Here is an 82,953-nt window from a genome sequence, read left to right as displayed (position 1 = left end):
TCCAGGCCCTCGAACACGACATCCGGTCCTGGCTCGTCGACTGGAACGACAACCCCAGGCCCTTCGTCTGGACGAAGACCGCCGACGAGATCCTCGACAAAGTCGCCGCCTACTGCCGACGAATCTCCGACTCAGGTCACTAGGCCAGACTGGGCGGTTCAACCCATACCGTCACGACCGACCTTGGGCCCCGGACTGACCCGCCGGGGCCCTCCGGCTCCCGGGGGACACGATCAGTACCAGTACGTCAGACCCATCTCACATCCTCTCCGCCAGCGGAGTCGAGTTCTCCTACGGATCGACGCCGGCCGTGCGGGACGCGCATCTTGCGCTTGCGCGGGGCGAGGTCGCGGCCATCACCGGGGCGAGCGGTTCCGGGAAGTCGTCGCTGCTCTACTGCCTGGCGGGGGTGCTGCGTCCGTCCCGGGGGCGGATCAGCTTCGAGGGGCGGGACTACGCCGGCCTGGACGACGAGGCGATCAGCGCCCTGCGCCGGGAGCGGTTCGGATTCGTCTTCCAGTACGGCGAGTTGCTGCCCGAGCTGACCATCGAGGAGAACGCCGCCCTGCCGCTGCGCCTCGCCGGCCGGCCCAAGCGAGCCGCGCTCGAGGCCGCCGCCGAGGTACTGGACCGGCTGGGCATCGGTGAGCTGCGCAAGCGGCGGCCCTCCCAGGTGTCCGGAGGCCAGGGCCAGCGCGTCGCCGTAGCCCGGGCCCTGGTGCACCGGCCGGCCGTGGTCTTCGCCGACGAGCCGACCGGCGCCCTCGACAGCGCCAATGCCGACGCCGTGCTGAAGGAGTTTCTCGACCTGGCCCGCTCGCAGGGCACCGCCGTGCTTCTGGTCACCCACGACCGGACCGTGGCGGCCCAGGCCGACTGCCGCTACACCATGACCGACGGCGTGCTCGCCCCCGCGGGAGCGGCGGGATGAGGGAGCTCCTGCTCGGTCTGCGGCTGCTGTTCGGCTCCGGCCGGGGCAACCGCGTCCGCTTCGTCCTGATGACCCTGGGCGGGTCGCTCGGCGTGTGCTGTCTCGCCCTCGTCCTCACCATCCCGGCGATCCTCGATGCCCACGACGGGCGCGCCGCCGCCCGCGACCCCGAGCTCTACAAGGGCAAACGGTCCGGGCAGCCCACGCTCGTTCTCGAGCGCTCCTACGCACACGGCTCGAAGATGCTCGGCCGGGTCTTCCTCGCCGTCGGCACCACGGACACGCCGAAGGCGCCCCCGGGACTGAGCGACCTCCCCCGGCCGGGAGAGGTGTACGTCTCCCCGGCGCTGCGCGACCAGGTGCAGCGTGAGCCGGGCCTCAAGGGATTGCTGCCGGGCCGGATCAAGGGGCTGATCGGCGCCCCGGGCCTGACCCACCCCAACGAGCTGTACGCCTACATCGGCACCACACGGGGCGAGATCGGGGACGAGGCCCGGGCCCTGAAGAGCTTCGGATCCCCTTACGCACCCACCACGGCGATCGATCCCTCGACCCTCGACATCCTGCGCTTCACCCTGGCCACCCTCGTCCTGCTGCCGCTCGCCGTCTTCCTGTCGGTGTGCGCCAGACTGTCGGCCGCCAGCCGCAACCGCAGGCTCGCCGCCCTGCGCCTGCTCGGTCTCAGCGCGAAGGGCACCCAGCGGGTCAACGCCGCCGAGACCGTGGTCGCCGCACTGCTCGGCGCGCTGCTCGGGCTGGCCGAGTTCACGCTGCTCAACCGGATCATGTCGGCGACCGGACTGCCCGGACTGAAGTGGTACCCGGACGACGGCGCGCTCTCCGGCAGGACGATCGCCAACTGCCTGCTCGGCTGCCCGGCGCTGGCCTGGTTCGTGGGACGCATGAGCGCCCGCGCCGCGGCCACCAACCCGCTGAGCACGCGTCGTTCGGCGGTGCCGCGGGCGCCCCGCGTGTGGACGCTCCTCGTACTCGTCGCCGGTCTGGGGCTCGTCGTCGGGTACAGCGCCACCGGGCTCACCGACCACCCCGCCCGGAGCGACGGCATCCACGCCGTGCTGCTGGTGGCCGGGGCGCTGCTCACCGGGCTCGGCCTCGTCCTGGCGCTGCCGCTGCTGTCGTACGCCCTGGCCAGGCGCCTCGCCCGGTCCGGCAGCCTCGCCCTCAACCTGGCCATGCGCCGCAACGAGGTCGAGCCCGGCAGCGCCATGCGGGTGGTCACCGGACTGGTCCTGCTGGTCTTCTCCGCATCCCTCGCCCAGGGCGTCCTGGTCGAGTTGAACCAAGTGTCCCGCAACACCGCTCCCTCGCAGCAGTACAAGCTGGCGCTGGACCGTCTCACCCAGGAGCAGCAGCAACGCCTGCGTGGGATCCCCGGAGTCGAGGCGAGCGCCGTCGTCATGGACAACGTGGACACCGACAGCGACATCTCGAGCGCCATGATCGCCACTTGTGCCCAGGTCGAGAAGATGGTGCTGGACTCCAAGGGCTGTGTCGACGGCAGGGCGCTGCGCCTGGTGAACGTGGACGGAGCCCCGGTCTCCGCCACCCCCACCAGCTATGTCGTCCGCAACGACGGCAAGCGCACCACCTTCCGTGTTCCCGGGCCGAAGGACGTGGTGCTGTACCGGTCCAGCACCGCGACGGGGCTCGGCGGCGACATCCTGCTCCCACCCTCGGCGCTGCCCGCCGGTGCCGTTCCCGCGGGCGCCTACCTGGTCCTCTCCTCGAGCTCGGACTCGTCGACCGTGCGTTCCGTCCTCGACCGGACCGGAGCCATCGCCCCCACCGCCGAGGTCGATCTCGAGGGCGTGAACGTCGAGGCGCTGGAGCAGCTCACCGTCATCGAGACACTGCTGTTCCTGGGCATGGTGATGGGTCTCGTCATCGGCGTCGCCGCCTTCCTGGTCTCGGTCACCGACCGGGCCGTGGAACGCCGCGCCCAGGTCACCGCCCTCGCCCTCATCGGCGCCCGGCCGCGCACGCTGCGGGCCGTGCAGTGCCTCCAGGTGATCCTGCCGCTCACCGTCGGCCTCGTCCTGGCACTGGTCTGCGGGAAGCTCGCGGAGTCCGCCTACCTGGTCACCGGCGGTGGCGCCGTCTTCTGGGACGGCGCGGGCGTGCCTCCGCTGCTGGCGGCCACGGCCGGCGTCCTCGTCGTCGCGATCATCGGCACCCTGCCGCTGGCCGGCCGCCGCATCGACCCGGAACTGATCCGCCGGGACTGACGGGACGTGAGCGACTGTTCCGCACCGGCCGGCCGGAGGACGTGAACCTCCGGCCCGCCGGTGCGTCCGCCCTCGCCCCAGGAATCGGCCTCGTCACTCGGCCTGCTGGAGCTGCGGCAGTACCTTGGTGCGGTAGAAGTCGAAGAAGCCGCGCAGGTCGGGGCCGATCTGGTTGACGTAGATGCGGTCGAAGCCGGCGTCGGCGAAGCGGCGCAGTTCGGTGACGTGGGCGTCCACGTCGGCGCCGCAGACGCGGTTGTCGCGGACCATGTCCTCGGTGACCAGGGTCTGTGCCTGCTCGAAGTGCTTCGGTGAGGGCAGGACCTGGCCCAGCTCGCCGGGCAGCAGTTCGTTCGCCCACAGGCGGTGCACGGTGCGGACGCACTCCTCGCGGTCGGCGCCGTAGCAGACCTTGGTGCCGCCGCTGACCGGCTTACCGCCGCCCCCGCCCTTGCGGTACTGCTCCACCAGCGGCGCGTCCGGCATCATCGTGATGTAGCCGTCCCCGACACGCGCCGCCAGCTTGGTCGCGGCCGGGCCGAAGCCGGAGATGTCGATGGGGACCGGCTCGTCCGGCACGGTGTACAGGCGGGCGTTCTCCACCGTGTAGTGCGTGCCGTGGTGGTTGACCTCCTCACCGGTGAGCAGCCGGCGCATCACCTGGATCGCCTCCTCCAGCATCTCCAGGCGTACGTGGGCAGGCGGCCACGGACCGCCGAGGATGTGTTCGTTGAGCGCCTCGCCGGTGCCCACGCCGAGGCGGAAGGCGCCGTTCGACATCACCGCCGCGGTCGCCGCCGCGTGCGCCACCACCGCCGGGTGGGTCCGCACCGTCGGGCAGGTCACCGCCGTGCCGACCGGCAGCGACACCGCCTCCGACAGCGCGCCGATCACCGACCACACGAAGGGACTCTGCCCCTGCTCGCCGTTCCACGGGTGGTAGTGGTCGGAGATCCACAGATGCTGGAAGCCCGCCTGCTCGGCCATCCGGGCCTGTTCGATCAGTTCCGCCGGGCCGTACTGCTCGCTGGAGAGGAAGTAGCCGTACTCGGGCATCGGGGCCTCCGCGACGTGGGCGGTCGGTGTCCGGAACCGGGTACCCGGAGGCCATGGCGGCAACCGGGAGACGTTTGACCGCCCCGGCCAGGGGGACGCGGACATCTCCCGACGTCCACGACAGCGCCGGAGGCGAACCGTGAGTCGACCTCGCATTGTGATCGTCGGTGCCGGCTTCGCCGGGTACCGGACGGCCCGCACCCTGGCCCGGCGGGCCCGGGGACGAGCCGACATCACCCTGCTGAACCCGACCGACTACTTCCTGTATCTGCCGCTGCTGCCCCAGGTGGCCGCGGGCATCCTCGAACCGCGCCGGGTCACGATCTCGCTCTCCGAAACCCTGCCGCACGTGCGGCTGGTGCTGGGGGAGGCCGACGGCATCGACCTCGACGCGCGCACGGTGCACTACACCGACGCCGAGGGCGAGACCGGCACCCTTGCCTACGACCGGCTGGTGGTGGCCGCCGGCAGCGTCAACAAGCTGCTGCCCATCCCGGGCGTCGCCGAGCACGCGCACGGCTTCCGCGGGCTGCCGGAGGCGCTGTACCTGCGGGACCACGTGACCCGGCAGATGGAACTGGCGGCCTCCGCCGGCGACCCCAAGAGCTGCGCCGCGCGCTGCACCTTCGTGGTGGTCGGCGCCGGCTACACCGGTACCGAGGTCGCCGCGCACGGGCAGCTGTTCACCGAGGCGCAGGTCCGCAAGCATCCGCTGCGCTCCGGCCTGCGGCCGCGGTGGCTGCTGCTGGACATCGCCGACCGGGTGCTGCCCGAGCTGGACGAGCGGCTCTCGCGCACCGCCGACCGGGTGCTGCGCGAGCGGGGCGTGGACGTACGGATGGGCACCTCGGTGAAGGAGGCGACCCACGACGGGGTGCTGCTCACCGACGGCGAGTTCGTCGACACCCGCACGCTGGTGTGGTGCGTGGGCGTCCGGCCCGATCCGCTCGCCGAGTCCCTCGGCCTGCCCCTGGAACGCGGGCGGCTGCTGGTCGACCCGCACCTGCAGGTGCCGGGCCGGCCCGAGGTGTTCGCCTGCGGCGACGCCGCCGCGGTGCCGGACCTGGAGCGGCCGGGGGAGTACACGCCGCCGACCGCGCAGCACGCCTGGCGGCAGGGCAAGGTGTGCGCCCACAACATCGCCGCGTCCTTCGGTGACGGGGAGCGGCGCGCCTACCGGCACAAGGACATCGGGTTCGTGGTGGACCTCGGCGGGGTGAAGGCCGCGGCCAATCCGCTCGGCGTTCCTCTGTCCGGGGTGGCGGCGGGTGTGGTCACCCGCGGCTACCACCTCGCGGCGATGCCCGGCAACCGGGTGCGGGTCGCCGCGGACTGGCTGCTGGACGCCGTACTGCCGCGCCAGGCCGTGCAGTTGGGGCTCGTACGGTCCTGGTCCGTGCCGCTGGACACGGCGTCCCCGGAGCTGGCCCGCGTGCCGGACGGCCCGCCGCGGGACGGTGACGCGGATGACGGGCCCGGGAAGGCCAAGGCGTCGAGGAGCGGGTCCGGCCAGGAGCCCGCGAAGAACCAGCCGGGTGGCGAGCCGGCGAAGAACCAGCCAGGCGGTGAGTCGGCGAAGAACCAGCCGGGCGGTGAGGCCGCGAAGAACCAACCCGGTGGGGACCCTGCGAAGAACCAGCCCGGTGGTGAGCCCGCCAAGAATCAGCCGGGCCCCGGGCCGTCCTCCGGTGAGGCGCTGGACGAAGCGCACCCCGCGCCCGGTCCCGTCAGGCGCACCGACCTTCCGTGACCCGACCCGACCCGACCCGACCAGACCAGACCCGACCAGATCAGACCGACGGGACCGCCACCCACCCCCCGGCCCGCCGCATCCGCGGACCCCATCGACCAGGCCCCACGACCAGGCCAAGGAGACTCATGAACACCGGTGAACTCGCCGAACTCGGACAGCAGTTGCGGGTGGACAGCGTCCGTGCCGCGGCCGCCGCGGGCTCCGGGCATCCCACCTCCTCGATGTCCGCCGCGGACCTGATGGCCGTCCTGCTCGCGCGCCACCTCCGCTACGACTTCGACCACCCGGACCATCCCGGCAACGACCGCTTCGTGCTCTCCAAGGGGCATGCCTCGCCGCTGATGTACGCCGCGTTCAAGGCGGCCGGCGCCATCGACGACGAGGAACTGCTGACCTTCCGCAAGCTCGGCAGCCGGCTGGAGGGCCACCCGACACCCCGGAAGCTGCCCTGGGTGGAGACCGCCACCGGCTCGCTGGGGCAGGGACTTCCCGTCGGGGTCGGCATCGCGCTGGCCGGGAAGCGCCTGGACCACGCCGACTACCGGGTGTGGGTGCTGTGCGGCGACAGCGAACTCGCCGAGGGCTCGGTGTGGGAGGCCGCCGAGCACGCGGCGTACGAGCACCTGGACAACCTCGTCGCGATCGTGGACGTCAACCGGCTCGGCCAGCGCGGCCCCACCCGGCACGGCCACGACCTCGGCGCGTACGCTCGCCGCTTCCGGGCCTTCGGCTGGCACACCGTGGAGGCCGACGGCCACGACGTGGACGCCGTGGACCGCGCCTACGGGGAGGCGCTGTCCACCCGGGGCCAGCCCACCGCGATCCTCGCCCGTACCCTCAAGGGCCGGGGCGTCGAGGCCGTCCAGGACCGCGAGGGCCTGCACGGCAAGGCGCTGCCCGACGCCGAGGAAGCCATCGCCGAACTCGGCGGTCCCCGCGATCTGACGGTCCGGGTGCACCAGCCGCCGGACGCCCGCGCGCTGCACTCCGTGCCCACCGGGCAGTTCACGCCGCCCCGCTGGGACAAGGGCGAGAAGGCGGCGACCCGCGACGCCTTCGGTGAGGCGCTGGCCGCCCTCGGCACCGCCCGCGCCGACGTCGTCGTCCTCGACGGTGAGGTCGGCGACTCCACCCGCGCGGAGATGTTCGCCAAGGAGCACCCCGAGCGCTACTTCGAGTGCTACATCGCCGAGCAGCAGATGGTCGCCACGGCCGTCGGCATGGCGGCCCGCGGCTGGAACCCGTACGCGGCCACCTTCGCCGCGTTCCTCACCCGCGCCCACGACTTCGTCCGCATGGCGTCGATCAGCGGCTCCGGCCTCTGCCTCGTCGGCTCGCACGCCGGTGTGGCCATCGGGCAGGACGGTCCCAGCCAGATGGGCCTGGAGGACCTGGCGATGATGCGCGCGGTGCACGGCTCGACCGTGCTGTACCCGTGCGACGCCAACCAGACCGCCCGCCTGGTCGAGGCCATGGCCGGGCTGGACGGCATCCGCTATCTGCGCACCTCCCGCGGCGCCGGACCGGTGATCTACGGCCCCGACGAGCGGTTCCCCGTCGGCGGCAGCAAGGTGCTGCGCTCCTCCGGCGAGGACCGGCTGACCTTCGTCGCGGCCGGGGTCACCGTGCCTGAGGCGCTGAAGGCGGCGGATTCGCTGGCGGAGCTGGGCATCGCCGCGCGGGTGATCGATCTGTACTCGGTCAAACCCGTGGACCGGGACACCCTGCGCCGGGCGGCCGACGAGACCGGCTGCCTGGTCACCGTCGAGGACCACCACCTCGAGGGCGGCCTCGGCGACGCGGTGAGCGGGGCCTTCACCGACGGGCGGCCGGTGCCGCGGCTGGTGCGGCTGGCCGTGCGGTCGATGCCCGGTTCGGCGTCCCCCGAGGAGCAGCTGCACGCGGCCGGCATCGACGCGGAGTCGATCGCGGCGGCCGGACGGCTGCTGGTGGAGGAGGCGATCGTGCCGTGAGCGAAGGCGCCGCGCGCTCGGTGCGGGCCGGCCGCCGTACGGTGCGGGTGCACCGGCCGGACAAGGTGCTGTTTCCCGGCTCCTCCGGCTCCCCCGGCTCTTCCGGTTCTTCCGGCGGCGGCGACGGCAAGGAGTACACCAAGGGCGATCTCGTCGACTATCACCGGGCCATCGCCCGGTTCATGCTGCCGCATCTGCGCGGCCGGCCGCTGATGCTGGACCGGCGCCCGGACGGCATCGACGGGCCCGCCTTCATGCAGAAGAACACCCCGGACAGCTACCCGGAGTGGATCACCCGGGCCAAGGTCCCCAAGGAGGGCGGCACGGTCGTGCACACGGTGTGCGACGACACCGCCACCCTCCTCTACCTCGTCGACCAGGCGACCATCACCCTGCACCGGTGGCTGTCGCGCACGGACTCGCTGGACAACCCCGACCGGCTGGTCTTCGACCTCGACCCCGCCGGTGACGACTTCGGGACGGTACGTGAGGCGGCGCGGCTGCTGGGGGAGCTGCTGGAGGAGCTGAAGCTGCCCTCGGCGCTGATGACCACCGGCTCGCGCGGACTGCACGTGGTGGTGCCGCTCGACGGCCGGCACTCGTTCGACGAAGTGCGCGACTTCGCCCGGGAGGTCGCCGACACCCTGGCCGGGGCCTATCCCGACCGGCTCACCACCGCCGCCCGCAAGAAGGACCGGGGCGACCGGCTCTACCTGGACGTGCAGCGCAACGCCTACGCGCAGACGGCGGTCGCCCCCTACACCGTGCGCGCACTGCCGGGCGCCCCCGTCGCCACCCCTCTCGCCTGGGACCAGCTGGACGATCCCGGCCTCACCGCCCGCCGCTGGACCGTCGCCGACGCGCTGGAGCAGGCCCGCACGGATCCCTGGGCGGGACTTCTGCGCCGCGGCCGCGCGCTCGGCCCGGCCCGCCGTCGCCTGCGGGAGCTGTACGGAAGCCGCTGACGGAGGCGCTCGGATGCCGCTGACCCGAGGCGTACGCACGCCGCTCACCGAGGCGTACGCACGCCGCTCACCGAGGCGCACGCACGCCGCTGACCGAGGCGGCCGGACATCGGTGACCAGCGCCGCGGCAATCGGGACGGGTCCCGGGGGTTTGGCGAACAGACTTGCGGCCACACGGAGGGGGAGGTGGCCATGGCGAACACAAAAGACCCGGACGAACCATTGAGTTCACAGGAAACCCGAGACTCACGCGAGTCCCGCAAGCCAACACGAAGCACCAAGAGAGCCGAGAGCACAAGAACGGCGAAACGTCCGACCGCGATGGAGATTCTGCGCCAGGCGCGCGGGCAGCTCGCGGAGCTGACCGGCATGGAAGCCGAGTCGGTGACGTCCTTCGAGCAGACGGACGAGGGCTGGGCGCTGGAGGTCGAGGTACTCGAACTCGAGCGCGTGCCCGACACGATGAGCCTGATGGCGAGCTACCAGGTGGAGCTGGACTCCGACGGACAGCTCACCGGGTACCGCCGCGTACGCCGCTATGAACGCGGGCGTTCGGACGCGCGCAGGTCCGGCGGCCGCTAGGCCGCCCAGGCGAGATCACCCGGCATCCACACACAAGGGAGGAACAGCCGGCATGACAGTCGTACCGGCACAGCAGACCGGCGGCGGAGGCGGCAGCAGCGGCCTCTACGACGTGCTTGAGCTTGTTCTGGACAGGGGGCTCGTCATCGACGCATTCGTGCGCGTGTCCCTGGTCGGTATCGAGATCCTCAAGATCGACGTTCGCGTCGTCGTCGCCAGCGTCGACACGTATCTGCGCTTCGCCGAGGCGTGCAACAGGCTCGACCTCGAGGCCGGGCCGCGCAAGGACCCGGGCATTCCCGACATCGTCGGCCAGGTCACCGAGTCCGGCGCCCGTGGCAAGTCCAAGGGCGCCCTGACCGGCGCCGCCGAGACCATCTCCGACGCCTTCCGGCAGGGGCGTGACGGTGAGGGCGAACGCGAGACCCAGTCGCGTCCGCGTACCCGCAAGAGCACCTCGTCGCGCCGTAAGGAGGAGCAGGAGTGAGCACTTACGTCTACGGCATCAGGGCGAGCTCGCACCCCTCGCTCCCCGAGGGCATGGGCGGCGTCGGCAACCCGCCGCTGCCCCTGCGCGTGCTGAAGGCGGGCGACCTCGCGGCCGTTGTCAGTGACGCGCCCGAGGACCTGCGCCCCAAGCGCAGGGAGCTCCTCGCCCACCAGAACGTGCTCGCCGAGATCGGCGCGGCGGGCGCGGTGCTGCCGATGCGCTTCGGCAGCGTCGCCCCCGACGACGACGCCGTCGTCCACGTGCTCACCGAGCGGGCGGACCACTACAAGGAGCGGCTGCGCGCCCTGGACGGCCGGGTCGAGTACAACGTCAAGGCCAACCACGTCGAAGAGGCCGTGCTGCACCACGTCATGGCCGGCAACCCGGAGATCCGCGCCCTCGCCGAGTCCAACCGGCAGGCGGACGGCGGGAGTTACGACGACAAGCTGCGCCTGGGTGAGATGGTCGCCGCGGCGGTCAAGGCCCAGGAGGCCGAGGACGCCCTGGTCCTGCAGCGCGCCCTGGACCCGGCCGCCGACGCCGTGAGCGTGGGCCCCGAGTCCACGGGCTGGCTGGGCAATGTCTCGTATCTGGTGGAGCGGGCGACGGCCGAGAACTTCCTGGCCGCCGTGGAGCAGGTCCGCACGGACATGCCCCATCTCGAGGTGCGCCTGAACGGTCCGCTTCCCCCGTACAGCTTCGTCGAGCCCGGCCCGGCCGAGCCGGCGGGCACCACCGCGGGCGGGGCGGACGCCGGAGCGGGGTGAGGTCATGGGGCTGATCTCCGAGGTGCTGCTGCTGCCGTTCGCCCCCGTGCGCGGCAGCGGCTGGGCCATCAAGCAGGTTCTCCGTGAGGCGGAGCGCATCTACTACGACCCCGCCGCCATCCGGGCCGGACTGGCCCGGCTCGAGGAGCAGTTGGAAGCCGGGGAGATCACGGAGGAGGAGTTCGACCAGCAGGAGGACGAGCTCCTGGACCGGTTGGAGACCGCGACGCGCCAAGGCGCGGGTAGAGGGGACGGGACGGCACCGCAATGAATCGAACGGGACTCGGCCTCGCCATAGGGGCCGGATACCTTCTCGGACGGACGAAGAAGCTGAAGATGGCGGTCGCCGTCGGCGGCCTCGTCGCCGGGAAGAAGCTCAACCTCGGCCCGCGGATGGTCGCGGACCTGGTCTCCCAGCAGCTGCGGAACAACCCGCAGTTCAAGGAGATCGGGGACCAGCTGCGCGGCGATCTGCGCGGGGTCGGCAAGGCCGCCTCCGGCGCGCTGGTCGAGCGGCAGCTCGGCGCCGTCGCCGACCGGCTGCACGGCCGCACCGCCGCGCTGCGCGAGCAGGTCGCGGGCGGCGGCACCGGCGACGGTGACGACCGCGACGAGCGGGACGAGGAGCCCGCCGAGGAGTACGACGACGAGCAGGAGGCGCGCGAGCCGGACGACTCGGCCGACGACGCCCACGAGGCCGAGGAGTCCGCCGACGAGCGGGCGCCGGCCAGGAAGGCACCCGCCAGGAAGGCCGCGCAGAAGCCGCCGGCCAAGAAGGCGGCGAAGAAGGCACCCGCCAAAAGGGCACCCGCCAAGAAAGCACCCGGCAAGAAGGCCGCGGCGACGAAGAAGGCCGCAGCCCGCAGGACGACCGCCGCCAAGAAGACGGCAGCCCCGCGCGACGGACGCTCGGGTTCCGCGAAGGGAGGCGGTGAGCGATGACCGGCACAGTGGATTCCGCCCGCGACACCGCCCGCGGGCAGGGCGGCGGCAACCCGCTCGCCGGTCTCGCGCACAGCGAGGCCGCCGACCGCCTCAAGGCCGAGCTGCAGGACTACCTCGCCGCCCAGGCCACCCGCCTGCTCACCGGCGTCGGCCGCAAGCTCGGCGAGACCACCGGCAAGCTGAACGACATCGCCGAGGGCAACAGCCCCGGCATCGGCAAGCTCGCCCTGGACGGCGGACGCAAGATCGCCGAGGGCAAGGGTCCCCTGCGCAGCGCCCTGGAGCTCGGCGCCTCGCGCGCCAAGGACAGCGTCAAGGGCGCGGTGAAGGGACTGGGCGGCGGCAAGAGCAAGAACAAGCGCACCGCCGGCAACAAGCCCACCGTCATCATCGAGCACATCGATGTCGGCGTCCCGGTGCGCACGGCCTACGACCAGTGGACCCAGTACCAGGACTTCAGCACCTTCGCCAAGGGCGTCAAGAGCGCCAGCAAGTCGGACGACACCACATCCGACTGGCAGGCGAAGGTCCTGTGGTCCAACCGCAGCTGGAAGGCGCAGACCACCGAACAGATCCCCGACGACCGCATCGCCTGGACCTCCGAGGGGTCCAAGGGCACCACGAAGGGCGTCGTCTCCTTCCACCGGCTCGCGGACAACCTCACCCGCGTGCTGCTGGTCATCGAGTACTACCCCTCCGGCTTCTTCGAGAAGACCGGCAACATCTGGCGCGCCCAGGGCCGCCGGGCCCGGCTGGACCTGAAGAACTTCGCCCGCTTCATCACCATCAAGGGAGAGGAGGAGGACAGCTGGCGCGGTGAGATCCGCGAGGGCGAGGTCGTCCGCAGCCACGAGGACGCCGTCGCCGAGGAGGAGCAGGAGCGCGAGGAGGCCGAGGGCGAGGAGTCCGAGGGCGAGGAGCCCGGGGCGGAGGCCTCCGAGGGCGAGCCCGAGGACGAGTACGAATCCGAGGACGAGCCGGAGGACGAGTACGAGGACGAAGAGGGCGAAGGCGAGCACGACGAGGAGCCCGGAGAGGAGCCCGAAGGGGAGTACGACGAGGAGCCCGCCGAGGGTGAGCCGGCCGACGGCTACGACGACGAGCCCGAGGACGAGGAGCCCGAGGGCACCTACGAGGACGAGGACGAGTACGACGACGAGGCGGACGACGAGGGCGTCCGTGACGAGGGCGGGAGCCGCCGATGACGACCCCCGGCCGCCTTCCCGAGCCCTATGGCCAGGGCGGCGGCGCCAACCTCGCCGACATCCTGGAACGGGTGCTCGACAAGGGCATCGTGATCGCGGGCGACATCCGCATCAATCTGCTCGACATCGAACTGCTCACCATCAAGCTGCGCCTCATCGTCGCCTCCGTCGACAAGGCCAAGGAGATGGGCATCGACTGGTGGGAGACCGACCCGGCGCTCTCCTCCCGGGCCCGCCGTGACGAACTGGCCCGGGAGAACGCGGAGCTGCGGGAACGGCTGGCCGCACTGGAGGAACTGGAGGCCGGCCGCGACCTGGTGCGGTCGTCCACGACGTCCGCACAGGAGCAGGCACACAGGGAGGCCCCGTGATCGGACTGCGGTACGTCTACGCCGTCTGCCGCCCCTTCAGCACACCCCTCCAGGCACAGCTGTCCGGCGTGGCGGGTGATCCGCCCCGGCTGCTGACCCACCACGGCCTGGTGGCCGTGGTCAGCCATGTGCCGGAGGCGGACTTCGCCGAGGAGCCGCTGCACGCGCATCTGGAGGACCTCGACTGGCTGACCGGCGTCGCCCGCGCCCACCAAGGGGTGATCGACGCCCTCACCACGGTCACCACACCGCTGCCGCTCCGGCTCGGCACCGTGTTCCGCGACGACAGCGGCGTACGGACGATGATCGAGGCGCGCGAGGAGTCGTTCCGGGACACCCTGGACCGGCTCGAGGGCCGCGTGGAGTGGGGCGTCAAGGTCTTTCTGGAGGACGCTCCGAAGCAGGAGGCAGCCACCCCGGCGGCCCGCCCCGCGTCCGGCCGGGACTATCTGCGGCAGCGGCGCTCCCAGACGAAATCGCAGGACGAGCTGTGGCAGCGCGCCGAGCTCTTCGCGACCCAGCTGCACGAGGCCCTGTCCCGGGTCGCCGAGGACTCCCGGCTGCACGCCCCGCAGAATGCCGCGCTCTCCGGCGCCTCCGGGCGCAATGTGCTGAATGCCGCCTATCTCGTCCCGCGCGCCGGGTCCGAGGAATTCGTGGAGAAGGTGGACCAGACGAAGGGCGAATTGCCCGGAATCCGGGTGGAACTCACCGGCCCGTGGGCCGCCTATTCATTCGCCGGTGACAGCGCTCCGGAATCGGCGTCCGGTGACGAACGGCCCAACGCGAGGGAGAGGCCGTGACCGTCGTCGAACGCCGTGAGATCGCGCTGGTGGACCTGCTCGACCGGCTGCTGGCCGGCGGGGTCGTCATCACCGGGGACATCACGCTGCGCATCGCGGACGTCGACCTGGTCCGCGTCGATCTCAACGCGCTCATCAGCTCGGTGAACGCCAATGTCCCGTCGCCCTTCGAGGAGCTCCGTTGACAGACGACCAGCAGCCGTCCGCCAAGCGCCGGGCCCGGCTCGACCTGGAACCCGACACGGTCGAGCGCGACCTGGTCAAGCTCGTGCTGACCGTGGTGGAGCTGCTGCGCCAGCTGATGGAGCGGCAGGCGGTGCGCCGGTTCGGCGAGGGCGATCTGACGGAGGAGCAGGAGGAGCGCATCGGCCTGACACTGATGCTGCTCGAGGACCGCGTGGCCGAGCTGCGGGACCGCTACGGACTGCGGCCCGAGGACCTGAATCTGGACCTCGGGCCGCTCGGACCGCTGCTGCCCCGGGAGTGACCTTCCGGGCTTTCGCCGGCCGGTCATTCCCGGGGCAGCCGGGTACCGCTCTTGGAGAACTATCTCTTTGTCACCACCGGTACCAGCGTCCCCGGCCGCCGCCCGCTGTGGTGCTGCGCATGACGAAGCCCAGCAGCCACACCACGAGAACCGCCACCGCGATCCACCACAGTGCCTTGACGGCGAATCCGGGCGATGACAGGGACGCTCGTCACGCTACGCCCCCAACCCACATGATGAGACTTGTGTTTCACATAATGGTCATCCGGCGTGACGTCCGGCGGCGACCGTCCGCCCCGGTAAATCGTTTGATCCCCGGTCGGGCGGCTCGGACAATCGGCTCCCATGGGCCATCTGGAAGCAGCACACCTGGAGTACTACCTCCCCGACGGGAGGCCGCTCCTGGGCGATGTCTCCTTCCGGGTCGGCGAGGGCGCCGTCATGGCCCTGATCGGACCGAACGGAGCGGGCAAGACCACCCTGCTCCGCCTCCTGTCCGGCGAGCTGAAACCGCACGCCGGATCTGTCACCGTCAGCGGCGGCCTCGGCGTGATGCGCCAGTTCGTCGGCTCCGTACGCGACGAGACCACCGTCCGCGACCTGCTCGTCTCCGTCGCACCGCCCCGGATCCGCGAGGCCGCCCGCGCCGTCGACCGGGCCGAGCACGCCGTCATGACCGTCGACGACGAGGCCGCCCAGCTCGCCTACGCCCCCCTAGCCGACCGCGGGAGGGCCCGCCTCCCGACGGACCGTCACTCCGCTCACTTCCAGCGCAGCAGCGCGCCCAGGCCGCCCACCGGGGTGTCGTCGTCCAGGCCGGGGACCAAGGTGACGACGAGCGCCTCGGCGTCCGTGGTCACCACCGAGCGGACCAGCGCGTCGTCCGCGCGGGCCGCCCAGGACCGCTGCTCGCCCAGGGTCTTGAGCTCGGTGCGGCGCACCGCCAGCTGGTCCGGGTCCTCACCGATCCACACCTCGCGGTGCGCGTCCGGCCCGTCCGGGCGGATCAGCAGCTCGTCGATGCGGTGCTCGCGCGCCGCCTCGACCAGCGCCGGCACCCCCTCCACGGCGCCCGCGCCGCCCGCGTCGTCGCGGCCTCGGGCGGCCAGGAACCGCTCCAGCTCGGCCGCCGCGTGCGCCTGCACATGCTCGTTCCGCGCCCGGTCCACGTCGTCGCCGAGCAGCCTGCTGCCGGCGCCGTGCGAGGCCTCCACCACCAGATGGTGCAGCCGCTGCGGCAGCCGCCCGCGCACCTCGTGCCGCTCGCGGTCGTCACCGACCAGGATCAGCAGATCGGCCCCGGTCTCCTCCTGGCTCACCGCCAGCGCGTCGGCGATCTCCGCCGCGTTGTGCTCCCAGGTGTTCTCCACCCGCAGCTGGAAGTGCCGCTCGGACCAGTCGACCGAGCTGGTGCGGTGCACCGGCCACTGCCGTCCGGTCACCCCGCCGGCGTCGTCCCGGCCCAGCGCGCTGCGCAGCTCGAAGTCCGCGCCCTTGCGGTCGACGTACGCGACGATGCACACGGGATCCTCCCCGGCCAGCTCCAGCAGCGGGGTCACCCGGGGCAGCGGCGCCCAGGTGGCTTGGTCGCGCTGGGGCGCGCGGGCCAGCGGAGGGTCCAGCACCACCTCGCCCCCGCGGGCGAACATCGCCCGGCCGTGCGGCTCCGAGGAGTGCCGCAGCTCGTCGATCGCATGGCTCACCGCCCGGCAGGTCGCCTCGTCCGCGCCCTGCCCGGCCAGCTCGCCCGCCATCGCCCGGGCGGTCAGATGCCGCTCGTGGGGCGTGTCCTCGGTGTGCCGGGAGGTGCCGACGTACACCGAGGCCCAGGGGCCGGAATGTTCGTAAAGTGGATGCAGAAACGCGAGATCCATGGCTCCCTCCCGGATGGCGCTCGGGGCAGTGCTTGTGGTCAGGACCGGGCGGGTACCCGGACCGCACACACGAACACGACGAGCGGGGCACACGATGACCGGAGTCGACCCGAGCCACCTGAACGACCAGCAGCTGATGAAAGAGCTGGAGAACATCCACCGCACACGGCACGACACCCTGCTGTACGGGTCCAACGACGCGCTGCGCACCCACAACGAGCGCATGGCGCAGCTCGAGGGCGAGTATCTGCGCCGCAACCCGGACCGCCTCGTCGCCGCGTCCCGCACCCGCGAGGGCGCCCGCGAACGCGACTGCGCGGACTCCGCCACACCCACGACGCCGGGGACCTGAACGCATCCGTCCAGCTCCCCGGCGTCGCCGCCCCGGCCCTCAGGGGCCATGGGCCTGCTCTCAGGCCGCCTGCTTCTCCTTCTCCTCGGCGAACACCTCCAGCAGCGTCCCGCAGAACGCCTTCAGGTCGGCCGGCTTGCGGCTGGTGACCAGCTTGCTCGGCGCGTGGTCGCAGACCTTCACCTGCTCGTCCACCCAGGTCGCCCCGGCGTTGCGCAGATCCGTCCGCAGGCTCGGCCAGCTGGTGAGCACCCGGCCGCGCACCACGTCCGCCTCGATCAGCGTCCACGGCGCGTGACAGATCGCGGCCACCGGCCGTCCCGCCTCGAAGAAGTCCCGCACGAACGCGACAGCCTTGGCGTCCATGCGCAGGAAGTCGGGGTTCGCCACCCCGCCCGGCAGGACCAGCCCGTCGAAGGAACCGGCCGACGCCTCGCCGACCACCTCCTGCACGGGGAAGGTGTCCGCCTTGTCGAGATGATGGAACGCCTGGATCTTCCCCGGCTTCGTCGACACGAGCACCGGCTCGTGCCCTGCGCCGACCGCAGCCTGCCAGGGCTCGGTCAGCTCGACCTGCTCCACACCCTCGGGCGCGGCCAGAAACGCGATACGCATGACAGTCCTCACGTCCTTTCCCCACAGTTGTTGCTGCGCGCGGTTCTCATTCGTCCGTCACTCGTCCGGTTCCGCGCGGCTGATGTCCGCCAGCGCCGAACCGGGATCCTGCGCCTCGGCCAGGTCGCCGAGGCTCACCATGCCGACCGGCAGGCCGTTCTCCACGACCGGGATCCGGCGCACGGCCTTCTGCCGCATCAGGGCCACCGCCGTCGACACCCGGTCGTCCGGGCCGAGCGTCAGCGGCTCCCGCGAGCACACCGAGCCGACGCTGACGCTCATCGGATCCGCACCGTCGGCGACCGCCCGGACGGTGATGTCCCGGTCGGTGAGCACGCCCACGACCTGCTGGCCGTCGGCCACCACCACATCGCCGATGTTCTGCGAACGCATCAGCTGCGCCGCCTCGACGAGCGAGGCGCCCGGACGCACGGCGACCACGCCCGGAGTCATCACGTCCTTGACGTACTCGGCCATGACTGGTCGTCTCTTCCGGTCCGCACCGCCTACGCCGTCTCCGTCTCCCGTGTCAGCGCCTCGGCGAGTTCCTGCAGATTGGCGTAGCGCGCGTGCCGGGGCAGCCGCTCCAGCGCCTCGACCAGCGCGTCCGGCGCGTGCCGCCGGTCCAGGGCGCGCATCAGCTCGCGCGGGCCCGCGGGGAACGCGCCACGGCTCAGGAACCGGGCCAGTTCGAGCCGCACCGCCTCCAGCGACGTCGGCGCGCGACCCGGCGTCACCGGGCCGAAGGCCACCTCGGGGTCGTCGTCGGCGGACGGCTCCGGGTCGTGCCACTCCTCGGTGCGGGTGGGGTGCCCGGACCTCAGCAGACCCTGCAGCTCGTGCTTCATCTCGTCGTCACGGTGAACGCTCAGCCGGTCACTGCCTCGCTGCATGTCTCCCTCCACATCCATCGGGGGTCCGCACCGCGTACCCGGCACACGGAGACCGACACGGCCGGACACCGACGGATGTCCAGCGACCGCGCCCCCGCCCGCCCCCTGCGGGTTTGTGCGGCGCGGGACTCCCCTGCGGGTTTGTGCGGCGCGGGACTGGTGACCCGGAGGGCATGCCCCCGAGCCGCCCGCTGAACTTGGCGTAGCCGACCGCCTGGAAGGCCGACATCTCCTCGTGCCGCGCCTGGATGAACTCCGGCGCTCGTTCCCGGCCCGGCCCCAGGCCGCCAGCAGGCCGTTGATGCCGTCCCCGGGGTAGCCGAAGACGTGCTCCACCCCCCGCAGCCTGTGCAGGACCTGATCGGCGACCTTCATACCCATGTACGCCCTCCCGGACGTCAGCGGTGAACGGGCCTCGCGGAGCCGTACGAGTGACCGGCCGCGTCCCCGGAAAACCTGCGCGGGAGGTTTGGCGGGCGGGCGCGGGGGCAGGAGGACTCACAGTGTTTCGGACAGGAGGCACGTCCGTGGAGGGCGGCGCACGCCGCAGCCCGGTGCTCCTGTCCCACATCTCAGGCGCGCCTCCCACGGTGACCATCCGTCCCCGAGCACTTCGAGGATTCAGGCACCATGCCCACCCGCACCAAGCCCCACCCGCACGACGACGCCCCCGACACCGCCGACGCCTTCCGCCGGCTCGCCGCACTGCCGCCCGGCACCGAGCGGGACGCCCTGAAGGACGAGATCGTCCAGGCCTGGCTGCCCATGGCCGACCGCCTCGCCGGACGCTTCCGCAGCCGCGGCGAGGCCTTCGAGGACCTGCGCCAGGTCGCCGCGCTCGGCCTGGTCAAGGCCGTCGACCGCTACGACCCCGAGCTGGGCAACGCCTTCGAGAGCTACGCGGTGCCCACCATCACCGGCGAGATCAAGCGGCACTTCCGCGACCACATGTGGACCCTGCACGTGCCGCGCCGGGTCCAGGAGCTGCGCAACAAGGTCCGGGTCGCCGCCCAGGACCTGTCCAACACGACCTCCGGCCGCCGGCCCACGGTCGCCGAGATCGCCGAGCGCACCGACCTCAGCGAGGAGGAGGTGCGCAACGGGCAGGAGGCGCTGGAGAGCTTCTCCGCGCTGTCCCTGGACGCGGAACTGCCCGGCAGCGACGACGGCTACTCGCTCAGCGACGCCCTCGGGGCGCCGGACCCGGCGCTGGACACCGTGGTCGACCGGGAGGCCGTCAAGGACCGGATCGCCGCGCTGCCGGAGCGGGAGCGGGCCATCCTCTACATGCGGTTCTTCGGGGACATGACGCAGAGCAGCATCGCGCAGAAGCTGGGCATCTCGCAGATGCACGTCTCCCGGCTGATCAGCCGCTCCTGCGGCAGGGTCCGCAACGAGGTGCTGGGCGACGCCTGAGCCCCCAGCCCTGGGAGGTCTGGCGCCCAGGAAGCGGCCGGCCGCGACGCGCCGGCCGGCCTGCGCCTGAGACCGGACCCCGCGCTCCGAGCCGGGAACCCCGCGCTCGGGCTGGGAACCCCCCCGCCCCGGCCCTCGATCAACCGGACCCCGCGCCTCGTACGGCGCGGGGTTCACTCTGTCGGGGTGCCGACACGGGCGGCGCGGCGGGACGCGGGCTGTGATGGGTGTGTGGCCCGCCCGCCGGAAGACGGCGTGCCCCTCACCCGTCGCTCGAAGGAGCCCGCAGCATGCGCCGCACCGTACGCGCCCTGTCCCTCGCCGCCGCAGCCGGCACCGCTCTCGGCGTGCTCGCACCGGTCGCGTCCGCGAGCCCGTTCGCGCCGCCGGAACGAGACGCCGCCCCCTCCGCCACCTGCCCCCCGCAGCAGGGGCACCAGTCGTGGCAGGGGCAGAGCGGCAGTGCCGAGGAGAAGGAAGCCGAGGACAAGAAGGGCCAGAAGGAGCAGAAGGACCAGAAGGAGCAGAAGAAGGCTAAGGACGCGGAGGCCGGGCTCGAGGCCGAGCTGGACAGCCTGGAGACGGAGATCCTCGACGCGGAGGAGGAGCTGTCAGCCCAGGAGCACGACACGCTCATCCCCGACGACACCGACGACACCGACGACAGCGACGACACGGACGACGCCGACGACAGCGGCGGCACATCGGCGGACGAGACCGTGCCGCAGAGCGGCGGAGCCGCCGGCCTGCTGTCCGAGGAACCGGACACTCCGGCCACCGACGAATCCCTGGCAGCCGATGAGCCCCTGGCAGCCGACGACCCCCTGGCGGCCGAGGACGCCACCCGGCTCTGGGAGAGCGGGGCGGGCAAGCCCACCGCCAAGCCGTCCGCGAGCCACGGCAAGGACCCGGACTGCGACAGGCCCCGGGCCCCGGGCGGCGTCCACGCCGGCGACGGCGGTTCCCTCACCGACTCCGTGCCCGCCCTCGCCGCGGGCGGGCTGCTGATCGCGGGCGCGTTCGGCGCCGCCGCGCACCGGCTCCTCGGTCGGCGCAAGGACCCCGGCCGCCACAGGTGAGCGTCCCCGGCCGGGCCCGCCGGTGAGGCGCCGTTCCCCGCCCGGGACGGCCGTGCCGTGCGGCACGCGACCCGTGGCGGGGCCCATGCCTCCGGGGCACCGTGGGTACGTAAGACGCCTGGGGCACCCCACCGGGCCCCGGCATCACGACAGGCCAGTCACTGCGCGGAGGCACCGATGCGGACCGACCCGGAAGGCCATGGACCGGTCCGTTTCGGACCTGCCGTCCCCGACGACGGGCTGCCCGTGCTGCCCGAACTCGCCGGGGTCCTCGCCGCCGCCGCGTCCCGCCCGGCCGCGGAACCCGTCGGCGGCGGCCCCGCCCTGCTGGAGGCCGCCCGCGGCTACTGGGAGCGGCGGGGACTGCCCGACGGGACCGACCGCATCGCCGTCGCCCCCGGCGCCCCCGCGCTGCTGGTCGCCCTGACCGCGGCCATCGGCGGCGACGTCCTGGTGCCCCGGCCCTGCCCCGCCTGGTGGGCGCCCTACGCCCGGCTGCTCGGCAGACCCGCCTTCCATGTGCCGACACCGGCCGGCAGCGGGGGCGTGCCCGACGCGTACGCGCTGCTCGAGACCGTGCGGCGGGTACGGGCGGAGGGCGGCGACCCGCGGCTGCTGGTGCTGTCCGTCGCCGACGACCCCACCGCCACCGTCACCGCCCCCGAACTGCTGCACGAGACATTGGAGGCCGCGGTCGGCGAGGGACTGCACCCGGTCAGCGACGAGACCTGGCGCGACACCGTGCACGCCCCGCACGACACGGTGCTGCTCAGCCCCGCCGAGATGCTGCCCGGGCAGGTCACCGTCGTCACCGACCTCTCCGGCGCCCTGCTGCCGCCCGGCTGGCCCGCCGCGATCGCCCGTTTCCCGGCCGGCGAGGAGGCGGCCGCGCTGCACGCCCGGGTGCTGGACGCGCTCACCGCGCTCGACGCCCGGGTGGCCGCACCGGTCGCCGCCGCGGCCGGATACGCGCTGACCGAACCCGAGCCGGTCGCCCGGCGCGTCGCCGACTCCGTGCGCCTGCACGCCCTGGTGGCCGGCGCGGCGCACGACGTCATCGCCGCCGCCGGAGCCCTCGTCCCGCCCCCGCAGTGCGGCCGCCACCTCTACGTCGACCTCACGCCGCTGGCACCCGCGCTGACCGCCCGCGGCATCGGCGACGCCCAGGAACTGGAGGACTTCCTCACCGCCCGGATGGGCATGCCCGCGCCGGGCGGCCACCGCTTCGGCGACGACCTCGAGGCCCCGCGCGTGCGCCTCGGCACCGCCCCCCTGCTGGGCGACACCACCGAGCTCCGCGCGGAATCTCTCGGCGCGCCCGCACCGTTGGAACTGCCGCATGTACAACGCGCGTTGAAGCGCGTGCAGTCGGTCTTCGACGAACTTCGTGACGACGCTCAGCGATGGGAGCCTCCTCGATGACGCAGCAGTCCGAGCCGACAACCACCACCCGCACCACCACGCCGGAAACCGGCCGGCCGGCCCCCCGCTCCCCGAAGCCGGCCTCTCCCGTGTCACCGTCCCCCGTCGCGTCCCCGTACCCGCCGCTCGCGGAACCCCGCCCGCTCGCCGAACGGCGCGTGTGGCCGCGCACCTTCCACGACCGGCTCACCGCCCCGCTGCCCGGCCTGAAGGCCTTCGCCCGCTTCGCCCGTGAGGGCGCCGTACGACCCGGCCCGGAGGGGCTGGCCGACATCCGCCGGCTGCCCTACGAGCCGGGACCGCTGCCCCGCGTCGATGCCCGCGGCCTCGCCGTCACCTGGGCCGGTCACGCCAGCTGGGTGCTGCAGATCGGCGGGCTCACCGTCCTCACCGACCCGGTGTGGTCCCGCCGCATCCTCGGCACCCCGGCCCGCATGACTCCGGTCGGGGTCGCCTGGGAGGCGCTGCCCCGGATCGACGCGGTCGTGATCAGCCACAACCACTACGACCACCTGGACGCCCCCACTCTGCGCCGGCTGCCCCGCGACACGCCGGTGTTCGTGCCGGCCGGCCTCGCCCGCTGGTTCCACCGCCGCCGCTTCACCACCGTCACCGAGCTGGACTGGTGGGAGGCCGCCGAACTGCGGGGCGTGCGTTTCGACTTCGTCCCGGCGCACCACTGGTCCAAGCGCACCCTCACCGACACCTGCCGCTCCCTGTGGGGCGGCTGGGTGATCACCGCACCGGACGGCCCCCGCGTCCACTTCGCCGGCGACACCGGCTACGGCCACTGGTTCTCCCGCATCGGCCGCCGCTACCCGGGAATCGACCTCGCCCTGCTGCCCATCGGCGCCTACGACCCCCGCTGGTGGCTCAAGGACGTCCACTGCGACCCGGAGGAGGCGGTGCGCGCCTTTCAGGACCTGGGCGCCCGGCACATGGCCCCCATGCACTGGGGCACCTTCATCCTCTCCGCCGAGCCCGTCCTGGAGCCCCTGACCCGTGTCCGTGCGGCGTGGGCGGCCGCGGGCCTGCCCCGCGACCACCTGTGGGACCTGCCGGTGGGAGCCTCGCGCGTCCTGGAGTGACCACCGGGGCCGCGGGGCGGCCGGCCCTTCAGCGGTGCCGCAGCCGGCGCCACACGCCCGGCGCCGTGCTGATCAGCAGCGTCAGCGCCACCGCGGCCACCACGCCCTCCCACGGCTCGGGGAACAGGGAACCGCCGAGCACGCCGATCAGCTGATACGCCGCCGTCCAGGCGAGACAGGCGGGCAGATTGCCGCGGACGAAACGGCGCAGCGGCCACTCGGCGACCAGACAGGCCAGCATCACGGGGAGGCGGCCGGCCGGCACCAGCCGGGACAGCACCAGCACCGTCACCCCGTGATCGGCCAGCCTCGCCTGCGCCTGGGCCAGCCGGTCCTCCGGCGCACGCGCCCGGATCGCCTCCAGCCAGCGCGAGCCGTTCCGCGACCCCATCCCGCGCCGCCCCAGCCAGTACAGCGTCACATCCCCGAGGAACGCGGCCAGCGACGCCGTGACGAACACCAGCACCATCGAGAACGGCGCCATCCGATGCACCGCCACCACGGCCGCCGAACTCACCAGCGCACCCGTCGGGATCACCGGCACCAAAGCCCCGATCAGCACCAGCAGGAACAGCGACGGATAGCCGATCGCCTGCTGGGTCGCCTCGGGCGCCTCGGTCGCCGGCGCGGCGGCCAGCACGGCAGCGGCGGGCCACGGCGCACCGGCCGCCGGCAGCAGGGCGGCGGGCAGAATCACCGAGTGACCTCCAGGCGCACGCTCTCGCCGTGCCGCAGCCGGTGCACCACGGCCCCGGGAGCGTGCCGGGCCGCCAGCCGCGCGAACTCGTCGCCCGGCGCGTGGAACTCGTGCGGGCGCACGGCATCCATCCCGATCGGCCAGTACGTGCCGTAGTGCACCGGCACCGCGCGGGACGCGCCCAGCAGCGCCAGCGCCTCGGCGGCCCGCCGCGCGTCCAGATGCCCGTCTCCGAGGTACGGCCCCCAGCCGCCCACCGGCAGCAGCGCCACGTCGACCGGCCCGACCTCCTTGGCCATCGTGTCGAACAGGCCCGTGTCACCCGCGAAGTAGGTGCGCGCCTCGCCCTCCACGACATAGCCGAGGGCGGGGGAGCGGTGCGGGCCCAGCGGCAGCCGCCGCCCGTCGTGCCGGGCCGGAACCGCCCGCACCACGACACGCCCGACCTGTGTCACATCGCCCGGCGCCACCTCGCTCACGCGCAGATGCGTCAGCCGGCGCAGTCCCGGCACCGCACGGGACGCACCCCGGGGCACGAGCAGGCGCGTGCCCGGCGCGAGCCGGGCCAGGGAGGCCAGATGGAGATGGTCGGCGTGCAGGTGGGAGACGAGTGCGACGTCCGCGTAGCGCGCGTCGGGCGGAGGGAGTGCGCCGCGCCTGCGCCGCAGGTGCGCCAGCCGGCGTGCGAACAGGGGGTCGGTCAGGACACGGGTGTGCGAATCCTCGACCGTGCACGTGGCGTGACCCCACCAGGTGATCTCCACCGGCACCTCTTCGCCTCCTTCGTGCGACTCCCCGAAGCGTACGGGCAGGAGTAGGGTCGGCGGCGAAAACCGGAGGTGAGGGGGCGCCATGGGGCCGGTGCGGGTGACGGCGATCGCGAGTCTGACGCCGCTGGAGGAACTGGACGCCGACCCCTTCCTGGTGGACTCCCGCAGCCAGCACGCCATGTGCGCCCGCTGGGCCGCCGAACGCGGCTATGTCGTCACCCGGGAGCTTCTCGTGCGCGGGCTGCGCCCCGACCACGGGGCCCTGTGGGAGGGGGTGCGGCCGGGCACCGATCTGTTCGTCGCGCCCAGTCGGCGGGTGCTGGAGAGCGCCCTGTCGTCGGTGGAGGAGTTCACCGCGGAGTGCGCCCGGCGCGGGGTCCGCGTGGAGACGGTGGGCCGCGCCGAACCCTGCTACGACGCCGCGATGAAGGCCCGCGTGCACCGGCGGCTGTCCATGCCGACGGCGAGATACGACGGCTGCTGAGCCGCGCCCGCCTCCGGGAGGGTGAGCAGGGGCAGGGGGACTCAGGGGACCAGGCGGACGCAGGGGGAGAGCAAGGGGAGAGTAGGGGACTCGGGGGAGAGCAAGGGGAGAGCACGGGACTCGGGGGAGATCAAGGGGAGTCGGGGGAGACCAAGGAAGGCTCAGGAAGGTTCAGGGGACCGGGGGTGCGTCAGGGGTGCGTGGGGGACGGATCAGGGTCCTCTCCGGGACGCAGCCGGGGACGCGGGGGCACGTCCGGCCGTTGTGACAAGGTGAATGGGGACCGGCCAGGACGAATCGGGTGGGGAGGTGTTCCGGCGTGGACCGCGGGCGGTGGCGGCGGATCGCCAGTCAGACCGGGCGGAGCATCGCCGTGTGGGCGGTGTCCACACTCACCATGCTGGTGCTCGCCGGGATCCTGCCCGACTTCCGGCTGCGCTCGGCGGACGGGGACAGCGCCACCGACATCGCGGTCACCGCCGCGCTCGGCGCGGGCGCCTTCGGTCTGCTGTCCGCGCTGGTGTGGCCGCTGCTGGTGCGCCTGCTGCTGCTCGTGCCGGCGCTGGTCCTCGGCCTGCTGGTGTTCTTCCTCAACGGCGCCCTGCTGTGGGTCGCGCTGTGGGTCAACCCGGTCGAACGCGGCTCCGCCGCACCGCAGACCGCGGTGGTGGTCGCCGCCGTGATGTCCGCGGTCGCCTCGGCCACCGGCGCCGCCCTGGCCGTCCGCGACGACGACGCCTACCGGCGCCGCCTGTACCGGCTCGCCCACCGAAGACGCCGCACCGGGCCGCCCTGCCCGTCCACCCCCGGCACCCTCTTCCTGCAGCTCGACGGCGTCGGCTACGACGTGCTGCTGGACGCCGTCGGCAAGGGCCTGATGCCCACCGTCGCCCGCTGGCTCGGCAGGGACGACGGCAGAGGAGACGGCAAGAGCGCCGGCCGAGGAGACGGCAAGCGCGACGACGGAGGGGGCGCCGGCGAGGGTGGCCAGGGCGCGGCGCGCGGCCGCAGGGCCACGCACCGGCTCACCTGCTGGCGCACCGACTGGTCCAGCCAGACCGGCGCCAGCCAGCTCGGCATCCTGCACGGCAGCAACTTCGACGTGCCCGCCTTCCGCTGGTACGAGAAGGCGCGCCGCGAGGTGATGGTCTGCAACCGCCCCACCAGCGCCGCCGAGCTCCAGGCCCGCGCCATCGAGCGCACCGGACACGCCGGGCTGCTCGCCGGCGACGGCGCCAGCCGCGGCAACCTGTTCAGCGGCGGCGCGGAGGAGCAGGCGCTGGTGCTGTCCATCGCCACCCGCCGGCGCGGCCCGCTCAACCGCTCCCGGGCCGGCTACTTCGCCTACTTCTCCGACCCCGCCAACGCCGTCCGCACCGCGCTGTCCTTCGTCGCCGAGGCGGGCCGCGAGATCGGCCAGTCCACCCGCGCCCGGTTCACCAAGCAGCGCCCGTGCGTGTCCCGCGGCGGCCTGTATCCGTTCGTGCGGGCCTTCGCCACCGTCGTGGAACGGGACGTGGTCGTCGCCGCCGTGATGGGCGACCTGCTGGCCGGCCGGACCGCCGTCTACGCCGACCTGGTCGCCTACGACGAGGTGGCCCACCACTCGGGCCCGACCAGCCGCGACGCCGAGAAGGTCCTGCAGCGCCTCGACCGGGCCCTCGCCCTGATCGAGAAGGTCGCCGAGCACGCCCCGCGCCCGTACCGGATCGTGGTGCTCTCCGACCACGGGCAGAGCCCAGGCGAGACCTTCCGCTCCCGTTACGGCCTCACCCTGGGCGACCTGGTCAGGGCCGGCTGCGGCCTGCCGGTGCCGCGCCGGGCACGCCGCACCCGCAGCGGCGCCGAAGCCCGGGCGGCCGTGCGGGCGGCGCTGCGCAGGCCAGTGGAGGAGGGTGCCGAGCATTACCGCCCCGCGCGCGGTTCGGAACCCGTCGTGCTGGCCTCCGGCAACCTGGGCCTGATCTCCTTCCCGGACGTGCCGCACCGGATGACCAAGGAGGATATCGACGCCCGGCACCCCGCACTGCTGCCCACCCTCGCCAACCACCCCGGCATCGGCTTCCTGCTGGTGCGCAGCGAACGGCACGGCGGCGTCGTCCTCGGGGCGCACGGCGCCGAGATCCCGCTCGCCGAACTCGACGACAACCCCGGCCCGCTCGCCCCGTTCGGCCCCGGCGCCGCCGATGCCGTACGCCGCACCCACACCTTCCCGCACACCGCCGACATCATGGTCAACTCGGCCTACGACCCGGCCGACGGCGAGGTCCTCGCCTTCGAGGAGCAGATCGGCTCGCACGGCGGTCTCGGCGGCGCCCAGTCGCGCGCCTTCCTGCTGTCCCCGCTCGCGCTGTCCCCGCCCGTCGCCGAGGACGCCGAACTGGTCGGCGCGGAGCAGGTCCACCAGGTGCTGCGCCGCTGGCTGAACGAGTCCGGCTCGACGCGCGCCCCCGAGGAACCCCGCCGCCAGCGCGCGGCCTGACGCGGGCTCCATGGACCGCACCCTGCTCGGCAAGGTCCTCGGCGCCATCGCCTCCTACGCCGAGGCCCGGGACGTACCGGCCGCCCGGGTGGTGTTCTGCGACGCCGCCCCGCACGACGCCGGGTACCTGCCGGTCACCGAGATCGCCGGCCGGGTACGGGTGCACGGCCGCGGCGGCACCGTGCTGCAGCCCGGCATCGACCTGCTGCAGCGCGCCGAGGACTTCCCGCCCACCGCGCCGGTCCTGGTCATCACCGACGGCTACTGCGACGTCCTGCGGGTGCGGCGCGAGCACGCCTACCTGATCCCGCGCGGCGCACGGCTGCCGTTCACCGCGAAGGGGCCCGTCTTCCGGGTGAGCTGAGCCGGAGTGTGATCGGATGGGTGCGGGAACCCGCTGCGGCGGGACTCCCGGCCCCGGCACCGCCGGGACACACGGCAGGACATCTCGCGAAAGGAAGCGTCATGGCAGCCACGCGCTCCGCACACACCGTTTGGGAAGGCAACCTGTTCCAGGGCAGCGGGGTCGTCACCTTCGACTCCTCCGGCAGCATCGGCGACCAGCCGGTCACCTGGGCGTCGCGGGCCGAGGAGGCCAATGGGAAGACCAGTCCCGAGGAGCTGATCGCGGCCGCGCACTCCAGCTGCTACTCCATGGCCTTCTCCAACATCCTCGACAAGGCCGGCACCCCGCCCACCCGTCTGGTGACCTCCGCCGACGTCACCTTCGTACCGGGCGAGGGCATCACCGCCATCCACCTCACCGTCGAGGGCACCGTCCCCGGCATGGACGAGGCCGCGTTCCTCTCGGCCGCCGAGGAGGCCAAGGTCAACTGCCCGGTGAGCCAGGCGCTGACGGGCACCGACATCACCCTCACGGCGAAGCTCGCCTGACCCGCCCGACCTGCCGGACCCCGCAGACCGCCCCGCGCAGGGGCGGGCTGCGGCGCGCCCAGGGGAAGGAGTGGCCGTGCGGCCACCGGAAGCAGAGGCCCTGCGGCTGCGGCCGTCCTCCGGGCCCGCCGTCTCCGCCCACCAGGGCGGCTCCGAGCGCACCGCACCGGCGACCCGCGAGGCCTACGAGGACGCCGTCGCCGCCGGCGCCGACTACGCCGAGCTGGACGTCCGCCGCACCGCGGACGGGGTCTTCGTGGTCCACCACGACGCCCGCGTGTGCGGCGACGGGCCGCCGCTGTCCACGCTCACCCACGCGGAGCTGTGCGCCCGCGCCGGGCGGCCGGTACCGGTGGTGGAGGAGATCCTGCAGCTGATCGCCGGACGGCTCCTGGCCCACCTCGACCTCAAGGAGACCGGCCACGAGCGGGAGCTGATCGACCGCGCCGTCGCCCTGCTCGGCCCGGACGGATTCGTCGCCACCACCCTGGAGGACCGCTCCGTCGCCGCGATCACCGCAGCCTTCCCCGGCGTGCGCACCGGGCTCTCCCTCGGCCGCGACCGCAGGGACGTCCCCCGCGGCCGCCTCCTGGCCACCCGCCTCGGGCGAGCTGCGGCCCATGCGCCGGGTGCGCGCCTGCGGCGCCGACGGGATCGCCGTGCACCACCGGCGGCCCGGGCCGGCGTGCTGCGCGAGGCGGCCCGGCACGGGCTGTTCACCATGGTGTGGACGGTCAACGACGACCCCCTGATGCGCACCTTCCTCGCCGATCCCCGCGTGGACGTGCTGATCACCGACCGCCCCCGGCGCGCACTCCAGCTCCGCGCCCACACCCGCACACCCACAGGCTGACAAGAGTCCACTCAAGCTATTGACAACAGGCCGCTCAAGTTTTGGGCTGGAAGTCCAGAGATGTGCCCTGGCGGAAGGGGACGGCGATGGGACGCGCGGTCGGGATCGACCTGGGGACCACCAACTCGGTGGTCGCGGTGCTCGAGGGCGGCGAGCCCACCGTGATCGCCAACGCGGAGGGCGCCCGGACCACGCCCTCGGTGGTGGCGTTCGCCAAGAACGGCGAGGTGCTGGTGGGCGAGGTCGCCAAGCGGCAGGCCGTCACCAACGTCGAGCGCACCGCCCGCTCCGTCAAACGCCACATGGGCGATCGCGACTGGCGGTTCCCCGAGCACGGGGACATCGACGGCAAGCGGTACACCGCACAGGAGATCTCCGCCCGCGTTCTGCAGAAGCTCAAACGGGACGCCGAGTCCTACCTCGGCGAGGACGTCACCGACGCCGTGATCACCGTCCCGGCGTACTTCGACGACACCCAGCGGCAGGCCACCAAGGAGGCCGGAGAGATCGCCGGCCTGAACGTCCTGCGGATCATCAACGAACCCACCGCGGCCGCGCTCGCCTACGGCCTGGACAAGGAGAACGACCACACCGTCCTCGTCTTCGACCTCGGCGGCGGCACCTTCGACGTCTCCCTCCTCGACATCGGCGAGGGTGTCATCGAGGTCAAGGCCACCAACGGCGACACCCACCTCGGCGGCGACGACTGGGACCAGCGCGTCGTCGAGTACCTCGCCAAGCGCTTCAAGGGCGAGTACGGCATCGACCTCAACCAGGACAAGATGGCCGTGCAGCGCCTCCGCGAGGCCGCGGAGAAGGCCAAGATCGAACTGTCCTCCTCCTCCGAGACCACCATCAACCTGCCCTACATCACCGCCTCCGCCGAGGGCCCGCTGCACCTGGACGAGAAGCTCACCCGCGCCCAGTTCCAGGAACTCACCGAGGACCTCCTGGAACGCTGCAAGACGCCCTTCCACCAGGCGGTCAAGGACGCCGGGGTGAAGCTCTCCGCGATCGACCATGTCATCCTGGTCGGCGGCTCGACGCGCATGCCCGCCGTCACCGACCTGGTGCGCGAACTCACCGGCAAGGACCCGCACAAGGGCGTCAACCCCGACGAGGTCGTCGCCGTCGGCGCGGCCCTCCAGGCCGGCGTCATCCGCGGCGACGTCAAGGACGTCCTGCTGCTGGACGTCACCCCGCTGTCCCTCGGCATCGAGACCAAGGGCGGCATCATGACCAAGCTGATCGAGCGCAACACCACGATCCCCACCCGCCGTTCGGAGATCTTCACCACCGCCACCGACAACCAGCCCTCGGTCGGCATCCAGGTCTACCAGGGCGAACGCGAGATCGCCGCCTACAACAAGAAGCTCGGCGTCTTCGACCTCACCGGACTGCCGCCCGCCCCGCGCGGCGTCCCGCAGATCGAGGTGGCCTTCGACATCGACGCCAACGGCATCATGCACGTCTCCGCCAAGGACCTGGCCACCGGCCGCGAGCAGAAGATGACAGTCACCGGCGGCTCCGCGCTGCCCAAGGACGAGATCGACCGCATGATGCGGGACGCCGAGCAGTACGCCGAGGAGGACCGCAAGCGCCGCGAGGCCGCCGAGACCCGCAACCAGGCCGAGCAACTCGTCTACCAGACCGAGAAGTTCCTGCGCGAGAACGGCGACAAGGTCCCCGCCGACACCAAGTCCGAGGTCGAGAACGCCGTGTCCGAGCTCAGGCAGCAGCTCGAACAGCAAGGGGACACCGCAGCCCTGCGCGCCGCGGCCGACCGGCTGGCCGCCGTCAGCCAGAAGATGGGCCAGGCCATGTACGCGCAGGCCCAGCCGTCCTCCGCCGAGGGCGCCGGTCAGGGCGGCGCGGCGCAGGACGCGCCGCACGACGCGCCGCAGGACGAGGAGAGCGTCGTCGACGCGGAGATCGTCGACGACGACAACTCCGGCCAGAGCGAGGACCGCAAGGGCGGGGCGGCCTGAACGTCTCCTTCACGGCGGTCTGAACCACCCGGCTCAGAGCGGCGTAGGCCGCCCAGCTCGCACCGGCGCCGGCCGCCCGTCTCACGCCCCCGCGGTCACGGCTTGCGGGCCACCCCCGCGTACACCGGCACGATGCCCTCCGCCTGCGCGGCCACGTCCTCCGCCTCCGGGCGCCAGCCGTGCACCGGGATCACCCCCGGCCCCAGCAGCTCCAGGCCGGCGAAGAACCGCGAGAACTCGGCGAGCGAACGCGGATGGAACGGCGTACCGCTGCGCCGGAAGTGCTCCGCCGCCTGGCCGACCGCCTCCGGGCTCAGATCCGCCGTCACCTGGGACAGGATCAGATAGCTGCCGGGCGCGAGCGCGGCGACGTAACGCTCCAGCAGGCCGTACACGTCGTCGCCGCCGGGCGCGTCGTCCAGGTAGTGGGTCAGCGCGACCAGCGACAGCGCCACCGGGCGCCCGAAGTCCAGCGTCTTCTCCGCCTCGCCCAGCAGCCTGTCCGGGTCCCGCACGTCGGAGTGCACATACGCCGTGACGCCCTCCGGAGTGCCGTGCAGCAGGGCCTGGGCGTGCCGCAGCACGATCGGGTCGTTGTCCGCGTACACCACCCGCGACTCGGGCGCGACCCGCTGCGCCACCTGGTGCAGATTCGGCTCGGTGGGGATGCCGGTGCCGATGTCCAGGAACTGCCGTATCCCCGCCTCGGCGGCCGTTCTGGTCGCCCGGTGCATGAAACGGCGGTTGGCGCGTGCCCCGCGCACCACGGTGCCGTCCGCGGCGAGGATCCTGCGGGCGAGTTCCTCGTCCACCGGGTAGTTGTCCTTGCCGCCCAGCCACCAGTCGTAGACCCGGGCCGGGTGCGGGCGGCTGGTGTCGATCGGGGCGTTGATCGCGTCGGATCCGGTCACACGCTGTCCTCTCCTCGTTCCGTCCTGGTCATCGCATCGCTCTTCTCTCAAGACGCGCTCCAGCGCGCGGGGTTGCGCGAGTTGCGCGGGTTGCACGGATGCGGCTCCATACCGGTCAGTACCGGTCACGCCAGGCGCGCAGCAGCTCCCGGGTGCGCTCCGTGGACGCCGCCCGCGCCGTCATGTGGTCCAGCACCTCGAGATGCGCCGACACCTCGGTGCGGGAGTCCAGATACAGGGCGCCGGTCAGGTACTCGGTGAACACCATGTCGGGCAACTCCGGCTCGGCGAACCGGAACAGCGTGAACGGCGCGTAGGCCCCCGGATGCGGGCCGTCGGTGAACTCCGCGATCTGCACGGTGATCCGGTCCCGCTCGGAGTACCGCAGCAACTCGTCCAGCTGCTCGCGCATCACCCGGCCGTCGACGCTCACCGGGCGCCGCAGCACCGTCTCGTCCAGGACCACCCACAGATGCGGCGGGTCCGCCCGTTCCAGCAGCCGGCGGCGTTCCATGCGCAGCGCCACATGCCGCTCGACCGTCTCGTGGCCCTCCGCCCCGATCGTGCCGGCCTCCAGCACCGCCCGCGCGTAGTCCTCGGTCTGCAGCAGGCCCGGCACGAAGTGCGGCTCGTAGGAGCGGATGATCCGGGCGGCGCCCTCCAGGCTCACATACAGGCTGAACCAGTCGGGCAGCACATCGTGGAACCGCTGCCACCAGCCCGGCCGGTTGGCCTCCTCCACCAGCTCGATGAACGCGGTCGCCTCCGGCTCCGGCACCCCGTAGGCGGAGAGCAGGATCTGCACGTACGGGATCTTCAGCGCGACCTCGGCGGTCTCCATGCGCCGGACGGTCGCGGGCGCCACCCGCAGCACCCTGGCCGCCTCGTCCCGTCCGAGGCCCGCGGCCTCCCGCAGTTCCTGCAGCCGCCTGCCGAGCACCACCTGCCCCACGGTGGGTGCGGCCCGCCGCTCGCTCACACCCGGCCTCCCAACGCGCCGTGCTCCGCGATCAGTCTGTCACGCCGCCCCCACACTCTCACGCTGTGCGCACGGACCACCACGGACCCCTTGCACTGCGGTGCGACCGCCCCCGTCGCCGCTTCAGGGAGGTGCCCTCCGCGCGGCATCACTCCGGAGGCATCCGGGCGGCATTACTCCGGAGGTAATCGACGCCGGCCCCGCCCGCCGGGATCGTGGAGTCGGGCGGTCCCGGGGCGGCGCACTCCGCTCCGGGACCGCACCGCCCGCATCCCGCCGACCAACCGATCCCGACGGAGGGTGATTCGTCATGTCCGCGACCCAGCTCGCCGCGCTCGCCCGGACCACCGACCCGCAGGCCGTGCTGCGCCGCTTCCTCGCCCTCGACGCCGTCGTCACCGGCGCCAACGCGCTCGCCTACCTCGCGCTCTCCGGACCGCTCGGGCGCTTCCTCGGCGTGGACTCGACCCTGCTGCTCGGCCTCGGTGCGTTCCTCCTCGGCTACGCGGCCGGAGTCGGTCTGCTCGCCGCCCGCCCGCACCCGCCGGCCCTCGGCGTGCGGGCCGTCGTCGAGGCCAACCTCGCCTGGTCGGCGGTGAGTCTGGCCGCGCTCGCGCTGTGGCTCTCGCCGAGCACGGCCGGCGCGGTGTGGACCGTGCTCCAGGCGCTCGTCGTGGCCGGCTTCGCCCTGTTGCAGCACATGGCGCTGAAGGCACGGCCCTCCGACCGGGGCTGACTCAACTCAGCCAGTTCTGCAGGTACTTGGCCGTCGCCGGGTCGGCCGGGAGCAGCGTCTCCACGGCCAGCTCGGCGACGGTCACGTCCATGGGCATGTTGAAGGTGGAGAGTGTGCGGATACCGGGGCGCGTAACCGGCCGCCACCAGCAGCGCGTTGCGCTCCCGCACCGGCACGTCCAGATGCTCGGCGAGCCGCCGCACCATCTCCTCGCTGGGCCGGGAGCGCCCCGTCTCGATGAAGCTGATGTGCCGGGCGGAGGACCCCGCGCGCAGCGCCAGCTCCAGCTGGCTCACCCGCCGCTGCTCCCGCCAGGCACGCAGCAGCGGGCCCACACCCCCGGCCGCGGAGGCGGCGTCCGGCGTCGCACTGCTCATGCCGCCGACCGTAACCGAGAACCGGGCGCCACGGGCATCCGCACCCGCCGCCGCCACGGGCATCCGTACCCGCCGCCCGAGCACCCGCACTCCTGTGACAGCCCGCCGCCCGATCACCCGCACTCGTCCGGCAGCCCGCCGACCGGGAGCCGCAGACGGCATGCTGTGGCACGCTGAGTAACGAGCCCCCTTGCCCTCTGAGGCCTCCGAAGGACCGCTGAACCACCCCCCACCGGCGAAGGAGCGCACTCCATGCCCGTCGAACCGCTGTCGCACAAGGAGATCGAGGACCGGCTGGCCGAGCTGCCCGGCTGGTCGCTCGACGGAGACCGTCTCACCCGCTCCTACCGTCTCGGCTCGCACTTCGCGGCCACGGCGATGGTCGTCCACATCGCCCAGGTGCAGGAGGAACTCGGCCACCACTCCGACCTCACCCTCGGCTACAACACCGTGGCCCTGTCCGTGAACACCCACAGCGTGGGCGGCGCCGTCACGGAGAAGGACTTCGAGCTCGCCCGCAGGGTGGAGGACCTGGCCCCCGGCCACGGGGCACACTGAGACACGTGCTCGACTACGAGGAGGAGGCCCGGCACTACGACGACCTCCGCGGTGGCGAACCACGTGCGGCGGCCGCCGCCGACGCCGTGCTCGGACTGATCCCCGGGCAGGCCCGCACCCTGCTCGACGCGGCCTGCGGCACCGGGCTGGTCACCCGCCGCTTCGCCGCCGCCCGCCCCGGCCTGACCGTGACCGGCGTCGACCTCACCTCCGCCATGACCCGGCTGGCCGCCACCCGGCTGCCCGGCCGGGTCGTCCGCGCCGACACCCGCCGGCTGCCGTTCGCCGACGCACGCTTCGACGCCGTGGTCACCGTCTGGCTGCTGCATCTGCTGAACGGACCCGACGAGGTCGAGGCCGTCCTCGCCGAGTGCGCCCGGGTGCTGCGCCCCGGCGGCGTCTACGTCACCACCGTCGACAAGGCCGCCGCCCACAACGTCGGCAGCGACATCGACGCCGTCCTCGCCGCCCGCCCGCGCAGCCCCGTCCGCGACGCCGCCGCCGACGTCGAGGCCTGCGCCGCCCGCCACGGCCTGGTCCCGGCAGGCCAGGCGCGCTTCCGCGGCCACGGCCAGGGCCGCGCCGCCGGCCGCACCCTCGCCGACCTGCGCCGCGGCTGGTTCGTCACGATCCCGCCCGACAGCCCGCTCGCCGACCGCATGGCCTCCCGCCTGGCCGCACTCCCCGACCAGGACCGCCCCCGCCCCGACCCGGTCTTCACCCTCCGGGCCTTCCGCAAGCCCCCACCCCGCCCCACGCTCCCGCACCCACGATGACCCCCGACGCCCCCCACCCCCCGATTTTGCACAACCGGCAACTTCATTTGCCCCTCCCGGAGCGTCGGCGCACTCTGTCCGCACCCGAGCGGAGAGGCTGACTGACACCATGGCGCACCACCACCACGACCACGGCGACAAGCACACACCCCCGTCCGCGCACACGCACGACCACACGGACATCGACTGGGCCGAGATGGCCGACCACCTCGAATCACAGGCGGAACTGTTCACCCCGCTGTACGAGCGTGTCCTCGCCTGGCTGGCCAAGGAGGTCACCGAACCCGGACTCGTGGTGGACGCGGGCAGCGGCCCCGGCGTCATCTCCTGCCTGTTCGCCGACACCTTCCCCGGCGCACGCATCGTGGCCGTCGACGGCTCCGAACCGCTCCTGGAACGCGCCCGTGCCCGCGCCGCCGACCGGGGCGTGGCCGACCGCTTCTCCACCCTCACCGGCGAACTCCCCGGCGTCCTCGACGACTTGGAGTACCCCGCGGACCTCCTCTGGGCGAGCCGCAGCGTGCACCACCTCGGCGACCAGCAGGCCGCCCTCACCGCACTCGCCGCCCGGCTCGCCCCCGGCGGCACCCTGGCCGTGATGGAGGGCGGCCTGCCCACCCGCTTCCTCCCGCGCGACCTCGGCTTCGGCCACCCCGGCCTCCAGGCCCGCCTCGACGTGCTGCAGGAGGAGTGGTTCGCCCAGATGCGCGCCGACCTGCCCCGCTCGGTCGCCACCAGCGAGCACTGGCCGGCCCTGCTCACCGCCGCGGGCCTCCACCACACCCGCACCCGCTCCTTCCTCCTCGACCTCCCCGCCCCGGCCCCCGACCGCGCCCGCGCCTACGCCGTCGACATGCTCACCCGCGCCCGCGAGACCTTCGCCGACCGCCTCGACCCCGACGACCGCACCACCCTCGACCGCCTCCTCGACCCCGACGACAAGGCAAGCCTCCACCACCGCCCCGACGTCTTCCTCCTCACCGCCCACACCGTCCACACGGCGGTACGCCCCGTCTGACCGGAGGAGCACCCCCCGAGGACGAGCGGGCTGCGGTGGAGGAGTGCGGCGGCCTCGTGCGTCACGGAGGCCGCCCGCACTTCGTGCTGACGGTTATTCAGGACGCGCGTCAGGCCAGGTTGAACTGGGCCGGGTCCGGGCCCAGGCGGCGGTCCTCGTTGAGGGCGCTGATCGCGGCCAGGTCCTCGGCGTCCAGGCTGAAGTCGAAGACGTCGATGTTCTCCCGGATGCGGGACGGCGTCACCGACTTCGGGATGACGATGTTGCCGAGCTGGAGGTGCCAGCGCAGCACGATCTGGGCCGGGGTGCGGTTGTGCTTCTGCGCGATCGCCACGATCGCGGGGACCTCCAGCAGGCCCTTGCCCTGGCCCAGCGGAGACCAGGCCTCGGTGGCGATGCCCCGCTCCGCGTGGTACTCGCGGGCGGTGTGCTGCTGCAGATGCGGGTGCAGCTCGATCTGGTTGACCGCGGGGACCACCGAGGTCTCCGAGATCAGCCGCTCCAGGTGCTCGGGCAGGAAGTTCGACACGCCGATGGCGCGGACCCGCCCGTCGGCGAGCAGCTTCTCGAACGCCTTGTAGGTGTCGACGTACTTGTCCCGGGCCGGCGTCGGCCAGTGGATGAGGTACAGGTCCAGGTACTCGAGGCCCAGCTTGGACAGGGACGTGTCGAAGGCGCGCAGCGTGGTGTCGTACCCCTGGTCGGTGTTCCAGAGCTTGGTGGTGACGAACAGCTCCTCGCGCGGGATGTCCGACTTCGCGATGGCCCTGCCGGTGCCCTCCTCGTTCTCGTACGCGGCCGCCGTGTCGATGCTGCGGTAGCCGGCCTGAAGCGCCTGCGTGACGGCCGTCTCCGCCTCGTCGTCCGGCACCTGCCAGAGGCCGAAGCCGAGCTGGGGCATCTCGACGCCGTTGTTCAGGGTGATCGCGGGAACCTTGGTCACGGGCTTACGATCCTTCGTCTCGTCGACAGGAGTGGTTGTTGTGATACCTCCACCGTCAACGATCACGGCTCGTCGTGCATTCCTGATCGGCCGACTCGCGTCTGGTGCGGGACGTGACGTGCGTCCGGGACGGAAGGTGACAAGGCGTCGCGGACGGATCGCGGTTCACGTCCGGTACAGGGCCTCGACCTCTGCCGCGTAGGCCTTCTCGATCGCCTTGCGCTTCAGCTTCAGGGACGGCGTGAGCAGCCCGTGCTCCTCGGTGAACGGCTGCGCCAGGATGCGGAAGGTGCGGATCGACTCGGCCTGCGACACCAGCGTGTTGGCGGCGACCACCGCGCGCCGCACCTCGGTCTCCAGGTCCGGGTCGTTGACCAGCTGGGCCGGCGGCAGCTGGGGCTTGCCGCGCATCGCCAGCCAGTGCTCCACGGCCTCCGGGTCCAGGGTGACCAGCGCGGCGACGTACGGGCGGTCGTTGCCGACGACGATGCACTGGTTGACCAGCGGATGGTCGCGCACCCGCTCCTCCAGCAGCCCCGGCGCGACGCTCTTGCCGCCGGAGGTGACCAGGATCTCCTTCTTGCGGCCGGTGATGGTCAGATAGCCGTCCTCGTCGAGGGAGCCCAGGTCACCGGTGGCCAGCCAGCCGTCGTGCAGGGCCTCGTCGGTGGCCTTCGGGTTGTTCAGATAGCCCTGGAAAACGTTGGCACCGTGCAGCCAGATCTCCCCGTCGTCCGCGATGTGCACGGTGACGCCCGGAATGGGCGGGCCGACCGTGCCGTACCGGGTGCGCCCGGGCGGGTTGGCGGTGGCGGCGGCGGTGGACTCGGTCAGGCCGTAGCCCTCGTAGATCTGCACGCCCGCCCCGGCGAAGAACAGGCCGAGCCGCCGGTCCATCGCCGAGCCGCCGGACATGGCGTTGCGGATCCGCCCGCCCATCGCCGCGCGCACCTTGCTGTACACGAGCTTGTCGAAAAGCTGGTGCTGCATCCGCAGCCCGGCCGAGGGCCCCGGTCCGATGCCCCACGCCTTCGCCTCCACGGCGTCCGCGTACTTGATCGCCACCTCGACGGCCTTCTCGAACGGCCCGCCCTTGCCCTCGCGCTCCGCCTTGCGGCGGGCGGCGTTGAACACCTTCTCGAAGATGTACGGCACCGCCAGGATGAACGTCGGCCGGAACGCCGCCAGGTCCGGCAGCAGCGCGGCGGCGTTCAGCTGTGGCTGGTGCCCGAACTTGACCCGGCCGCGCATCGCCGCCACCTCCACCATCCGGCCGAACACGTGCGCGAGCGGCAGGAACAGCAGCGTCGACGCCTCGTCACCCTTCTTGGAGTGGAAGACCGGCTCCCAGCCCTCGATGACGGTCTCCGCCTCGTACATGAAGTTGCCGTGGGAGAGCACACAGCCCTTGGGGCGGCCCGTGGTGCCGGAGGTGTAGATGATCGTCGCCACCGAGTCGGGGGTGACGGCCCTGCGGTGCCGGTGCACGATCTCGTCGTCGATGTGCGCGCCCGCGTCGTACAGCTCCTGCACCGCGCCCGCGTCCAGCTGCCACAGCTGGCGCAGCTGCGGCAGCCGGTCGATGACCGTGGCGATGGTCATCGCGTGGTCCTCGTGCTCCACGATCGCGGCGGTGACCTCCGAGTCGTACAGCATCCAGAAGCACTGCTCCGCCGACGACGTCGGATACACCGGCACGACCTGCGCGCCGATCGTCCACAGGGCGAAGTCGAACAGCGTCCACTCGTAGCGCGTGCGCGACATGATCGCGACCCGGTCGCCGAAGCGCACCCCGCGGGCGATCAGCCCCTTGGCTAGGGCGAGCACCTCGTCACGGAACTCGGCGCTGGTCACATCCCGCCACTGCCCGGATTCGTCCTTGCGGCCGAGCGCGACGTGTGTCGGGTCCTCCTCGGCGTACTGGAAGACCATGTCGGCCAGTCCGCCCACGAGAGGTGCCGACGCAGGCGGAGGGTTCTCGAACTCGCGCAATCCCCGCTCCCCGTCTCAGCGCTTCCTTCTCCACGACCCCCCCCGCAGGCGGTGAAAGCTACCTCACACCGCACAGGGGCGGGAGGGGGTGCAAAATTGAGCCTGGCTCTTGTTCGCGCTGGTCAGCCCTGGAAAATGCGCTCACATGGGGAAGGGTCGGACAGATTCCTGACGGTTGAGTAAGTTTCGGTGCCGTAAATCTCCACCGAATCTGTACGACCGTGGATGCGGCGGACCGGGGGTACGTCACTCAGGACGGCCCGCCGCGCTGCAGCCGGTCGCCGCCCGCGAGGATCGCCTCCGCCAGTGCGCGGGCCGCCTCCCGCGCCGAGGGGCGGCCCCGGCCGTACGCCACCACGAAGTCGACCTCCCCCGGCTCGGGCAGCCCCGCCCGCTCCGGCACCCGCACCAGGCCCGGCGGCACCAGGCCCCGGGAGTGCACCATGACGCCCAGCCCCGCGCGGGCCGCCGCCAGCAGACCGTTCAGGCTGCCGCTGGTGCACACGATGCGCCACGGGCGGCCCTGCCGCTGAAGCGCCCGCAGCGCCAGCTCGCGGGTGATGCCCGGCGGCGGGTAGACGATCAGCGGCACGGGCCGGTCCGGGTCCAGGCGCAGCCCCGGCGCGCCGATCCACACCAGCTCGTCGTGCCACACCAGCTCCCCCTGCGGATCCTCCGGCCGCCGCTTGGCCAGCACCAGATCCAGCCGGCCCTCGGCCAGCCGCTGGTGCAGGATGCCCGACAGCTCGACCGTCAGCTCCAGATCGACCTCCGGGTGCTCGCGCCGGAACCGCTGCAGGATCTCCGGCAGCCTGGTCAGCACGAAGTCCTCCGAGGCGCCGAAGCGGAGCCGGCCGCGCAGCCGGGTGCCGCCGAAGAACTGCGCCGCCTGCTCGTGCACCTCCAGGATCCGCCGCGCGAAGCCCAGCATCGCCTCGCCGTCCTCGGTCAGCTCCACCGAGTGCGTATCCCGGGCGAACAGCTGCCGGCCCGTCGCGTCCTCCAGCCGCCGCACATGCTGGCTCACCGTCGACTGCCGCAGCCCCAGCCGCCGGGCGGCCTGCGTGAAGCTCAGCGTCTGCGCGACGGAGAGGAAGGTGCGCAGGTGCGTGGGGTCGTACATGGGGCCACGGTACGCCGCTCATCGCGATCCGCGATGGCAGTGAGAGCGGTGTACGGGTTTCCCGATCGCCCGCGGGACGATCACCATGGGGCGTGTACCCCCGAGAAGCGCCCGCGAGGGAACAGGGGCACGAGCAACCGCAACAGGAACTGAGCAAGTGGAGCACCGTGACGCGCCTGCGTCTGCCCAGCCGGATACGGACCCTGACCAGCCGGACACCGCTGGACCCGTACATCCTGCTCCTGCTCGCCACCGTTGGCCTCGCCGCGCTGCTGCCGGCCCGCGGCACCGGCGCGGAGATCGCCTCCGGTGCCTCCACGGCCGCCGTCGCCCTGCTGTTCTTCCTCTACGGCGCCCGGCTCTCCACCGGGGAGGCGCTCGACGGGCTGAAGCACTGGCGCCTGCATGTCACCGTGCTGGCCTGCACCTTCGTGGTCTTCCCGCTGCTCGGGCTGGCAGCCCGCGGGCTGGTCCCGTTCCTGCTGACCGAGCCGCTGTACCAGGGCCTGCTGTTCCTCACCCTGGTGCCGTCGACCATCCAGTCGTCGATCGCCTTCACCTCGATGGCCCGCGGCAATGTGCCCGCCGCGATCTGCGCGGGCTCCTTCTCCTCGCTCGCCGGCCTCGTCCTCACCCCGCTGCTGGCGGCGCTGCTGCTCGGCGGCAGCGGGGGCGGCGTCTCCGCCGACTCGGTGGTGAAGATCGTGGCGCAGCTGCTGGTGCCGTTCCTCGCCGGGCAGCTGCTGCGCCGCCGGCTCGGCTCCTTCCTCACCCGGCACCGCAGGGCGCTGGGCCTGGTCGACCGGGGCGCCATCCTGCTGGTCGTCTACACGGCGTTCAGCGCGGGCATAGTGCAGGGCATCTGGCACCAGGTCGGGGCCGCGCGGCTCGGCGCCCTGCTCGTCGTGGAGGCCGCGCTGCTCACCGTGATGCTGCTGCTGAGCTGGTACGGCGCCAAGGCGCTCGGCTTCGGGCGCGCGGACCGCATCGCGATCCAGTTCGCCGGCTCCAAGAAGTCGCTGGCGGCCGGGCTGCCCATGGCGAGCGTGCTGTTCGGGGCGCACGCCTCGATGGCGGTGCTGCCGCTGATGCTGTTCCACCAGATGCAGCTGATGGTCTGCGCGGTCATCGCCCGCCGCCGCTCGCACGATCCGGTACCGGAGGGAGAAGGCTGCGAGACCGGCTGCGAGACCGGCTCGGCCCCCGCGCTCACCGGTCCGCGCCGAGGCGGATCGTCACGAAGCGGGGCCGGTACAGCGACACGTTCCGGCTGAGCATCACCGCCGCGCCGGCCGGCTCCAGCCAGTTCACGTCGTAGCTGAGGACCAGGCGCCCGTCGCCGCTGAGCTCCGGATGCGTCTGCGGGTTGTAGGCGGCCGTGCCCTGCTGCGGCAGCGCGGGGGCGAACTCCGCGGACGGGCCGTGCCAGGGCCCGGTCGGCGAGCAGGCCCAGTACGAGGCCACCGTGGTCAGCCCCTTGGCGCCCGCGGCCATGGTGAACAGCACATAGGTGCCGTCGTCGGGCACCACCGAGAAGGCACTGCCCACGCCGGTGCGCCGGCCGTCGCCGAGCACCGGGCGCGGGCGGGCGCGGCTCTGCCAGGCAGAGCCGTTCCAGTACTCCCAGGCGGACGGGTCGGCCAGACGGCCCTCCGGCACCCGGGCCACATAGGCGTGCGAGGCGGGCCGGGCCGCGGGCCTGCCGTCGTCGCCGCCGAAGACGTACGTCCAGCCGTCCTCCTCGAGGAGGGTGGTGCCGAACAGCACCCGCCGCGAGAAGTCCGCCACCTGCTCCTGCCCGAGCACCTTCACGATCGACTCCACGCGCAGGTCCGGCAGGGAGAGCGTGGCGACCTCGGTGGCGGTCGGCACGCCGTACACCCACGGATCCTGCCCCGCCGTGCGCACCCACAGCAGGACCCGCACGACCTGGTCGTCGGAGCCGGGGGAGCGGGGCTCGACCCGGGCGGCGACCGGCCAGCGCCACTGGTCCGGCGCCGGATCGGGGAAGAGCGGGGCGGGCAGCGTGCCCTCGAGACGCCCGTCGCGCATCAGCACACCCGAGTTGCGCACCAGCGGGGCGGTGGTGTCGCGCCAGGCGTAGGCCTCGCCGACCGGGTTGGGCGGGCGGTGCACCCGGCCCAGGTAGGTGTCGGAGAACAGCCACAGCAGCCGGCCGTCGGGCAGCCGCACGGAGTGGGTGCCGTCGCCGCCGGTCCAGTCGTCGGCGCGGGCGGCGTCGTCGCCGTAGCGGGCGAACTCGCCGGTGAGGCGGTCGTCGGCGGTCCAGGAGGCGACCGTGCGCGGCGCGCAGTCCCCGTCGCCGTCCGGCCGCTCGTCGTCCTCGGGCAGCCCGCTGACCAGCACGGCACCGAGGATGAGGGCCAGCACCAGGCCGATCCCGGTCCCCGTCCGCTGTCGCACTCGGACCACGTCGTCGGGCACGCTCCGCGACGTTAGCGGGCGCACCGGCCCCGGTGAATGGGGCACCGGGTGCGCACGGTGCCCGAGGGGCCGTCAGACGTGTCCCAGCGGGCGTCGGGGGTGGCCGGCCCGAGGCGTCAGCCGCGGTCGGGAGGTGTCAGGGATGGCCGGCCTGAGGCCTCAGGTGCGTCAGGGGGCGGCCGGCCGGTGCGGGCAGGGCGATGCGGTGCTCGCCCGCGTAGATGTTCATGGAGGTGCCGCGCAGGAAGCCCACCAGGGTCATGCCGGTCTCCGCGGCCAGGTCGACGGCCAGGGACGACGGTGCGGAGACGGCAGCCAGGACCGGGATGCCCGCCATCACGGCCTTCTGCGCCAGCTCGAAGGAGGCCCGCCCGGAGACCATCAGCACCGTGCGGGACAGCGGCAGTTCCCCCGCCTGCAGCGCCCGGCCGACCAGCTTGTCGACCGCGTTGTGCCGGCCGACGTCCTCCCGCACGTCCAGCAGTTCGCCGTCCTCGCTGAACAGGGCCGCCGCATGCAGCCCGCCGGTCCGGTCGAAGACCCGCTGGGCCGCGCGCAGCCGCTCGGGCAGCCGGGCCAGCAGCTCGGTGGTCAGGCGCAGCGGGGGAGTGTCGGCGAGCGGCCAGCGGGCCGTGGTGCGGACCGCGTCCAGGCTCGCCTTGCCGCACAGGCCGCAGGAGGAGGTGGTGTAGACGTTGCGCTCCAGGGTGATGTCCGGGATGGTCACGCCCGGCGCGGTCTGCACGTCCACCACGTTGTAGGTGTTGGCGCCGTCGGCCGTCGCGCCCGCGCAGTACACGATGTTGCGCAGCTGGGACGCCGTGCCCAGCACGCCCTCGCTGACCAGGAAACCGGCGGCCAGCGCGAAGTCGTCGCCCGGCGTGCGCATGGTGATCGCCAGCGGCCTGCCGTTCAGCCGGATCTCCAGGGGTTCCTCGGCGACGAGTGTGTCCGGACGGCCGGTGACTGCTCCGTCCCGGACCCGGAGCACCTTGCGTCGTTGCGTCACTCGTCCCATGCAGTTCATTGTCCCCGAGGGGGAACGGACGGCCGTCGGCGGATACACGGAAGCCGACAAGGGGGGCACCCGATTCCTGTCGCTTCACCTGCCCTCGTACTGGTCGGTCACTGATCAGACTGGTGAATCGCGTTACCGACTGACAGGGGGGACCGCCCATGACCGGCTCGCGTATCAGCGCCGTCGGCCACTACCAGCCCGCCCGGGTGCTCACCAACGAGGAGCTCGCGGGCATGGTCGACACCAGCGACGCGTGGATCACGAGCCGGGTGGGCATCCGCACCCGCCACATCGCCGGCCCCGACGAGCCGGTCGACGAACTGGCCGCGCACGCCGCCGCCAAGGCACTGGCGGCGGCCGGCCGCGCCCCCGCCGACATCGACCTCGTCGTCGTCGCCACTTCCACGGCGATCGACCGCTCGCCGAACATGGCCGCCCGGGTCGCGGCCCGCCTCGGCATCCCCGGCCCCGCCGCGCTGGACGTGAACGTGGTGTGCGCCGGGTTCCCGCACGCGCTGGCGACCGCGGACCACGCCCTGCGCGCCGGTGCGGCGCAGAGGGCGCTGGTGATCGGCGCCGACAAGATGTCCGACGTCACGGACTGGACCGACCGCACCACCTGCGTGCTCGTCGGTGACGGGGCGGGCGCCGCCGTCGTGGAGGCCGCCGAGGAGGCGGGCATCGGACCGGTGCTGTGGGGTTCGGTGCCCGAGATGGGGAACGCGGTGCGGATCGAGGGGACGCCGCCCCGGTTCGCGCAGGAGGGACAGAGCGTCTACCGCTGGGCGACCACCCGGCTGCCGTCCATCGCCCGCCAGGTCTGCGAGAAGGCGGGCATGGCACCGGAGGACCTCGCCGGCGTCGTGCTGCACCAGGCGAACCTGCGCATCATCGAACCCCTCGCGGCCAAGCTGGGCGCGGTCAACGCCGTGGTCGCCCGCGACGTCACCGACTCCGGGAACACCTCGGCCGCGTCCATCCCGCTGGCGCTCTCCAAGCTGGTCGAGCGGGGCGAGCTGACCACCGGCGACCCGGTCCTGCTGTTCGGCTTCGGCGGCAATCTGTCCTACGCGGGGCAGGTCGTCCGCTGCCCCTGACGCACCGGGCCGGGCGTCGCGGGCTCCGGGTCAGGGGCAGTCGTAGGTGAGCTCCGTCCGGGCCGACGGGCCGGCGGGGGAGACGAACCGCAGCTCGGCGTGGGCCTGGTAGCGGCCCTTCCCCTCGAAGGTCCACAGCAGGTGCAGCCGTACCCGGGCCTGACCCTGCGCCAGGTCCTCGCGCAGCACACCGGAGGACGTGCCGTCGCTGCGGATCCAGCGGTAGGTGAGAGTGCCCGGGCGGCCGTCGGTGGTGACCGTGGCGACGAGGTCGGCGGTGCCGTCCCACGTACTCGTACAGCCCGGCGACATGGGGGCTGTCCAGGCCGGCGAGCAGCCGTGCCTCCGCGCGGAAGTCCCGCACGAAGTCCGGGCGGCTGCGCAGGGACTCGCTGAGGTACTTCACCGCGACGGGGACGCCGGTCCCCTCGTGGAGGGCGAGGACGACCCGCCCGCTCGCCCCGGACCCGAGTTCCAGCGATTCGGTGTATCCGGGCACCGTCCATGTGCTCATCGGTCTCTCCCCGGGGCCGGTGGTCGCCCGGAGGCCTCACGCACTCCGCGGCACCCGCCCCTCGCGACCTCAGACACTTATCCGGTTCGCACGGTTGCGGGTGTGGGCGTACTCACCCGTACCGGCCCGTAGTTCGCGGGCTTCCGCCCGGACGGGCCGGGCCACGTCCCCAGTCTTTGTCCTGTGAGTGGAAAAAGTGGGGCCCAATTCCTGCGAGACTTCTTCCCACCCTCGGCAGCCGCTGCTACGTTCCCTCCGAAAGCAAGCGCCACGCAGGTGGCCGGAATCCGGTGCACACCAGCCGATCGAGGCGGGGAGGGGCTCGTGAGACGTATGACGGCGCGACCCGCGAACGCCCATCAGGCCCGGCTGCTGAAGCTGTTGCGGGACGGCGGCCCCAACTCCCGGGCTCAGCTGGGCGACCAGGTCGACCTGTCACGGTCGAAGCTGGCCGTGGAGGTGGACCGGCTCCTGGAGACGGAGCTGGTGGTCGCCGACGGGCTCGCGGCATCGCGCGGCGGCCGCCGGTCGCACAACATCCGCCTCAACCCGCATCTGCGGTTCCTCGGCGTCGACATCGGCGCGACCTCCATAGACGTCGCCGTCACCAACGCCGAACTGGAGATCCTCGGGCACATCAACCAGCCCATGGACGTCCGGGAGGGGCCGGTCGCGGTCTTCGAGCAGGTGCTGTCCATGGCCGCCAAGCTCAAGGCGTCCGGACTCGCCGAGGGCTTCGACGGCGCCGGCATCGGCGTCCCCGGACCGGTGCGCTTCCCCGAGGGCGTCCCGGTGGCCCCGCCGATCATGCCCGGCTGGGACGGCTTCCCCGTGCGGGAGGCGCTCAGCCAGGAACTCGGCTGCCCGGTCATGGTCGACAACGACGTGAACCTGATGGCGATGGGCGAGCAGCACGCCGGAGTCGCCCGCACCGTCGCCGACTTCCTCTGCGTCAAGATCGGCACCGGCATAGGCTGCGGCATCGTCGTCGGCGGTGAGGTCTACCGCGGCACGACGGGCAGCGCCGGCGACATCGGGCACATCCAGGCGGTGCCCGACGGCCACCCGTGCGCCTGCGGCAACCGGGGCTGCCTGGAGGCCCACTTCTCCGGCGCCGCCCTCGCCCGCGACGCGCTGGAGGCCGCCCAGCAGAACCGGTCACCGGAACTCGCCGCCCGGCTGGAGAACAACGGCACGCTCACCGCCGTCGACGTCGCCGCGGCGGCCGCCGCCGGGGACGCCACCTCCCTCGACCTGATCCGCGAGGGCGGCAACCGCACCGGCCAGGTCATCGCCGGCCTGGTCAGCTTCTTCAACCCGGGCCTGGTGGTGATCGGCGGCGGGGTGACCGGCCTCGGCCACACCCTGCTCGCCGCCATCCGCACCCAGGTCTACCGCCAGTCGCTGCCGCTGGCGACCGGCAACCTGCCCATCGTCCTCGGCGAGCTGGGCCCCACCGCCGGAGTCATCGGCGCGGCCCGGCTCATCAGCGACCACCTGTTCTCGCCCGCGTAAGCGGGCACCGCACCACGGCCGGCCCGGCCGGCACCGCGCAGCACCACCACCGCACGTCCCCCCACGCCGCTCCGTCCTGCCCTGACGACGTTCTACCGAGCACGCCCGCAACGTCCGACCGAGCACCGCAACGCCCGACCGAGCACCACAGAGCACGCAGACAACGTCCGACCGAGCACCACAGAGCACGCAGACAACGTCCGACCGAGCACGCCGGCACCGTTCCACCGAGCACGCCCTGACACCGGCCCGAACGTCCGCCGAGGGGAAGTCCGCATGGCACCCGAACCACCGCTGCTCAGCATGTCCGGCATCACCAAGTCGTTCCCGGGAGTCCGGGCCCTGGACGGCGTCGACCTCGACGTCCAGGCCGGCGAGGTGCACTGCCTGCTGGGCCAGAACGGCGCCGGCAAGTCCACCCTGATCAAGGTGCTGGCCGGTGCCCACCAGCCCGACACCGGCATCATCCGCTGGCGCGGCGAGGAGGTGACGCTGCGTTCCCCGATCGCCGCCATGCGCCTCGGCATCGCCACCATCTACCAGGAACTCGACCTGGTGGAGCACATGTCGGTCGCCGAGAACGTGCACCTCGGCCACGAACCCACCGCCGCCGGCTTCGTCGTCCGCGGCAGGGCCGCACGGGAGGCGACCGCGAAGCTGCTCAAGCGGCTCGGGCATCCGGAGATCGATCCCGCCCGGCTGGTGGGGGAGTTGTCCGCCGCGCAGCAGCAGATCGTGTCCATGGCGCGGGCGCTCTCCCACGACGTGCGGCTGATCGTGATGGACGAGCCGTCCGCCGCCCTGGACCCGGACGAGGTCGACAACCTCTTCCGCATCGTCGGCGACCTCACCGCCGACGGAGTCGCAGTCGTCTACATCTCCCACCGGCTGGAGGAGATCCGGCGCATCGGCGACCGGGTGACGGTGCTGAAGGACGGCCGGGCGGTGGTCATCGGACTGCCCGCGAAGTCGACGCCCACCCGCGAGGTGGTGTCGCTGATGACCGGCCGCAACGTGGAGTACGTCTTCCCCGAGCGGCCCGCCTCCGCCCCCGGGACCGCCCCCGTGCTCACCGTCGAGAACCTCTCCCGGCAGGGGGAGTTCGAGCCGCTCGGCCTCCAGGTGCGGGCCGGGGAGATCGTCGGGCTGGCCGGGCTGGTCGGCTCGGGACGCTCCGAGATCCTGGAGACGATCTACGGCGCCCGCCGCCCCGACACCGGCCGGGTCCTCGTCGACGGCAAGCCGCTCAGACCCGGCAGCGTCCGCGCCGCCGTGCGCGCCGGGGTGGGACTGGCCCCCGAGGAACGCAAGGCGCAGGCGCTGCTGATGCTGGAGTCCGTCACCCGCAATGTGTCGGTCTCCTCCATGTCCCGCTTCTCGCGCGCCGGCTGGATCGACCGCGGCGCCGAACTCGGCGCGGCCCGCGCCGCCACCCGCGAGCTGTCCCTGCGCCCCGACAACCCGAACGTGCCCGTGCGCACCCTGTCCGGCGGCAACCAGCAGAAGGCCGTGCTCGCCCGCTGGCTGCTGCGCGGCTGCCGGGTGCTGCTGCTGGACGAACCCACCCGCGGCGTCGACGTCGGCGCCCGCGCCGAACTGTACGCGGTGGTCCGCCGATTGGCGGACGAGGGCCTCGCCGTGCTGCTGGTCTCCAGCGAGGTCCCCGAGGTGCTCGGCCTCGCCGACCGCGTGCTGGTGCTGCGCGAGGGACGGGTCGTCCACACTGCCCCCGCCCGTGAGCTCGACGAACACCGTGTACTCGACCTGGTCATGGAAGGAAGCCCGGCGTCATGACGCAGCCCGTCTCCCCGCCGCGGGACGACAGAACCGGCAAGGTCCGGCCGGCCGGCCAGGCGCCCGCCTGGCGCGCCGTGTGGTCCCGCGCCGACGTCCGCACCCTGTCGCTGCTCGGCGTGCTCGCCGTGCTCGTGCTGATCGGCGGCATCACCAAACCGGACGAGTTCCTCGACACCCGCAATCTGCAGCTCGTCCTCACCCAGGCGTCCGTCATCGGCGTGGTCACCGTCGGCATGACCTTCGTCATCACCTCCGGCGGCATCGACCTGTCGGTCGGCGCGATCGTCGCCCTCGCCTCGGTGTGGGCCACCACCGTGGCCACCCAGGAGTACGGGTTCGGCGGCATCCTGTTCACCTCGATCGCGGTCGGCGTCGGCTGCGGACTGGTCAACGGGGTGCTCATCGCCTACGGAGGCATGGTCCCGTTCATCGCCACACTGGCGATGCTCGCCTCGGCCCGGGGTCTCGCCCTGCAGATCACCGAGGGACGCACCCAGGTCGTCACCGTCCCCAGCGTCCTCGACCTCGGCGAACGCGACGCCTATGTGCTCGGCATCCCGCCGCTGGTGCTGGTGTTCGGCGTGGTCACCGTCATCGGCTGGCTGCTGCTGAACCGGACCACCTTCGGCCGCCGCACCGTCGCCGTCGGCGGCAACGCGGAGGCCGCCCGGCTGGCCGGCATCGACGTCCGCCGCCAGCGGCTCTACCTCTACCTGCTGTCCGGGCTGTGCTGCGGCATCGCGGCCTTCCTGCTGATCGTCCTGTCCGGCTCCGGTCAGAACACCAACGGCAACCTCTACGAACTCGACGCCATCGCCGCCGCGATCATCGGCGGCACCCTGCTCACCGGGGGCCGCGGCACCATCGTCGGCTCCGTCCTCGGCGTCCTGATCTTCACCACCATCACCAACATCTTCGCCCTGAACAACCTGCAGAGCGACGTCCAGCAGATCGCCAAGGGAGCGATCATCGTCGCCGCCGTGCTGGTCCAGCGCCGTACCGCGAGCACGACCTGAGGAAAGGGTTCACCGCCATGCCAGAGCACATGCCCTTCGCGAGCCGCAGAGGTCTCCTGTTCGGAGCCGCCGCCGTGTCCGCCGGTGCCTTCCTCACCGGGTGCACGAGCAACGAGCCCAGTGAAAAGGACGAGCCGGCCGCGAACGACCAGCCCGCCGCCGACGACAAGCCCGGCAAGCCGGTCACCATCGGCTTCGCCGGACCCCAGGCCGACCACGGCTGGCTCAACGCCATCAACGAAAACGCCAAGAAGCGCGCCGAGAAGTACTCCGACGTCACCCTGGAGATCACCGAGGGCTCCAACGACACCGCCCAGCAGATCGGCCAGATCGAGACCCTGATCAACAAGAAGGTCGACGTCCTGGTGATCCTGCCCGCCGACGGCAAGGCGCTCACCCAGGTCGGACTCAAGGCGATGCGGGCCGGCATACCGGTGATCAACCTGGACCGCATCTTCAACTCCCCGCAGGCCTACCGCTGCTGGATCGGCGGCGACAACTACGGTATGGGCCTGAACGCCGGCCACTACATCGGCGAGAAGCTCAAGGACAAGAAGAACGCCCGGGTCATCGAACTCGCCGGCCTGGACAACCTGGAGCTCACCAAGCAGCGCACCCAGGGCTTCGACGACGCCCTGAAGAACTACCCCAACATCAAGAAGGTCGCCCGCCAGGCCGCCGAGTTCACCGTCGAGTCCGGCCAGGCCAAGATGGCCCAGCTGCTCCAGGCGCAGCCCGAGTTCGACGCCCTGTGGAACCACGACGACGACCAGGGCGTGGGCGCGCTGCGCGCCATCGAGCAGGCAGGGCGAGACGACTTCCTCATGGTCGGCGGCGCCGGCGCGCTCTCCGCCTTCCAGGCCATCAAGGCCGACAACGGGGTGCTCAAGGCCACCGTCCTGTATCCGCCGACGATGGCCGCCTCCGCGATCGACCTCGCCCGCGCCCTCGGCCAGAGCAAGGGCGTCGGCGGCCTCGCCGAGTACGAGATCCCGGCGTCGATCACCCTCTACTCGGCCGTCGTCGACAAGACCAACGTCGACCAGTACATGTCCACCGGTTTCAAGTAGGAGCCCCGGCCCACGGGCCTGACCAGCCCACCGGGCGGGGCCCGCCCCGGGAGACGGTGTGCGGCCCGCGCCGGTGAGCCGCCGGCGCACCACGCGAGCCGCGCACACCCCCTGGGGCCTGTCTGCCGGCCCCCGCCCGCCCTGCGAGGGCCGCCCTCCGGGCGGACACGGGGGCGCGTCAGACGGACCCGGGCGGGGAGCCGTCCCCGCCCGACACGACGACGAGGAGGACATCCGCATGGCACAGCCGCAAGCGTCAGCAGGGGCGGACACGGGGAAGCCGCCGCTGCGTGTCGGCATGGTCGGCTACGCGTTCATGGGCGCCGCCCACTCCCAGGGATGGCGCACCGCGGGCCGCGTCTTCGACCTGCCGCTGAGCCCCCAACTGGCCGTGATCTGCGGCCGGAACGCCGACGCCGTGCAAGCGGCGGCCGACCGGCACGGCTGGGCGGCGACCGAGACCGAATGGCGTGCCCTGGTGGAGCGCGACGACGTCGACCTCGTCGACATCTGCACGCCGGGCGACAGCCACGCCGAGATCGCGCTGGCCGCCCTCGCCGCCGGCAAGCACGTGCTGTGCGAGAAACCCCTCGCCAACACCGTCGCCGAGGCGGAGGAGATGGCCCGCGCCGCGGAGGAGGCCGCCGGGCGCGGCCAGGTGGCGATGGTCGGCTTCAACTACCGCCGCGTCCCGGCCACCGCACTGGCCCGGCGGATGGTGGCCGAGGGCCGCATCGGCACCCTGCGCCACGTACGGGTGAGCTACCTTCAGGACTGGCTGGTCGACCCGCAGTTCCCGCTGACCTGGCGGCTGCGTCGCGAGCAGGCCGGCTCCGGCTCGCTCGGCGACCTCGGGGCGCACATCGTGGACCTGGCCCAGCACGTGGCGGGCGAGCACCTGGCGGGCGTGTCCGCCCTCACCGAGACCTTCGTCAGGGAACGCCCGCTGCCCACCGCGCCCAGCAGCGGCCTCGCCGCCGTCTCCGCCGCCGGCACCGGGCAGGTCACCGTCGACGACGCCGCCGTGTTCACCGCCCGCTTCGCCTCCGGCGCCGTCGCCACCTTCGAGGCCACCCGGTATGCCACCGGTCACAAGAACGCCCTGCGCCTGGAGCTCAACGGCGACCGCGGATCCCTCGCCTTCGACCTGGAGCGGCTCAACGAGCTGGAGTACCACGACGGCACCGAACCGGGCACGCACTCCGGCTTCCGCCGCATCCTGGTCACCGAACCCGACCACCCCTACCTGGAGGCCTGGTGGCCGCCGGGCCACGGACTCGGCTACGAGCACACCTTCGTGCACCAGGCCCGCGACCTGGTCCACGCGGTCGCCGACGGGCGCACGCCCGAACCCTCCTTCGCCGACGGGCTGCAGGTGCAGCGCGTGCTGGCGGCGGTGGAGGAGAGCGCCCAGAAGAACTCCGTCTACACACCGATCGCCGCCTGAGAGGACGGATTTCAGATGCCGCGCAACTTCACCCTGTTCACCGGCCAGTGGGCCGACCTGCCGCTCGAGGAGGTCTGCCGGCTCGCCCGCGACTTCGGCTACGACGGCCTCGAACTCGCCTGCTGGGGCGACCACTTCGAGGTGGACAAGGCCCTCGCCGACCCCGGCTACGTCGACTCCCGCCACCAGCTCCTGGACAAGTACGGCCTGAAGTGCTGGGCGATCTCCAACCACCTGGTCGGGCAGGCCGTGTGCGACGCCATCATCGACGAACGCCACCAGGGCATCCTGCCCGCCGACATCTGGGGCGACGGTGACCCGGAGGGTGTGCGGCAGCGGGCCGCGGCCCGCATGAAGGACACCGCCCGGGCGGCAGCCCGGTTCGGGGTGGACACCGTCATCGGCTTCACCGGCTCGGCCATCTGGCACCTGGTCGCCATGTTCCCGCCCGCGCCCGAGTCGATGATCGAGCGCGGCTACCAGGACTTCGCCGACCGCTGGAACCCGATCCTCGACGTCTTCGACGCCGAGGGCGTGCGCTTCGCCCACGAGGTGCATCCCAGCGAGATCGCCTACGACTACTGGACCACCCAGCGGGCGCTCGAGGCCGTGGACCACCGCCCCGCCTTCGGCCTCAACTTCGACCCCTCGCACTTCGTCTGGCAGGACCTCGACCCGGTCGGCTTCCTGTGGGACTTCCGCGACCGGATCTACCACGTCGACTGCAAGGAGGCCCGCAAGCGCCTTGACGGCCGCAACGGCCGCCTCGGCTCGCACCTGCCCTGGGGCGACCCGCGGCGCGGCTGGGACTTCGTCTCCGCCGGGCACGGCGACGTCCCCTGGGAGGACGTCTTCCGTATGCTGCGCTCCATCGGCTACGAGGGCCCGGTCTCCGTGGAGTGGGAGGACGCCGGCATGGACCGGCTCCAGGGAGCGCCCGAGGCGCTGCGCCGCCTGAAGGCGTTCGACTTCGAGCCGCCCTCCACTTCCTTCGACGCCGCCTTCAACAGCTGATCCGCAGCCCGGACTCGGGGACCGGACGCGCCGCCGGTCCCCGGTCCGGCCTGCCCTGATGCCGCCTTTGTCCTGCGTTGGGAAAAAGTTCAACCGACTCCGTTGGACGGGGTGTTGGTTCCGAACGAAGGCGGCTACCGTCCTGAGGTGTCCCGGTCCTTGGGGTGTCCAGGACATACCCGCTCTCCGGGGTGACGGCGCACCCCGGCGCCCGCACGCAACGCACGTCTTCGCACCCATCCCGTACGGCCCATCCCGTTCCCGGAGGGATCTCGTGCACAGAAGCAGACTCAGAGGCAGAACACCCGCGAGGCGCCACCGGCTTCGCACCCCCCTCGCCCTGTTCACCGGCCTCCTGCTGGCCGTGGGCACCCCGGCGGCCGTCGCCGGAGCCCAGCCGGCCGCAGAGCCGGCCGCCGCCGAAGGGCGGTTCCAGCAGGTGCCGCTCGCCAAGGGCGAGCCCGAGATGGGCGAGCCCATGTCGCTCGCCGTGCTCCCGGACCGCAGCGTCCTGCACACCTCACGCGACGGCACCCTGCGCCTGACCGACGCGGGCGGCACCACCAAGGTCGCCGGCCGGCTCGACGTCTACAGCCACGACGAGGAAGGCCTCCAGGGCGTCGGCGTCGACCCCGACTTCGAGAAGAACCGGGCGATCTACCTCTACTACGCCCCGCCGCTCGACACCCCCGCGGGCGACGCCCCGGAGACCGGCACCGCCGAGGACTTCAAGAAGTTCGACGGCGTCAACCGCCTCTCCCGCTTCGTCCTCAAGCCCAACGGCACCCTGGACCTGGACAGCGAGAAGAAGATCCTCGACGTCCCCGCCTCCCGCGGCATCTGCTGCCACGTCGGCGGCGACATCGACTTCGACGCCGACGGAAACCTCTACCTGTCCACCGGCGACGACACCAACCCCTTCGCCTCCGACGGCTACACCCCGATCGACGAGCGGGACAACCGCAACCCCGCCTTCGACGCCCGCCGCAGCTCCGGCAACACCAACGACCTGCGCGGCAAGATCCTGCGCATCAAGGTCGCCGAGGACGGCTCCTACACCATCCCCGACGGCAACCTCTTCCCGCCGGGCACCGACAAGACCCGTCCCGAGATCTACGCGATGGGCTTCCGCAACCCGTTCCGGATGAGCGTCGACGAGAAGACCGGCGTCGTCTACGTCGGCGACTACGGCCCCGACGCCGGCGCCGCCGACCCCGAGCGCGGCCCCGGCGGCCAGGTCGAGTTCGCCCGCATCACCAAGCCCGGCAACTACGGCTGGCCCTTCTGCACGGGCGACAACGACCCTTACGTCGACTACGACTTCGCCACCAAGGCCTCCGGCGAGACGTTCGACTGCGACGCGCCCAAGAACACCTCGCGGCACAACACCGGCCTGGTCGACCTGCCGCCCGCCCAGCCCGCCTGGATCCCCTACGACGGCGGCAGCGTGCCCGAGTTCGGCACCGGCTCCGAGTCCCCGATGGCCGGGCCCGTCTACCACTACGACCCCGAGCTGGACTCCTCCGTGAAGTTCCCCGAGGAGTTCGACGGCGACTTCTTCGCCGGTGAGTTCGGCCGCCGGTGGATCAAGCGGATCGAGCAGACCGCCGACGGGACCGTCGAGAAGATCAACGACTTCCCGTGGACCGGCACCCAGATCATGGACATGGAGTTCGGCCCCGACGGCGCCCTCTACGTCCTCGACTACGGGCTGTCCTGGTTCCAGGGCGACGAGAACTCCGCGCTCTACCGGATCGAGAACGCCGAGGACGGCTTCTCCCCGATCGTCGAGGTCAGCGCCGACAAGACCTCCGGAGCGGCCGGCCTGAAGGTCGCCTTCACCGCCACCGCCAAGGACGCCGACTCCCCGGACCTCACCTACAGCTGGGACTTCGGCGACGGCACCAAGGGCGAGGGCCTCAACCCCACCCACCGCTACAAGAAGGTCGGCACCTACACCGCGACCTTCACCGCCAAGGACCCCGAGGGCAACACCGGCAACGCCAGCGTGCGCATCGTCGTCGGCAACACCGAGCCCACGGTGAAGATCGACGTGCCGGGCAACGGCAGCATGGCCGCCTTCGGTGAGCCGGTCCCGTTCAAGGTGACCGTCACCGACCCCGAGGAGAAGGCCGACTGCTCCAAGGTCAAGGTCGTCTACAGCCTCGGCCACGACTCCCACGCCCACGAGCTGACCAGCGAGACGGGCTGTGAGGGCACCCTCAAGCCGCCGCCCGGCGACGGCGGGCACGACCCCAACGCCAACATCTACGGCGTCGTCGGCGCCGCCTACACCGACGGCGGCGCCAACGGCCAGGAGGCCCTGACCGGCACCGCACGCGCCGTGCTCCAGCCGCTGCACCGCCAGGCCGAGCACTTCGGTAAGCAGCACGGCGTCTCCGTCATCGGCAAGCCCGCCGCCCACGGCGGCAAGACCGTCGGCAACGTCCACGACGGCGACTGGATCTCCTTCACCCCGTACCGGTTCGACGGGCAGAAGAAGATGACCGTGCGGGCCTCCTCCGGCGGCACGGGGGGCTTCATCGAACTGCGCACCGGATCCCCCGACGGCACGCTGCACGGCTCCGCGTACATCCCGCCGACCGGCAGCTGGGAGACCTTCCAGGACATCGACGTGCCGCTGCGGGCCCTGCCCAAGCGCACCACGGAGATCTACCTGGTCTTCAAGGGCGGCGAGGGCGCGCTGTTCGACGTGGACGACTTCGAGTTCTCCAACCAGGCGTTCAAGAACGGCAAGAAGGTCCTGGTCTTCTCCAAGACCGCCGGCTTCCGCCACGACTCCATCCCGGACGGCATCGCCGCGCTGAAGGAACTGGGCGGCCCCGCCGGCATCACCGTCGACGCCACCGAGGAGGCCGGGCAGTTCACCACGGCCAACCTCGCCAAGTACGACGCGGTCGTCTTCCTCTCCACCACCGGCGACGTGCTCAACGCCGAGCAGCAGAAGGCGTTCGAGAACTACGTCGCGGGCGGAGGCGGCTACATGGGCATCCACGCCGCCGCCGACACCGAGTACGACTGGGAGTTCTACGGCGGCCTCGTCGGCGCCTGGTTCGAGTCGCACCCGGCCATCCAGAAGGCCACCGTGCGGGTCGAGAACCACGACCACCCGGCCACCGCGCACCTCGGCGACGCCTGGGAGCGCACCGACGAGTGGTACAACTACCGCACCAACCCGCGGGAGAAGGCCCGCGTCCTCGCCACCCTCGACGAAACCACCTACCAGGGCGGCACCATGAAGGGCGACCACCCGATCGCCTGGTGCCAGAACTACGGCGGCGGCCGCTCCTTCTACACCGGCGGCGGCCACACCAAGGAGTCCTACGCCGAGGAGGCCTTCCGCGCCCATCTGCTCGGCGGCCTGCAGTACGCCACCGGACAGATCAAGGCCGACTGCAAGCCGGACAAGGGCTACCGGAAGATCTTCAACGGCCACACCCTGGACGGCTGGAAGCAGGCCGGGCCCGGCAGGTTCGTCGTCAAGGACGGCGGCGTGATGGAGTCCGAGGGCGGCATGGGCCTGCTCTGGTACCAGGCCAAGGAGCTGGGCTCGTACTCCCTCAAGCTCGACTGGAAGATGGCCGGCGACGACAACTCCGGTGTCTTCGTGGGCTTCCCCGCATCCGACGACCCCTGGTCGGCGGTGAACAAGGGCTACGAGATCCAGATCGACGCGACCGACGCACCCGACCGGACCACCGGCGCGATCTACTCCTTCAAGTCGGCCGACATCAAGGTCCGCGACCAGGTGCTCAGGCCGCCCGGCCAGTGGAACTCCTACGAGATCAAGGTCACCGGTGAACGCATCCAGGTCTTCCTCAACGGAGCGAAGATCAACGACTTCACCAACACCGATCCCGAACGGAGCCTGAAGGACGGCTACATCGGCCTGCAGAACCACGGCCAGGACGACCAGGTCTCCTTCCGCAACATCCTGCTCAAGGAACTGCCTGCCAAGGGCGACTAGACGGGCGGCGGGCGGAGGACGCCGGACCTCCGCCCGACGTCCCGCCGGGCGAAGGGCACCGGTCGTCGCACCGGGGCCCTCCGCCCGGCCCCCGCACCCCGCTTCCGGCGCTCGCACCCGGTTCGCGTACGACAAGGAGGCTGCCCATGTCCGCCGAACCGTCCCTCCCCACCGCCCCCCGCACCGGCCGGCGCTACGGCGTCTGGCTCATCGGCGCCCGCGGCTCCGTCGCCACCACCGCGATCGCCGGCTGCGCCGCGGTCACCGCCGGGCTCCACCCGCCGACCGGCATGGTCACCGAGACCCCGCCCTTCACCTCGTCCGGCCTGCCATCGTTGTCGTCCCTCGTCTTCGGCGGCCACGACACCGTCGACTGCCCGCTGCCCAAGCGGGCCGAACACCTCGCCGCAGGGGGAGTCCTGCCGCACGGCCTGCCCACGGCGGTGCACGCGGAACTCGCCGCCGCCGACCGGGAGATCCGGGTCGGAGGACCCGGACCGGGCGGTGCGGTGTCCGGCGGGACCGTGCCGGGCGGAGCCGCATCCAGCGGGGACCGCACCCAGGAGGAGTGGACGGAGACCTTCGCCGAGGACATCCGAGACTTCGTGCGCCGCAACGGCCTCGCCGGAGCCGTCGTGGTGAACGTCGCCTCCACCGAACCCGCCCCCACCGACGACACCCTCCCGCCCAGCTCCCTCTACGCCGCCGCCGCGCTGCGCGCCGGCTGCCCCTACGCCAACTTCACCCCCTCCACCGGCCTGCACCACCCGGCACTGGCCGAGCTCGCCGCCTCCTCCGGCCTGCCCTACGCGGGCCGCGACGGCAAGACCGGCCAGACCCTGCTGCGCTCCGTGCTCGGCCCGATGTTCGCCCAGCGTGCCCTCGCGGTACGCGCCTGGTCCGGCACCAACCTGCTGGGCGGCGGAGACGGCGCGGCCCTCGCCGACCCGGCCGCCGCGGCGGCGAAGAACTCCGGCAAGGAACGCGTCCTCGCCGACACCCTCGGCGCCGCCCCGCAGGGCGAGGTCCACATCGACGACGTGCCCGCGCTCGGCGACTGGAAGACCGCCTGGGACCACATCGCCTTCGACGGCTTCCTCGGCGCCCGGATGGTCCTGCAGACCACCTGGCAGGGGTGCGACTCCGCGCTCGCCGCACCCCTCGTCCTGGACCTGGCCCGCCTGATGCTGCGCGCCCGGGAAGCCGGCCTGACCGGTCCCCGTCCGGAGCTGGGCTTCTACTTCAAGGACCCGGACGCGGGCGCCGCCTCGGCACTCGGCGAGCAGTACGCCGCGCTGCTGGACTTCGCGGCCCGGCTGCGGAGCGGCATATGAGCACTGGCGGCACCTCCGCGCTGCGCGCCTGGGCCGAACTGCTGCGCCTGCCCGCCCTGTTCTCCGTCCCCGGGGACGCCCTCGCGGGCGCCGCCGCCATCGGCGTGCGCCCCGGGCGCGGCACGCTGCTCGCCATCGGCTCCTCCCTGTGCCTGTACGAGGCCGGCATGGCCCTCAACGACTGGGCGGACCGCGCGGAGGACGCGGTGGACCGCCCCCACCGCCCCATCCCGTCCGGCCGCATCCGCCCCGCCGCCGCCCTGACCGCGGCAACGGCCTTCACCGCCGCCGGGGTGGCCCTCGCCCACCGCGCCGGCCGCACCCCGGGCGCCCTGGCAGCAGCCCTGGCCACGACCGTCTGGGCCTACGACCTGCACCTCAAACACACCCCCGCAGGCCCCGCAGCCATGGGCACGGCCCGCGCCCTCGACGTACTCCTGGGAGCAGCGGCAACGGCTGGTGGGCACAGGGCGGCATCCGCGAGCGGGGAAGCGGCGGGGCACCGGCCCGGTGCTGGGGCGTCGCGCGCCCCGATCACGGCATCACCGGCGGCTCCGGCAGGCCCGGCGTCAATCGCCCCGCGCACGGCTGGGGGAGCGGGGCCGAGGGCTGGACGCACGCTGCCATCGCGGTCGGCTCCGGGCGCCCTCACGGCGACGGTCGGGCGTGCGCTGGGAGGCGCCCGCGGCGCCGGCGTTGTGCCGGCCGCGGCACGCGCCGGGGCCGAGCAGTCGGGGCGCCTGGGCAGGGCGGCCACGGCGGACCGGGCGTCCGTTGCCGCGCGCATCGTTGAGGCAGCGGTCTCCCGCAGTGGCCGCGTACGACCTCCACGCTCGCCTCGGGGCGCACTCGTGTCGGCGGTCCGTCGTGGGCTGGTTGCAGCACGCGGCGCCCTCGTTCCGCCTGCCACGACCGGCGGTCGCGCACGGTTCTCGCGCTCGGCTCGCAGCGCACTCGCGGCGGTGGCCGGACGCGTGTCGGGAGGCGCATCCGGCGTCCGCCTGCTGCCCGGAGCGGCAGACGCCGGGGCCGAGCAGTCGGGGCGCCTGGGCAGGGCGGCCACCGCGGTGTCGGCCGGGGCGGGCACCCTCGCCGCCGTGACGGCAGGGACCGCCCGGCCGGGGGGCAGCCGGTCCGCACGCCGGGCGCGGCTCGGCGGCACCGTGGCCTCAGGGCTGCCGTCGGGGGGAGCAGTGGCCGCAGGTCCTACCCGCCCCGCCCGTCCCGTGAGCCTCCGCGCCGCTCTCCCCGCGGCTCTCGCCATGGCCGCCCACACCACCGCGGTCACCTTCGTCTCCCGCAACGAGACGACCGGCGGTACGCCGCTCGCCCCCGCCGCCGCTCTCGCGGCCACCGCGACTCTGACCACCCGGCTTCTCAAGCCCCCGGCAGGCCGAGGCGGAGCAGCCCCCCTCGGCCTGCCGGGACCCATCGTGTACGCGGCGACCGCGGCCCGCCCGTTGTTCCATGCCGCCCTCAACCCGTCGCCGCCCCTGACCCAGCGGGCGGTCGGGGCAGGGATCCGGGCGATGATCCCGCTGCAGGCCGCCCTCGCCGCCCGCGCCGGCGCCCCCGGCTCCGCCCTGGCCACCGCCGCACTGGCCCCTCTCGCGCGGCGCTTCGCCCGGAAGGTGAGCGTGACATGAGCCCACAGACCGACCACACCCCTTGGCGCTGGGGCTACGGCACCAACGGCCTCGCCGACCTCCGGCTCGACGACGCCCTCGCCCTCCTCGCCGACCTCGGCTACGACGGCGTGGGCCTCACCCTCGACCACATGCACCTGGACCCGCTGGCCCCGGACTTGGCGGACCGCACCCGGCGCGTCGCGCACCGCCTCCAGGAGCTGGGGCTGGGCGTCACCGTCGAGACCGGCGCTCGGTACGTCCTCGACCCGCGCCGCAAGCACGGGCCTTCGCTGCTCGACCCGGATCCCGACGACCGTGCCCGCCGCACCGATCTGCTGCTCCGGGCCGTCCAGGTCGCCGCCGACCTCGGCGCGCACGCCGTGCACTGCTTCAGCGGGGTGCTCCCCGAGGGCACGGACGAGGACACCGCCTGGAAACGCCTCACCGACGCCCTCGCCCCCGTGCTCGACGCCGCCGGCACGGCCGGCGTCCCGCTCGCCGTCGAACCCGAACCCGGTCATCTCCTCGCCACCCTCGCCGACTTCCACCATCTGCGCCGTCTGCTCGGCGACCCCGAGCCGCTCGGCCTGACCCTGGACATCGGGCACTGCCAGTGCCTCGAACCCCTGCCGCCCGCGGACTGCGTCCGCGAGGCCGCACCCTGGCTGCGGCACGTCCAGATCGAGGACATGCGCCGCGGTGTCCACGAGCATCTGCCCTTCGGCGACGGCGAGATCGACTTCCCGCCCGTGCTCGCCGCCCTCGCCGACACCGGCTACCGGGGACTGACGGTCGTGGAGCTGCCCCGCCACTCCCACGCGGGCCCCCAGCACGCCGCTCACTCCCTCCCGTTCCTGCGGCGCGCCGCCGCCCAGGCCACGGCCTCGACCGCGCCGGCCGCCCCGTCCCACGGCGATCCCTCCGCCACCCCCGAAGGGAGCACCACCTCATGAACCACCCGCACGGCACCCCCGCGACCCCGGAGGCAGGCACCACCGGCGACCACGGGACCCCGAACACCCCGGACACCCCGGACACTCCCGCGGCCGACGGCACCACACCCGCGAGCCCCGCCGACACCAGCGCGAACGGCAACCGGGCCGGCGGCAAGGGCGACACCGGCGGCGGCCCAGCCCGCGAGGGGAACACCCCGGGCACCGAGGCACCCCTGCCCCACCCGGCCCATACCCCGCCCGCCGAACTGCGCGACCAGCTCGCCACCCGCCTCGGCGAAACCGCCCGGAGCTGGTTCGAGCAGGCGCTCGCGGAGGCCGCCGCCCACCCCGGCAGACATGGCCCCATCTCGGTGTGGGAGCTGCGCCTCGCGGAGGCCGGCCGGCGCTGCGGCCCGGCGAACGCCGACGCCGTCCGCGTCCTCATCCTGCACGCCGCCCGCGCCGGCACCGACGCGCTGACCCGGGTCTACTTCCAGGGCACCGCCGACGAACGCCGCGCCGTACTGCACGCCCTGCCGCATCTGGTGACCGGCCCCGACGCCCTCCCGCTCGTCGAGGACGCCCTGCGCACCAACGACACCCGGCTCCTCGCCGCCGCCCTCGGCCCGTACGCCGCCCGGCACCTGGACGCCCACGCCTGGCGGCACGCGGTGCTCAAGTGCCTGTTCACCGGCGTGCCGGTGGACCACGTGGCCGACCTGGAGCGGCGCGCGAGCGGGGACGCCGAACTCGCCCGCATGCTCCGCGACTACGCCGCGGAGCGCACCGCGGCGGGCCGCCCCGTCCCGGACGATCTGCACCGTGTGCTGGCCCTGACCGAGTCCGCCGCCGTCCCGGACCGGGAGGCGGACACCCCCCACGGCAAGGAGTCCTGATGCGCATCTTCGACCCCCACATCCACATGACCTCGCGCACCACCGACGACTACGAGGCCATGTACGCCGCCGGCGTCCGCGCCGTCGTCGAACCCTCCTTCTGGCTCGGCCAGCCCCGCACCTCCCCGGCCTCCTTCCTCGACTACTTCGACTCCCTCCTCGGCTGGGAACCCTTCCGTGCCGCCCAGTACGGCATCGCCCACCACTGCACCCTCGCCCTCAACCCCAAGGAGGCCAACGACCCCCGCTGCACCCCCGTCCTCGACGAACTGCCCCGGTATCTCGTCAAGGACAAGGTGGTCGCCGTCGGCGAGATCGGCTACGACTCCATGACCCCCGCCGAGGACACCGCCCTTGCCGCCCAGCTGCAGCTCGCCGCCGACCACGGCCTGCCCGCCCTGGTGCACACCCCGCACCGCGACAAGCTCGCCGGACTGCGCCGCACCCTCGACGTGGTCCGCGAGTCCGCCCTGCCCATGGACCGGGTGCTGGTCGACCACCTCAACGAGACCACCGTCAAGGAGGCCAGGGACAGCGGCTGCTGGCTCGGCTTCTCCGTCTATCCCGACACCAAGATGGACGAGAAGCGGATGGCCGCCATCCTGCGCACCTACGGAACCGAACGCGTCCTGGTCAACTCCGCCGCCGACTGGGGCAGGAGCGACCCCCTGAAGACCCGAAAGGTCGCCGACCTGATGCTCGCCGAGGGCTTCACCGAGGACGACGTCGACCAGGTGATGTGGCGCAACCCCGTCGCCTTCTACGGGCTCAGCGGCCGCCTCGACCTCGAGGTCACCGGCACCGGCGCCACCCACGAGGGCAACTCCATCCTGCGCGGCGGGGAGTGACCCATGCGCTTCCGGCACCCCGACGGCACCACCGTCCACCTCGCCTACTGCACCAACGTCCACCCGGCCGAGACCCTCGACGGCGTCCTCGCCCAGCTCCGCGACCACTGCGAGCCGGTCCGCCGCCGCCTCGGCCGCGACCGCCTCGGCATCGGCCTGTGGCTCGCCCGCGACGCCGCCCACGCCCTGGTCGCCGACCCCTCCGCACTGCGCGGCCTGCGCACCGAACTCGACCGGCGGGGCCTGGAGGTCGTCACCCTCAACGGCTTCCCCTACGAGGGCTTCGGCGCCGAAGAGGTCAAGTACCGCGTCTACAAACCCGACTGGGCCGACCCCGAGCGGCTCGAGCACACCACCTCCCTCGCCCGCGTCCTCGCCGGCCTGCTGCCCGACGACGTCACCGACGGCAGCATCTCCACCCTGCCGCTGGCCTGGCGTACCGCCTACGACGACGCCCGCGCCGACAAGGCCCGCGCAGCGCTGCTCACCCTCGCCGAACGCCTCGACGCCCTCCAGGAACTCACCGGCCGCTCCATCCGCATCGCGCTGGAGCCCGAGCCGGGCTGCGTCGTCGAGACCACCCGGGACGCCATCGCCCCGCTCACCGGCATCGGCCACCACCGCATCGGCATCTGCGTCGACACCTGTCACCTCGCCACCTCCTTCGAAGACCCGCACACCGCCCTGGACGCCCTCACCGAGGCCCGCGTCCCCGTCGTCAAGTCCCAGCTCTCCGCCGCCCTGCACGCCGAACACCCCCACAAGCCCGAGGTCCGAGACAGCCTCGCCGCCTTCGCCGAACCCCGCTTCCTGCACCAGACCCGCACCCTCACCGCCACCGGACTGCGCGGCACCGACGACCTCGACGAGGCCCTCACCGGCGAGACGCTCCCCGGCGCGGCACCCTGGCGCGCCCACTTCCACGTCCCGCTGCACGCGGCCCCCGCCGCGCCCCTCACCTCCACACTCGACGTCCTGAAGGACACGCTCACCCGGCTCGTCGGCGGCCCGCACCCGCTCACCCGCCACCTGGAGGTCGAGACCTACACCTGGCAGGCCCTCCCGCCCGAGCTGCGGCCCCGTTCCCGCACCCAGCTCACCGACGGCATCGCCGCCGAGCTCACCCTGGCCCGCGACCTGCTGACCGACCTCGGCCTGAAGGAGCTGCCATGACCACCGGAGCGCACACCACCGGCGCCGACGGCCGCACCACCGGCCCCACCCCGCTGCTCGTCCTCGACGTCGTGGGCCTCACCCCCCGCCTGCTCGACCACATGCCGAACCTCAAGGCACTCGGCCAGAAGGGCTCCCGCGCCCCGCTCGGCACCGTCCTGCCCGCCGTCACCTGCGCCGCCCAGTCCACCTTCCTCACCGGCACGATGCCCTCCGAGCACGGCATCGTCGGCAACGGCTGGTACTTCCGCGAACTCGGCGACGTCCTGCTGTGGCGGCAGTACAACGGACTCGTCTCCGGCGACAAGCTCTGGGACGCCGCCCGCCGCGCCCACCCCGGCTACACCGTCGCCAACATCTGCTGGTGGTACGCCATGGGCGCCGACACCGACATCACCGTCACCCCCCGCCCGGTCTACTACGCCGACGGCCGCAAGGAACCCGACTGCTACACCCGCCCGCCGGCCCTGCACGACGAACTCACCGAGAAATTCGGCACCTTCCCTCTCTTCCACTTCTGGGGACCCGGCGCCGACCTGGTGTCCAGCCAGTGGATCATCGACGCCACCCGGCACATCAACCGCACCCGCACCCCCGATCTCACCCTCTGCTACCTCCCGCACCTCGACTACGACCTGCAGCGCTACGGCCCCGACGACCCGCGCTCCCTCCAGGCCGCCACCGACCTGGACACCGCCCTCGCCCCGCTCCTGGACGACGCCCGCGCCGAGGGACGCACCGTCGTCGCGCTGTCCGAGTACGGCATCACCCGCGTCAGCCGGCCCGTGGACATCAACCGCGCCCTGCGCCGCGCCGGCCTGCTGGAAGTGCACACCCAGGACGGCATGGAGTACCTCGACCCGATGGCCTCCCGCGCCTTCGCCGTCGCCGACCACCAGATCGCCCACGTCTATGTGCGCCGGCCCGAGGACCTGGACGCCACCAGGGAAGCCCTCGAGGGCCTGCCCGGCATCGACCAGCTCCTCGACGACGAGGGCAAGAAGGCCCACCACCTCGACCACCCGCGCGCCGGTGAACTCGTCGCCGTCGCCGAACCCGACGCCTGGTTCACGTACTACTACTGGCTCGACGACGCCCGCGCGCCCGACTTCGCGCAGCTCGTCGAGATCCACCGCAAACCCGGCTACGACCCGGTCGAGCTGTTCATGGATCCCCAGGACCCCTATGTGAAGGTCAAGGCGGCCACCGCACTGGCGCGCAAGAAGCTCGGCATGCGCTACCGCATGGCGGTCGTGCCCCTGGACCCCTCACCTATTCGCGGCAGCCACGGCCGCCTCCCTGCGAGCGACGACGACGGTCCGCTCCTCATCTGCTCCACCCCCCGCGCTGTCGGAGACCGCGTAGCGGCCACCGATGTCAAGTCACTGCTGCTCAGGCTCGCCGGACTCGCCGACGCACCGCCGGCGAGACCCGACTACTGAGAGTGAAACACACGGCACTGACAACGGCCCGCCGCCGGTGCCACCGGCGGCGGCCACGACGAAGAAGGCAGGCACCCGTGAGTCACTTCTCCCACCCGTCGCAGGACGACAGCCCACTCACCGACGCGGCCGCGGCCGCCGGCCCCGACGAGGCCCTCAGACGCCGGCTCGGCATCGGCCGCCGCCGCTTCCTGTCCACCTGCACCGCCGCCGCCGGCGCGGCCGTCGCCGCCCCCGTCTTCGGCGCCTCCCCGGCCTTCGCCGCCCAGGACGCCGCGCGAGGACACGGCCACGGCAAGGGCCACGGCCAGGGCGGCCAGGTGCTGGTCCCCGCCCACAAGCGCGGCATCATCCTCTACACCGTCCGGGACGCCACCGGCCGCGACCCGCTCTCCACCGACCTGCCCTCCGGCTTCCGCGAGGTCTTCAAGGAACTCTCCCGCTACGGCTACCGCCAGGTCGAGTTCGCCGGCTACGGTCAGCACCCCAACGCCCCCGGCGGCGCCGACCTGGGCACCGTCAAGGGCGCCCGGCTGCTGCGCGGCTGGCTCGAGGACTGCGGCCTGCGCGCCCAGGGCAACCACGGGTTCATCCCGCCGTCCTGGCCGCTGACCAAGAGCGACCTGGACACCTTCAAACAGCACCTGGAGATCGCCAACATCCTCGGCATGCCCCACATGGGCACCGGCGGCGACCCCACCGGCAGCTCCTACCGGGCCGACTGGGACATCGCCGCCGAGAAGTGGAACACCCTCGGCGAGATCGCCCGCCGCGAGGGCATCAAGCTGTACACCCACAACCACGACGCCGCCTACGGCTTCCTGCTGGACGGCGGCCCGCTGGACGACCAGGGCCGACCCACCCGCAGCTCCGGCATCCGCAAGCTGGAGTACTTCCTGAAGGTCACCGACCCCAAGCTCGTCTGGCTGGAGATGGACATCTTCTGGGCGCACGTGGCCCAGTACAAGTTCCACACCTACACCGCCCACGACGGCACCCGACGGAAGAAGGTCTTCGACCCGGCCGGGCTCGTCGCCCGCCACAACAAGCGCTACCCGCTGTTCCACGCCAAGGACGGCACGCACAACGAGACCAGCGGCATGGGCTACGACATGGCCCCGTTCGGCACCGGCGACATCGACTACCGCACCTTCTTCAGCCGTGTGGGTGAACGGAACTACCACAACCCGATGGTGGAGCAGGACAACGCGCCCAGCTCCACCGACGCCGGCCAGTCGCTGCGCTTCGCGAAGATCGGCTACGACAACATGGCCGCCCTGCGCAAGCGCCGCTGCTGACCCTCCACCGCCGCCGTGACGCCCGACGGCCACCGGCCCGACCGACGTCACGGCGCCGACCGTTCAACGCGGCAGGCGGCTCCGTCCACCGGTCTCCGCTCCCGGCGGACGGGGCCGCCCGTCTGCGCCCAAGAAGCTGTCTGCCCCCAAGAACCCGTCTGCGCCCAAGGACCCGCCTGCCCGCCCGGAACGGACCGCAGGGCAACGCAGGCCCCTCAGCCGATCCACCGAAGTCCCCGTCGCCGGCGTCCCCGGCTCAGCCGATGCCCTGCCGGTCCGGCCGGAGCGCGAAGTCCCGCTCGTCCGCCGTCCCAGCCGCCCGCTCCACCGCCTGCCGCAGCAGCTCACGGTGGCGCAGCAACGGCTCCCGCCGCTCCTCCGGGGCGAGCAGCAGCAGATCCTCCAGGCCGGCCATCAACCGCCGGGTCACCTGCGGCACCCCCGCCCCGCACACCCGCACCTCCGTCAGCCCCAGATCCACCAGCTCGTGCCACCCCGGCACCGGCTGCACCAGCCGCACCGCACCGCCCCGGTCGCGGTGCACCACGGTGTCCAGCGGCCGCCGCGACAGCGCGGCCAGCAGCTGCACGATCCGGTCCAGTGCCTGCACGGCCGTCGTCGGATCGTTGATCGCGGCGGACAGGGCCCGCAGCGCGATGTCCGCCAACTGCCGCAGCCCGAACGCCAGATCCAGATGGAACGTCCGCTCGACGCCAACCCCCAGGGCACGCCGCAGCGCCCCGCGCCGCGGAGCCTTGCCGCCGTGCACCGCCAGCACGGGCGTGCCCGGCACCACGAAGTCCCCGATCCGCGGGATCAGCCGCAGCACCACCCCGTGCGCCCGCGCCACCCGCACCAGCCGCGCCACATGCACATCCCGCAGCACACCCGCGCCCCCCTCGTGCGCCACCCACGCCGTCACCGGCCCCAGCTCGGGCGGCTGCTCATTCCTGCTCGGCACCGGCGTGAGCGCGGCCACCCGGAACGACTCCGCCGCGATCCGGGCGATCACATGGCTCACCCGCATCATCCGCAGCGTCGTGTTCACGTACATCACGAACAGCAGCAGGCTCAGCCCGACCATGATCAGCGTGAGCACCGACTGCACCAGCGGCACGGAGGTGACCACCTGAGGGTCGGTGGCGCTGTCGTACGTGGTCAGGACGAGCAGGGTCAGCACGAAGGTCGCCAGGAACACGGCGAACGTCGCCTTGGTGATCTTGCTGCGGACGAAGATCCGTACCACCCGGGGCGTGAACTGCCCGCTCGCCATCTGCACGGCCACCAGCGAGATGCTGAACACCACACCGATGAAGGTCATCATCGCCGAGCTCACGGCGTTCACCACGGACCGCGCGTCGTCCGCGAAACGCAACAGCTCGGCGAGCGTGTCGTAGTCCTGCTCCTCCTGCAGCGACCGGACGATCGCCACGTCCAGCTCCTCGGCGCCCAGCCACACCACGATCACCAGCACCATGGCCACCATGGGCGCGAACCAGAACGAGTCCCGCAGATGCTCCCGGAGCGGCGACAGCGCCCGCCACCGCCGCCTCGGCAGCGGACCCTGGGTAATCGTCCAGTCACTCATGGTGCGACCCTAGAGGCAGCCGGCGGCCCGGTCCCGGACCACCGCCGCAGCGAAGGAAACGCAGGTGAAAGGCACTGCGAAACCTTGGTATGGTTGTCCACGTCGCCGCGGGGCAGAGCCCTGACCTGGCGGCGTACACCTCGTCCGGGTGGCGGAATGGCAGACGCGCTAGCTTGAGGTGCTAGTGCCCTTTATCGGGCGTGGGGGTTCAAGTCCCCCCTCGGACACTCCTTATGGCGATACGGAATCGAGGGCCTCGACCTAACGGTCGCGGTCCTCGTTGTGTTGTCGTACGCGATCGTGATGCCCAGGGCCTCGTAGAGGGGCTCCTTCTTCTCGGCGTCGGCGGCTTGGATACGTCGTGCGATGTCTCCGAGTCTGTCAGTGATCTCCCGGATCTGATCTGCGGTGAGGGGTGGTTCCTACTTCCGGGTGACGGTGGGTAGGGCGTCGAGCTTCTTCTGTGCCGCTTCCCTGTCATGTTGCGCGTCGTTGATCCACTGGGTGACGACGGCTGGGTCGGCTCCGGAGTCGAGGGCGGCCTGGTAGCGGGCGAGGCGCCGCTCGCATTCCTTGATCGCCTGGCGGGCTTGGGCCTGCTCGGGGGTTTGTGGCTGTGCGGCCCTTGCCGCGATGCCGGCCTGGCTGAGTGCGGTGATGGTGGCGGTGAGCCGGTCCAGGGCGAAGGCCCGGGCGATCCAGGCATCCAGTGCCCGGCAGACGATGTCTTCGCGCAGGTTGATGGTGCGCGGATGATCGAGCCCGGGGTAGAGGGCTGCTTCCTGTTCCTTGTACTCGCATCGGTAGTAGACGCGGTCGCGGATCGCAGAGGGCTGCATCTTCCGTCCGCACAGAGTGCACCTCACCCGTCCTCGCAGGACGTAGGCCCGCCGGCTGCTTCGCCGGTTGGGGCGTTCCTGCCGCTGGTAGACGCGGGCGCGCTGCCTGCGGGCCCGCTGGGCGGCCTCGAATGAGTTCCTTGGTGATGAGCGGCTCGTGTGCGGGTTTCGTTGGACCAGATCCACTCGTCGCTGGGGTTGTGGGTCATGGTGGTGCGGTGGCCGAGGGTGACGTCGTCGATGTCGAGGAGGCGTTCTTCCTTGCGCTGCTTGTTCCAGACCTCGTGGCCGGTGTAGCGGGGATTGTGGAGGATCGCCCTGACCGCACCGGCCTGCCATGCCTTCTTCGTTCGGTGGGGGTTGCGGGCGGCGTCGTGGGCGGAGGGGCAGGGGATGCCGTCGTGGTTGAGGCGGAGGGCGATGGCCTCGTCGCTCATGCCGTCGACGTACATGGTGAAGATGCGCAGCACGACGCGTGCGGTGGCGGGGTCGGGTTCGAGTTTGTGCAGTCGCTGTCCGGCTGCTGCTTTGGCGGGGTTGGGGTGGGTACCGGCGTCGGCGATCCGGTAGCCGTACGGCGGTCGCCCGCCGAGGTAGCGGCCCTGAAGTTGGGCTTGTGAGCTCATCGCGGTCCGGACCCGGATCTTGATGCGGTTGCGTTCGCCCTTGCTCATGCCGCCGAAGACGGACATGACGACGTCGTGGGCCTCGTTGTCGGGGTCGATCAGGCCGCCGACCTCCGGGACCCACAGCGGGATGCGGAAGTGGACGAAGACGGGGAAGGTGTTGCCGAACTGGTTGCCGTAGAAGGTGCGCTGCGGCTCCCGATCACGACAGCGTCGAACCCGCGGTTTGGGTTCCGGAGCGCTTGGAGGAGTTCGTTGGCGCGTGGGCGGCGTTGCCAGGGCAGGGAGCGGCTGTGGCCGACGTCGAAGTACTCGGCGACGATCTGGCCTCCGGCGGGCTCGATCAGCGCTCGGGCACGGGTGAGCTGCCAGTTTCTGGAGGCCTCGGGATCTTGGAGGTCCTCGGTGGAACAGCGTCCGGCGAAGGCGAAACGGATCCCGTGCGGTGAGACTCCCGTGCGTGTGGCGCGTGGAGCGCGTTGCGGGTGTTATGTGGCGTTCTGTCGTACCTCGAATGGGCGAGAAGGGCCAGCGAGGCAAGGGCCCGTCCTGTGGCTTCCGGTGGCGCGTACCGCCCTCAGCTCCGACAGTTCAAGCTCGACACCTTTTGGACATGCGCGCGTGCCCCCTTCGGTATGGGCGATCAAGAGCTGACGTTCTTGGTGGCGGTCTCCGGGGGCCTGCCCGCATGGCAGGAGGCGGAGTCGGGCCGGCTCCCAGATGGCTCCTACGGAGGTTTGCCGCTCGTATGCGGCTGGCCAAGCGATACAGGGTCTACACATGCGATAGTGCACGTCTGCATTGAGCACTGTGCATCGTGAAGTTTCCGTGCCAGTGCGCCGCCGGGTGCGGATCAGCGTGCCGTCCAGCAGGACCACCCCGCCACCCTTCCGGGCGATCTTCTTCAGGGCCCTCTCCAGGCGCGGGGCGCGGGCGGCCAGCAGGCCGACGACTTCCCTGACCCACCGTGTCACGGTGGTGCGGTGTATCCCGTTGCCGCCGGCCAGGTCGCCCGGCCGCTGGTCACAGCGCAGCACCGCCAGCACGATGGCGGCGATCTTCCCCGTGGGCAGGGCACGCCACCGCGAGCCGATCTTCTACAGATGGCCGCGTATCAGGCCGGCGAGATAGTTCAGGGTGGCACTCGACAGCGGCAGGCGGGCGGTGTAGACAAGGCCGTCAGGGCCCTCGGCGAGACCGTTGTTTTTCTTCACACCAAACTCAACTGCCGCCGGGGGCCCGCCGGTTACGCCCTGCCGATACTCGCCTGCGGTGCGGCTACGGGCGTGCGGTGAACCGCCCGTCGGGTCGCTTGTGCAGCCAGCCGCGGTCGGCGAGTTTGGTCATCTTCGCGCGCAGCGGTTCCAGCTTGCCGCGCACCGCCACCTGAAGGCCCAGCTCCTCGCCGACAGCCCTGACCTGGACCGGGCTGTCGGCGGCCCGCACGATCGCCAGGATCCTGCGGTAGTCAGCGGGCAGGGCGGCCTCGTCGGGGGTCTCGCTGCGGTGCGGGATCAGCAGTACCGCCCGCCCCGCCACCCGGGCGGGAGCTGGGGCGACGGTCGCGGCGGCCGCCGGCCGCGGCCCTGTCCTGCACGGCCAGCCGATTCAGGACCCGCTCGGCGATCACCAGCTCCTCCCGCTCGGCCTGGACCTCCTGCAGCTGCTTGACCAACTCCTCAGCGAGCGTGTCCAGTTCGCTCCGGCGAGCCGTGATCCGCTCCAGCTCCCGCATCCCCACGCCCTCCCACGCTCTCCCGGCGTACCGGCCTGGTGACGGATCGTAGGAGCGGTACCGCGGAAAGCGCAGCAGAACCCAAGGACGGCCCCGAACGCATGTCAGACGATCTATATCGGTTGCTTCGGGGTGGGTGGGCATGAACTCCGGCCGACGGCGGGAGAGATGGGCGTGGTTCGTCCGCTCGTAACGCTCCTCTTCCAGGTCCCGGACGGTCGCGGTGATCTCTCGGCAGCGGGCAAGAAGTTCGCGGCCCATGTAGCGGCGGGCCTCGGTCCACTCGTCGTTCTGCTCGGCCAGGACCGCGCCGACGAGCCGGATGACGGCGGTGCGGTCGGGGAAGATACCGACCACGTCGGTGCGGCGGCGGATCTCCTTGTTCAGCCGTTTCTGCGGGTTGTTCGACCAGCTCTGCCGCCAGATCTCCCGCGGGAAGGCCGTGAAGGCCAGCAGGTCGTGCTGAGCTGCGTCCAAGTGGGCGGCGGCCTTGGGGAACTTGGCCTCCAGGGCGTCCAGGACGCGCCGCATCTGTGCGTGGACCGCGTCGGTGTCGGGCTGTTCGAAGACGGTCCGCAGCAGCGTGGTCACCCAGGGCTGGGCCGACTTCGGGACCTGGCTGAGCAGATTGCGGGCGTAGTGGGTGCGGCATCGCTGCCACGACGCGCCGGGCAGGATCGCCCCGATCGCGTCGACCAGGCCGGCATGGGCGTCGGAGATGACGAGCTGGACGCCGGGCAGGCCGCGGGCGATCAGCGAACGAAGGAAGGCCAGCCAGCCCGCGCCGTCCTTGGCGGTGGCGACGTCCAGGCCGAGGATCTCGCGATGGCCGTCGGCGTTGACGCCGACCGCGATCAGCGCGTGGACGTTGATGATCCGGCCGCCCTCGCGGACCTTCTGCGTGAGCGCGTCGACCGAGACGAACGAGTACGGGCCGGCGTCCAGGGGCCGGTTGCGGAAGGCTGCCACCTGCTCGTCCAGGTGCTTGGCCATCGCACTGACCTGGGACTTCGACAGCTGGGTCACCCCGAGGGACTCGGCGAGCTTCTCGACCCGGCGAGTGGAGACGCCGAGCAGGTAGGCGGTGGCGACCACTGAGATCAGGGCCTGCTCGGCCCGGCGGCGACGCTCGAGGAGCCAGTGCGGGAAGTAACTGCCCTGCCTCAGCTTGGGAACGGCGAGCTCGTCGGTGCCGGCGCGGGTTTCCCACTCGCGGGGACGATAGCCGTTGCGGTGGTTGACCCTCTCGTCGCTGACCTGCCCGTATTCGGCGTTGCAGAGAGCGTCGGCCTCCGCCGACATGAGCGCATCGGCGAATGTCTTGACCATCGCGCGCAGCAGGTCCGGACTCGCCGGGGCGAGGTTGTCTTCCGCGAGGGCGTGCAGGGGCAGACCGTCGGGTGCGGTCATCGTGCTGATCTCCTTCAAAGACTTGGTCGTCTTGAAAGATCAGCCGGTGGCCGTTCTCATATCCGGACACTCACTCCGACGCCGGGCCAAACGCCCGGATCAGGTGGGAGCCCGTACACCACTTCCCAGGACGCAACCCCGCCCTGAAAAGCTCAATGACTCGCCAAGGGGCGACTGCTATCTGCGGGGACTGATGCTGGACGGTCGCCGCAAGTCCATCCGGGCGATGGCCTCGCGGCTGCCGGACGGCAACGAGCAGAACCTGCAGCTGTTCGTGAACCAGTCCACGTGGGATCCCATGCCGGTGCAGCGGCGGGTCGCCGAACGGATGCTTGCGTTGATCACGCCGACGTCCGGGGTGATCGACGATGTGTCGGTGGCCAAGAACGGGCGAACCACTGCCCATTGCTGCCGGGTAAGAGAGTGCCTACTCCCTGAAGCCGGCGTTTACAGTCGGCAGCTCAAGGGCTACGCCCTTACGGGCACTACCACCGGTGAGCCCGAAGCCGCGGGCACTTGACGGCCGCATTGCGGTGCCCGTAAGTTGTCGCCCGAAGGACCGGACAACCGAATACTCTGCTGACGATTCTGCGCGGGAGAGTCCACGTTTTGCAACGGCGTGGCGCCGAAGGAGCAAATCCTCCCCGGAAACTCTCAGGCCTCGTTACCGCGCAGCGGAGGCGGACTCTGGAAAGCAGGCGTTCACGCGCCTCGCCCACGGTGCAAGCCGCGGATCTCCGCGGCGAAGCTCTCAGGCCACATGACAGAGGGGGAGGCTCACTCGGCCGCACAGGCTTCTGCCTGTGCTCGACACTCGAGGAAGCCCCCATGGTTTGTTGTATCCCCGTCGACGTTCGGTGCCTTCGAGCATGGTCTTTCGAAGCCCGGAACACCTAGCCGCTCCGATCTATGACCACGCCGAGATCACCCGTGTCGCTGCAGCCACCGTGGTGTTCGACCTGGTCACGCTCATGACGAAGAACCACGTCGCCATCCTTGTGCTCGCGTCCGAGGACCACGCCTGATTGCGGGCGTGACCCAGCAGTCACCAGGTGCCGTCAGGGTGCTGCCCCGCCTTGACGGCAGCACCACCTGACCACTTGGCCAGGCTCGACAACTCGACATCGCGCTGTTCGAACCGAAGCGGGAGAGTCCTCGCCCACCCTTGGCGAGGCGCCGAAGGAGCAACCCCTCCCCGGAATCTCTCAGGCCCAACTACCGCTTCGGCGAGGCTCCTCTGGAAAGTCAGGACGCCACGTCCTGCGCCCACGGTGCAAACCGCCGGACCCGGTGGTGAAGCTCTCAGGTACCGATGACAGAGCGGGGAGGTCACCCGTCCACGGTGCCGCGTCCGCGGTGCCTTCAACAGGGAGCCTCCCGCCATGACCTCACCCGCATCCTCCGCGTCCGGCGCGTTCGCCACCCGTCACATCGGCGTCAGCGACGCCGACCGCGCCAAGATGCTGGCCGAAGTCGGCTATCCGACTCTGGCCGGCCTCATCGACGCCGCCGTTCCGAGCGGCATCCGGAGCACCTCCGACCTGAACCTGCCCGCCGCCACTGAGTCCGAGGCGCGCGCCGAGCTGCAGGAGCTCGCGAGCAGGAACACCGTGGCTGTCCCGATGATCGGCCTTGGCTACCACGCGACCACCACGCCCGCGGTGATCCGGCGCAACGTGCTGGAGGACCCGTCGTGGTACACCGCCTACACGCCGTACCAGCCAGAGATCAGCCAGGGCCGGCTCGAGGCGCTGATCAACTTCCAGACCATGGTCGGCGACCTCACCGGGCTGCCGACTGCCAACGCGTCGTTGCTCGACGAGGGTACGGCGGTCGCCGAGGCCGTCACGGTCATGCGCCGCGTCGCAGGCAAGAGCCACCCCCGCGTCCTGGTCGACCGTGACACTCTGCCGCAGACCCTCGACGTCCTGCGCACGCGTGCAGCGGCGGTCGGCATCGAGGTCGGCGAGATCGACGTCGCCAAGCCGCTGCCGGAGGGCGACTTCTTCGGGGTGGTGCTGTCCTACCCCGGCTGCTCGGGCGCGGTCCGCGACCTGCGCGAGGTGACTGCTGCGGCGCGGGCTCGCGGGGCGCTGGTCACCGTGACCGCCGACCTGCTGGCGCTCACCCTGCTGGTGCCACCGGGTGAGTACGGCGCCGACATCGTCGTGGGCTCGTCCCAGCGCTTCGGTGTCCCCCTGTTCTACGGCGGGCCGCACGCCGGCTACATCGCGGTCCGCGCAGGGCTCGAACGCCATCTGCCCGGCCGGCTCGTGGGCATGTCCGTGGATGACGCCGGCCGACCGGCGTACCGCCTCGCCCTGCAGACCCGCGAGCAGCACATCCGGCGCGACAAGGCGACCTCCAACATCTGCACGGCGCAGGTTCTGCTCGCCGTGGCCGCGTCGATGTACGCCGTCTACCACGGCCCCGACGGTCTGACCGAGATCGCCCGACGGACGCACCGGCACGCCACGCTCATCGCCGCGGGTCTGCGGGCGAGTGGGATCACGGTGGTGCACCGTGAGTTCTTCGACACCCTGCTGGTGCGGGTCCCTGGCCGTGCCGAGGAGGTCGTCGCGGCCGCGCACGACAAGGGCCTGCGGCTGCGGCTGGTGGACGGCGACCACGTCGGCATCTCCTGCTCCGAGGGCACGACGGAAAACCACGTCCGCCTCGTGCTCGACGCCTTCGGCTGGGCCGGCGACGACCTGGACGGGCTGGCGGCCGGCGCTCCGGCGGCGCTTCCGCCGGGACTGCGCCGTACCTCCCCCTTCCTCACCCACCCGGTCTTCCACCAGCACCGGTCGGAGACCGCGATGCTGCGTTACCTGCGCAAGCTCTCCGACCGTGACTTCGCGCTGGACCGCGGCATGATCCCGCTCGGGTCCTGCACGATGAAGCTCAACGCAACCACGGAGATGGAGCCGGTCAGCTGGCCCGGGTTCGCGGACCTGCACCCGTTCGCGCCCCTCACGGACGCGGCTGGGTACCTGGCCCTGGTCGAGCAGCTCGAGACGTGGCTGGCCGAGGTCACCGGTTACGCCAAAGTCTCCATCCATCCGAACGCCGGATCGCAGGGCGAGCTCGCAGGCCTGCTGGCGATTCGCGCCTACCACCGGAGCAACGGCCAGCCCGGACGCGACGTGTGCCTGATCCCGGCCAGCGCGCATGGCACCAACGCCGCCTCGGCCGTGATGGCCGGGATGCGCGTCGTCGTGGTGGCGTCGCGGCCCGACGGCACGGTCGACTTCGACGACCTCGAGGCCAAGTGCGCGAAGCACTCCGACGACCTGGCCGCGATCATGGTGACGTACCCCTCGACGCACGGCGTCTACGAGGAGAGCATCACCCAGCTGTGCGAGTTGGTGCACGAGGACGGCGGGCAGGTGTACGTCGACGGCGCCAACCTCAACGCGCTGCTCGGGATCGCCAAGCCCGGTGAGTTCGGTGGCGACGTGTCACACCTCAACCTGCACAAGACGTTCTGCATCCCGCACGGCGGCGGTGGGCCGGGCGTCGGCCCGGTCGCGGTGGCCGAGCACCTCGCGCCGTACCTGCCCACCCACCCGCTACACCCCGATACCGGGCGTCGCGACGGGATCGGGGCGGTCAGCGCAGCGCCGTTCGGCAGTGCCGGCATCCTGCCGATCCCGTGGGCCTACATCCGGATGATGGGTGCGGAGGGGCTGACCGAGGCGACCCGGACGGCCGTGTTGAGTGCCAACTACGTCGCCCGCCGGCTCGCGCCGCACTTCCCCGTCCTGTACGCCGGGGAGGCCGGCCTCGTCGCCCACGAGTGCATCCTCGACGTACGCCCGATCACCGCCGCCACGGGTGTGACGGTCGACGACATCGCCAAACGGCTCATCGACTACGGCTTCCACGCCCCGACGATGAGCTTCCCGGTCGCCGGCACGCTGATGGTCGAGCCGACGGAGAGCGAGAGCCTGCAGGAGTTGGACCGCTTCTGCGAGGCGATGATCGCGATCCGCGCGGAGATCGACTTGGTGGACAAGCGCGTCTGGGCCGTCGAGGAGAGCCCGCTGCGACGGGCGCCGCACACCGCAGCCGCGATCGCCGGCGAGTGGACCCGGGCCTACTCGCGTGAACGGGCCGTGTTCCCGGCGGGCGTCACGTCCGACAAGTACTGGCCGCCTGTCGGCCGGATCGACCAGGCGCACGGTGACCGGAACCTGGTCTGTTCCTGCCCGCCTCCCGAGTCGTTCGCGTCGTGACCCGGCCCGCCATGGTCCGAAGAGGAACCATCATGTCGAAGAAGACACCCCTGCACGACATCCACATGGAGCTCGGTGCGTCGTTCACCGACTTCGCCGGCTGGTCCATGCCACTCCGCTACACCTCCGAGCTGGTCGAGCACCACGCCGTACGGACCACCGCCGGAATCTTCGACCTCACCCACATGGGAGAGATCGAGCTGTCCGGTCCCGAGGCGGGCCGGGCTCTCGACCACGCCCTGGTCGGACGGCCGTCGAAGATCGCCGTCGGCCGCGCGCGCTACTCCATGCTGGTCCACGAGACCGGCGGAGTGCTCGACGACCTCGTCGTCTACCGCCTGGCCGAGGAGAGGTACCTCGTCGTGGCCAACGCCGGCAACACGCTGGTCGTGCTCTCCCAGCTGCGTGATCGGATCGACGGCTACGTCACCACGATCCGGGACACCTCAGGCGAGTGGGCGCTGATCGCGGTCCAGGGCCCGACGTCACCGGCGATCGTCAGCGAACTGGTCGACGTCGAGGTGCCGTTGCTGAAGTACTACGCGATCGACCCGGCGCGGTTGGCGGACCGCGAGGTGCTGCTCGCGCGCACCGGCTACACCGGCGAGGACGGCTTCGAGATCTACTGCCGTCCCGAGGATGCGATGGCCGTCTGGCGGTCCGTCAGCGCGGTGGGCGCGCGGCACGGGCTGGTCCCGTGCGGCCTGGCCTGCCGTGACACGCTGCGCCTCGAGGCCGGTATGCCGTTGTACGGCCAGGAGCTCACCGTCGGCACCACGCCGTTCGACGCGGGACTGGGCCGAGTCGTGGTGTTCGGGAAGCCCGGCGGGTTCGTCGGCGAGGCGGCCCTGGCTGCCCGTCGTGACGAGGGGCCCACCCGCGTGCTGGTCGGGCTGGCCTCGACCGGTCGACGAGCTCCGCGCACCGGCTACGCCGTACTCGACCCGGACACCGGCGAGCGCATCGGCGAGGTCACCTCGGGCGCTCTGTCGCCCACCCTCGGCCACCCCGTGGCGATGGCATACCTGCCGACCGACCGGAGCGAACCCGGCACCAAGGTGCTCGTCGACATCCGGGGCAGTCAGGAGTACGCCGAGGTCGTTCCGCTGCCTTTCTACCGCCGCCGAGCCTGACCACCTCCCGAGGAGAACAGATCATGAGCCTGCCCACCGACCTGATGTACACCAGCGACCACGAGTGGATTGCCAGCGAGGGAGAGCTGTCGACCGTCGGTGTCACCGCCCACGCAGCAGACGCGCTCGGCGACGTCGTCTACCTGGACCTGCCTGCCGTCGGCGCGACGATCAAGGCTGGCGACGCGTGCGGAGAGATCGAATCGACCAAGTCCGTGAGCGACCTGTTCGCTCCTGCGGACGGCGAGGTCGTCGATATCAACGAAGCTGCGGTGGCCGACCCCGGCCTGGTCAACACGGACCCGTTCGGAGCGGGCTGGCTGTTCCGGATGCGGATCACCGGTACGCCGGATCTGCTGGACGCCACCGCCTACGCGGCTCTCACGGCAGGAGCCTGAGATGTCTGTGCTGGACCGTCGGCTCGCCGACTTCGACCCCACCGTGTACACCGCCGTACGTGCTGAGCTGGAGCGTCAGCAGAGCACGCTGGAGATGATCGCGAGCGAGAACTTCGCACCGGTCTCGGTGATGGAGGCGCAGGGCTCCGTCCTGACGAACAAGTACGCCGAGGGCTACCCGGGCCGTCGCTACTACGGCGGGTGTGAGCACATCGATGTCCTCGAGCAGCTCGCCATCGAACGGGTGAAGGCATTGTTCGGTGCGGCCTTCGCCAATGTGCAGCCGCACTCGGGAGCCCAGGCGAACGCGGCCGCGATGACGGCGCTCCTCCAACCGGGGGACAGCATCCTGGGCCTGGACCTCGCGCACGGCGGGCACCTCACCCACGGCATGCGCATCAACTTCTCCGGCAAGCTCTACAACGTCGTCGCCTACCACGTCTCCGCGGAGGACAACCGCGTCGACATGGCGGAGGTGCAGCGACTTGCCGATGAGCACCGGCCGCAGCTGATCATCGCGGGCTGGTCGGCGTACCCCCGGCAGCTGGACTTCGCCGCCTTCCGGCGGGTCGCGGACCAGGTCGGCGCGTACCTGATGGTGGACATGGCGCACTTCGCCGGCCTGGTGGCCGCGGGCCTGCACCCGAACCCGGTGCCGCACGCCGACGTGGTGACCACGACCACGCACAAGACACTCGGCGGCCCGCGCGGCGGGGTGGTGCTGACCAACCGTGAGGACGTGGCGAAGAAGGTCAATAGTGCGGTCTTCCCCGGCCAGCAGGGCGGACCGCTGGAGCACGTGATCGCGGCCAAGGCGGTCGCGTTCAAGATGGCGTCCGAGCCGGAGTTCCGTGAGCGCCAGGAGCGCACCCTCGCGGGCGCTCGACTCCTCGCGGAACGGCTGAGTGCTCCCGATGTCACGGACGCGGGGGTGTCCGTGCTGTCGGGTGGTACGGACGTCCACCTGGTGCTGGTCGACCTGCGTGAGTCGGAGCTCGACGGGCAGCGGGCGGAGGACCGCCTGCACGACATCGGCATCACGGTGAACCGCAACGCTGTGCCGTTCGACCCCCGCCCGCCGATGGTGACCTCGGGACTGCGGATCGGTACGCCGGCGCTGGCCAGCCGCGGCTTCGGGGAGGCCGAATTCGCGGAGGTCGCCGACATCATCGCGGAGGCCCTCAATCCGGCGTACGCCCCGAGTCTCGCCGCCAAATTGCGGGCCCGTGTGGCCGCGCTCGCCGACGCACACCCGTTGTACCCGGAGCTGTGAGATGAGCGGCGCCCTCACACCTTCCGCCTCGCCTGACGGCCGCAGGTTGCTGCGGCTGGAGGTGCGGAACAGCCAGACCCCGATCGAGCGCAAGCCCGAGTGGATCAAGACCCGGGCGCGGATGGGGCCGGAATACAACGCGTTGGGCTCGCAGATGAAGGCCGAAGGGCTGCACACGGTGTGCCAGGAGGCGGGCTGTCCGAACATCTTCGAGTGTTGGGAGGACCGTGAAGCCACCTTCCTCATCGGCGGCGACCAGTGCACCCGGCGCTGCGACTTCTGCCAGATCGACACCGGCAAGCCCCGGCCTCTGGACCGGGAGGAGCCGCGCCGGGTGGCGGAGTCGGTGGCGAAGATGGGACTGCGGTACGCCACCATCACCGGGGTGGTCCGCGACGACCTGCCCGACCGTGGTGCCTGGCTGTACGCCGAGACGGTCCGGCAGATCCACGCCCTGAACCCGGACACCCGTGTGGAGAACCTGGTCCCGGACTTCAACGGTGTCCCCGAGTTGCTGGCCCAGGTGTTCGAATCGCGCCCGGAAGTATTGGCGCACAACGTGGAGACGGTGCCGCGGATCTTCAAACGGATCCGGCCCGCGTTCCGCTACGACCGGTCGCTCGGTGTGCTTACCGCGGCGCGGGAGTTCGGGCTGGTCACCAAGTCGAACCTGATCTTGGGCATGGGGGAGACCCGGGCGGAGATCTCGGCCGCGCTGAAGGACCTGCACGCTGCCGGGTGCGACCTGGTCACCATCACCCAGTACCTGCGGCCCTCGGTGCGGCACCACCCGGTGCACCGGTGGGTCAGGCCCGAGGAGTTCATCGAGCTCAAGGAAGAGGCCGAGGAGATCGGCTTCGCCGGAGTGATGTCCGGACCCCTGGTCCGGTCCTCCTATCGCGCCGGACAGCTCTATCAGCAAGCACTCGACAAGAGGCCTCGGCAAGAACCGAACAACTGAATACACCGCTGACGATTCCGCGCGGGAGAGTCCACACTCCCCAAAGGTGTGGCGCCGAAGGAGCAAATCCTCCCCGGAACTCTCAGGCTTCGTTACTGCGCGGCGGAGGCGGACTCTGGAAAGCAGGCGCTCACGCGTCTCGCCCACGGTGCAAGCCGCGCACAGCTGCGCGTGGTGAAGCTCTCAGGCCAATGACCGAGGGGGAGGCTCAATCAGCCGCGCGGGTCCGTGCCCGCGCTCGACTTTCGAGGAGCCCCTCGTGTCCATGACGGTGGGTCCCCCTCCGGACGCAAGTGATTGCGCCTGGGGGCCGGAACAGTCAGACCCCATCGAGCGCAAGCCCGAGTGGGTGAGGCCCCAGGCGAAGATGGGCCTGGAGCCAACTGCAGAGCCTGGTCACGGCGGAGAATGTCATGTCCCCTCGTCCGCGCCCCGGCCGCGAGTTCGTCCTCACCCCTTTGACTGGCATCGGCGCGGGCGTGACCGTGACGAGCAGTACGCACTCAGGGGGCTCCCTGGAAGCCGTCCCCGGCCCGAGATCGAGCCGGGCGCGTGCCAACGCAGGGTGCAGCGCAGCAGGTCAGCCGGGGGGCGGGGCAGCGCGGTGGGAAGGGGGCCCGTGCGGGCGCGCGGGGGAGTGTGGCGACTACCTGCGTGCCATTGTCAGACGCCCGAACGTGAAGATCTGGGCCCGGACTTCCGGACCTGCTCCGCAGTTACGTCACGGAGGAGATGTAGCACCTTGAGCAGTACCGAACAGACCGCTGCGTCGGCCGGATCCCGCCTCCCGTACCACGGCGCGGCGGCCCCGGTCGGCGACGCCCTGACCCGGGAGGCTGCCGCCGCGGGCCGGATCTGGTCCGTGTCCGAGCACCTCGACGACATACTCGCGCACATCCGACCGCTGGAGCCCCGCGAGCTGCGCCTCCTCGACGCCCAGGGCTGTGTCCTCGCCGAGGATGTCACGGTCCCGGTCGCGCTGCCGCCGTTCGACAACAGCTCCATGGACGGCTACGCGGTGCGTACCGCCGATGTGCAGGGCGCCTCCGAGGAGTACCCGGCCGTCCTCACCGTCATCGGAGACCTCGCCGCGGGCAGCGGTGAGCTGCCGACCGTCGGCCCCGGTGAGGCCGCCCGCATCATGACGGGCGCCCCGCTGCCGCCCGGCGCCGAGGCCGTCGTTCCGGTCGAGTGGACCGACGGCGGTACGGGCCGAGGGCCCGCCACCACCATGCGCGCCCACTCCTCCGCTCCCGAGGGCGCCGGCGGCGAGGTCCGGGTCCACCGCGCCGCCGAGGCCGGGCAGCACATCCGCCTCCGCGGCAGCGACGTGCAGGCCGGAGAGCTCGCCCTGGAAGCCGGTACGGTCCTCGGCCCATCCCG

72 protein-coding genes, 1 tRNA gene, 10 pseudogenes and 5 riboswitches are annotated in these 82,953 nt (G+C 72.1%); of the genes and pseudogenes, 59 read left to right on the top strand and 24 right to left on the bottom strand.

All coding sequences use genetic code 11. From position 1 onward, the window contains the following. The 3 genes and pseudogenes from ABD198_RS17110 to ABD198_RS17100 all read left to right on the top strand — a co-directional run. Nucleotides 1-143: pseudogene (locus ABD198_RS17110) on the top strand (IS630 family transposase); the annotation flags it as partial. 167 nt (nt 144-310) lie between these two features. Then, nucleotides 311-931, top strand: a complete 621-nt coding sequence (locus ABD198_RS17105) for an ABC transporter ATP-binding protein (RefSeq protein WP_344002083.1) — start codon at nt 311-313, stop codon at nt 929-931. Next, nucleotides 928-3,177 carry an ABC transporter permease family protein gene (locus tag ABD198_RS17100; RefSeq protein ID WP_344002080.1) on the top strand — a complete coding sequence of 750 codons (2,250 nt, stop codon included), beginning with the start codon at nt 928-930 and terminating at the stop codon, nt 3,175-3,177. The genes ABD198_RS17105 and ABD198_RS17100 overlap by 4 nt, the downstream gene beginning before the upstream one ends. A 93-nt stretch (nt 3,178-3,270) precedes the next feature. Here the strand turns inward: ABD198_RS17100 and ABD198_RS17095 are convergent, their stop codons facing one another. Beyond that, nucleotides 3,271-4,233: a TIGR03557 family F420-dependent LLM class oxidoreductase gene (locus ABD198_RS17095; protein WP_344002077.1), complete on the bottom strand. Its 963-nt coding sequence runs from the start codon at nt 4,231-4,233 to the stop codon at nt 3,271-3,273. Between the two features lie 139 nt (nt 4,234-4,372). Between ABD198_RS17095 and ABD198_RS17090 the strand changes: the two genes are divergently transcribed. The 14 genes and pseudogenes from ABD198_RS17090 to ABD198_RS17025 form a co-directional block, all read left to right on the top strand. Further along, nucleotides 4,373-5,983, top strand: a complete 1,611-nt coding sequence (locus ABD198_RS17090) for an FAD-dependent oxidoreductase (protein ID WP_344002074.1) — start codon at nt 4,373-4,375, stop codon at nt 5,981-5,983. A 128-nt stretch (nt 5,984-6,111) separates the two neighbouring features. Next, complete coding sequence (locus tag ABD198_RS17085; RefSeq protein WP_344002071.1) at nt 6,112-7,959, top strand: transketolase; 1,848 nt, start codon at nt 6,112-6,114, stop codon at nt 7,957-7,959. Then, nucleotides 7,956-8,924, top strand: coding sequence for a non-homologous end-joining DNA ligase (ligD, locus tag ABD198_RS17080; RefSeq protein WP_344002067.1), 969 nt, complete (start codon nt 7,956-7,958; stop codon nt 8,922-8,924). Before ABD198_RS17085 ends, ligD begins: the two co-directional genes overlap by 4 nt. A gap of 192 nt (nt 8,925-9,116) precedes the next feature. Beyond that, the gene (locus tag ABD198_RS17075; RefSeq protein WP_344002064.1) at nt 9,117-9,506 is read left to right on the top strand and encodes a gas vesicle protein GvpO; all 390 of its coding nucleotides are present in this window, start codon (nt 9,117-9,119) and stop codon (nt 9,504-9,506) included. Between the two features lie 52 nt (nt 9,507-9,558). Beyond that, the gene (locus ABD198_RS17070; protein WP_344002062.1) at nt 9,559-9,993 is read left to right on the top strand and encodes a gas vesicle structural protein GvpA; all 435 of its coding nucleotides are present in this window, start codon (nt 9,559-9,561) and stop codon (nt 9,991-9,993) included. Beyond that, nucleotides 9,990-10,763 (top strand): GvpL/GvpF family gas vesicle protein, encoded by a 774-nt coding sequence (locus ABD198_RS17065; protein ID WP_344002059.1) that lies wholly within the window; start codon nt 9,990-9,992, stop codon nt 10,761-10,763. The genes ABD198_RS17070 and ABD198_RS17065 overlap by 4 nt, the downstream gene beginning before the upstream one ends. Nucleotides 10,764-10,767: 4 nt before the next feature. Then, the gene (locus ABD198_RS17060) at nt 10,768-11,034 is read left to right on the top strand and encodes a gas vesicle protein GvpG (RefSeq protein WP_344002056.1); all 267 of its coding nucleotides are present in this window, start codon (nt 10,768-10,770) and stop codon (nt 11,032-11,034) included. Further along, nucleotides 11,031-11,705, top strand: coding sequence for a DNA primase (locus ABD198_RS17055; RefSeq protein WP_344002053.1), 675 nt, complete (start codon nt 11,031-11,033; stop codon nt 11,703-11,705). The genes ABD198_RS17060 and ABD198_RS17055 overlap by 4 nt, the downstream gene beginning before the upstream one ends. Next, nucleotides 11,702-12,913: an SRPBCC family protein gene (locus ABD198_RS17050; RefSeq protein WP_344002050.1), complete on the top strand. Its 1,212-nt coding sequence runs from the start codon at nt 11,702-11,704 to the stop codon at nt 12,911-12,913. Before ABD198_RS17055 ends, ABD198_RS17050 begins: the two co-directional genes overlap by 4 nt. Next, a complete protein-coding gene (locus ABD198_RS17045; protein WP_344002047.1) occupies nt 12,910-13,284 on the top strand; it encodes a gas vesicle protein in 375 nt (124 codons plus the stop codon). Before ABD198_RS17050 ends, ABD198_RS17045 begins: the two co-directional genes overlap by 4 nt. Then, the gene (locus ABD198_RS17040; protein ID WP_344002044.1) at nt 13,281-14,087 is read left to right on the top strand and encodes a GvpL/GvpF family gas vesicle protein; all 807 of its coding nucleotides are present in this window, start codon (nt 13,281-13,283) and stop codon (nt 14,085-14,087) included. Before ABD198_RS17045 ends, ABD198_RS17040 begins: the two co-directional genes overlap by 4 nt. Next, a complete protein-coding gene (locus tag ABD198_RS17035) occupies nt 14,084-14,272 on the top strand; it encodes a gas vesicle protein (protein WP_344002041.1) in 189 nt (62 codons plus the stop codon). The genes ABD198_RS17040 and ABD198_RS17035 overlap by 4 nt, the downstream gene beginning before the upstream one ends. Then, nucleotides 14,269-14,574 (top strand): gas vesicle protein K, encoded by a 306-nt coding sequence (locus ABD198_RS17030; protein WP_344002038.1) that lies wholly within the window; start codon nt 14,269-14,271, stop codon nt 14,572-14,574. The genes ABD198_RS17035 and ABD198_RS17030 overlap by 4 nt, the downstream gene beginning before the upstream one ends. A gap of 345 nt (nt 14,575-14,919) precedes the next feature. Beyond that, a pseudogene (locus tag ABD198_RS17025) lies at nt 14,920-15,312 on the top strand (ATP-binding cassette domain-containing protein); the annotation flags it as partial. Nucleotides 15,313-15,335: 23 nt separating this feature from the next. Here the strand turns inward: ABD198_RS17025 and ABD198_RS17020 are convergent. Then, a complete protein-coding gene (locus tag ABD198_RS17020; RefSeq protein WP_344002034.1) occupies nt 15,336-16,448 on the bottom strand; it encodes a baeRF2 domain-containing protein in 1,113 nt (370 codons plus the stop codon). A gap of 32 nt (nt 16,449-16,480) precedes the next feature. Here ABD198_RS17020 and ABD198_RS17015 point away from each other — a divergent pair. Continuing rightward, nucleotides 16,481-16,800: pseudogene (locus tag ABD198_RS17015) on the top strand (DUF6158 family protein). Nucleotides 16,801-16,860: 60 nt separating this feature from the next. Here ABD198_RS17015 and ABD198_RS17010 read toward each other — a convergent pair. The 4 genes and pseudogenes from ABD198_RS17010 to ABD198_RS16995 all read right to left on the bottom strand — a co-directional run. Further along, complete coding sequence (locus tag ABD198_RS17010; protein WP_344002031.1) at nt 16,861-17,415, bottom strand: type 1 glutamine amidotransferase domain-containing protein; 555 nt, start codon at nt 17,413-17,415, stop codon at nt 16,861-16,863. Between the two features lie 57 nt (nt 17,416-17,472). Further along, nucleotides 17,473-17,892: a CBS domain-containing protein gene (locus tag ABD198_RS17005; RefSeq protein WP_344002028.1), complete on the bottom strand. Its 420-nt coding sequence runs from the start codon at nt 17,890-17,892 to the stop codon at nt 17,473-17,475. A 29-nt stretch (nt 17,893-17,921) separates the two neighbouring features. Next, the gene (locus ABD198_RS17000; protein ID WP_344002025.1) at nt 17,922-18,308 is read right to left on the bottom strand and encodes a DUF2795 domain-containing protein; all 387 of its coding nucleotides are present in this window, start codon (nt 18,306-18,308) and stop codon (nt 17,922-17,924) included. A gap of 178 nt (nt 18,309-18,486) precedes the next feature. Next, nucleotides 18,487-18,689: pseudogene (locus ABD198_RS16995) on the bottom strand (thiamine pyrophosphate-binding protein); the annotation flags it as partial. Between the two features lie 249 nt (nt 18,690-18,938). Between ABD198_RS16995 and ABD198_RS16990 the strand changes: the two are divergent. The 4 genes from ABD198_RS16990 (at nt 18,939) to ABD198_RS16975 (ending at nt 23,313) form a co-directional block, all read left to right on the top strand. Further along, nucleotides 18,939-19,724: an RNA polymerase sigma factor SigF gene (locus ABD198_RS16990; RefSeq protein ID WP_344002023.1), complete on the top strand. Its 786-nt coding sequence runs from the start codon at nt 18,939-18,941 to the stop codon at nt 19,722-19,724. A 290-nt stretch (nt 19,725-20,014) separates the two neighbouring features. Next, a complete protein-coding gene (locus tag ABD198_RS16985; RefSeq protein ID WP_344002021.1) occupies nt 20,015-20,803 on the top strand; it encodes a hypothetical protein in 789 nt (262 codons plus the stop codon). 177 nt (nt 20,804-20,980) lie between these two features. After that, nucleotides 20,981-22,225 (top strand): aminotransferase class I/II-fold pyridoxal phosphate-dependent enzyme, encoded by a 1,245-nt coding sequence (locus ABD198_RS16980; RefSeq protein WP_344002018.1) that lies wholly within the window; start codon nt 20,981-20,983, stop codon nt 22,223-22,225. After that, nucleotides 22,222-23,313: an MBL fold metallo-hydrolase gene (locus ABD198_RS16975; RefSeq protein ID WP_344002015.1), complete on the top strand. Its 1,092-nt coding sequence runs from the start codon at nt 22,222-22,224 to the stop codon at nt 23,311-23,313. Before ABD198_RS16980 ends, ABD198_RS16975 begins: the two co-directional genes overlap by 4 nt. A 28-nt stretch (nt 23,314-23,341) precedes the next feature. Here ABD198_RS16975 and ABD198_RS16970 read toward each other — a convergent pair whose 3' ends face one another. Beyond that, the gene (locus ABD198_RS16970; protein WP_425580493.1) at nt 23,342-23,989 is read right to left on the bottom strand and encodes a DedA family protein; all 648 of its coding nucleotides are present in this window, start codon (nt 23,987-23,989) and stop codon (nt 23,342-23,344) included. Between the two features lie 17 nt (nt 23,990-24,006). Next, nucleotides 24,007-24,780: an MBL fold metallo-hydrolase gene (locus ABD198_RS16965; protein ID WP_344002012.1), complete on the bottom strand. Its 774-nt coding sequence runs from the start codon at nt 24,778-24,780 to the stop codon at nt 24,007-24,009. An 82-nt stretch (nt 24,781-24,862) separates the two neighbouring features. Here ABD198_RS16965 and ABD198_RS16960 point away from each other — a divergent pair, with 82 nt between their 5' ends. The 6 genes and pseudogenes from ABD198_RS16960 to dnaK all read left to right on the top strand — a co-directional run bounded on the left by ABD198_RS16960 (nt 24,863) and on the right by dnaK (nt 31,481). After that, entirely contained in the window at nt 24,863-25,264 is a 402-nt protein-coding gene (locus tag ABD198_RS16960; RefSeq protein ID WP_344002009.1) for a hypothetical protein, read from the top strand. 373 nt (nt 25,265-25,637) lie between these two features. Beyond that, the gene (locus tag ABD198_RS16955) at nt 25,638-27,746 is read left to right on the top strand and encodes a phage holin family protein (protein WP_425580492.1); all 2,109 of its coding nucleotides are present in this window, start codon (nt 25,638-25,640) and stop codon (nt 27,744-27,746) included. Nucleotide 27,747: 1 nt separating this feature from the next. After that, nucleotides 27,748-28,110: pseudogene (locus ABD198_RS16950) on the top strand (DUF2201 family putative metallopeptidase); the annotation flags it as partial. A gap of 101 nt (nt 28,111-28,211) precedes the next feature. Then, nucleotides 28,212-28,640, top strand: coding sequence for an OsmC family protein (locus tag ABD198_RS16945; protein ID WP_344002004.1), 429 nt, complete (start codon nt 28,212-28,214; stop codon nt 28,638-28,640). Between the two features lie 76 nt (nt 28,641-28,716). Next, nucleotides 28,717-29,493 carry a glycerophosphodiester phosphodiesterase family protein gene (locus ABD198_RS16940; protein ID WP_344002002.1) on the top strand — a complete coding sequence of 259 codons (777 nt, stop codon included), beginning with the start codon at nt 28,717-28,719 and terminating at the stop codon, nt 29,491-29,493. An 86-nt stretch (nt 29,494-29,579) separates the two neighbouring features. Further along, nucleotides 29,580-31,481 carry a molecular chaperone DnaK gene (gene dnaK, locus ABD198_RS16935; protein WP_344001999.1) on the top strand — a complete coding sequence of 634 codons (1,902 nt, stop codon included), beginning with the start codon at nt 29,580-29,582 and terminating at the stop codon, nt 31,479-31,481. 95 nt (nt 31,482-31,576) lie between these two features. Here dnaK and ABD198_RS16930 read toward each other — a convergent pair whose 3' ends face one another. Both ABD198_RS16930 and ABD198_RS16925 read right to left on the bottom strand, forming a co-directional pair. Next, the gene (locus ABD198_RS16930; RefSeq protein ID WP_344001996.1) at nt 31,577-32,392 is read right to left on the bottom strand and encodes an SAM-dependent methyltransferase; all 816 of its coding nucleotides are present in this window, start codon (nt 32,390-32,392) and stop codon (nt 31,577-31,579) included. Between the two features lie 115 nt (nt 32,393-32,507). Beyond that, nucleotides 32,508-33,371 carry a helix-turn-helix domain-containing protein gene (locus ABD198_RS16925; protein ID WP_344001993.1) on the bottom strand — a complete coding sequence of 288 codons (864 nt, stop codon included), beginning with the start codon at nt 33,369-33,371 and terminating at the stop codon, nt 32,508-32,510. A gap of 310 nt (nt 33,372-33,681) precedes the next feature. On the opposite strand from ABD198_RS16925, the gene ABD198_RS16920 reads away from it, so the two are divergent. After that, nucleotides 33,682-34,107: a hypothetical protein gene (locus tag ABD198_RS16920; protein WP_344001991.1), complete on the top strand. Its 426-nt coding sequence runs from the start codon at nt 33,682-33,684 to the stop codon at nt 34,105-34,107. 110 nt (nt 34,108-34,217) lie between these two features. Here ABD198_RS16920 and ABD198_RS16915 read toward each other — a convergent pair. Next, nucleotides 34,218-34,484 (bottom strand): annotated as a pseudogene (locus ABD198_RS16915) (helix-turn-helix domain-containing protein); the annotation flags it as partial. 252 nt (nt 34,485-34,736) lie between these two features. Here ABD198_RS16915 and ABD198_RS16910 point away from each other — a divergent pair. From ABD198_RS16910 to ABD198_RS16900, 3 genes are all read left to right on the top strand, one after another. Continuing rightward, nucleotides 34,737-35,042 carry a 4a-hydroxytetrahydrobiopterin dehydratase gene (locus ABD198_RS16910; RefSeq protein WP_344001988.1) on the top strand — a complete coding sequence of 102 codons (306 nt, stop codon included), beginning with the start codon at nt 34,737-34,739 and terminating at the stop codon, nt 35,040-35,042. Nucleotides 35,043-35,047: 5 nt separating this feature from the next. Further along, the gene (locus ABD198_RS16905) at nt 35,048-35,818 is read left to right on the top strand and encodes a class I SAM-dependent methyltransferase (protein WP_344001984.1); all 771 of its coding nucleotides are present in this window, start codon (nt 35,048-35,050) and stop codon (nt 35,816-35,818) included. Nucleotides 35,819-35,927: 109 nt separating this feature from the next. Then, nucleotides 35,928-36,836, top strand: a complete 909-nt coding sequence (locus ABD198_RS16900) for a class I SAM-dependent methyltransferase (protein WP_344001981.1) — start codon at nt 35,928-35,930, stop codon at nt 36,834-36,836. Nucleotides 36,837-36,945: 109 nt separating this feature from the next. Here the strand turns inward: ABD198_RS16900 and ABD198_RS16895 are convergent, their stop codons facing one another. The 3 genes from ABD198_RS16895 to ABD198_RS16885 form a co-directional block, all read right to left on the bottom strand. Next, entirely contained in the window at nt 36,946-37,779 is an 834-nt protein-coding gene (locus tag ABD198_RS16895; protein WP_344001978.1) for an aldo/keto reductase, read from the bottom strand. Between the two features lie 165 nt (nt 37,780-37,944). After that, the gene (locus tag ABD198_RS16890) at nt 37,945-39,771 is read right to left on the bottom strand and encodes an AMP-dependent synthetase/ligase (protein WP_344001975.1); all 1,827 of its coding nucleotides are present in this window, start codon (nt 39,769-39,771) and stop codon (nt 37,945-37,947) included. 250 nt (nt 39,772-40,021) lie between these two features. Beyond that, nucleotides 40,022-40,894: a LysR substrate-binding domain-containing protein gene (locus tag ABD198_RS16885; RefSeq protein WP_344001972.1), complete on the bottom strand. Its 873-nt coding sequence runs from the start codon at nt 40,892-40,894 to the stop codon at nt 40,022-40,024. A 167-nt stretch (nt 40,895-41,061) separates the two neighbouring features. On the opposite strand from ABD198_RS16885, the gene ABD198_RS16880 reads away from it, so the two are divergent. Then, nucleotides 41,062-42,168 carry a bile acid:sodium symporter family protein gene (locus tag ABD198_RS16880; RefSeq protein ID WP_344001969.1) on the top strand — a complete coding sequence of 369 codons (1,107 nt, stop codon included), beginning with the start codon at nt 41,062-41,064 and terminating at the stop codon, nt 42,166-42,168. Here ABD198_RS16880 and ABD198_RS16875 read toward each other — a convergent pair. Then, nucleotides 42,104-43,339, bottom strand: coding sequence for a DUF4185 domain-containing protein (locus tag ABD198_RS16875; RefSeq protein ID WP_344001966.1), 1,236 nt, complete (start codon nt 43,337-43,339; stop codon nt 42,104-42,106). The genes ABD198_RS16880 and ABD198_RS16875 overlap by 65 nt on opposite strands. 136 nt (nt 43,340-43,475) lie before the next feature. Further along, nucleotides 43,476-44,357 carry a formate dehydrogenase accessory sulfurtransferase FdhD gene (gene fdhD, locus ABD198_RS16870; protein ID WP_344001963.1) on the bottom strand — a complete coding sequence of 294 codons (882 nt, stop codon included), beginning with the start codon at nt 44,355-44,357 and terminating at the stop codon, nt 43,476-43,478. A gap of 158 nt (nt 44,358-44,515) precedes the next feature. Here fdhD and ABD198_RS16865 point away from each other — a divergent pair, with 158 nt between their 5' ends. Then, nucleotides 44,516-45,454 (top strand): beta-ketoacyl-ACP synthase III, encoded by a 939-nt coding sequence (locus ABD198_RS16865; protein WP_344001960.1) that lies wholly within the window; start codon nt 44,516-44,518, stop codon nt 45,452-45,454. 30 nt (nt 45,455-45,484) lie between these two features. On the opposite strand, the gene ABD198_RS16860 is transcribed toward ABD198_RS16865, so the two are convergent. After that, complete coding sequence (locus ABD198_RS16860) at nt 45,485-45,766, bottom strand: hypothetical protein (protein ID WP_344001957.1); 282 nt, start codon at nt 45,764-45,766, stop codon at nt 45,485-45,487. Then, a pseudogene (locus tag ABD198_RS16855) lies at nt 45,741-45,968 on the bottom strand (serine/threonine protein kinase); the annotation flags it as partial. The gene ABD198_RS16860 and the pseudogene ABD198_RS16855, both read right to left, overlap by 26 nt. A gap of 333 nt (nt 45,969-46,301) precedes the next feature. Between ABD198_RS16855 and ABD198_RS16850 the strand changes: the two are divergent. The 15 genes from ABD198_RS16850 (at nt 46,302) to ABD198_RS16780 (ending at nt 67,369) form a co-directional block, all read left to right on the top strand. Further along, nucleotides 46,302-47,483, top strand: coding sequence for an ROK family protein (locus ABD198_RS16850; protein WP_344001954.1), 1,182 nt, complete (start codon nt 46,302-46,304; stop codon nt 47,481-47,483). Between the two features lie 276 nt (nt 47,484-47,759). Further along, entirely contained in the window at nt 47,760-49,277 is a 1,518-nt protein-coding gene (locus ABD198_RS16845) for a sugar ABC transporter ATP-binding protein (protein ID WP_344001951.1), read from the top strand. Beyond that, nucleotides 49,274-50,296, top strand: coding sequence for an ABC transporter permease (locus ABD198_RS16840; RefSeq protein WP_344001949.1), 1,023 nt, complete (start codon nt 49,274-49,276; stop codon nt 50,294-50,296). The genes ABD198_RS16845 and ABD198_RS16840 overlap by 4 nt, the downstream gene beginning before the upstream one ends. Nucleotides 50,297-50,313: 17 nt before the next feature. Continuing rightward, nucleotides 50,314-51,366, top strand: coding sequence for a substrate-binding domain-containing protein (locus ABD198_RS16835; RefSeq protein WP_344001946.1), 1,053 nt, complete (start codon nt 50,314-50,316; stop codon nt 51,364-51,366). Between the two features lie 238 nt (nt 51,367-51,604). Further along, complete coding sequence (locus tag ABD198_RS16830) at nt 51,605-52,813, top strand: Gfo/Idh/MocA family protein (RefSeq protein ID WP_344001943.1); 1,209 nt, start codon at nt 51,605-51,607, stop codon at nt 52,811-52,813. A 15-nt stretch (nt 52,814-52,828) separates the two neighbouring features. Then, nucleotides 52,829-53,827, top strand: a complete 999-nt coding sequence (locus ABD198_RS16825; protein ID WP_344001940.1) for a sugar phosphate isomerase/epimerase family protein — start codon at nt 52,829-52,831, stop codon at nt 53,825-53,827. 274 nt (nt 53,828-54,101) lie between these two features. Continuing rightward, nucleotides 54,102-57,815 (top strand): ThuA domain-containing protein, encoded by a 3,714-nt coding sequence (locus tag ABD198_RS16820; RefSeq protein WP_344001937.1) that lies wholly within the window; start codon nt 54,102-54,104, stop codon nt 57,813-57,815. 146 nt (nt 57,816-57,961) lie between these two features. Then, nucleotides 57,962-59,149 carry an inositol-3-phosphate synthase gene (locus ABD198_RS16815; RefSeq protein WP_344001934.1) on the top strand — a complete coding sequence of 396 codons (1,188 nt, stop codon included), beginning with the start codon at nt 57,962-57,964 and terminating at the stop codon, nt 59,147-59,149. Continuing rightward, complete coding sequence (locus tag ABD198_RS16810; RefSeq protein WP_344001931.1) at nt 59,146-60,795, top strand: UbiA family prenyltransferase; 1,650 nt, start codon at nt 59,146-59,148, stop codon at nt 60,793-60,795. The genes ABD198_RS16815 and ABD198_RS16810 overlap by 4 nt, the downstream gene beginning before the upstream one ends. Continuing rightward, nucleotides 60,792-61,730: a sugar phosphate isomerase/epimerase family protein gene (locus ABD198_RS16805; protein WP_344001928.1), complete on the top strand. Its 939-nt coding sequence runs from the start codon at nt 60,792-60,794 to the stop codon at nt 61,728-61,730. The genes ABD198_RS16810 and ABD198_RS16805 overlap by 4 nt, the downstream gene beginning before the upstream one ends. Further along, nucleotides 61,727-62,608: an EboA domain-containing protein gene (locus ABD198_RS16800; protein ID WP_344001925.1), complete on the top strand. Its 882-nt coding sequence runs from the start codon at nt 61,727-61,729 to the stop codon at nt 62,606-62,608. Before ABD198_RS16805 ends, ABD198_RS16800 begins: the two co-directional genes overlap by 4 nt. Continuing rightward, nucleotides 62,608-63,456 (top strand): TatD family hydrolase, encoded by an 849-nt coding sequence (locus tag ABD198_RS16795; RefSeq protein WP_344001922.1) that lies wholly within the window; start codon nt 62,608-62,610, stop codon nt 63,454-63,456. The genes ABD198_RS16800 and ABD198_RS16795 overlap by 1 nt, the downstream gene beginning before the upstream one ends. A gap of 3 nt (nt 63,457-63,459) precedes the next feature. Further along, the gene (gene eboE, locus ABD198_RS16790; protein WP_344001920.1) at nt 63,460-64,629 is read left to right on the top strand and encodes a metabolite traffic protein EboE; all 1,170 of its coding nucleotides are present in this window, start codon (nt 63,460-63,462) and stop codon (nt 64,627-64,629) included. After that, nucleotides 64,626-66,071 (top strand): alkaline phosphatase family protein, encoded by a 1,446-nt coding sequence (locus tag ABD198_RS16785; protein WP_344001917.1) that lies wholly within the window; start codon nt 64,626-64,628, stop codon nt 66,069-66,071. The genes eboE and ABD198_RS16785 overlap by 4 nt, the downstream gene beginning before the upstream one ends. 173 nt (nt 66,072-66,244) lie before the next feature. Then, nucleotides 66,245-67,369, top strand: a complete 1,125-nt coding sequence (locus ABD198_RS16780) for a sugar phosphate isomerase/epimerase family protein (RefSeq protein ID WP_425580491.1) — start codon at nt 66,245-66,247, stop codon at nt 67,367-67,369. A 256-nt stretch (nt 67,370-67,625) separates the two neighbouring features. Here the strand turns inward: ABD198_RS16780 and ABD198_RS16775 are convergent, their stop codons facing one another. Further along, nucleotides 67,626-68,957: a DUF2254 domain-containing protein gene (locus tag ABD198_RS16775; protein ID WP_344001911.1), complete on the bottom strand. Its 1,332-nt coding sequence runs from the start codon at nt 68,955-68,957 to the stop codon at nt 67,626-67,628. 142 nt (nt 68,958-69,099) lie between these two features. Here ABD198_RS16775 and ABD198_RS16770 point away from each other — a divergent pair. After that, nucleotides 69,100-69,184 (top strand) — tRNA-Leu (locus tag ABD198_RS16770). 195 nt (nt 69,185-69,379) lie between these two features. Here the strand turns inward: ABD198_RS16770 and ABD198_RS16765 are convergent. Then, nucleotides 69,380-69,796 carry a hypothetical protein gene (locus ABD198_RS16765; RefSeq protein WP_344001908.1) on the bottom strand — a complete coding sequence of 139 codons (417 nt, stop codon included), beginning with the start codon at nt 69,794-69,796 and terminating at the stop codon, nt 69,380-69,382. Between the two features lie 23 nt (nt 69,797-69,819). Next, nucleotides 69,820-70,488, bottom strand: coding sequence for a recombinase family protein (locus tag ABD198_RS16760; RefSeq protein WP_344001905.1), 669 nt, complete (start codon nt 70,486-70,488; stop codon nt 69,820-69,822). 227 nt (nt 70,489-70,715) lie between these two features. Between ABD198_RS16760 and ABD198_RS16755 the strand changes: the two genes are divergently transcribed. After that, nucleotides 70,716-70,871: a hypothetical protein gene (locus ABD198_RS16755; RefSeq protein WP_344001902.1), complete on the top strand. Its 156-nt coding sequence runs from the start codon at nt 70,716-70,718 to the stop codon at nt 70,869-70,871. 366 nt (nt 70,872-71,237) lie between these two features. Here the strand turns inward: ABD198_RS16755 and ABD198_RS16750 are convergent. From ABD198_RS16750 to ABD198_RS16740, 3 genes and pseudogenes are all read right to left on the bottom strand, one after another. Further along, nucleotides 71,238-71,636, bottom strand: a pseudogene (locus ABD198_RS16750) (helix-turn-helix domain-containing protein); the annotation flags it as partial. A 64-nt stretch (nt 71,637-71,700) separates the two neighbouring features. Then, nucleotides 71,701-71,868, bottom strand: coding sequence for a hypothetical protein (locus ABD198_RS30725; RefSeq protein ID WP_425580490.1), 168 nt, complete (start codon nt 71,866-71,868; stop codon nt 71,701-71,703). A 514-nt stretch (nt 71,869-72,382) separates the two neighbouring features. Further along, a pseudogene (locus ABD198_RS16740) lies at nt 72,383-73,567 on the bottom strand (IS256 family transposase); the annotation flags it as partial. Nucleotides 73,568-73,733: 166 nt separating this feature from the next. Here ABD198_RS16740 and ABD198_RS16735 point away from each other — a divergent pair. The 8 genes and pseudogenes from ABD198_RS16735 to ABD198_RS16700 form a co-directional block, all read left to right on the top strand. Then, nucleotides 73,734-73,961: pseudogene (locus tag ABD198_RS16735) on the top strand (transposase); the annotation flags it as partial. Between the two features lie 189 nt (nt 73,962-74,150). Next, nucleotides 74,151-74,247, top strand: a riboswitch (glycine riboswitch). Nucleotides 74,248-74,252: 5 nt separating this feature from the next. Next, nucleotides 74,253-74,336, top strand: a riboswitch (glycine riboswitch). Nucleotides 74,337-74,436: 100 nt separating this feature from the next. After that, nucleotides 74,437-74,592: a hypothetical protein gene (locus ABD198_RS16730; protein ID WP_208640876.1), complete on the top strand. Its 156-nt coding sequence runs from the start codon at nt 74,437-74,439 to the stop codon at nt 74,590-74,592. Between the two features lie 109 nt (nt 74,593-74,701). Continuing rightward, a riboswitch (glycine riboswitch) is annotated at nt 74,702-74,798 on the top strand. After that, nucleotides 74,799-74,896, top strand: a riboswitch (glycine riboswitch). Nucleotides 74,897-74,949: 53 nt separating this feature from the next. Next, a complete protein-coding gene (gene gcvP, locus ABD198_RS16725; protein ID WP_344001898.1) occupies nt 74,950-77,805 on the top strand; it encodes an aminomethyl-transferring glycine dehydrogenase in 2,856 nt (951 codons plus the stop codon). A 32-nt stretch (nt 77,806-77,837) separates the two neighbouring features. Beyond that, nucleotides 77,838-78,938 (top strand): glycine cleavage system aminomethyltransferase GcvT, encoded by a 1,101-nt coding sequence (gcvT, locus tag ABD198_RS16720; RefSeq protein WP_344001896.1) that lies wholly within the window; start codon nt 77,838-77,840, stop codon nt 78,936-78,938. A gap of 23 nt (nt 78,939-78,961) precedes the next feature. Beyond that, nucleotides 78,962-79,336, top strand: a complete 375-nt coding sequence (gene gcvH / locus ABD198_RS16715; protein WP_344001894.1) for a glycine cleavage system protein GcvH — start codon at nt 78,962-78,964, stop codon at nt 79,334-79,336. A gap of 1 nt (nt 79,337) precedes the next feature. Next, nucleotides 79,338-80,609: a serine hydroxymethyltransferase gene (gene glyA, locus ABD198_RS16710; protein ID WP_344001893.1), complete on the top strand. Its 1,272-nt coding sequence runs from the start codon at nt 79,338-79,340 to the stop codon at nt 80,607-80,609. 1 nt (nt 80,610) lies between these two features. Beyond that, complete coding sequence (gene lipA / locus ABD198_RS16705; protein ID WP_344001891.1) at nt 80,611-81,570, top strand: lipoyl synthase; 960 nt, start codon at nt 80,611-80,613, stop codon at nt 81,568-81,570. 12 nt (nt 81,571-81,582) lie between these two features. Continuing rightward, a riboswitch (glycine riboswitch) is annotated at nt 81,583-81,678 on the top strand. 715 nt (nt 81,679-82,393) lie between these two features. Further along, nucleotides 82,394-82,953 (top strand): MoeA family protein (locus tag ABD198_RS16700; protein ID WP_486388892.1); only part of this gene is annotated, 560 nt, incomplete at its 3' end.

Origin of the sequence: Streptomyces thermocarboxydovorans, from assembly GCF_039524635.1 — a bacterium.
GTDB classification, from domain to species: domain Bacteria; phylum Actinomycetota; class Actinomycetes; order Streptomycetales; family Streptomycetaceae; genus Streptomyces; species Streptomyces thermocarboxydovorans.
This window is presented reverse-complemented; position numbering and strand designations above follow the sequence as displayed.

Bases quoted from the DNA above. Each gene is read 5' to 3' on its own strand.
- ABD198_RS17085 (WP_344002071.1), top strand. From the start codon at position 6,112: ATGAACACCGGTGAACTCGCCGAACTCGGACAGCAGTTGCGGGTGGAC.
- gcvT (WP_344001896.1), top strand. From the start codon at position 77,838: ATGTCGAAGAAGACACCCCTGCACGACATCCACATGGAGCTCGGTGCG.
- ABD198_RS17095 (WP_344002077.1), bottom strand. From the start codon at position 4,233: ATGCCCGAGTACGGCTACTTCCTCTCCAGCGAGCAGTACGGCCCGGCG.
- ABD198_RS16730 (WP_208640876.1), top strand. From the start codon at position 74,437: ATGGTCTTTCGAAGCCCGGAACACCTAGCCGCTCCGATCTATGACCAC.
- ABD198_RS17020 (WP_344002034.1), bottom strand. From the start codon at position 16,448: ATGGATCTCGCGTTTCTGCATCCACTTTACGAACATTCCGGCCCCTGG.
- ABD198_RS16815 (WP_344001934.1), top strand. From the start codon at position 57,962: ATGTCCGCCGAACCGTCCCTCCCCACCGCCCCCCGCACCGGCCGGCGC.
- ABD198_RS16795 (WP_344001922.1), top strand. From the start codon at position 62,608: ATGCGCATCTTCGACCCCCACATCCACATGACCTCGCGCACCACCGAC.
- ABD198_RS16980 (WP_344002018.1), top strand. From the start codon at position 20,981: ATGCGGACCGACCCGGAAGGCCATGGACCGGTCCGTTTCGGACCTGCC.
- ABD198_RS17060 (WP_344002056.1), top strand. From the start codon at position 10,768: ATGGGGCTGATCTCCGAGGTGCTGCTGCTGCCGTTCGCCCCCGTGCGC.
- ABD198_RS16760 (WP_344001905.1), bottom strand. From the start codon at position 70,488: ATGTCCGTCTTCGGCGGCATGAGCAAGGGCGAACGCAACCGCATCAAG.
- ABD198_RS16975 (WP_344002015.1), top strand. From the start codon at position 22,222: ATGACGCAGCAGTCCGAGCCGACAACCACCACCCGCACCACCACGCCG.
- ABD198_RS17005 (WP_344002028.1), bottom strand. From the start codon at position 17,892: ATGGCCGAGTACGTCAAGGACGTGATGACTCCGGGCGTGGTCGCCGTG.
- ABD198_RS16985 (WP_344002021.1), top strand. From the start codon at position 20,015: ATGCGCCGCACCGTACGCGCCCTGTCCCTCGCCGCCGCAGCCGGCACC.
- ABD198_RS17055 (WP_344002053.1), top strand. From the start codon at position 11,031: ATGAATCGAACGGGACTCGGCCTCGCCATAGGGGCCGGATACCTTCTC.
- ABD198_RS16775 (WP_344001911.1), bottom strand. From the start codon at position 68,957: ATGAGTGACTGGACGATTACCCAGGGTCCGCTGCCGAGGCGGCGGTGG.
- ABD198_RS16765 (WP_344001908.1), bottom strand. From the start codon at position 69,796: ATGCAGCCCTCTGCGATCCGCGACCGCGTCTACTACCGATGCGAGTAC.
- ABD198_RS17000 (WP_344002025.1), bottom strand. From the start codon at position 18,308: ATGCAGCGAGGCAGTGACCGGCTGAGCGTTCACCGTGACGACGAGATG.
- gcvH (WP_344001894.1), top strand. From the start codon at position 78,962: ATGAGCCTGCCCACCGACCTGATGTACACCAGCGACCACGAGTGGATT.
- ABD198_RS16805 (WP_344001928.1), top strand. From the start codon at position 60,792: ATGAGCCCACAGACCGACCACACCCCTTGGCGCTGGGGCTACGGCACC.
- gcvP (WP_344001898.1), top strand. From the start codon at position 74,950: ATGACCTCACCCGCATCCTCCGCGTCCGGCGCGTTCGCCACCCGTCAC.
- ABD198_RS16825 (WP_344001940.1), top strand. From the start codon at position 52,829: ATGCCGCGCAACTTCACCCTGTTCACCGGCCAGTGGGCCGACCTGCCG.
- ABD198_RS16860 (WP_344001957.1), bottom strand. From the start codon at position 45,766: ATGTCGCCGGGCTGTACGAGTACGTGGGACGGCACCGCCGACCTCGTC.
- fdhD (WP_344001963.1), bottom strand. From the start codon at position 44,357: ATGGGACGAGTGACGCAACGACGCAAGGTGCTCCGGGTCCGGGACGGA.
- ABD198_RS16960 (WP_344002009.1), top strand. From the start codon at position 24,863: ATGGGGCCGGTGCGGGTGACGGCGATCGCGAGTCTGACGCCGCTGGAG.
- ABD198_RS16920 (WP_344001991.1), top strand. From the start codon at position 33,682: ATGTCCGCGACCCAGCTCGCCGCGCTCGCCCGGACCACCGACCCGCAG.
- eboE (WP_344001920.1), top strand. From the start codon at position 63,460: ATGCGCTTCCGGCACCCCGACGGCACCACCGTCCACCTCGCCTACTGC.
- ABD198_RS17010 (WP_344002031.1), bottom strand. From the start codon at position 17,415: ATGCGTATCGCGTTTCTGGCCGCGCCCGAGGGTGTGGAGCAGGTCGAG.
- ABD198_RS17045 (WP_344002047.1), top strand. From the start codon at position 12,910: ATGACGACCCCCGGCCGCCTTCCCGAGCCCTATGGCCAGGGCGGCGGC.
- ABD198_RS16885 (WP_344001972.1), bottom strand. From the start codon at position 40,894: ATGTACGACCCCACGCACCTGCGCACCTTCCTCTCCGTCGCGCAGACG.
- ABD198_RS16800 (WP_344001925.1), top strand. From the start codon at position 61,727: ATGAACCACCCGCACGGCACCCCCGCGACCCCGGAGGCAGGCACCACC.
- ABD198_RS16810 (WP_344001931.1), top strand. From the start codon at position 59,146: ATGAGCACTGGCGGCACCTCCGCGCTGCGCGCCTGGGCCGAACTGCTG.
- ABD198_RS16990 (WP_344002023.1), top strand. From the start codon at position 18,939: ATGCCCACCCGCACCAAGCCCCACCCGCACGACGACGCCCCCGACACC.
- ABD198_RS16840 (WP_344001949.1), top strand. From the start codon at position 49,274: ATGACGCAGCCCGTCTCCCCGCCGCGGGACGACAGAACCGGCAAGGTC.
- ABD198_RS17075 (WP_344002064.1), top strand. From the start codon at position 9,117: ATGGCGAACACAAAAGACCCGGACGAACCATTGAGTTCACAGGAAACC.
- ABD198_RS16910 (WP_344001988.1), top strand. From the start codon at position 34,737: ATGCCCGTCGAACCGCTGTCGCACAAGGAGATCGAGGACCGGCTGGCC.
- ABD198_RS16865 (WP_344001960.1), top strand. From the start codon at position 44,516: ATGACCGGCTCGCGTATCAGCGCCGTCGGCCACTACCAGCCCGCCCGG.
- ABD198_RS16945 (WP_344002004.1), top strand. From the start codon at position 28,212: ATGGCAGCCACGCGCTCCGCACACACCGTTTGGGAAGGCAACCTGTTC.
- ABD198_RS17070 (WP_344002062.1), top strand. From the start codon at position 9,559: ATGACAGTCGTACCGGCACAGCAGACCGGCGGCGGAGGCGGCAGCAGC.
- ABD198_RS16835 (WP_344001946.1), top strand. From the start codon at position 50,314: ATGCCAGAGCACATGCCCTTCGCGAGCCGCAGAGGTCTCCTGTTCGGA.
- ABD198_RS17050 (WP_344002050.1), top strand. From the start codon at position 11,702: ATGACCGGCACAGTGGATTCCGCCCGCGACACCGCCCGCGGGCAGGGC.
- ABD198_RS16850 (WP_344001954.1), top strand. From the start codon at position 46,302: ATGACGGCGCGACCCGCGAACGCCCATCAGGCCCGGCTGCTGAAGCTG.
- glyA (WP_344001893.1), top strand. From the start codon at position 79,338: ATGTCTGTGCTGGACCGTCGGCTCGCCGACTTCGACCCCACCGTGTAC.
- lipA (WP_344001891.1), top strand. From the start codon at position 80,611: ATGAGCGGCGCCCTCACACCTTCCGCCTCGCCTGACGGCCGCAGGTTG.
- ABD198_RS16845 (WP_344001951.1), top strand. From the start codon at position 47,760: ATGGCACCCGAACCACCGCTGCTCAGCATGTCCGGCATCACCAAGTCG.
- ABD198_RS16830 (WP_344001943.1), top strand. From the start codon at position 51,605: ATGGCACAGCCGCAAGCGTCAGCAGGGGCGGACACGGGGAAGCCGCCG.
- dnaK (WP_344001999.1), top strand. From the start codon at position 29,580: ATGGGACGCGCGGTCGGGATCGACCTGGGGACCACCAACTCGGTGGTC.
- ABD198_RS16785 (WP_344001917.1), top strand. From the start codon at position 64,626: ATGACCACCGGAGCGCACACCACCGGCGCCGACGGCCGCACCACCGGC.
- ABD198_RS17100 (WP_344002080.1), top strand. From the start codon at position 928: ATGAGGGAGCTCCTGCTCGGTCTGCGGCTGCTGTTCGGCTCCGGCCGG.
- ABD198_RS16900 (WP_344001981.1), top strand. From the start codon at position 35,928: ATGGCGCACCACCACCACGACCACGGCGACAAGCACACACCCCCGTCC.